Genomic DNA, 112,005 nt, shown 5'->3' with positions numbered 1-112,005 from the left:
GTTGCGGATGCCGAAGTCCAGCAGGGTACGCAGATCCGGGCTGGACCAGTCGCCGTCGCGGTAGGCCCGGGCCAGGCCGATGTCGCCCTGCAGCAGCAGCCGCGTCAGCGCGCGCCAGCGGTGCAGCACCAGGCAGGCATGAGGGCCCGGCACCGGGCCGCGCGCTTCGAGGCGCTCGCCGCCCGGCAGCTCGATCGCGATCGAGCCGCACTGCAGGCGGGCCAGCAGGCGCTCGACGAAGAGGCGCAGCGGGCGTGCGGCCCAGGCGGACGGCACCGCTCGTCCGGTGCGCGGAGGACCGGCTTCGCCGAGCAGGGGCAGGGACTGGTCGGAGCTGGATGGCGAGGTGCTCATGGATTCCTGGTCTTGACGATGGTCACGGCCTCGTCGGGCGGGCCCGGATGGCGATGTATGCGCAGCCCCTTGGCCCATAGGCGCAGTGCCTCCCAGTGGATCGCCGCCACGACCTTCAGGGTGAGCAGCGGCACGGACAGGAAAGCCTGCATCAGTGCGCCGTCGTCGAGGGCATGCCGCTGCGCGTCGAAGCTGGCCGCGAGAACCGGCCCATTGGCATTGGCCGCGGTGACCGCCACCCGCAGGTGCTTCGCGTCGGCGATGGGCGCCACGATGCGGAAGCCGTAGCGCATCTCCATGCCCAGGAAAGGCGACACGTGAAAGCGCTTGGCGCAGGTCTGCCGGATCGTGCCGCCGCGGCGCTGGTCCCCGTCGACTTCGATCAGGTAGCAATGCCGTTCCCCGAAGGTGTTGCGGACCTCGTACAGGATGGCCTGAAGGTCGCCGTCCGTGCGATGGCAGAAGTACACGCTCAGGGGATTGAAGGCGTAGCCGAGGATGCGCGGCATGGCCAGCAGCCGGATCGGTCCGCCTGTCTCGAGGCCGGCGGCGCCCAGCTGCCGCTCGACGTGGCAGCGCAGGTCCTGTCCGCCGGCAGCGCCATGGTCGCGCTGGTGCAGGCTGAAGAGATTGAAGCGGTCGAGCGAGAAGAGCCGCAGCCGCCGTGTCAGTTGCGGCAGTTCGTCCAGGTCGAGCAGCAGCGAGAACATGCGGTAGTGCAGGCGATGGGCCACTGGCCCCAGTCGCCGGTGCGTGACGCGGCCGACGTACAGGGCGGAGTGCCCGCCGTTCACTGGCGTGTCTTCGCTTGCGGCTGCGGTATTCGCCTTCGGAACGGCCGTGCTGCTCATGAGGCCCGCGCCACCGGCACGCCGAGGTGGATGCGATCGGATTCGCCGGCCACGGTCCAGGGGCGCCGCGCGCCGCCCAGGGCTTCGGCCACGGCGAGGCCGGACTGCAGGCCGTCTTCATGGAAGCCCGAGCCGAAGTAGGCGCCGCAGAACCAGACGCCACCCCGTCCCTGCAGCGACCAGAGCTCGCGCTGGGCCCGGATGGCGGCGGCGTCGAACAGCGGATGCTCGTAGATTTCGCTGCGGATGACGCCCCGAGGCTCCTGCCGCGGATTCAGCGTGAGGAACAGCGGCGCCGCGCCGGGCAACTGCTGCAGCCGGTTCATCCAGTAGGTGACGCATGGCGCTTCGGCGGCGTTGCGTCCTGCGCCGTAGTTCCAGCTCGACCAGACGCCGCGCCGCACCGGCATCGCGCCCGGGTCGCCATGCAGCACCGCATGGTTGCGGGTGTAGCCGAAGGCGCCGAGCAGGCGGGATTCCTCTGGGCTCGCGTCGCCCAGCAGCCGCAGGGCCTGGTCCGCATGGGTGGCGAGCACCACGTGGTCGAAGCGCTCCGGTGCGGGCATGTCGGCCGTGCGCACGAGGACGCCGCCGTCGGCGCGGCACACCTCGACGACCGGGTGGCCCAGGCGCATGCCCTTGCCGAGACTTCGTGTCAGTCGCTCCACATAGCGGCGGCTGCCGCCGCGCACGGTGCGCCACGGGGGGCGTTGGCCGAGGTCGAGCAGGCGGTGGTTGCGGCAGAAGCGGACGAAGGATTCGATCGGGTATTCGCCGATGCGTGCCGCTGGCGTCGACCAGATGGCCGCGGCCATGGGGTAGAGATGGTCCTCGCGAAAGGGGCGTCCGTAGCCGTGCAGGTCCAGGCAGGCGTCCAGCGACATCAGGCCCGCCTCGCGCGCGTGTGCCGGCGCCTCCCGATAGAAACGCACCAGGTCGCGCAGCATCGCCCAGAAGCGCGGGCTGAACAGATTGGCGCGCTGCGCGAACAGCCCGCCCAGGCCAGTGCCCGAATACTCCAGCGCGCCGCCGTCCAGGCTCACCGCGAAGGACATGTCGGAGAGATCGGTGTCCACGCCGAGGTGAGCGAAGAGCGCGCTCAGGTTGGGATAGGCCGGCTCGTTGTAGACGATGAAGCCGGTGTCGACCGCCAGCGGGCCCTGCGCGCCGTCCACCTCCGCCGTATTGCTGTGGCCTCCGGCGCGGCGCTCGGCCTCGAAGACCGTGACGCGGTGCCGCTGCGCCAGCAGCCAGGCGGCCGACAAACCGGAGATGCCGCTGCCGATCACGGCGATGTCCATCGCCGGGCCCTGCGGGCTGGCGGTAGCGGGAGGGCGTGCCTCGAAGCCGGATGCGAGCGTCATGCGTGGATCGGGGGCGGATGATGAAACAGTTGGCCGTGCGCTTGTACGTGCCGGCCGGGTATTTGGATTCAGTCCCGTGCGGGCGCCATGATCTAATGTCCCGGGCGTTGCGTATGAGTGGCATGCACACCGTCCGGGAGCCCACGATCACCGCAGCCAAGCCCGCCGCGCAGCGCTCGCCCTGGCTGTCGATCGTGACCCAGGAACATCGGCGAGGACCCGTGCCCACCACCGAGGAATTGAACGGATGGCTCAGGGCGGTGGCCGCGGCCGCCGACAGACAGGCCTTTGCGGCCCTGTTCAAGCATTTCGCGCCGCGGGTGAAGGCCTATCTGATGCTGTGCGGCACCAGCGAAGCCCTGGCCGAGGAATTGACGCAGGAGACGATGGTGAGCGTCTGGCGCAAGGCGGCGATGTTCGACCCGGTGCGGGCGGGCGCGTCCACCTGGGTCTTCACCATCGCGCGCAATCTGCGCGTGGACTATTTGCGGCGCCAGGGCAACCACCTTCTGGCGGACGAGGGCCAGCAGGCCGAGCAGTTGCCGGATCCGCTGCCGTCTCTCGACGAACAGGTGCTGGCGCGGGAGCGCGAGGCGCGGGTGCGCGGCGCGATGTCCCGTCTCTCGGAAGAGCAGGCTCAGATCCTGCGGCTGTCCTTCTTCGAGGAGCACCCGCACGCCCGCATCGCACAGGAGCTGGGCCTGCCGCTGGGCACGGTCAAGTCGCGCGTGCGCCTGGCCATCGGCCGCCTGCGCCGGCTGCTTGAGGGGCTCGAGCCATGAGGCGCACGGCCGCTCCCAAGGCGAATACCGCAGCCGCAGGCGAAGGTACTCCAGTGATCCGCCACCATCCCGGGGATGAGTTGCTGCTGGCGATGGCGGCCGGCAGCCTGGCGGTGGGGCCCGCAGCGGTCGTTGCCACCCATGTCGAGGGCTGCGTCCGTTGCCGAGAGCAACTGCGGCTCCTGGAGAGCGTGGGTGGCGTGCTGCTGGACGACATGACGCCCCAGGCCTTGTCGTCGCAGGCGCTGGCGCGGACGCTGGCCGCCATCGATGCGCCGCCCCGCGGCACGGCTCGCTTCGCGGCGCCTTCCGAGCGGCCATCGCTGCCTGCCGGCCTGGTCTGGCCGCGCGCCCTGGAGGCCTGCACCGCCACATCCTGGCGATGGCTCGGCCCGGGCATGCACTGGAGCCGGCTGCGGCTGCCGGCCGACCCGGCGGCCAAGCTGTTCCTGCTGCGCATCGGCGCCGGCCGCAGCCTGGCGCCGCACTCCCACAGCGACAGCGAGCTCACCCAGGTGCTGCATGGGGCCTTCCATGACGGCCGCGACCTGTTCGGGCCCGGCGACTTCGATGCCGCCGATCCGAGCGTCCATCACCAGCCGGCGGTGCGGGATGGCGGCGAGTGCATCTGCCTCGCGTCGGTCGAAGGCCGCATGCGCTTCGACAGTCCCCTGGCGCGCGCGCTGGCGGCGTTGATCGGGATGTGAGTGCCGCCCGCCTCAGTCGCCATCGAACGCGAGCGCGGCACGGCAGCCTGCCGCGGCAGCGGCCGCGGTCATGAAGGTGCCCCAGGCCAGGTCGATGAGGGTGAGGCGCCAGGGCCAGTCCTTCAGGGTGGCCTGGTTGGTCAGATCGTAGGTCGCGTAGGCAATGAACCCGAGCAGCGCGCCGCGGCCGAGCGCCGAGGTCCATGAGCGGGCCTCGAGCGCCGGCGCCACCGCGAAGAAGACCAGCCCCGCCAGGTAGAGCACATAGAAGATCGCCGCAGCCTTGGCGTCGAACCCGGGCTGCATCAGGTGGCCGATGGCTGGGCGATACAGGCGCCCGGCCATCGTGGAAAGCCACGCGGCATCGAGCGCCAGCAGCGCGAGGCCCCCGGCAACGTAGGCGACGGCGAACTGGCGGATGGTCATGAGGGCTCCTGGGGTGAGCGATCGGGTGGGCGGGCGGGCTGTGAACGCTTGCGACGGGGCGGCGCCGGCAGGAAGGCGCTGGTGCGTTCGACATAGTCGCGGTAGCCGGGGCGGCGTTCGGCGATGTCCTTCTCGAGCAGGCTCACGCCCGACACCTTGAGCAGCAGGCCTGTCATCAGGAGCGGCGACACCAGGCTCCAGAGGCCGCCGGCGCCCGCCGCGCCCAGCGCCATGATCCCCAGGCCCCACCACACGCAGGCCTCGCCGAAGTAATTGGGGTGGCGCGTGTAGTGCCAGAGGCCGCGGTCCATCACCTTGCCTTCGTGGGCGGGGTCGGCCTTGAAGCGCGCGAGCTGGGCGTCGCCCACCGCCTCGAAGACGATGCCGAACGCGGCCAGCGCCGCGCCCGCGAGATCCAGCCAGCCGAGGGCACGCATCGAGCCTGCGGCTGCCAGGAAGGGAGCCGAGACCATCCAGGCCAGCAGTCCCTGCAGGCCGAACACGAGGTACAGGCTCGTCCAGGCAAAGTTCGGTGCGTTGCGCTCGCGCATCGCGCGGTAGCGGCGGTCTTCGCCATGCCCCCAGTTGCGCCAGCTGACGTAGAGGCCCAGCCGCAGCGCCCAGGCCAGGCCAAGCATCGCCATCGGCAGGTCGCGCACCGGCGTGCCAGGTCGAAGCGCGAGATAGAGCAGCCCCGGGCCCACGATCATCAACGGCCATACGCGATCGGCCAGGCTGGCGTCGTGGCGCACCAGGCTTGCGAGCCAGGTCAGCAAGCTGATGCCGAGCGCGAGCAGGAGACCGAGAGCCGCCAAGGACCCGGCGAAGTGCGTCATGCGCGCTTCTCGAACAGGTAGTGGCTCACCCACCACTGCTGGCCGTCGTCGAAGCCGAACAGCTCCGACACCGCCATGAAGAAGATCCGCCAGCGCGTCCACCACAGCGCGGCCTCGCGGCCGTAGGTGCTGCAGAACAGGGGCCCCAGCGCGTCGCGATGCGCATCCATGGCATGCAGCCACGCTTCGGCGGTGCGCTGGTAGTGCCGGCCATCCCAGCGCCAGCGGCGCAAAAGGCGCAGGTCATCCTGGCAATGCAGGGCCAGGTCATCGCTGGGCATCATCCCGCCCGAGAAGAAGTGCCGGCTCATCCAATCGCTCGCATCGCGTTCGACGAAGGCGTAGGGCACCGAGCGGTGCGCAAACACATGCATGAAGAACCGTCCCTCGGGCTTCAGCCAGCGTGCCACCTGGGCGAAGGCGCGCGGCCAGTTGCGCAGGTGTTCGAACATCTCCACCGAGACCACGCGATCGAAGCGATCGCGCGTGTCGAAATCGTTGATGTCCCGGGTCAGCACGCGGATGTTGTCCAGGCCGCGCCGGCGCGCCTCCTGCTCGACGTGGGCGCGCTGCGATGGCGAATTCGACAGCGCCGTGACCCAGGCCTGGGGATAGCGCTGCGCGATCCACAGGGTCAACGAGCCCCAGCCGCAGCCCAACTCGAGGATGTCCTGCCCGTCGGCCAGGCCGGCGCGCTCGCAGGTCAGGGCCAGTGCTGCGGCCTCGGCATCGGGCAGCGTCCGGACGCCTTCGGGCCAGTAGCCGCTGCTGTACTTGCGGTGCGGGCCCAGGACGCTGCCGAAGAAGGCGGCCGGCACCTCGTAGTGCTGCTCGTTGGCCTTGTCGGGCAGCGGGGCCAGATCGGCGTCCCGCATGCCGTCGAGGAACTGCGCGGTCAGGTCCGCGTTCCGGACGGCATCGCCGCTGTGCAGTTCGGCCAGCCGGTCGCGCAGCAGGCGGCGGATGCCCAGGCGCACGACGGCATCCGGCACGAGGCCCTGTTCGGCCCAGTGGAGCGCAAGGTCGGCGGTCTGCGGCATGGCCGGTGTCTTTCCGAGTCGAGGCGTGCGGCACGGTTGCCGCGCATCGTCTGTACGTAGCGAGGAGGCGTTTGGATCGCCGCGCGGCGAGCCTGCGCGCTCAGCGCGTGCGGCCGCTCCGGTAGACGCTGCGGGTGCCGCGGACCAGGGCCGTGGCCTCGCCGATGCGGGCGATCGAGCTGCCCACATGCGCGTGAGTGATCGCGATGCCCAGCGCATCGGCCGCATCGCTGCCCGGCACCCCGGGCAATTGCAGCAGGCGGCGGACCATCTCCTGCACCTGCGCCTTGGCGGCACGGCCGTGGCCGGCGACCGCCTGCTTCATCTGCAGCGCCGTGTATTCGGCGACAGGCAGGGCGTTCGACACCAGGGCCGTCAGGCATGCCCCCCGGGCCTGGCCCAGCAGCAGGGTGGATTGCGGGTTGACGTTGACGAACACGATCTCCACCGCCGCCGCGTCGGGCCGGTAGCGCGCCACGATCTCGCCGATGCCGTCGTACAGCACCTTGAGCCGGGCCGGCAACTCGCCCTGGGCCACCCTGCGGGTGCTGATGGTGCCGCTGGCCACGTAGCGCAGCGCGTGGCCGTCCATGTCCACCACGCCGAAGCCGGTGGTCTGGAGCCCGGGGTCGATGCCGAGGATTCTCATGATGCCGTCATGCGCCGAAATACCAGCGGACCGAGTGGAAGAACACCGGTGCGGCGAAGCACAGCGCATCGACGCGGTCCAGCAGGCCGTTGGCGCCGGTCACGCCCACTTCGCGCCGGCCCCAGCTCGGAATGCCGCGGTCGCGCTTCAGGGCCTTCATCACCAGGTGGCCCATCGACCCTGCCACGCAGGCCAGCAGCGAGACCGCCAGGGCCTGCTCGAAGCGGAAGGGCGTGATGAAGGAGAACAGGGCGCCGACGACGCTCGCGATCGCCATGCCGATGGCCCAGCTGCGCCAGTTGAAGCTCTGGCTCACGTGCGGCGCCACGGGCTCGTCGCGCAGCAGCCAGTGGGCCGCGCGCTGCAGGAAGCCGCGCGGCGGCTCCTCTTGCATCTGCGTCCCGGGCAGGCTGCTGCGCCGCGCGATCAGGTGCTGGACCAGCACGCAGGTCTGCACCACGAACACCAGGAAGAACACGAGGAAGGCGCTCTTGCCCTCGTAGCCGGGAAAGGACAGGAGCAGCAGCGCCGGCACATGGCTCATGCCGTAGACGCAGACCATGATGCCCCACTGCAGCTTGGCATTGCGCTCGAGGAACTGGTTCGGATCGTCCGCCAGCGCGCTCACCACCGGGATCGCGAGGAACACGTAGACCGGAATGAACACGGTGAACAGGTCGAAGCGCGCCGTGGCCACCAGCCAGAACTGGATCGGCAGCACGATGAAGAAGGCCAGGATCAGGCTGCGGTGGTCGCCGCGCCGCGTCGGCGACAAGGTGATGAACTCGCGCAGCGCGAAGAAGGAGATCAGCGCGAACAGCAGGGTGGCCACCGTCTCGCCCAGCGCCCAGCCGATCCAGAAGACCACCGCCATGAACCACGTGGTGCCCAGCAGCCTGCGGAAATGCGCGAGCTCGCGCTGCCAGCGCTCGTCGTGCACGGGGTTGCGGCGCTCTCGGAAGCTCAGCAGGAAGGCCCCGACGCTGACCAAAACGAGCAGGCCGAAGACGATGAAGAACAGGGCCGCGACCTGGTGGGTGGGCGAGAGCTGGCGGAGGTACTCGTTCATCTACACGTACCGCAGGGCGATCACGGCTTCGCGTGCCCGATCGAGGAAAGTCCGGCGTTCTTCGTCGTCTTCGAGTTTCAGCGGCTCGCCGAAGGTGACCGAGCAGAGGATGGGCACCGGCACCACCTCGCCCTTGGGCATCACGCGCTGCACGTTGTCGATCCAGGCCGGCACCAGCACCGCCTCGGGGAACATCCGTGCCAGCGTGAACAGGCCCGACTTGAACTTCTGCGGCTCGCCGGTATGGCCGCGCGTGCCCTCGGGGAAGATGATGATCGAGTCCCCGCTTTGCAGTGCCTCGATCAGCGGCTGCAGCGGCAGCAGGGCCTCGGCGCTGCCGGGGACGGGGGCGGTCGGCGCCGCGGCGCTGCCCCCACGCTCCACGTAGATCGCGTTGAACACCTCGGTGGTGATCCAGCGCTTCAAGGGCGTGTTGGCCCAGTAGTCGCGCGCGGCGATGGGCCGGGTGATGCTGCGCAGTTCCTCGGGCAGCGCGGCCCAGATCATCACCAGGTCGAGGTGGCTCTGGTGGTTGGCGAAATAGATGCGCTGCTCTGCCTTGGGCGGGCAGCCCCACCAGCGCGCCTGGGCTCCGGTGAGCAGCCGGATCAGGCCCAGCAGCACCCACCCCGTGAACTTTGCAAGCATGGCGGCGATGATACGGGCCGCGCGTGCACGATTTTCCGTGGCTCGGCCAGGAAGGGCTCGCGAATCCGTTATGATTCGCTCCCTTCAAACGCGGGAATAGCTCAGTTGGTAGAGCGCAACCTTGCCAAGGTTGAGGTCGAGAGTTCGAGACTCTTTTCCCGCTCCATATTTTTCCCCCTGGCAGCCGAGGCTCGCCCTGAACCTCAGGGCAGTTCGGTCGCAGGCATGCGCGCCACGATGGTGGCCGTGCGGCCCGAGAGGTAGGCCGATTGCAGCCGCTTCTCGAAGAGCCTGGGGCTCGGCAGCATCACCGCCAGCCTTGCCGCTTCATGCGCGCTCAGCCGCGAGGCCGGCTTCTTGAAGTAATGCTGCGCCGCCGCCTCGGCGCCGAAGACGCCTTCGCCCCATTCCACGCTGTTGAGGTAGATCTCGAGGATGCGCTGCTTGTCCAGCATCAGTTCGAGCGCGATCGCCAGCACCAGCTCCTGGCCCTTGCGCAGCAAGGTACGCTCGCCCGACAGCAGCAGGTTCTTCGCGAGTTGCTGGGTGATGGTCGAGCCGCCGCGCAGCTGGACCGGGCGTGGCTCCTTACCGCGCGCACGCATCTGCGCCGCGCGCCGCTGTGCGATCTGCTCGGCTCTCTCGTTGCGCTGGCGCGCGCGCTCGACCGCTTCCCACTCGACACCGTTGTGATAGATGAATTCAGCGTCCTCGCTCGCGATCACCGCACGCTTGAGCGTGTCGGCGATCTGCGAATAAGGCACCCACTGCTGCTTCCAGGAGAGGCCCCCACGCTCGGCACTGGCGTGTCCTCGCTGCCCCCCGGGGGGGCGCTCGCTTGCTTGGGGCGGCCCGGCTCTGCGCTCGATTCGCTCGCCGTTGCTGCGCCCGCCGGTGGCGAGCTGCCAGGCCTCGGAGCGCTGGAAGCTGGTGGACTGCGGATCGATCACCGCCATCGCGGCGATGCGGCCGATGAAGAAGAGCTCCATCGCCACTGCCGCGAAGAGCAGGCAGAGGATCCAGCGCAGGATCGCCTTCACTGGCCGTCGACGATCGCGCGCAGTTGGGCCAGCACCTGGGCCGAGGGCGGCCGTTGGCCGCGCCAGATCGTGAAGGACTCGGCCGCCTGCTCCACCAGCATGCCCAGCCCGTCGCGCGGCACTGCGCCGTGGTCGCGGGCCCATGCCATGAAGCCGGCGGCGGCCGGCCCGTACATCATGTCGACCGCCAGTGCGCCGGGCTTGAGCACCTGTGCGCCCACCGGCACCTCGCCGCCCGCCAGGCTGGAGGCGGTGCCGTTCACCACCACGTCGAATTGGCCGGGCACCGCAGGCAGCGCATGCGCCTCCAGCGTGATGCCGTGCTGCAGCGCCAGCGGCGCGTGGCTGCGCACCAGCGCGATGGCCCTGGCGAGGGTGCGGTTGGCGACCACCACGCGGCGCGGGCGCGCCTCGAGCAGCGGGCCCAGCACGCCGGCAGCGGCACCGCCGGCGCCCAGCAGCAGCAGCTCGCTGCCGGCGAGCGGCACGCCGGCATGCTGCGTGATGTCGGCCACGAGGCCGGCGCCGTCGGTGTTGTCGCCGTGGATGCCGTCGTCCGCGAAGCGCAGCGTGTTGACCGCGCGCGCCAGCCGGGCGCGCGGGCTCAGGTGCTGCGACAACGCCGCGGCCTCGAACTTGAAGGGCACGGTGACGTTGCAGCCGTGCGCCCGGCCGGCCGGGTCGGCGCGGAAGGCCGCCACCGCCTCGGCAAAACCATCGAGCGGCACCAGCCGTCGGCTGTAGTCCAGGGTCTGGCCGGTCAGCTCGGCGAAGCGCGCATGAATCCAGGGCGAGCGGCTGTGTTCGACCGGGTTGCCCATCACGCAATAGAGGTCCATAGGCATGCTGATGCTCACTGCTTGGACGAGGAGGAGGCCTGTGTCTCCAGCGTCTCGTCGCGGGTGAACTTGAAGCGCGAGGGCAGCACGATCTGGTCGGCCTGCCGGCGCATCGCGTCGGTGAACTTGCCGAAGTTGCCGACGCTGCGCACGATGGCCTGCGCTCGCCGGTCCAGCACGGCATTGCCGGAGCCTTCGATGACGTCGGTCGCGAGGATCGCGCCGTCGAAGTTGACCGTCACCATCATGGTGAGCTCGCCGTACAGCTTCTTGCCCGCCAGCTCGGGGAAGTTCGCGGTGCCGCGCTCCTCGATCTTGCGGCGCAGCGCGTCGACGTAGATGGCGTAGGTCGCCTCGCGGGTGGCAGGGCTGAGGTAGCGCTTTTTGGGGCGGGCGTTCTCCTCGTTGACCCGGCGCTCGATCTCTGCCAGCAGCTCGACAAGCTGGCGGCGCTTCTCCTCACGTGCCGCGGCCTCGCTGGGATTGCCCTGGCGGCTCGGATCGGGCGGCGGCATCGCGGCCAGCTGCTGCTTGATCTGCGCGAGCAGGAGCATCTGCTGCGCCTGCATGCTTTCGATCTGGCGCTGCGCGTCCTCCATCGAATCGCCGATGGCAGCGAAGGTGGAGGGCGGCAGTGGGCTGGTGGTCCGCCCACGGTCGAGGTCGCCGCCGCCGGCCAGCGAGGCCTGGGCAATCGCCTGGGCCTTCTCGGGCGGGCGGTCGTTGGTCTTGGCATTGACCAGGATCACCTCGAGCGGCGCCTCGGTGAACACCCGGTTGAAGCCTTCGGGGTCGGCGAAGCGGAACCCGAGCAGCAAGGCATGCGCGGCGACCGAAATGCCGAGCGCGATCTGCAGGCTGCTCAGGTCGCGCAGGTTCATGGAGATGCCTCCCCCAGGCTTGTCACTTCGTGTACTTTGCGCACCCCCTCCTGGAGGAGGGGGCGAGCGCCTTCAGGCGGCCGGGCGGCCCTCATACGGGCTGATTCTCCGGGGCGGCCTCGCTGTCGGCAAGGTCCACCGCGATGGCGATCGGGCCGGCGACTTCTTCGTCCTCGCCTTCCTCTTCCGCCGCAGCCTCGGCCGGTGCCGCTGCATCTAGACGCTCGACCACGGTGCCGTGCACGTCGAGCGCGATCTCGTCGATCTCGCCGAGCCTCACGCGCACCCGCGCGCCGCGCGCCAGGCCCTGGGTACCGGTCACCTGGAGCACCAGCGGCAGGTGATCCGCGCGGGCCAGGGCGCCGTTGGGCATGTCCTTGATCAGCGTGGCTTCGAGTTCGGCGATGCCTTCCTGCACCAGATACTTGAGCGTCCAGAAACGCTCCATGCCGGCCTGGTGGGCGTTGTAGGCGCTGTAGGCCGCGTCGAAGCCCGAGAGGATGGAGAACAGGTCGGCGTCCTTGGGCTTGAAGGGCGCGGCCAGCGCGGCGGTGCGGCCGTGGCGCGCGGCCGCGATGATCTGCCACTGGTTCACCAGGTCGGTGTAACGGCGCAGCGGCGAGGTGCTCCAGGCATAGCTCTTCACGCCCAGGCCGGCATGGGGCAGGGCCTTGGTGCCCATGCGCACCTTGATGCCGGGCGCCAGGCTGGCCTGGCTGCGGTAGAGGGCGGGCACGCCCAGTTCGGCGAGCCAGCCGCCCCAGCCGCTGTTGGCCAGGATCATGGCCTCGGAGACGATCAGGTCCAGCGGCGCGCCGCGCTGGCGCGTGGTGATCTGAACGCGCTCCTCGCCCGTTGGCTCGCCCTGCACGCCGGGCAGGCGGAAGTTGTAGTCGGGCCGGCTGAAGTTCTCGGGCTTGCCTCGCGCCACCTCGCGCTGCGCCTTCAGGTGCTTCGCCAGGCGGAAGAGAAAGGACAGCGGGGCGCGCAGCCGGGCCGCGACCTCGGGCGTGCCCGCGCCGTCGACCGCGGCATCCTCCAGCCACGCCTGGGTGATGAAGCCGTCGAGCTGGTCATGGCGCAGGTTGGCGACGATGTGCACGCGCTCCAGCCGGGTCTCGGTGGACTTCGGCGCCAGCGACGATTCGTCGAAGTCGACGTAGAGCGAGACGGCCGGGCAGTCGCGACCTTCCTGCAGGGTGTAGGCCTCCACCACCTCGTCGGGCAGCATGGTGATCTTGTGGCCCGGCATGTAGACGGTGGACATGCGCGCGCGGGCCACCTGGTCGATCGGGCCGCCCGGTGTCAGCGCCAGGCCCGGCGCCGCGATGTGGATGCCCACGCGCACCGTCCCGCTGCCGAGGCCCTCGACGGAGAGCGCGTCGTCGATCTCGGTGGTGTGTGAGTCGTCGACCGAGAAGGCCTGCACCGCGGCCAGCGGCAACTCGTCCGCGATGGCCGGTGCCTGCAGCGCGGGGAAGCCGGTGCCCTTGGGGAAGTTCTCGAACAGGAAGCGGCGCCAGTGGAACTGGTAGGGTGAGTCGATCGCGCCGGCGCGCCGCAGCAGCTCCAGCGGCGGGCGCTGGCTGGCGCGCGCGGCCTCGACGACGGCCTTGTACTCGGGCGCGTTCTTGTCGGGCCTGAAGAGGATCTTGTAGAGCTGCTCGCGCACCGGGACCGGGCATTCGCCGGCTGCGAGCTGGTCGGCCCATTCGGCGATCTGGGCCTGCACCAGCTTCTTCTTCTCGATCGCGGCCAGGGCCTGCTGCACGATCTCGGCTGGCGCCTTCTTGAAGCGGCCCTTGCCGGCGCGGCGGAAGTAATGCGGTGCGTCGAACAGTGCGAGCAGGGCGGCCGCCTGCTGAGGCAGGGCCGGGTTCGCCTGGAAATAGTCGGCGGCCAGTTCGGCGAAGCTGAATTCGCCTTCGTGCGCGAACTCCCAGGCCAGGTCCAGGTCCATGCCGCCAGCGATGGCGCGCGCTTCGTCCAGCAGCGCCGCGGGGGCGGGTTTCTCGAAGCGCAGCACGATGTTGGCGGCCTTCACCTTGACGCGCTTGCCGGAGTCAAGCTCCACCTGCGCCGATGCCTCCGCCTCGGACAGCACGCGGCCGCCCAGGTATTTACCGGCTTCTTCGAACAAAACAAACATGGGGCGGATTGTCCCATGCGCTGCGGTGCCTCCCCCGGCTCAGGCGGGGTCGATGAAGGCCATCACCTCGTCCAGGTGGTGGCGATCGAAATCGGAGAGCGCATGGTCGCCGCCCTCGATCAGCTTGATCCGGCTGTCCGGATAGCGGGCCGACATTTCGCGCCAGTCCAGTACCTCGTCGCCCTTGGCGATGAGCGCGAAGACGCGCTCGGGCCGTGTCAGCGGGCCCACGTCGAGCGCACGCAGTTCTTCGACGTACTCGGGGCGGAAGTGGAAGTGCGTGGCCGGGTCGTGCCAGAGGGTCTGGTCGCCGATGTAGCGCGCCAGGTCGCGCGCGGGGTGGACGGCCGGGTTCAGCAGCACGGCGCGGCAGCGCGTCATGCCGGTCACATAGGTGGCATAGAAGCCGCCCAGCGAGGAGCCGACCACCGCCATCGATTCCCGCGGCCACTGGGCGATCCCCCGCATGACCATGTCGATGGCCTCGCGCGGCGAGGGCGGCAGTTGGGGGCACCACCAGCTCAGCCCCGGATGCCGCTCGGCGACGCGATGCGCCATCTGCCGGGCCTTGGTCGATTGCGGCGAGGAGCGGAAGCCGTGGAGGTAGAGCAGGTGCGTGGCGGGCAGGTTTTTCATGCGTTTGTCGTCAATCGCTGGCAGACCGGTGCTTCCCTGATTGTCCTTGAAGGGGGCTGAGGGCCCGTCGTGGGCGGATAATTCGCGCTCATGTCAGCCGTTTTTCACCAGCCGTCGCTCGCACGGCGCGTCGCGCCCATCTTCCAGGGCTTCGACGGCTTTCTCGCCTTCGCAGTGCTGCTCCTGGCTTGTGCCGGCCTGCTGACCATGTATTCCTCCGGCTACGACCACGGCACGCGCTTCGCGGACCATGGCCGCAACATGCTCCTGGCGGCCTTCATCATGTTCGTGGTGGCGCAGGTGCCGCCCCAGCGGCTGATGTCCTTCGCGGTGCCGATCTACGTGCTGGGCGTCGGGCTGCTGGTCGCGGTGGCGATGTTCGGCATCACCAAGAAAGGGGCCACGCGCTGGATCAACGTGGGCATGGTGATCCAGCCCAGCGAGATCCTGAAGATCGCCATGCCGCTGATGCTGTCCTGGTGGTTCCAGCGCCGCGAGGGGCAACTGCGCACTCTGGATTTCGTGGTGGCGACGGTGCTGCTGGCGATCCCGGTGGGGCTGATCATGAAACAACCCGACCTGGGGACCGCGCTGCTGGTGCTGGCGGCGGGGCTGTCCGTCATCTTCTTCGCCGGGCTGTCCTGGAAGTTGATCGTGCCGCCGGTGATCATCGGCCTGGTGGCGGTGTCGCTGATCGTGGGCTTCGAGTCGCAGCTGTGCGCCGACGGCGTCGACTGGCGCGTCCTGCACGACTATCAGAAGCAGCGCGTCTGCACACTGCTGGACCCGACCAAGGACCCGCTGGGCAAGGGCTTCCACATCATCCAGGGGATGATCGCCATCGGTTCCGGCGGGGTCGGCGGCAAAGGCTTCATGCAGGGCACGCAGACGCACCTGGAATTCATCCCCGAGCGCACCACGGACTTCATCTTCGCCGCCTATTCCGAGGAATTCGGCCTGGCCGGCAACCTCGCGCTGATCGCCGGCTTCATCTTCCTGATCTTCCGCGGCCTGGCGATCGCGCTGGACGCGCCCACCCTGTTCTCGCGCCTGCTGGCCGGCGCCGTGACCATGATCTTCTTCACCTATGCCTTTGTGAACATGGGCATGGTCAGCGGCATCCTGCCGGTGGTCGGGGTGCCGCTGCCCTTCCTCAGCTACGGGGGCACGGCCATGGTGACGCTGGGGCTTGGGCTGGGGATACTGATGTCGATCGCGCGGGCCAAGAGACTGGTGCAAAGCTGAGAAGCCGAGCGCCGTCCGGGGGGCGAGCCTAGAATCCTCCGATGATTTCCCGCGAACCCACCCTCGAGCGCCTCGCCACGGCGCAGCAGCTCCTCCTGACGCCCTTCGGCCTGGACGAATCGCACCTGCTGCGCGCCCTGTCGGAGATCACCGCACACAAGGTGGACGACGCCGATCTCTACTTCCAATACACCCGCAGCGAGGGCTGGAGCCTGGAGGAAGGCATCGTCAAGACCGGCAGCTTCAGCATCGACCAGGGCGTGGGCGTGCGCGCGGTCAGCGGCGAGAAAACGGCCTTCGCTTATTCGGACGACATTTCCGAGGCCTCGCTGCTTGATGCGGCGCGCACGGTCCGCACCATTTCCGCGGCAGGTCGCAACGGGCGGGTCAAGGCGCCGACGCGCAAGATCGCGACCAGCCGCTCGCTCTACGGCGGCGTGGATCCGATCTCGACGCTCGACAGCGCCGCCAAGGTCGAGCTGCTGGGCAAGGTCGAGAAGCTTGCGCGCTCGCGCGATCCGCGGGTGGCCCAGGTGATGGCCGGCTTGGCGAGCGAATATGACGTGGTTCTGGTGGCACGCGCCGATGGCACGCTGGCCGCCGACGTGCGGCCGCTTGTGCGCCTCTCCGTCACGGTGATCGCCGAGCAGAACGGCCGGCGCGAGGTGGGCTCGGGTGGTGGCGGCGGGCGCTTCGGCCTGGCCTATTTCGACGATGCGCGCATTGCCGAGTTCGTCGACCAGGCGGTCAAGCAGGCGCTTGTCAACCTCGATTCGCGCCCGGCGCCTGCGGGCGAGATGACCGTGGTCCTGGGCCCCGGCTGGCCCGGCATCCTGCTGCACGAGGCGATCGGCCACGGGCTGGAAGGCGACTTCAACCGCAAGGGATCGAGCGCGTTTTCCGGCCGCATCGGCGAGCGCGTCGCGGCCAAGGGCGTGACCGTGCTGGACGACGGCACCATCGCCGACCGCCGCGGCTCGCTCAACGTGGACGACGAAGGCAATGCAACGCAGCGCAACGTGCTCATCGAAGACGGCATCCTGAAGGGCTATATCCAGGATTCGCTCAACGCGCGGCTGATGAAGGTCAAGCCGACCGGCAACGGCCGGCGCGAGAGCTATGCCCACGTGCCGATGCCGCGCATGACCAACACCTACATGCTGGGGGGCGACAAGGAGCCTGCGGAGATCGTGGCCAGCATCAAGAAGGGCCTCTACGCCACCAACTTCGGCGGTGGGCAGGTCGACATCACCAGCGGCAAGTTCGTGTTCTCCGCCAGCGAAGCCTACTGGGTGGAGAACGGCAAGATCCAGTATCCGGTGAAGGGTGCCACCCTGGTCGGCAACGGCCCCGATGCGCTGACGCGCGTCACCATGATCGGCAACGACATGGCGCTTGATTCGGGCGTGGGCACCTGCGGCAAGGAAGGCCAGAGCGTGCCGGTCGGCGTCGGCCAGCCGACGCTGCGCATCGACGGATTGACCGTGGGCGGCACCGCCTGAGGTCTTCGTACAACAGTTTTTCTGGCTTCCTGTGCTACATTCGCGCCCTATGTCGCGCTTCGCGTTTTTCTTTTCGTACTTTTGGTTCCCGGATTCCGGCGGACGAGAGGCGAGCGCGTAAAGCACACTGAACACCCCTCCCAAAACCGCCGGCGCCCAGAGCCCCGGCGGTTTTTTTATGCCCCGATGATTTTCATCTCCTGAAGGAACGAACCATGAGCCCGAGCAATGCCCCCGCCAGCGAAAACTGGTATGCGAGCGTCGAGAAAACCAGCCGAACCGACGACGAACGCATCAAGGACATCACCGTGCTGCCTCCTCCAGAACACCTGATCCGCTTCTTCCCGATCCGCGGAACACCGGTCGAGACGCTCATCACCGGCACGCGCCGCGCCATCCACCACATCATGTCCGGCAAGGATGACCGGCTTCTGGTGATCATGGGGCCCTGCTCCATCCACGATCCGGTCGCCGCGCTCGAATACGCCCGCCGCCTGAAGGCAGAGCGCGAGAAATACGCCGGCACGCTGGAGATCGTGATGCGGGTCTACTTCGAGAAGCCGCGCACCACCGTGGGCTGGAAGGGGCTGATCAACGACCCCTACCTCGACGAGAGCTACCGCATCGACGAAGGGCTGCGCATCGCGCGCCAGCTGCTGATCGAGATCAACCGGCTGGGCCTGCCGGCCGCCAGCGAGTTCCTCGACGTGATCTCGCCGCAGTACATCGGTGACCTGATTTCCTGGGGCGCGATCGGCGCCCGCACCACCGAAAGCCAGGTGCACCGCGAGCTGGCCTCGGGCCTGTCGGCACCCATCGGCTTCAAGAATGGCACCGACGGCAACATCCGCATCGCCACCGACGCGATCCAGGCGGCGGCGCGCGGCCATCATTTCCTGTCGGTCCACAAGAACGGCCAGGTCGCGATCGTGCAGACCAACGGGAACAAGGACTGCCACGTGATCCTGCGCGGCGGCAAGGCGCCGAACTACGACGCCGCCAGCGTGGCCGCGGCCTGCAAGGACCTCGAGGCCGCCAAACTGTCGCCGACGCTGATGGTGGACTGCAGCCATGCCAACAGCAGCAAGCAGCACCAGCGCCAGATCGAGGTGGCGAAGGACATCGCCGGCCAGATCGCTCACGGCAGCCGCAGCATTTTCGGCCTGATGGTGGAGAGCCACCTGCAGCCCGGCGCCCAGAAGTTCAGCCCTGGCAAGGACAAGGTCGCCGATCTGGAATACGGCAAGAGCATCACCGATGCCTGCCTGGCCTGGGAGGATTCGACGCAGGTGCTGTCGCTGCTGTCGCAGGCGGTCAAGGCGCGCCGCGGTTGAGCGTCTTCAGATCAGGTCGACCAGCGCGGGCCAATGGTGGCGCAGCAGCGCCGCCTCCTCGCCATCGGGCTGCATGAACGCGAAGTCGCTGAAGTCGAAGCCGGGCCCGACGGTGCAGTGGACCAGTGTGTAGTCCGCGCTGTCCGGCGTCAGCAGCGGCCTGGCGGCCTGCCATCGACCCGCCGTCACGGTGTGCTGCGGATGCGTGCCATGCACGTCGACCGGCCCGAGCCGGATGTGTGCCGGCGGCGTGCGCAGCGCGGCATCGCTGGTCCACAGCGACAGCGGGGCGCCTTCGAGATGGACCCAGACTTCGTCGGAGAGCACACGGTGCCAGCGTGAATGCTGGCCGGCTTCCAGCAGGAAGTAGATGGTGGTCAGCGCCTGGCGCACCGGCCGGCCGTCGTCCGGCGACACCTGCGCGGTCGAACGGAACAGCTCGCGAAACCAGCCGCCCTCGGGATGAGGTGCCAACTGGAGGGTCTCGATGAGCTGTCGCGCGCGCATGGGACGACTATTGTGCCGCGCGCAGGGCCGAAAGAAGCTTCTCGTGGATTCCGCCGAAGCCGCCGTTGCTCATGCAGACGATGTGGTCGCCCGGCCGTGCTGCCGCGACGATCTGCGCCACCAGCGGCCCGATCGCACCGGCCACCCGGGCCCGTTCGCCCATCGGCGCGAGCGCGGCCGCGGCGTCCCAGTCCAGCCCGCCGCTGTGGCAGAAGGCGAGGTCGGCTTGCTCGAGGCTCCAGGGCAACTGGGCCGCCATGGTGCCCAGCTTCATGGTGTTGCTGCGCGGTTCGAAGGCGGCCAGGACGCGATCGCCGTGACGGCCGCCTGCATCGAGCTTCTTGCGCAGGCCTTCCAGTGTGGTGCGGATCGCGGTCGGGTGGTGCGCGAAGTCGTCGTAAACCGTGAGCGTCCCTCCCGGCCACTCCACGGTGCCGCGCAATTCCATGCGCCGGCGCACGTTGCGAAAGCCCGCGAGCGCAGCCGCTGCCTCGGCCGGCGCCACGCCCACATGCTCGGCCGCGGCGATCGCGGCCAGCGCGTTCATCTGGTTGTGCAGTCCCGACAGCGCCCATTCGACGCGGCCGACCACCCGGCCCTGGCGCAGCACGTCGAAGGCGTCATGTGATCCTTGCGCCTGCCATTCGCCACCGGCGCCGAAGCGGGCCAGTTCGCTCCAGCAGCCCTGGGCCAGTACGCGCTGCAGGCTTTCCTCCGTCGCATTCACGACCACCCGGCCGCTGGCCGGCACGGTGCGCACGAGATGGTGGAACTGGCGCTCGATCGCCGCCAGGTCCTCGAAGATGTCGGCGTGATCGAACTCCAGGTTGTTGAGCACCGCGGTGCGTGGCCGGTAGTGGACGAACTTGCTGCGCTTGTCGAAGAAGGCCGTGTCGTATTCGTCGGCCTCGATGACGAAAAGCTTCTGCGCCCCGGCACCCAGGCGCGCCGATACGCCGAAGTCCAGCGGCACGCCGCCGACCAGGAAGCCCGGCGCGCGTCCCGCGCGCTCCAGGATCCAAGCCAGCATCGACGTCGTGGTGGTCTTCCCGTGCGTGCCGGCGATGGCCAGCACGTGGCGGCCCTGTAGCACATGCTCGGCCAGCCATTGCGGGCCGCTCGTATAGCTGGCACCCGCGTCGAGGATCGCCTCCATCAGCGGGAACTTGGGTGTGCCGTCGGCGAGCCGGGCCCGCGACACCACGTTGCCGACGACAAAGACATCAGGGGCGAGCGCCATCTGGTCTGCGTCGTAGCCTTCGATCAGCTCGATGCCTAGCGCTCGGAGCTGGTCGCTCATCGGCGGGTAGACACCGGTATCGCAGCCGGTCACACGGTGGCCGGCTTCGCGCGCCAACGCGGCAACGCCGCCCATGAAGGTCCCGCAGATGCCGAGGATGTGAATGTGCATCGGTCGATTCTAGGGATGCGCGAGGGTCGATCTTCTGTGGGCGCCTTCCTTTGGGCACAATGGCCCGATGGACGTGCCCAAGCAGGAAATCGCCGCCGCCGCCGCGCGCCTCATCGTCGAGGAGGGGCTGGAGTACGGACCGGCCAAGCGTCGCGCGCTGCGCGACCTGGGCCTGCCAGCGCGTACGCCGCTGCCGCACAACGACGAGGTCGAGCACGAGGTGCGGGACTACATCCAGCTCTATTGCGCCGACACGCAGCCCAAGGAACTGCATGCCCTGCGTGTTCTTGCCCTCGAATGGATGGAACACATGGCCGAGTTTCGGCCGCACATCGGCGGCGCCGTGTGGCACGGCACGGCGACCCGGCTGTCGGACATCTACATTCAGCTGTTTTGCGACGACCCGAAGTCGGCGGAGATCGCGCTGATCGACCACCACGTGGACTATGAGCCGCGCATGGTCACCGGCTTCCATGGCGAGCAGGTGGAGGCGCTCAGCATCCACGTCGCATGCCGGGCACTGGGTGAGGAGATCGGGGTGCACCTGCTGGTCTACGACCTGGACGACCTGCGCGGTGCCCTCAAGCATGACACCCAGGGCCGTGTACCGCGTGGCAATCTGGCCGCGCTGCGGCGGCTGATCGAGAAGGAAAACGGATGACTTCAAAGCCAACGCGTCGCGGCTGGCTCTATGGGAGCGTGGCCGCGGTGGCTGCAATCGCCGGCATCGGTGGCGCGACGTGGCAGCGGCAGGGCAACGCTCGCGGCCAGCGGCTGGACAGTGAATTCTGGGCCCAGCGCTTCGAGAAGCCGGAGGGTGGCGAGCTCGTGTTCGCCCAATTGCGCGGCAAGCCGCTGCTGATCAATTTCTGGGCCACCTGGTGCCCGCCCTGCGTGGAAGAGATGCCGATGATCGATGTCTTCTTTCGCGAAAATGCCGGCAACGGCTGGCAAGTGGTTGGCTTGGCAATCGATCAGCCGACCGCAGTGCGGAAATTTCTCGCCAAGACGCCAGTCAGCTACCCCATCGGGCTGGCGGGCCTGCAAGGTACCGAACTGGTCAAGAACTTGGGAAATACCGCCGGCGGACTGCCGTTCAGCCTCGTTGTCGACGCTTCGGGTGCGGTAGCGGCGCGTAAAATGGGGAAGATCGAGCCGGCCGATCTGCAGGCATGGCGGCGTGCATAGTTCACGGCTAGAATCCGATCCCCCAATCGGGTAGTTGACGGCGGAACGCCGAAATACACCGATTTTCAGGCGAAATAAATCCTATTGGCCGGCGATGCCGGTGCTGGAGTCCCATGGATCTGCGCAAGCTCAAGACACTGATCGACCTGGTGTCCGAATCGAATATTTCCGAACTGGAAATCACTGAAACCGAGGGCAAAGTCCGCATCGTGAAGGCCGGTGCGGCTGCACCGGTCCAGTATGTGCAGACCCTCGCCGCACCCGCGCCGGCCATTGCCGCCGCACCTCCCGGGGTCATTGCGGCCGCGCCGGCACCGGCGGCAGCACCGGCCGTGGAAGCTGCGCCCTCCGGCCATATGGTCAAGTCGCCGATGGTCGGCACCTTCTACCGTTCTTCCAGCCCCGGTGCGCCCGCCTTCGTCGAAGTCGGCAGCCAGGTGAAGGAGGGGGACACCCTCTGCATCATCGAGGCGATGAAGATCCTCAACGAAATCGAGGCCGACAAGTCCGGCACCATTACCCAGATCCTCGGCGAAAACGGCCAGGCGGTCGAATACGGCCAGCCGCTGTTCATCATCGAGTGACCATGTTCAAGAAGATACTGGTCGCGAACCGCGGGGAGATCGCCCTGCGCATCCAGCGCGCCTGCAGCGAGCTGGGCATCAAGGCCGTGATGGTGTATTCGGAGGCCGACCGCGAAGCCAAGTACGTGAAGTTGGCCGAAGAGGCGGTGTGCATCGGCCCTGCGCCCTCCGCGCAGAGCTATCTGAACATGCCGGCGATCATCTCGGCGGCCGAGGTGACCGACTCCGAGGCCATCCATCCGGGCTACGGGTTCCTCAGCGAGAACGCCAACTTCGCCGAGCGGGTCGAGCAAAGCGGCTTCCAGTTCATCGGCCCGACGCCCGAGTCGATCCGCATCATGGGCGACAAGGTCTCGGCCAAGCAGGCCATGATCAAGGCCGGCGTGCCCTGCGTGCCCGGCTCGGAGGGCGAGCTGTCCGACGATGCAGCGATCAACAAGCGCATCGCGCGTGCCATCGGCTACCCGGTCATCATCAAGGCGGCCGGCGGCGGCGGCGGGCGCGGCATGCGCGTGGTCCACACCGAGGCAGCGCTGGTCAACGCCATCCAGATGACCAAGGCGGAGGCCGGCGCGGCCTTCAACAATCCCTCGGTCTACATGGAGAAGTTCCTCCAGAATCCGCGTCACATCGAGATTCAGGTGCTGGCCGACAAGCACAAGAACGCGGTCTACCTGGGCGAGCGCGACTGCTCCATGCAGCGCCGGCACCAGAAGGTGATCGAGGAGTCGCCCGCGCCCGGCATCCCGCGCAAGCTGATCGAGAAGATCGGCGAGCGCTGCGCGGCCGCGTGCAAGAAGATCGGCTACCGCGGCGCCGGCACCTTCGAGTTCCTCTACGAGAACGGCGAGTTCTATTTCATCGAGATGAATACGCGCGTGCAGGTGGAGCACCCGGTCACGGAGTTCACCACCGGCATCGACATCGTGAAGACGCAGATCATGGTGGCGGCCGGCGAGCGGCTGCCCTTCACCCAGCGCCAGATCGAGATGCGCGGCCATGCGATCGAGTGCCGCGTCAACGCCGAGGATCCCTTCAAGTTCACGCCCTCGCCGGGCCGCATCACGATGTGGCATCCGCCCGGCGGCCCGGGCGTGCGGGTCGATTCCCACATCTACACCAACTACTTCGTGCCGCCCAACTACGATTCGATGATCGGCAAGGTCATCGTGCACGGCGACACCCGCGAGCAGGCGCTCGCGCGCATGCGCACCGCGCTGAACGAGACGGTAGTGGAAGGCATCCAGACCAACATCCCCCTGCATCGTGAGTTGATGGTCGACGCCAACTTCATGAACGGCGGCACCAACATCCACTACCTCGAAGAGTGGCTCGCGGCCCACAAGCGCTGAGCGAGGCCGCCTGATGTTCGAGCTGCGCCTGCTGGCCCCGGAGGATCGCGTCGAGATGGTCAGCGACGCGCTCGAGGCGCTGGACGCGCTGAGCGTCTCAGTCGAGGATGCCGATGCGCAGACAGATGCCGAGCAGGCGCTCTTTGGCGAGCCGGGCATGCCGCCGCCGAAGGAGGGCTGGCAGCGTTCCCGCGTGATCGCGCTGTTCGCCGACGAGGCGCAGGCGCGGGAGGCGACGACCGTGCTGGCGGCGCAGGATTTCTTCGAGGGCTGCACGACGCTCGGGCTGGTCGATGTGCCGGAGCAGGACTGGGTACGGCTGACGCAGTCGCAGTTCGCGCCGGTCGAGATCACGCCGGAGTTCTGGATCGTGCCGACCTGGCACGAGCCGCCGGCCGGGGCGCGGCAGGTGATCCGGCTGGACCCCGGGCTGGCCTTCGGCACCGGCACGCACCCGACCACGCGCATGTGCCTGCGGTGGATCGCCTCCCAAGGGCGCATCGATGGCAGGCGGGTGCTGGACTACGGCTGCGGTTCCGGCATCCTGGCCATCGGCGCTGCCAAGTTCGGCGCTTCGGAGATCGATGCGGTCGACATCGACGAGGCGGCGGTCGATGCGACCCGGCTCAATGCCGAGGCCAACGGCGTGCAGCTGAAGGCCGGCCTGAGCGAACTGGCCCAGGGACGCTACGACGTCGTGCTCGCGAATATCCTCGCCACCCCGCTGAAGGTGCTGGCGCCGCTGCTGTGCGAGCACGTGGCGCCCGGCGGCTCGCTGGTGCTCGCCGGTATCCTCGATCGGCAGGCCGAGGAACTGAAGTTGGCCTACGCGCCTTACGTGGCGCTCGAGGTGAGCGACACCGAGGACGGCTGGATCCTGATGACCGCACGCTTCTAGGCTCCCCTTCGGGCGGAGGTCGCAACCCTACAATCGGCGCCTCATGAGCCTGGTCACCCGCTGCCCCGCCTGTGGCACCACATTCAAGGTGGTGAGGGATCAGCTTCGCATCTCCGATGGGTGGGTGCGCTGCGGACGGTGCAGCGAGGTCTTCGACGCGACCCTCGAACTGCACGAAACCACCGAGACAGCGCCAGCGTCCCAGGCGGAGACGCTCGTCGAAGCGCCGGCCGAACCGCTCGCGTCGCAGCTCCAGTCTGAAGCGGAGACGACTGCGCTCCCCGAGCAGCCGACCCGGCGCCTCGACGACGAGGCGGAGGCGGACTTCCTCGACGACGAGCAGGAGGTCGAACCACCGCTCGCCGAAGCGCCGGTGGTCTCGGCGTCTCCCCCTGCGCCTGCCGCTCCGTCCACGCCTGATCCTCTGTCGCTGGCCGGGATCCTGACCGATGAGCCCTGGCCGGAGGCATCCGCGGTCGGGGCCATGAAGCCGTACGTGCCGCCGTACCCGTCCTTGCCTCCTTTCCCTAGCATCGATCTGAGCCTGTCGGGCGCGCCTGCTGCCGGCCGTGCGGCGTCGCTGGTGAACGAGCTGAAGCCGGGCCAGCCCGACGCGATGCTGGCGGCGGCGGTGGATGCCGACGACGTGCAGTTGCAGAAGGCCCTGCGCCGGGCACGCGCCAAATCCGCCAAGATCGCCCGGGCGAAGGCCCGCGGAGAAGAGCGTGCCGCGCGGGAGTCGGCGCCCGTGGTGCTCACGGCCGCCGAACCCGAGCCTGTGCCCGAGTCGCCGCGGAACCTGCCGCGCTTCGCCGCCGAGGCCGACGATAGTCCGAGCTTCTGGCGTCGCTTGACCGGACGGCGCACGCTGATCGTGGTGGCCTTACTGGCGGCACTCCTCCTGGGGCTGCAGGTGCTGCGACAGGAACGCGACCTGATCCTGGCGCACCAGCCTTCGCTGCGCCCCGTGCTCGCGGCCTTGTGCGGGCTGACAGGTTGCGAGCTCTCGGCCCTGCGGCAGATTGGCGACATCACGATCGACGGCGCTTCTTTCGCCCGCGAGAAGAGCGGCGATGCCTACAGGCTCAGCTTCACCCTGCGCAACGCGGCCGCCGTGCCGCTCGCGATGCCGGCAGTCGAGCTGTCGCTGCTCGACACGCAGGAGCGGGCGGTGGTGCGGCGTGTGCTCACGCCGGCCGAGTTCGGCGCGCCGTCCGTGCTGCCGCCCCGGGCCCAGCGCACGGCCTCGCTGCCGCTCGCGATCAGCGGTCCCGAGGCTGCGGCCCTGCCACCCGTGGCGGGTTTTCATCTGCTGGCTTTCTACCCCTGAAGAAGGCACGGCATTCCTTTCGGTTTCTTTCTTTCCAATCCAACCAGTGGTTCCAACATGGCAGCAGTGATTTGCGGTTCTCTCGCATTCGACACCATCATGACTTTCGAGGGCCGGTTCGCCGATCAGATCCTGCCCGACCAGTTGCACATTCTCAATGTGTCCTTCCTGGTGCCGGGCCTGCGGCGCGATTTCGGCGGCTGCGCGGGCAACATCGCCTACAGCCTGAATGCATTGGGCGGCAGGGCGCTGCCGATGGCTACCGTCGGCAGCGACGGCGGCGACTACCTGGAGCGGCTGCGCTCGCTGGGCATCAGCACGGAGTTCGTGAAGCAGATCGGCGACAGCTTCACCGCGCAGGCGATGATCATGAACGACCGCGACAACAACCAGATCACGGCCTTCCATCCCGGTGCGATGCAGCAGGCGCATCTCACGCGCGTGACGGCGCGCGACGACATCCGGCTCGGCATCATCGCGCCCGATGGACGCGATGCGATGCTGCAGCATGCCGAGCAGTTCAAGGCGGCCGGCATCCCCTTCGTCTTCGACCCGGGCCAGGGCCTGCCGATGTTCGACGGCGAGGAACTCCGGCATTTCGTGGAACTGGCGAACTGGGTGGTGGTCAACGATTACGAAGCAAAGATGCTCTCGCAGCGCACTGGCTGGAGCCTGGCCGAGCTCTCGAAGCATGTGCAGGGCCTGATCGTCACCCTGGCCGCCGAAGGCTGCGAGGTGTGGAGCGAGGGTGATCGCGAGCATGTGCCGGCGGTCAAGCCCACCGCGGTGGTCGAGCCGACAGGCTGCGGCGACGCCTGGCGCGGCGCGCTGCTGTACGGCCTCGAGCAGGGCTGGGCGCTCACGCGCTGCGCGGCCCTGGGCAACCGCCTCGGTGCGCTCAAGATCGCGCAGCGGGGGCCGCAGAACTACCAAGTGAACCGCCAGGCGCTCGGGCTCGGAGAATAAAAAAAGCCCGGCACGCGAGTGCCGGGCTTTTTGCCTTTCGGGCCGCTGAGCGACTCAGGGCTTGCTGGCCGTGGGGAACGGCCATGCTGCCTGGGGATTCAGCGTCGTCTGGGCTGCAGGCGCAGGCGCAGCGGCAGCGGGGGCCTTCGCAGCCTTCTTGGCGGCAGGCTTTTTCGCAGCTTTCTTGGCAGCGGCCTTCTTGGCAGGCGCCTTCTTCGCTGCCGTCTTCTTGGCAGCGGCCTTCTTCGCCGGCGCCTTCTTCGCTGCCGCCTTCTTGGCAGGGGCCTTCTTTGCCGCGGCCTTCTTGGCCGGCGCCTTCTTGGCCGCTACCTTCTTGGCAGGGGCCTTCTTCGCTGCGGCCTTCTTGGCCGGCGCCTTCTTGGCCGCTACCTTCTTGGCGGGGGCCTTCTTCGCTACGACCTTCTTGGCCGGTGCCTTCTTGGCGGCGACCTTCTTGGCCGGAGCCTTCTTTGCAGCGGCTTTCTTGGCCGGCGCTTTCTTTGCAGTTGCCATTTCTCTTTTCTCCTGATTCAAGTTGAAAAAATCAACCTTCGAAGCACTCCACGCATGTTGGTAGCGTGAAGCGATTCATGGCGTTGGATCGGGATCCAGCGCCATGAACACCTGCACCCTTACCGTCGTTGCACTCTCCGGTGCGTGTCGTCGGTGAGAGCTATTCTTGAATTCACTTTGTATTTATCGGAACAATTCAATCCCAGGAGAGCGCACCACCCGATTGATACTCGATCACGCGGGTTTCGAAGAAGTTGCGCTCCTTCTTCAGGTCAATCATCTCGCTCATCCACGGGAAGGGGTTTTCCTCATTGGGGAAGAGCGTTTCGAGGCCGATCTGCTGCGCGCGCCGGTTGGCGATGTAGCGCAGGTAGCCCTTGAACATGGAGGCGTTCATGCCGAGCACGCCGCGCGGCATGGTGTCCTCGGCGTAGCGGTACTCGAGCTCGACGGCCTTCAGGAAGAGGGCCTTGATTTCCGCCTTGAACTCGGCCGTCCAGAGATGGGGGTTCTCGAGCTTGAGCTGGTTGATCAGGTCGATGCCGAAATTGCAGTGCATCGATTCGTCGCGCAGGATGTACTGGTACTGCTCGGCGGCACCGGTCATCTTGTTCTGGCGGCCCAGCGCGAGGATCTGCGTGAAGCCGACGTAGAAGAACAGACCTTCCATCAGGCAGGCGAAGACGATCAGCGACTTGAGCAGCTTCTGGTCGTTCTCGTGCGTGCCGGTGTGGAAGTTCGGGTCGCTGATCGCGTCGATGAAGGGGATCAGGAACTGGTCCTTCTCGCGGATCGACGGCACCTCGTTGTAGGCGTTGAAGATCTCGCTCTCGTCCAGGCCCAGCGATTCGACGATGTACTGGTAGGCGTGCGTGTGGATCGCTTCCTCGAAGGCCTGGCGCAGCAGGAACTGGCGGCATTCGGGCGCCGTGATGTGGCGATAGGTGCCCAGCACGATGTTGTTCGCGGCCAGCGAGTCGGCCGTCACGAAGAAGCCCAGGTTGCGCTTGACGATGCGGCGCTCGTCTTCGGACAGGCCGTTCGGATCCTTCCAGAGCGCGATGTCGCGCGTCATGTTCACTTCCTGCGGCATCCAGTGGTTGGCGCAGGTGGCGAGGTACTTCTCCCAGGCCCACTTGTACTTGAAAGGGACCAGCTGGTTGACGTCGGTCTGGCCGTTGATGATGCGCTTGTCTGCCGCCTTGACGCGGCGCGTGGCCGCTGCGGATGCGGGCTGTGGCGTGCGCAGTGCAGCGCCGTCATCGAGCGTGCGGGTGAACGTGCTGGAAGCCGTCTCGGCGAACGCGGCGACGGCGGGGGCTGTTTGCGAAGTCGGAAATTCCGCCGAGCGGCCGGCTTGCGCGCCGCTGTTCGATGAATGCCGGAGTCCTTGTTGCGTATTTGGCAAGGAGGGCTTGACTTCTTCGTCCCAGGTCAACATAGAAAAATCCAATGCTCAAATTATGTGAGCAACGATGTGAGTTGCAAAGTGCTCCGCCACATCGCGCTCCATTTATGTTGCCGTTATGTTGTTCGCATGCATCGCCATCTGTCGGGCGATGCCGCGAATCGCTGCAACTTCAGGCCGACATCACTGGCACGCTTCGCAGGTCGGATCGTCGACGCCGCAGAAGGCGATGTCGGTCGCGGGGATCGCGCCGAGCTGTGCCTGCGCCGCTGCAGCTGCAGCCTCGAGCGCGCTCATGCCGGAAGACGGAGCCTCGTTCGCGCCGGAGGACACCGCGTTGAGCCGACCCGATTGCACGGTCGACTTCTCCGCATGCGTGGCGCTCTGAGTGCGCAGGTAGTAGGTGGTCTTCAGGCCGCGCAGCCAGGCGAGCTTGTAGGTGTCGTCCAGCTTTTTGCCGGAGGCGCCCGCCATGTAGATGTTGAGCGACTGCGCCTGGTCGATCCACTTCTGGCGGCGCGCGGCGGCCTCCACCAGCCAGGTGGTCTCGATCTCGAAGGCGGTGGCGTAGAGCGCCTTGATGTCCTGCGGCACGCGGTCGATCGGGCGCAGCGAGCCGTCGAAGTGCTTCAGGTCCATCACCATCACGTCGTCCCACAGGCCCAGGCGCTTGAGGTCGCGCACCAGGTAGTGGTTGATGACGGTGAACTCACCGGAGAGGTTGGACTTGACCGAGAGGTTGCCGAAGCAGGGCTCGATCGAGGCGTCCACGCCGATGATGTTCGAGATGGTGGCGGTCGGGGCGATGGCGACGCAGTTGGAGTTGCGCATGCCGTCGGCCTTGATCTTCTGGCGCAGCGCGTCCCAGTCGAGGGTGGACGAGCGGTCCACCTCGACGTAGCCGCCGCGTGCGCGCTCCAGCAGGTCGAGGGTGTCGGGCGGCAGCACGCCCTTGTCCCACAGCGAGCCCTTGTAGCTCGAATACTTGCCGCGCTCGCGCGCCAGCTCGGTCGAGGCCCAGTAGGCGTGGTAGCAGATGGCTTCCATCGACGCGTCGGCGAACTGCACGGCCTCCTGCGAGGCGTAGGGAATGCGCAGCTCGTACAGCGCGTCCTGGAAACCCATCACGCCCAGGCCGACCGGACGATGGCGCAGGTTGGAGTCGCGCGCCTTCTTGACCGCGTAGTAGTTGATGTCGATCACGTTGTCGAGCATGCGCATCGCGGTCGCGACGGTGCGCTGGAGCTTCTCCTGATCGACCTTGCCGTCCTTCAGGTGCTGCAGCAGGTTGACCGAGCCCAGGTTGCAGACGGCCGTTTCCGTGTCGCTGGTGTTGAGTGTGATCTCGGTGCAGAGGTTCGAGGAATGGACCACGCCAGCATGCTGCTGGGGCGAGCGCACGTTGCAGGCGTCCTTGAAGGTGATCCAGGGATGCCCGGTCTCGAACAACATGGTGAGCATCTTGCGCCACAGGTCGGTGGCCGGCAGCGTCTTGCTGGGCTTGATCTCGCCGCGTGCGGCCTTTTCCTCGTAGGCGACGTAGGCCGCCTCGAACTCGGTGCCGAACTTGTCGTGCAGGTCGGGCACGCTGGAGGGCGAGAACAGGGTCCAGTTGCCCTTTTCCATCACCCGGCGCATGAACAGGTCCGGAATCCAGTTGGCCGTGTTCATGTCGTGGGTGCGGCGGCGGTCGTCGCCGGTGTTCTTGCGCAGTTCCAGGAACTCCTCGATGTCCAGGTGCCAGCTTTCCAGGTAGGTGCAGACCGCCCCCTTGCGCTTGCCGCCCTGGTTCACCGCGACGGCGGTGTCGTTCACCACCTTGAGGAAGGGCACCACACCCTGCGATTCGCCGTTGGTGCCCTTGATGTGGCTGCCCAGCGCGCGCACGCGGGTCCAGTCGTTGCCCAGGCCGCCGGCGAACTTCGACAGCAGCGCGTTTTCCTTGATCGACTCGTAGATGCCGTCCAGGTCGTCCGGCACGGTGGTCAGGTAGCAGCTGGAGAGCTGCGAGCGCAGCGTGCCGCTGTTGAACAGCGTCGGCGTGCTGGACATGAAGTCGAAGGACGACAGCACCTCGTAGAACTCGATGGCGCGTGCCTCGCGGTCGATCTCATTGAGCGACAGCCCCATGGCCACGCGCATGAAGAAGGCCTGCGGCAGCTCGATGCGGGTCTTGCGCACGTGCAGGAAGTAACGGTCGTACAGGGTCTGCAGGCCCAGGTAGTCGAACTGCAGGTCGCGCTCGGGCTTGAGCGCGGCACCCAGGCGGGCGAGGTCGAACTGCAGCAGCTTCTCGTCGAGCAGCTCGTTGTCCACGCCCTTCTTGACGAATTGCGGGAAGTAGTCGGCGTACACCTCGGCGCGCTCGGCCGGCGGCACTTCGCGGCCGACGATCTCCTTGAAGATCGTGTGCAGCAGCAGGCGCGCGGTGGCGAAGGTGTAGTCCGGGTCCTTCTCGATCAGGGTGCGTGCGGCCAGGATGGAGGCCTTGTAGACCTCGTCGAGCGGCACGCCGTCGTAGAGGTTGCGCATGGTCTCGGCGACGATGGGGCCGGCTGAGATGCTCTCGCCCAGGCCCTCGCAGGCGGACTCGATCAGTCCTTTGAGCTCGTTCAGGTCCAGCGCGACGCGCTCGCCGCGGTCGGTCACGTGCAGCGTGGAGACCGCGACCGGCGCGTCCTGCTCGCCTTGCCTGGAGCGTTCCTGGGCGCGGCGCTCGCGGTAGAGCACGTAGGCGCGCGCCACCTCGTGGTGGCCGCCGCGCATCAGGCCGAGCTCGGCCTGGTCCTGCACGTCCTCGATGTGGAAGGTGCCGCCGCCGGGGCGCGAGCGCAGCATCGCGCGCACCACGCCCTGGGTCAGGGTGTCGACCGTCTCGCGCACGCTGGCGGAGGCCGCGCCCTGGGTGCCATGCACCGCGAGGAAGGCCTTCATCATCGCGATCGCGATCTTGTTGGGTTCGAAGGGAACGACCGCGCCGTTGCGGCGGATGATCTGGTAGTTGGCCAGTGCGCTGCCGGCGGGAGAGCCGGCCTTGTCGTGCTGTTGCGGCGTTGAGGAGGGGACGGCGCGAGGCGTGGCGGTTGGGTTCAGGGCAGTTTGCATTCGGTCCTCGGTTGGCAATTCTTGTTGGGCTGCGCCGCACTGGCCGGTTGCTCGGCATGAGGCGCGCGGCAGGAGCACACTATATCTGGGGTCCAAGAGGGGTACAACCCACTAGATATAGTGTTTTCCTTGTAGTTCAATGCGTCTACATCCCGGGTTGGCCCCGTCGGGGCGCGGCCGATGCCGCATCGTTGCTCAACGACCTTAGCGCCTGCCGCTGTTCATGCGCCCTGCGGGCGCTTTTGGGCCCGAAAGCCGCATGGTTGCTGGACGAGCCGTCGGCAAGGCCGGCGTTGTCATGGCTGTGGCGCCGTCGCATCGCGGGCCGCGCGGCGATTGAAAAAATTCAGCGCCGCATCACCGGATCACCGCATCGGGAAACATTGTGGGGTCCCAGCCCAGCTGCGCTTGCAGTGCAGGCCAGTCGAAACCGCTGCCCGGATCCCGCTTGCGGCCTGGCGCGATGTGCTCGTGGCCCGCGATGAAGTCGATGGGGTAGCGCTGGGCGATGGCGGGGCAGAGGCTTGCCAGGGTCTCGTACTGCGCATGTTCGAAACGCTCGCCCTCCAGCCCTTCGAGCTCGATGCCGATCGAATCGTCGTTGCAGTTGGCGCGGCCGCGCCAGGCGGAGGCGCCTGCGTGCCAGGCTCGATCGTCGCAGCTCACGAACTGCCAGAGCTCGCCGTTGCGCCTCACGTAGAAATGGGTCGAGACCTCCAGGCCACGGATGCTTTCGAAGTACGGGTGCGCATCCCAGTCCAGTCGGTTCGTGAAGAGCTGCTGCACTTCGTCGCCGCCGTAGCGGCCGGGCGGCAGGCTGATCGAGTGCAGCACGATCAGGTCGATCTGTGCGCCCTGCGGTCGCGGCCCGAAGTTCGGCGAGGGCAGCGCGCGCGCGAAGCGGTACCAGCCGGCCGGCCAGAGGCCATCGCTGCCCTCACTCGTCGGCGGCGTTGCCATGGTTGTCATCCACACCGGGCGTGGCAATGCCCAGGCGCGCGATGCGATAGCGGATCTGCCGCAGGCTCAGGCCCAGGCGGGCCGCGGCCGCCGTCCGGTTGAAGCCGCTTTCGCGCAGCGCGCGCACCAGGATCTCGCGTTCCTGCTGGTCAAGGTAGCTCTGCAGGTCGCTGGGCACCTGGGACGTGGGATTGACCAGTACCGGCGGAGCCGGCATTTCGGGCGGCATCTGCGCGGCCGCAGGCACGGGCACGGCCTCGGTCGCGGCAGGCTCCAGCGTCGCCGAGGGGCTCGCGATGTCGAGGTGCAGCACATCGCCGTCGCTCAGCGCGACCGCGCGATGCAGCAGGTTCTCGAGTTCGCGGACATTGCCGTGGAGGGGATGCCGCGACAGCCGCTGCAGCACCTCGGCCGACAGCGCCGGCGCGGGCATGGCGGCGTCGCGCGCGATCCGGGCCAGCAGCGCCTCGCACAACGCCGGCAGGTCCTCGCGGCGCTCGCGCAGCGCCGGCACCGCAATCTCGATCACGTTCAGGCGGTAGAACAGGTCCTGGCGGAAACGCCCGGCCTGGACCTCCGCCTGCAGGTCCTTGTGGGTGGCGCTCACGATGCGCACGTCGACCGCATCTTCCTGGGTCGAACCGATCGGTCGCACGCTGCGCTCCTGGATCGCGCGCAGCAGCTTGGATTGCATCGCCAGCGGCAGGTCGCCGATCTCGTCGAGGAAGAGCGTGCCGTCGCGCGCAGCCTGGAAATAGCCGTCCCGGTCCTGCGCGGAACCGGTGTAGGAGCCCTTTCTCGCGCCGAAGAACTCGGCTTCCAGCAGGTTCTCCGGGATCGCGCCGCAGTTGACGGCGACAAAGGGGCCCTCGCTGCGCTGGCTGCAGGCATGCACCGCGCGCGCCACCAGCTCCTTGCCGGTGCCGGACTCGCCACGCACCAGCACCGGCGCCATGCCGCGCGCCACCTTGGCGATGCGGGCCTTGACCAGGCGCATCGGCTCCGAATTGCCGACCAGGCGTTCCAGCGCGGCCTGGCCGGCGTTGCTCGGCGTAGCCGTCGCGGCCTTGCCTCCGTTGTCTTCGATGGGACGCGCAGCGCGCGTTGGTGCGGCCGCCTGGGCCTGGACCGCCGACGCCACCACGCTGCGGAATTGCTTCAGGTCCACCGGCTTGGTCAGGTAGTCGAAGGCGCCTGCCTTCAGCGCCTCCACCGCGTTCTCGGCGGAGCCGTAGGCGGTCATCACCACGCAGCGCTCGCTGCGCTGGTCCTGCTGGATGCGCTGCAGGATCTCCAGGCCCAGCCCGTCGGGCAGGCGCATGTCCGTGATCACGGCGTCGAAGCGACCCGCGTCCAGGTGTTCGCGCGCCTCCGAGACGCTGCCCGCCGCCTCGACGCGATAGCCTTCGCGCAGCAGCGTGAGTTCGTAGAGCGTGCGCAGATCGGGCTCGTCATCGACGACCAGGATCTGGGCAGGGCGTGGCGCGGACGGATGGGAGCTGCTCACGGCGCTATTGTGTCAGCCCGCCTTCGCCCGGCAGGAAGGCGATGGCGAATTCGTTGCCCTCCGGCCCGCCTGCTGCGAGCGCCCGGCGCTCGTAGCCGATGGTGGCGCCGTGCCGCTCGCACAGCTCGCGGCACAGATAGAGGCCCAGGCCGCTGGAGCGGCTTTCGGAAGAAAAGAAGGGCTCGAACAGGTGGCGCTGCACCGCGGGTTCCAGCGGTGCGCCATCGCTCCACACGTGCAGGCTGGTGCGCCCGGCTGCATTCCGCCGCGTCGTCGTCACCTGGATCGAGCCCTCGCGTGCGCCGGCGTAGCGCGCGGCGTTGTCCAGCAGGTTCACCAGAATGCGTCGCAGGTGCTCGATGTCGAAGCGCACCACGCAGCTGCTTGCCTCCAGCACCAGCAGCACGCCCTGCCGCTGCGTCTGCCGCACCCATTCCTCCGCCAGCGTGCGCACGGTGGGATCGAGCACCAACTGCTCACCCAGCGGGAGCATGCGTTGCTGGCGGGCGCGTGCCACGTCGAGCACGTCGTCGACGATGCGCGATAGGCGCTGCGCGTTCTGCTGCACCATGCTCGTCAGCTGGCGATGGGCGGGGTCGACCAAGTCCTCGCCCAGCAGCGCGCTGGCCTGGGTGATCGCGGCCAGCGGATTGCGGATCTCGTGCGCCACCGCGGCCGACATGCGGCCCATGGCCGCCAGCTTCTCGGTGCGGATGCGGGCTTCCAGCTCGCGCAGGTCTTGCAGGAACATGACGCACAGGCTCTCGATGCCGTGCTCGGCGGCACGCGTGAGCCGCGTGCGCACCCGGACCTCGCGCGGCGCGCCCTGGGCCTGCGCGATCGGGATCTCGCGCGCTTGCGAGGTGCGCCGCGTGAAGGTGTTGCGCGCAATCGCCGCCAGCGGCGCCCAGGCCGGATGCGCGTTGAGCGCGAAAGGCAGCGCCAGCTGGGCCAGGCCCTGCCCGAGGATCGCGTCGGCCGCAGGGTTGGATGCGTGCACCTGGCCCTTGGCATCGATCACCAGCACGCCTTCGCTGAGCGTCTCGATCACCAGGTCGTTCACCAGCGCGTGCATCTGCGCGGCGCTGCGGTTGCTCTGGGCGAGCGCCTCCTCGCGCATCAGCCGTCGCGCCAACTCGTTGGCCAGCAGCGACACCACGAACAGGCCGGTGCCGGTCAACGCCGCCTGGACGAAGCGCGCCGAGGCGTCCGTCTGATCCTGCAGCCAGTACCAGCCCGCATGCCCGAGCAGCAGCAGCGCGACCATCGCCGTGGTGCCCAGGCCCACCGTGCCGGTGCCGAGCACCGCACCCATCAGCACCGGCAGGGCGAACAACGGCGTGTAGTTGATGCTGCCCACTTGCAGCAGCTGCAGCGCGCTGAAGACCAGCAGGTCGATGCCGATGGTGGACATCCAGGCCGAGCCGAAGCGCCGTATCGGCGGCTGGAACATTGCGTAGCGCGCCGCCAGCAGCGTGACTATCAGATAGCCCCCGGTCAGCACCAGCACAGCCGGCCGCGGCGCCTGTCCAAGTGCGTAGATGAGGGCCTGCAGCAGCAGCAGCACAAGGGCGATGAAACTGCGCGCGGTCATGAATCCGCGCCAGAGACGCAGCAGGGCCGAGCTGTCGCGGCGGTCCTCGTCCAGCGGCGCCCAGTCGGTCGCCGACTCGGCGCGCGACCACAGGAAAGGCGTCATCGGCCGGGCCTCAAAAGGTGTGAATGAGTCCGGCGTGCCTGGGCAGGATGAGCGGGCATGGCGGGTTCGTTCACTCCTTTTTCAGTGCGTGGCAGCCTGGCGGTGCGCCCCGCTGCAGTACGCGGTGCCGTCCGCGGCGCGCACGGCCTCCGCGGCCGGCAGGTGCAGCCCGCAATGGGCGCAGCGCAGCATGGCCTGCGGTGGCGCGATCTCCCGTGGCGCACGCGGCGGCGCCTTGCGCGACTGCAGTTCCTCGCGCCGGCCCTTGCGCCAGAGCCAGACCGCCACCAGGACCACGATGAGGACGAGCAGGTACTTCATGCCGCCCCGCGTCCCAGCACCACCTCGAGCACGAAGCGTGAGCCCACGTAGGCCAAAAGGAGCAGCGCCGCTCCGGCATAGAGCACGCGCCGCGCAGTGCGGCCGCGCCAGCCGAAGCGCGCGCGCCCGATCAGCAGCACCGCGAAGCTGACCCAGGCCAGCACCGAGAACACCGTCTTGTGGTCCCATTTCCAGCCGCGCGCATTGGCGCCATAAAGCTGCTCGCTGAACAGCAGACCGGCCAGCAGGGTGGCCGAAAGCAGCACGAAGCCGGCAGTCACGAAGCGGAAGGTCAGGCGCTCCATGGTCAGCAGCGGCACGCCAGCCTGCGGCTCGGTCGCGAGGCGGATCTGCTTTTCGGCGCGGGTCATGATCCAGGCATGGATCACCGCCGCGCCGAACAGGCCGTAGGAGGCGATGCCGAGCGCCAGGTGCAGCGGCAGCCAGGGCGAGGCGGAGACATGCAGCGGCGTGCCCGGAAAGACCAGTGCCAGCAGCACCGCCGCCGCGCCCAGTACCGCGAGCACGCGCCGCACCTGCAACTGTGGATAGAGCCTGCTCTCGATTGCGTAGACGGTCGTCACCAGCCAGGCCGTGACGGACAGCGCCGGCGCAAAGCCGAAGCGCGGGTCGACACCGGCGAGCGACCAGGCCAGCACGCCGGCATGCAGCAGCCAGGCCAGGCCCAGCATCGACTGCGTGGAAGGTCGTCCGAGCCAGGAAGAGGCGGCGGCGGCCGCGCCGTAGGCCGCGGCGGCGGCGATGCCCAGCGCCACGCCGAGTGGAGAGGGGATCGCTAAAATCATCGGTCGGAGTTTAGCCTCTCGCCTTTGCGCAATCCTTCGCCGAGGCGCGCCTGCTCCCCACCCACCGATCCCCGCCGCGGGAAGCACCATGGCCAGCGCCCTCACCGAAAAATTTTCTCGCCTCGTCAAGCAGGTCAGCGGGCAGGCCCGCATCACCGAAAGCAATGTCCAGGACATGCTGCGCGAAGTGCGCATGGCCCTGCTGGAGGCCGACGTCGCGTTGCCCGTGGTGCGCGACTTCGTCGCCCGCGTGAAGGACAAGGCGCTCGGCCAGGAGGTGCTGGGCTCCCTCAAGCCCGGCCAGGCGCTGGTGGGCATCGTCAACCGCGAGCTCGCCGCCACCATGGGCGAGGGCGTGGCCGACATCAACCTGGTGGCGCAGCCGCCGGCCGTGATCCTGATGGCCGGCCTGCAGGGCGCCGGCAAGACCACCACCACCGCCAAGCTGGCCAAGCACCTGATCGAGAAGCGCAGGAAGAAGGTGCTGACGGTCTCGGGCGACGTCTACCGGCCCGCCGCCATCGAGCAGCTCAAGACCGTGACGAAGCAGGCAGGCGCAGAGTGGTTTCCGAGCACGCCGGACCAGAAGCCGCTGGACATCGCCCGCGCGGCGCTCGATCACGCCAAGCGCCATTTCTTCGACGTGCTGCTGGTCGATACGGCCGGCCGTCTCGCGATCGACGAAGTGCTGATGGCCGAGATCCAGCAGCTGCATGCCGCGCTGAATCCGGTCGAGACCCTCTTCGTGGTCGACGCGATGCAAGGGCAGGACGCGATCAACACCGCGAAGGCCTTCAAGGACGCGCTGCCGCTCACCGGCATCATCCTCACCAAGACCGACGGCGATTCGCGCGGCGGCGCGGCGCTGTCGGTGCGCCAGGTCACCGGCGTGCCGATCAAGTTCGCTGGGGTCAGCGAGAAGATCGATGGCCTGGAGGTGTTCGACGCCGAGCGTCATGCCGGCCGCATCCTCGGCATGGGCGACATCGTGGCGCTGGTCGAGCAGGTCACGGCCGGCGTCGACGTGGCGGCCGCGCAGAAGCTGGCCGCCAAGGTCAAGAGCGGCGCCGGCTTCGACCTCAACGACTTCCTCGGCCAGCTGCAGCAGATGAAGCAGATGGGCGGCCTCTCCAGCATCATGGACAAGTTGCCGGCCCAGATGGCGGCCAAGGCCACCGAGGCCGACATGAGCCGCGCCGAGCGCGACATCCGCCGCAAGGAAGGCATCATCAACAGCATGACGCCGCTGGAGCGGCGCAAGCCCGAGCTGCTCAAGGCCACGCGCAAGCGCCGCATCGCGGCCGGCGCGGGCGTACAGGTTCAGGAAGTGAACCGCCTGCTCAACGAGTTTGAGCAGATGCAGCAGATGATGAAGAAGATGAAGGGCGGCGGCCTCATGAAGATGATGAAGCGCATGGGCGGCATGAAGGGCCTGCCGGGGATGGGCGGGGGTGGCGGCGGAATGCCACGGTTCTGAATCGTTTCCGGTCAGCCAAGAAAAAAGCCCGCTGCGAGCGGGCTTTTTCATGGGTGCTCGAAGCTTCAAGCCCTCGCCAGGCGTACCGCGTGCATCCAGGCCCGGCGCAGCACCGCCGGCGAACGCGACTCCTCGGGAATCACCAGGAAGCCGCGGTCACGCATCGTGTTGCCCAGCGCGATCTGGCTGGTCAGCACCGTCAGCGGGATCGCCAGCAGCAGGGGCAGGCCCACCGGCATCAGCCAGGCCAGGGCGCTGGCATCGATCAGCGCGATGCCCACCGCCAGCGCGGCGATCACCAGCGTCATCGGCGCCAGCTGGGTGAAGGCGATGCGCCATGGCACGGCAGCCGCTTCCCGCGGGGGCGACTTCCACTCCAGCTTGATGCCGGTCAGCGCCACCACCACGAACAGCGAATGGGCCAGCATGCGCACGGGTGCCTGCACGATGGCCAGCGCGCTTTCCAGCGCGGCGCTCTTGAGCAGCCCGCCCACGCCGCCGTACTGGCGCTGCTCGCCGCGCATGACCACGGCCACCAGGCCCAGGATGCGCGGCAGGAACAGCAAGCACAGGGTCCACAGCCACAGGCCGGCCAGCTCCATCGGCATCACCATCCAGTGCGCGATCACGCTCGAGCCGGTCAGCCACAAGGCGGTGCCCAGCGTCAGGAAGGCCAGCCACAGGGGCGCCGAGGCGTAGGCCATGGTGCCGGTCACGAACATCGCGCGATGCACCGGGTGCAGGCCGGGCTCGGCCATCAGGCGGGCGTTCTGCAGGTTGCCCTGGCACCAGCGGCGGTCGCGCTGCAGTTCGGCCAGGAGGTCCGGCGGCTGCTGCTCGTAGCTGCCGACCAGGTCGGCCACCAGCCACACGTGGTAGCCGGCGCGGCGCATCAGCGCAGCCTCGACGAAGTCGTGCGACATGATGCCGCCGGCGAAGCCGCCCTTGCCGCGGATCGGCGCCAGCGCGCAATGCTGCATGAAGGGCTCGATGCGGATGATCGCGTTGTGGCCCCAGTAGTGCGATTCGCCGAGCTGCCAGAACTGCATGCCCAGGGTGAACAGGCGGCCCGTCACGCGCGAGGCGAACTGCTGGGCGCGGGCGTGCAGCGTCACATGGCCGATGGCCTGGGTGGCGGTCTGGATGATGCCGGCGGTCGGGTTGGCTTCCATCAGCTTGACCATCGAGGTCAGGCAGTCGCCGCTCATCACGCTGTCGGCGTCCAGCACCACCATGTAGCGGTAATCCTTGCCCCAGCGGCGGCAGAAGTCGGCCACGTTGCCGGCCTTGCGATGTGTGCGGCGCGTGCGCAGGCGATAGTAGACCTCGACCTGCGGCTGGTTCGGGCTGTCGGCCAGGGCCGCGCGCAGATCTTCCCAGGCCTTGCGCTCGGCGGCGGCCACTTCGGGGTTGTAGCTGTCCGACAGCACGAACACGTCGAACTGCTTCGCATGGCCGGTCGCGGCCACCGATTCGCAGGTGGCGCGCAGGCCGGCGAACACGGTCGCCACGTCCTCGTTGCAGATCGGCATGATGATCGCCGTGCGCGCCTCCGGGTTCATCGGGTGGTGCGCCACTTGCTTGGCCGACAGCGCGTGCTTGTCACCGCGGACCGAGACGTAGAAACCCATCAGCGCGGTCACGAAGCCGGTCACCACCCAGCCCGAGAGCAGGCCGTAGAGGCCGATCTGGCCGTACTCGAGCCACAGGTTGTTGTAGTCGGGCTGAACCCCGGCGAACAGCGTGGAGGCGATGATCGTGCTGAACACGGTCAGCGCCATGAAGGCCAGACGGCGCTGGTGGGCTGCGCGCTGCCAGGCCTGGGCGGGCTGCGGCGCGCGGGACGTGCCGGCGGCCGGCTTGCCGGCACCGAGCTTGACCAGCAGGGCGGTGCCGATGCTGTTCCAGAAGCCGCGCCAGGGGCGGGGCGTCATCGAGCCGCGGTTGACCGGGGGCGCCGTGACCGAGTTCGGATGGCGTTCCTCGCGCAGCAGGCTGCGGCGCGAGAAATGCGCGTCGGTCAGGACGTTGAGCTGGGAGAAATCGTTGGGCTTCATGGACGACTTACCCCCGCTGCTTGTCGGAGGCGGTGTCGCCGATTGCCGGAAAGCGCTTGAAGACGCAGTCCGGTGCCGCGCCGCCAGCATGGGCCAGGGCCGCCGGCGAATGACCCGCGGCACGGGGCCGCGAGAGGGAAAACTGCTTTTGACGCAGGCCGTCGCGCTGCGGACGCAGTGCGAAAGATGGGCTGGTGATTGCTGTCATGCAACTACAAGGGCAAACCCTGTGCCAGCTCGGAAAAACGCTGTCAAATCAAGTACTTGCAGCGATCCGGAAGCGTTCGGCGCGGGTTTTGAGGTCCAAAGGCCTCCAAAACCCCCGAATTTGTCGCCGAATCCCGACAAGCCCGGTGAAGGGGATGTAAATCCCCATTAAAATCAATAACTTAGCCCCGTCGCTCGTCAGCGACAGAATCGCCGCCCCCCGACGGCGCATCCGCCTTGAAGTGCCCCGGTGTGAGCCCGTGCTTCTGCAGAAGCCGATAAAACTCCGTGCGATTGCGGTCCGCCAGCCGCGCCGCGTCGGCCACGTTGCCGTCTGTCAATTTGAGCAAACCAACCAGGTATTCCCGCTCGAAGCGCTGCTTGGCCTCGGCATAGGTCTGGACTTCGACGCTGGGCGAGCGCAGCGCCCGCTGCACCAGGGCCAGGGGGATCAGCGGTGAGCTGGACAACGCGCAGACCTGCTCGACCACGTTGAACAGCTGTCGCACATTGCCGGGCCAGGGCGCCGTCGTCAGCGCCTTCAGCGCCTCCGGCGCGAAGCCGGACAGGCGCTTGCCGTACTTGCTCGAGAGCCGGTTCAGGAAGTGGTTGGCCAGGAGCGGAATGTCCTCGCGCCGTGCCGACAGGGGTGGCAGGCTGAGTGTCACGACATTGAGACGGTAGTAGAGGTCCTCCCGGAACTGCCCGGCCTCCATCGCCGCGTCGAGGTCGCGGTGGGTGGCGGAGATGATGCGCACGTCCACCGCGATCGACTGGGTCGAGCCTACCGGCCGCACCGCGTGCTCCTGCAGCACCCGCAGCAGCTTGACCTGCAGCGCCGGCGGCATGTCCCCGATCTCGTCGAGCAGCAGGGTGCCGCCGTCGGCCTGCTGGAACAGGCCCTTGTGGTTGGCGACCGCGTCGGTGAAGGCGCCCTTCACATGGCCGAACAGCTCCGATTCCAGCAACGCCTCCGGAATGGCTCCGCAGTTGACCGCCACGAAGGGCTTGTCGGCACGCACGCTGGCGCGGTGGATGGCGCGGGCCAGCAATTCCTTGCCGGCGCCGCTGTCGCCGCGCAGCAGCACGCTGGCGTCCGACTTGGCCACCATGCGCGCCTCGGCCAGCAGCTCGGCCATGCGGTTGCTGCGGCTGACGATCTCCGAGCGCCAGCTCTCGTCGACGCCCTTGCCGGTCGAGGGCGCGGGTGCGCCGAGGGCGAGCGCCTGCGCGATCTTGTCGAGCAGCTCGCGCGCGTCGTAGGGCTTGGTCAGGTAGGTGAAGACGCCGCGCGCCGTGGCCTCGACCGCGTCGGGGATGGTGCCATGCGCGGTCAGCAGGATCACCGGCAGCGTCGGATGGCGCTTGCGGATCTCGTCGAAGAGCTGGAGGCCGTCACGGCCCGGCAGGCGCACGTCGCTGAGCACCAGCTGGGGATGCTCGATCTCGAGCTGCGTGAGCGCCGACTCGGCCGAGGTCACGGCCGTGACCTGGTAGCCGGCGGCGGTGAGCCGCATCGACAGCAGGCGCAGCATGTCGGCGTCGTCGTCCACCACCAGCAGGCGGGGACCGATCGTCTCGGCGGGCTTGTTCGCGGGGCTCATTGGGCAGGCTTCGGCGCGACGGCCGGCGGCGGGCTGTTGGGCCGCGAGAAGCTGCGCTCGATGGCCCGCAGCGCCTCGATGCGGTCGCTCAACTGGTCGATGCGGCGCTGGCTGTCGCGCAGCTGCTGCGCCTGGCGATCGCGGTCGTCCTCCACGCGGCGCTGCTCCTGGTAGCGCGCGGTGAGCAGGCGGGCCAGTGGATGCAGGATCTGCGCGTCATTGGACGGATTGGCGAGCACGCGTTGCAGCAGCGCCAGTCCGCGCGCGAGGTCCGCCGGAGAACGGGTCTGGGCCAGCACCAGTGCCAGCTGCATCTGGGCGATCGGGACCTCGCCGGGCTCGCCCAGGCGAGCGATCTCGGCGGCCAGCTCGTTGCCGCCGAGTGGACGCACTTTGTCGGCGTAGACGAGTAGCGCCGCCACCGGCCCCTGGGAGTGCTGCGTGAGCACCCAGGCCGGCTGCGTGGCCGGCGCCATCGGCTCGGCCTCCACCGGCTGCACTGAGGGTGGAGGCGGTGGCGGCGGTGGTGCGGGCTGTACGGCCACGGACTCTGCCGGCGGTGGCGGCGGCGAAGCGCAGGCAGCCAGCACCAGGGGCATGACGATGAGGGTCATGGCCAAGGCGGATCTGCGGACGATCGGAAACAGGAACATGGGTCGGATGAATGCGCGAGGAGGGCGGTTCAGGTGGAGCGCGGCAGCTCGATGCGAAAGCGCGCACCGGGTCCATCCGGCAGCAGCGTGATGCGGCCGCCATGAGCTGCAATGTACTCCTGCACGATCGACAGGCCGATGCCGGTGCCTTTGACTGCATGCTCGGGCTGGCGCTCGCCCCGGTAGAAGGGCTCGAAGATGCGGTCGCGATCGCCTTCGGCGATGCCGGGGCCGGCATCCTGGATCTCGATGCAGGCGGCGTAGGGCGTGCTCGACACGGTGAGGGTGATGGTGCCGCCGCGGGCCGAGAAACGGATCGCGTTGGACAGCAGATTGGCCAGCGCGGTACCCAGCTTCACCGGGTCCACCACCAGGGCAAGGGGCTCGCCCTCGGCCCGCACCGTCAGGCCGTTGGCCTGCCATTGCAGGCGCTGGGCCTCGATCTGCTCCTCGATCAGCGGCAGCAGCGGCGTGCGCTGGCGGCGCAGCTCGCGTGCCTCGAAGGCGGCGGCGTTGAAGCGCAGCAGCGCCTCGATCTGGCCCTGTAGCGCCACGGTGTTCTGCTGCAGGATCTGCGCCACCTCGCGCTGTGCCGGGTTCAGTGCGCCCGTCACGCCGTCTTCCAGCAGGGAGACGCCTTCGCGCAGGGCGGCCAGCGGTGTCTTGAGTTCGTGCGAGACGTGCCGCAGGAAGCGCGCCTTGTCGGCGTCCAGCTCGGTCAGCCGCAGCCGCAACCATTCCAGCTGCTGCGACACGCGGCGCACGTCGGCCGGGCCGTGGATGTCGATTGGCTCGTCCAGCCGGTTCTCGCCCAGCCCGACGATGGCCCGCTGCAGCCGCTGGAAGGGCCGCGCCAGCCAGATGCCGAAGGCCAGCGCCAGCACCACCGCCAGCACGCTGGCCGCCAGCACCTCGCGCATCAGCCGCCGGCGCGCGCTCTCCAGGCGCTGGGAAAGCGCGTCGTTCTGCGTCTCGATCAGGAACTGGGCCTGCTGCGCGATGTTGGTGTTCAGCCCATCCAGGTCACGGAACTGGATGGCCATCGAGCTCTCGCGTGCCAGCGCGGTCTCGGGCGCGCCGCTCATCAGGCCCTCGATCACCGCCATCTGGGCGCGCCACTGGTCCAGGCCGGTGGACGGCAGCCCGTTGGCGCCCAGCCGGTCCAGCACCTGGCGGGCGTCGCGCGCCGCGTCCTCGAAGCGGCGCCGCAGCACGGCGTCGTTGAGCACCAGCGACTGGCGGCCGGCGCGCTCCATCGCCGCGCTGCGCTCCGCCAGCGACTGCGCCGCGCCGGACAGGGTGAGCGCGCGCCCGGCGGCGTTGCGGCTCTGGGCCATCAGCGTGTCGTACTGGAACACCGAGCGCAGCGCCACGCCCACCAGCAGCGCCGTGATCAGGAGGAACGCGAACAGCAGCAGTTGCTGAAAGGAGCCGCGCGCCGACTTCAGCCCCGCCATCAGGCGGCGGCCCCCGCGGCCTGCGCCAGGGGCAAGCGGGCCGACTCGGCGGTCGGCACCTCGCCGCGCAGGGTGTAGGCCAGCGAGCGCGTGATGCGCACGTCGATCATCTGCCCGACCAGCCGCGGATCGCCCTCGAAGTTGACCACCCGGTTGCACTCGGTGCGGCCCATCAGCTCAGCCGCGTCCTTGCGCGAGCGGCCCTCCACCAGCACCCGCTGCAGGGTGCCGACGCGGCTCTGGCCGAAGCGCTTGACGTTGGCGTCGATCGCCGCCTGCAGCCGCTGCAGGCGCGCCAGCTTGACCTCGTGCGGCGTGTCGTCGTGCAGCTGGGCCGCCGGTGTGCCGGGACGCGGGCTGAAGATGAAGCTGAAGCTGTTGTCGAACTCGAGCTCGTCGATCAACTTCATCATCTTCTCGAAGTCGGCCTCGGTTTCGCCCGGGAAGCCGACGATGAAGTCGCTGCTGAGCGAGAGCCCGGGCCGGATGGCGCGCAGCTTGCGCACCGTGCTCTTGTATTCCATGGCGGTGTAGCCGCGCTTCATCGCCATCAGGATGCGGTCGCTGCCGTGCTGCACCGGCAGGTGCAGGTGGCTCACCAGTTGCGGCACGCGGGCGTAGGCCTCGATCAGCCGCGGCGTGAACTCGTTGGGATGGCTGGTGGTGTAGCGGATGCGCTCGATGCCGGGGATCTCGGCGATGTATTCGATCAGAAGCGCGAAGTCGGCGATCTCGGCGGTGTCGCCCATGCGGCCGCGGTAGGCATTCACGTTCTGGCCCAGCAGCGTGACCTCGCGCACGCCCTGGTCGGCCAGGCCGGCCACCTCGACCAGCACGTCGTCCAGCGGTCGGTTGACCTCCTCGCCGCGGGTGTAGGGCACCACGCAGTAGCTGCAGTACTTGGAGCAGCCTTCCATGATCGAGACGAAGGCGGTCGCGCCCTCGACCCGCGCCGGTGGCAGGTGATCGAACTTCTCGATCTCCGGGAAGCTGATGTCCACCTGGGGTTGGCCCCCGCGCTCGCGCGCATGCAGCATCTCGGGCAGGCGGTGCAGGGTCTGCGGGCCGAACACCACGTCGACGTAGGGCGCCCGCGCGATGATGGCCTCGCCCTCCTGGCTGGCCACGCACCCGCCGACACCGATCTTCACGCCGCGCGCCTTCAGGTGCTTGACGCGGCCGAGGTCGGAGAACACTTTCTCCTGCGCCTTCTCGCGCACCGAGCAGGTGTTGAAGAGGATCAGGTCGGCTTCCTCCACGTTCGTGGTGGGCTCGTAGCCGTCGGCGGCGCGCAGCACGTCGGCCATCTTGTCCGAGTCGTACTCGTTCATCTGGCAGCCGAAGGTCTTGATGAAAACTTTGGGGGTGGTCATGGGGTTCTCCCGGAGATAGCGCTGCTCGTTCGCGGGGCACCGCGGAACTGGCTTTGCCAGGCCGCCGGTGTCGCCCCCGGAGAGGGGGTTGGCGGCTACACGAAGTGAGCGAGCCTGGGGGTGAGCCAGTTCACTGCCCGTAGCGCGGCAACTGGTCGAACGGCGTCTTGCCGTCGTCGCGCGGGCCGGTGTCGGCCACGAAGGGCCAGAAGTTCAGGAGCGGCTTGTCGGCTGAGGCACGCTTGGCCTGGGCTTCGTCCGGCGTGAGGATCCAGACCTCATTCACCTGCCCGGCGGCATCGCGCCGATAGTTGACCAGCAGGTTCTGACCTGTGAGGTTGGCCGGCATCACCAGCATGTTCTGGGCGCTGCGGATGCGAACGCCCGGCGCCAGCCGTTCGGGTGTGCCGTCGAGCTGGATTTCGGGCGAATTCACGACCAGGAAGCGGCCGCGCAGCGTGCCTTGGGGAAAGTTGCGGCCGCCGAGCGCGGCCTCGTTCTGGGTCTGGATCGGCTCTTGCGCTGCAGCGGGTGCCAGCATTGCGCACATTGCTACCAAAACAAGAGCACTCCAGGGAGTGTTGCAGCGGTTCATGGTGTTCATCCAGAGGCTGTGGGGCGGGGGCCGATTCTACCGGCCGCCCCTGTGCGCCCCCGCAAACAGATCGCCCGCGTGTGCGTTGCTTCATGGCCGCTTTACCTAACTTTACGGCGGTGATAGACGCGGGCCCTCGACCACTGATCCAATAGCTGTGTCAGGCAAAAGTGCGCCTCGCGGAGCCGCGGCCGCCTTTCTACCCAACCAAAGCGTTCATGAACAAGAAACTCGTCCTCGCCCTCGCGGGTGTGATCGTCCTGGCGGCAGCCGGCGCCTGGAAGTGGTCCGGTAGCCGCTCGCAAAGTGCAGCGCAGGAAGGTGTGCCCGGCGTCGCCGGCAAGAACGCGGCACCCTCCGCCGGCGCCGCGCCGGCGCTGGTCGCCCTCGCCGCGGCGCAGAAGCAGGACGTGCCGGTCACGGTGCAGGTCAACGGCAGCGTGGTCTCGCTCAACAGCGTGGAGCTGCGCCCGCAGGTGACGAACACCGTGCGCGAGGTGCACGTCAAGGAAGGGCAGTTCGTCAAGCAGGGCCAGCTGCTCTTCAGTCTCGACGACCGCCCCGACCAGGCCAACCTGGCCAAGGCCCGGGCCCAGCAGCAGAAGGACGAGGCCACCCTGGCCGACCTGGAGCGCCAGTACCGCCGCAGCCAGGAGCTGGTGGCGCAGAACTTCATCGCCAAGAGCGCCGCCGACGCCACCCTGTCGCAGCTGGAGGCCCAGCGCGCCGCCGTGGCGGCCGACAAGGCGGCGGTGCAGTCGGCGCAGGTGGCCCTGGGTTACGCGACGCTGCGCGCGCCGATCGCCGGCCGCATCGGCGCCGTCAACATCTACCCCGGCACCCTGGTCCAGCCCACGCTGACGCTGGTGACCATCACCCAGCTCGATCCGATCGCGGTCAGCTTCCCCGTCCCCGAGGGCAAGCTGCAGGACCTGCTGGCCGCCGCCCGCGACCACACCCCGGTCGAGGCCCTGGTGCCCGGCCGTCGCACCCCGATGAAGGGCATGCTGAACTTCGTCGACAACACCGTCGATCCGATGATCGGCACCGTGCGCGCCAAGGCCGTGTTCGACAACGCCGACCAGGGCCTGTGGCCCGGCCAGTTCGTCGAGACCCGGGTGACGGTGCGCACGCTGAACGGCGCCACCGTGATTCCCGCGGCCGCGGTCATGATGCTGGCCGAAGGCAGCGCGGTCTACGTGATCGATGCCGAGCGCAAGGCGACCCGCCGCAAGGTCCAGGTGCTGCACAACTTCGGCACCCAGGTCGCGGTGCGCGGCGTCGAGCCCGGCGAGCAGGTGGTGATCGAGGGCAAGCAGAACGTGCGCCCCGGCGGCAAGGTGCGCGTGGACACGGCCCCCGCCCAGCCGGTCCCGCGCCCGGCCGGCTCGCCTGAAGCCACCCCGGGCAGCGCCGCCTCGGCCGAGCCGGTGAAGCAGGCCGTGGTCGCGGCGCGGGAGCGGACATGAGCCCCGCCCGGCCGCCCGAAGGGGCTCGCCCCCTCCTTCAGGAGGGGGTGTGCGAACTACACGAAGTGAGGAGCCTGGGGGTGGACCCATGAACATCTCCGAGCTCTGCATCCGTCGTCCCGCGATGACGGTGCTGCTCTCGGCCGCCGCGGTGGTGGCCGGCATCTTCGCCTACTTCCAGATCCCGGTCGCGGCCCTGCCCAGCTACAACACGCCGGTCATCAACGTCAATGCGCAGCTGCCGGGCGCCAGCCCGGACACCATGGCCTCCTCGGTGGCGCTGCCGCTGGAGAAGCAGTTCTCCACCATCCCGGGCCTTTCGACCATCAGCTCGGTCAACACCCAGGGCGTGAGCTCGATCACGCTGGAATTCGTCAGCAGCCGCGACATCGACGCGGCCGCGGTCGATGTGCAGGCGGCGCTGCTGCGCGCGCAGCGGCAATTGCCGGTCGAGCTGACGCAGATGCCCTCGTACCGCAAGGTCAACCCGGCCGACGCGCCGGTGCTGTTCATCTCGATGGTCTCGGACTCGATGAACCCGGCCGAGCTCAACGACTATGCCGAGAACCTGATCTCGCCCACGCTCTCCACCATCGACGGCGTCGCCCAGGTCGCGGTCTACGGCCGCAAGGCCTTCGCGGTGCGCATCAAGGCCGATGCCGACCTGCTCAACGCCCGCAACATCACCCTGGACGAGCTGGCGAACGCGGTGCGCCTGGCCAACGCCAACACGCCGGTGGGCGTGCTCGACGGCCCCCGCCAGACCCTCACCATCCAGGCCAACGAGCAGATGCTGCGGGCGGCCGACTTCGCCAAGGTGATCGTGGGCCAGCGCAACGGCGCGCCGGTGCGGCTGGACGAGGTCGCCACCATCGAGGACAGCTTCGAGTCGGTCAAGACCGCCAGCAGCTTCAACGGCCGGAGCTCGATCTCGCTGGCCGTGCTGCGCCAGCCCAATGCCAACACGGTGCAGGTGGTGGACGCGGTGCGCGCCCTGATGCCGCGCTTCCGCGAGGAGCTGCCGCAGTCGGTCGAGATCAACGTCACGAACGACCGCTCCATCTCCATCCGCGAGGCGGTGCACGACGTGCAGCTCACCCTGCTGGGCACGGTGCTGCTGGTGGTGCTGGTGATCTTCCTGTTCCTGCACCGCGTGGTGGCCACGCTGATCCCGGCGGCCACCATCCCGATCTCGCTGATCGGTGCGGTGGCGCTGCTCTACGCCTTCGGCTACAGCCTGGACAACGTCTCGCTGCTGGGCATCACCCTGGCGGTCGGCCTGGTGGTGGACGACGCCATCGTGGTGCTGGAAAACATCATGCGCTACGTCGAGCGCGGCATGGAGCCCATGGCCGCCGCGCTGCGCGGCGCGCGCGAGGTGGGCTTCACCATCATCTCGATCTCGATCTCGCTGGTGGCGGTGTTCATTCCCATCTTCTTCATGCCGGGCGTGATCGGCCTGCTGTTCCACGAGTTCGCGGTGGTGGTGGGCCTGGCGGTCATGGTCTCGGCCGTGGTCTCGCTGACCCTCGTGCCGATGCTGGCGAGCCGCCTGCTGCGCCACCAGCCGCGCGAAGGCGGCGTGGTGGAGGACGACGAGGACGAGCACCATCCCGAGCCCGGCACCGCCATCGGCCGCGTCTTCGAGCGCGGCTACCGCTGGGTGCACGGCAGCTACATGCGCACCCTCGACTGGACCCTGCGCCACCGCACCGTGATGCTCGGCGTGGCGGCCAGCACCTTCGCGCTGACCGCCTGGATGTTCGTCACCATTCCGAAGGGCTTCTTCCCCGAGGAGGACATCGGCCAGATCCAGATCACCACCGAGGCCGCCGAGGACATCTCCTTCCCCGCCATGAAGGCGCTGCAGGACCGCGTGTCCGACGCGCTGCAGGCCGACCCCAGCGTGGACTACGTCAACTCCTTCATCGGCGTCGGCGGCCCGACGGCCACGCAGAACGCCGGCCGCCTGTTCGCCGTGCTCAAGCCGCGCAGCGAGCGCCTGCCGATGCCGCAGGTGCTGGAGCAGCTGCGCAAGCGCTTCCGCGAGATCCCCGGCGTCGCGGTGTACATGCAGCCGGTGCAGAACCTGCGCCTGGGCGGGCGCCAGAGCAAGGCGCGCTTTCAGTACACGCTGCAGAGCGTGAACGCCGGCGCCATCACCGAGTGGGCCGACAAGCTGATGGAGCGCATGCGCGCCGACCCGGCCTTCCGCGACGTCACCAGCGATTCACAGAACCGGGGCCTGCAGGCCACCCTGCAGATCGACCGCGACAAGGCCGGCGTGCTCGGCGTTGCCGTCGGCGACCTGCGCACCGCGCTCTACAACGCCTATGGCGACCGCCAGATCGGCAGCATCTACGCGCCCAACAACACCTACCAGGTGATCCTCTCGGCGGCCGACGACGACCGCCGGTTCGAGGAGGACATGTCGCGCCTGTCGGTGCGCAACAAGGCCGGCCAACTGGTGCCGCTGTCGGCCTTCTCCACCGTCAAGCGCACCGTGGGACCGACCTCGGTCAACCACCAGGGCCAGCTGCAAGCGGTGACCGTGTCCTTCAACCTGGCGCCCGATACGCCGCTGGGCAACGCGACCGCCAGGATCGACCAGTTCAAGACCGAGCTGAAGATCCCGCCCTCGATCATCACCAGCTACGGCGGCGACGCGGCCGTGTTCCAGAGCTCGCAGGCCAGCCAGGCGGTGCTGCTGGTGCTGGCGGTGCTGGTCATCTACGTGCTGCTGGGCGTGCTCTATGAGAGCTACATCCATCCGCTCACCATCCTCGCCGGCCTGCCTTCGGCGGCGGTGGGCGCACTGCTCTCGCTCAAGCTCTTCGGCTTCGACCTGACCCTGATCGCGACCATCGGCATCCTGCTCCTGATCGGCATCGTCAAGAAGAACGCGATCATGATGATCGACTTCGCCCTGGAGGCCCAGCGCAGCCAGGGCATGCAGCCGGTCGCGGCGATCCGCGAGGCCTGCCGGCTGCGCTTCCGCCCGATCCTGATGACCACCCTGGCCGCGCTGATGGGCGCGCTGCCGCTCGCGCTGGGCCTGGGCGCCGGCGCCGAGCTGCGCCAGCCGCTGGGCGTGGCGGTGGTCGGCGGCCTGATCTTCTCGCAGGTGATCACGCTCTACATCACGCCGGCCATCTACCTGGCGCTGGACCGCTACAGCGGCAGCGGGCCGATGCAGGAGCTGCCGGGCGAAGAGCGGTTGCCGCAGCAGCCCGCAGGCCACACCGCCTGATCAGGCGCTGACGCGTGCCCGCCGGCCCAGGGCGGCCTCACTTCGCGAACAGTCGTCCGATATCGGCAAAGGCCTTGACCTCCAGTGCATTGCCGGACGGGTCGAGGAAGAACATCGTGGCCTGCTCGCCGGGCTCGCCCTTGAAGCGGATGTAGGGCTCGATCACGAACTCGGTGCCCTGCGCCTTCAGCCGCGCGGCCATGGCCTCCCACTCGGCCATCGGCAGCACGATGCCGAAATGCCGCACCGGCACGCCGTGCCCGTCGACCGCGTTGCGCTGTGTCGTACCGGTCTCGCTGGGCGCCAGGTGGGCGACGATCTGATGGCCGTAGAAATTGAAGTCGATCCACTCGTCGGAACTGCGGCCCTCGGGGCAGCCGAGCAGCTCGCCGTAAAAGCGGCGGGCCTGGGCGAGGTCGTGCACCGGGAAGGCGAGGTGGAAGGGGGACAGCAGGGCCGGGTTGGTGGTCGGAGCGTTCATCGCGAAGTCGGATCGGAATGGGAAGGCCAGATCCTAGAACTGGATGAGGAAAAGAAAAATCAATATATTTTTGATCCATGCATCAATGGAATTTGTGAATGATCCGAGAGCTCAAGACCCTGGTCGCCGTGGCGAGGGAGGGCACCTTCGCCGCCGCCGGCGAGAAGATCGGTCTCACCCAGGCGGCCGTCAGCGCGCAGATGCAGCGGCTGGAGGCGGAGCTGGGCCTGGTGCTGTTCGACCGCACCGGCCGCTCGGCCCGCCTGAACGCCAAGGGCCAGGAGACGCTCGCCCAGGCGACCGAGCTGATCCGGCTCTACGGCCAGTTGGGCTCGCGGCATGCGGCGTCGCGCGCCGCCATTCCGCTCGACATCGGCGCGGTCGCGTCCGCGCAGCGCCTGCAACTGGCCGAGGCGCTGGCTGCCTTCCACCGGGAGTGCCCGGGCTGCCGCACGCGCGTCATGCCCGGGGTGTCGATGGAGCTGCTGAACAAGGTGGACGCCGGCGACATCGAGATGGCCGTCATCATCCGTCCGCCCTTTGCCCTGCAGAGCGACCTGCGCTGGACCACCCTGGCACGCGAGCCCTTCCGCCTCCTGGTGCCGCGAGGGGTGGAGGGGGACGATTGGGCGGAACTGCTGTCCACCCATCCCTTCGTGCGCTACGACCGCACGTCCTTCGGCGGGCGGCAGGTCGATCGTTTCCTGCGCGCGGCGCACGTGGACGTGCAGGACATCTGCGAGCTCGACGAACTGGATGCGATCGTGGCGCTGGTGGCCAAGGGCGTGGGCGTGGCCCTGGTGCCGCAGACCGCCACGCACCGCCGCTGGCCCGCCGGGGTGCGTGCCATCGACCTGCGGCGCCACACCTTCCACCGCGACATCGGGCTGGTGCACCGCGGCAGCCGAGCGCCGGCCGGGCCGGCGGGGGTGCTGGTGCGGCAGATCCGCGTTGCCTATGACGCATAGCAAACCGATGCCTGGCCAGGAACGCCCCTTCGCGTTGGCGCATCCCTCATCTGGGCCCGGAGCGCGCCACCTTCTTCGCCCGTGAGCTGCCTGCACTGTTCCCGCGCCGGCGCACTCCTGGGACAGGCGTGTTCAGCATCAAGGCGGCAGCGGCATCGCTACGTTGTCGCTCTGCGGTTGCCTTTCCGGGGTAGGCCTCGACTTCCGATGCCAGCAACTGCCGGGGCACGGTGGAAAGGAAATCCCGGAGGTCGCGGCCACCGATCGAGATGTGGTCGATCATGAGCTGACCGGCGGCCGTGGCGTCGCCCGCCACGATGGCGTCGACGATGCGTGCGTGCTCTTCGCGCGAACGCCGGATACGGGACTGGTTCTGGAAAACGCTCTGCCGGTAGGCCTGTGTGCGGCGACGGATGTGGGCGATCTCGAGCATCAGTGCGTCGTTGCGGCAAGCGCGGTAGAGGATCTCGTGAAACTCGGCGTTCGCGCGCCCGTAGGCCTGCGCATCGAGCGTGGTTTCGAAAGCTTCGCTGGCGTCGTGGACTTGCCGAAGTGCAGCGAGGTCCTCGGCGCTGATGCGCCGGGTCGCCAGCTTGGCGCAGGCGCCTTCCAGTTCGGCAAGAAGCTCCAGCAGGTTGGCAAGTTCCGGAATCGACAGCCGGGACACGTAGATACCCGCACGCGGCGCGATGGACACCAGTCCGCGCACGGAAAGCTGCAGCAGCGCTTCGCGCACCGGGGTGCGAGACACCCCGAAACGCTGCGCCAGCGCCTCTTCATCCAACGTGTCGCCCGGCAGCAGCACGCCGTCGCTGATGTCGTGCTCGAGCTGCTGGCGGACGGATTCGGACGCGCTGAGCTTTCGAGCGGAGGAGGGGGCTTCGGAGGGCATGAACGGACAGACGGGCCTGAGAGTCGCAGTCTTCGAAGTTTAGCTCGCCCGGCACATCAGTGAAGCTCGGCTTCACATCATTTCAATCGATAGATATATCTAACATTGACAATGATGTATGTGATGGATACTCTGGAGGAAATTTCGGAGACGAAAGGTTCCTTCATGAAGCCGGTGATGAATGACGGCGCACTGCGGCGTTTCAGGGTGATCGACCTGAGCCAGGTGCGCGCGGGGCCCACCTGTGTGAAGCAGTTGGCGGACTTCGGCGCGGACGTGATCAAGGTCGAGCCGCCGACCAGCGTTCAGCGTGGCGAGTTGTACGTGGGGGCGCGCGACGGCGCCGACATGCAGAACCTGCACCGGAACAAGCGTTCGATCACGCTCGACCTCAAGTCCGCTCGCGGGCGCGACGTGCTGTTGAGATTGGCGCGCACCGCCGACGTCGTGGTAGAGAACTTTCGCCCGGACGTGAAGACGCGGCTGGGCATCGACTACGCCGCGCTCAGCGCCGTCAATCCCAAGGTGGTGCTCGTCAGCATCTCGGGCTTTGGACAGGACGGTCCCTACCAGCGCAGGCCGGGTTTCGACCAAGTGCTGCAGGGGATGTGCGGCCTCATGAGCACCACCGGAACGCCGCAGGGCGAGCCGATGCGCGCGGGCGCGGCAGTCATCGACGTGACGGCGGGCCTCTATGCGGCGCTCGGCGCCATGACGGCGCTGCTCGAGCGCGAGGCCAGCGGCCGCGGCCAGTGGGTGCAGGTCTCGCTCCTGCACACCGGCATCGGGCTGATGGACTTCCAGGCCGCCCGCTACCTGGTCGACGGTGCCGTGGCCGGGCGGGTCGGCAACGATCATCCCACCAGCATGCCAACCTCGGCCTATGCCACGCGCGACGGCTACCTGAATGTCGGCGCCGGCGGCGACGCCATGTGGCGGGCGCTCTGCGGCGCCATCGGGCAGCCGGAGCTGGCCCTGCGGCCCGACTTCGCGAGCGATCCCGAACGGGTGCGCAACCGCGCCGAGCTCAACCGCATCCTGGGCGAGGCCTTCCGTGCCCGAAGTACGTCGGAGTGGGTCGAGGCGCTGGATGCGGCCGATGTGCCATGCGGGCCGATCTACAGCATGGACCAGGTCTTCGGCGATCCACAGGTGCGGCACTGCGGCATCGCCGAGGCCGTGCGGCATCCGCAGCGCGGCACGCTGCACCTGATCTCCCAGGTGGTCGGGCTGACAAGAACGCCCGCGCGCATCGCCTCGACGCTCGAGGACAAGGGCGGCAGCACCGTGGAACTGCTCGGCGAGTTGGGCTTCGATGCGGCCGAAGTCGAGCGGATGCAGGCCGAGGGCGTGGTATGAGCGGACTGGTCGACGCCGCCGGGGCCGAAGGCGACGGCCCGCCGCTGCTGCAGGTGGAAGGGCGCATCGCCCTCCTGCGGCTGCGCCGCCCCGCGCAGGCCAATCGCATCGAGGCCGGCGACATCGACGTGCTGCGCACCCACTGTCGTGCACTGTGCGCAGCGACCGACGTGCGCGCGGTCGTGCTCACCGGGACCGGCCGGCATTTCAGCGCCGGCTACGACATCGGCTCGGTGCTGCGGACCCTGGAGGCGGGGCAGGCATCGTCGGCCGGCGGCAATGCCTTCGCCGACATGGTCGATGCGGTCGAGGCGCTGCCGCAGGTCACGGTGTGCGCGCTCAACGGCGGCGTGTTCGGCGGCGCCACCGACCTGGCGCTGGCGTGCGATTTCCGGTACGGCGTGCCGCAGACGCGCATGTTCATGCCGGCAGCCCGGCTGGGGCTGCACTACTACCCGAGCGGCCTGCGGCGCTATGTATCGCGCCTGGGACTCAATGCGGCCAAGCGGCTGTTCCTGCTGGCCGAGGAGCTCGAGGCGTCGCAGCTGCAGGCCATCGGCTACCTGGACGCGGTCGTGCCGCCCGACGCGTTGATGTCGCGCGCGATCGCGACCGCGCAGGCTGCGGCGGCCCACGCGCCGCTGGCCAGCGCCGGCATGAAGGCGGCGCTCAACGCGATGGCGCACGGCACCTTGGACGCCGCCGCGGTGGCGCTTGCCGAAGCCGCCTGCCTGCAGTCGGCCGATCTGCGCGAGGGCGTAGCGGCCTGGCGAGAAAAGCGCACCGCGCATTTCGAAGGACATTGACATGCAACACCACGACGACATTCCCGCGCTCCTTCTGGACCTGCAGGCAAGGCGTCATCGCGCCATGGTCGAGGCGGACCTCGAGGCCCTCGACGCCTTGCTCGACGACACGCTTTCCTACACCCATTCCGACGCCACGCGTGACAGCAAGGCGAGCTACCTGGCCAAGGTGCGCGGTGGGGCCATGCGCTACGCCGAAGTGTCTTCGGTCGAAGACGAGGTCCTGGTCTGCAGCGACGACGCAGCGTGCGTGTTCGGACGCATGCAGCTGGCCGGTGAGCTCGCGGGCGCGCCCAGGCGCTTCGACAACCGATTCCTCGCCGTGTGGGTGCGCCGCGGCGCCCAGTGGCGGCTCGCCGCGTTCCAGCCCACGCCGGTCGTGGCTACGGGTTCCCGATAGGTTTCACATTGCCGATGCGCATCTAATATATCTACGTAAAGAGTTGATATCTTGAAATGAAAAATTCCATGACGCCAGACACTGCCTCCGCCGATCAGGCGCGCGCCACGGCCAAGCGGCTCGACAGCTGCCTCCTCATCGATGGCGAGCTCGTCGCCGCGCACAGCGCGCGGACATTCGAAGTCCGCCATCCGGCCACGGGGGAACTGGTCGCCAGGGCAGCAGACGCCGGGGCCGCCGACGTCGAGGCCGCGGTCGCGAGTGCACTGCGTGCGCAGCCGGCCTGGGCGGCGCTGCCGGCGCGCGAACGCGGCAAGCGCCTGATCGAGGCCTCGCAGCTGCTGGCCATGCATGCGGAAGAGCTGGCCCTGCTGATCGCGCTGGAGTCCGGCAAGGCGCTTCGCACCGAGTGCCGGCCGGAGGCGGCCAACGTGGCCGACCTGTTGCAGTTCTTCGGTGGCCTGGCGAGCGAGCTCAAGGGCGAGACCGTGCCCGTGCATTCGAAGGTGCTGGCTTACACGGTGCGCGAGCCGATCGGCGTGGTGGCCGCCGTGCTGCCCTGGAACGTGCCGCTGATGCTGATGGCGGTCAAGATCGCGCCGGCCCTGGCCGCCGGGAATGCCGTGATCGTGAAGAGCGCCGAGGAGACGCCGCTGGCCGTGCTGCGCGCCGCGGAGCTGCTGAACCAGGTGCTGCCCAAGGGCGTGCTCAACGTGCTGTCGGGCGACGGCCCGGGATGTGGCGCGCCGCTGGTGGCGCATCCGCAGGTGGGCAAAGTCACGTTCACCGGCTCGGTGGAAACCGGCCGGCTGATCTACGGCGCCGCCGCCGCCAAGCTGGTGCCGGTCACGCTGGAACTGGGTGGCAAGAGCCCGATGCTGCTCATGGCCGACGCCGACATCGACAAGGCGATCGAGGGGGCGCTGGTCGGCATGCGCTTCACGCGCCAGGGCCAGAGCTGCACGGCCGCCTCGCGCATGCTGGTGCATCGCAGCCTGCACGACGCGTTCGTCGCGCGGCTCAAGGCAAGAGTGGATCGCCTGCGCATCGGCGACCCGCTGGACGAGCGCACCGACGTGGGCGCGATCGTTTCCAGGGCGCAGCTCGACAAGGTGCTCGGCTACATCGAGCTGGGGCGCAGCCTGCCCGGCGCCGTCGCGCACGAATGCTGCGCGCTGCCGGCCGAAACCCGGTTTGCGGACGGGCTGTTCGTGCGTCCGGTGATCTTCACGGGACTGGACAACCGCAGCCGGCTGGCGCGCGAGGAGATCTTCGGCCCGGTCACCTGCGTCATCCCCTTCGACACCGAGGAGGAGGCGCTCGCGATGGCGAACGACAGCGACTATGGCCTGGCCGCGAGCGTCTGGACGCGCGACCTGGCGACCGCGCTGCGCGCCGTGGACGCACTGCAGGCCGGCTTCGTGCAGGTCAACCAGGCCCAGGTGGCCGGTCCCAACATTTCCTATGGCGGCTTCAAGCAGTCCGGCATCGGCAAGGAGCTCACGCTCGCATCGATGCTCGAGCACTTCACGCGCTCCAAGAGCGTGCTCATCAACTTCATCTAGACGATTCGGAGAAACATCACCATGAAACTGCTTCGCTACGGCCCGCCGGGCCAGGAACGCCCCGGCCTGCTCGATGCGCAAGGACGCATCCGGGCGCTTTCGCCGGCCATCGCGGACCTCACGCCGGAGGTGATCTCGCCGGAAGGCCTGGCGGTGCTCGCCGCGCTGGACCCCGAGCGCCTGCCGCTGGTGGAGGGCAACCCGCGCCTGGCGGCGCCCGTGGCCGGCGTGCGGCAGTTCTTCGCGGTCGGGCTGAACTACAAGGGCCACATTGCCGAATCGGGGCTGCCGCAGCCGAGCGAGCCGATGCTCTTCAACAAGGCAATCACCTCGATCTGCGGCCCCAACGACGACATCCTGATGCCGCGCGGCTCCAAGGCCACCGATTGGGAAGTGGAGCTGGGCGTCGTGATCGGCAAACGGGCCTCCGACGTCAGCGAGGAGGACGCGCTGGACTGCGTGGCAGGCTACTGTGCCGCGAACGACCTGTCGGAACGCGACTGGCAGTTGAGCCGCGGCGGGCAGTTCGTCAAGGGCAAGAGTGCGCCGACCTTCGGCGCCCTCGGCCCCTGGCTGGTCACCAAGGACGAGATACCCGATCCGCAGGAAGTGGACCTGCGCCTGGACGTCAACGGCGTGGTGCGCCAGCAAGCCAGCACGGCGGAGATGGTGTTCGACGTGCGCCGCATCGTCGCCCACATCTCGAGCGTACTGACGCTCCTGCCGGGCGACGTGATCGTCACCGGCACGCCGGCCGGCGTGGGTGGAGGCATGAAACCGCCGGTGTATCTGAAGCCCGGCGACGTGGTCACGATCGTCTCGCCGCAGCTGGGGCAGCAGCGCCAGCGCGTCATTGCCCCCGAATAGCGCGCCGCAACCCACAAATACAGGAGACAAGCATGGCAGCCTTCCCTCGTCCGGCAGCGGCGCTGATCGCCGGTTCACTGCTCGGCTTCGCGCTGTCGGCGCAAGCCCAGCAGCCACCCTTGAAACTCGGCGTCATCGTGGCCGCCACCGGTCCAGCCGCGGCGCTCGGCACCGCGGCGCGCAGCGGTGCGCTCCTGGCGCAGAAGCAGCTCAATGCCGCCGGTGGACGGCAGGTGCAGTTGCTGCTGCGTGACGATGCCACCAACCCCGATACCGCGCTGACACATGCGAACGAGCTGGTGCGCGGCGAGAAGGTCGACGTCGTCATCGCGTTGACGACGACCGCGAGCTCCATTGCCGTGGGCGGCGTCACCAGCGCCGGGCCGACGCCGCAGATCTCGCTGTCGGGCATCGGCGCCACCATCGAGCGCGAGCGCAAGTGCGTCGTGCACCTGGCCTGGAGCCAGGACGTCAATGCCAAGGCCTTTCTCGGCTACGCGCGCAGCGCCGACCTGAAGAAGATGGGCGTGCTGTACGACTCCGCGTGGGGCACGCTGGTCTACAACGAGTTGAAGCGCCATGCGCCCGCCTACGGCATCGAACTGGTCGGCGCCGAGAAGTTCGAACAGGGCGCGACGGAGGCCACCACCCAGGCAGCCAAGCTCAAGGCCGCGCGGCCCGACGTGGTCGCGGTGATCGCGAACACGGCCGTGCCGTACCGCGACCTGCGCCGGCTGCAGATGACCCAACCCATCATCGGCGCCGCGACGGCGGCGTCGTACGAGGCCGTGAATGCGATGGGAGCTGCCGCCGACAACATCGTGCTGCCCGAATACATCGTCTCGGAGTCGCCGACGGCGCGGCAGAAGCCCTTCGTCGAGATGTACCGCAAGGAGTATGGCGTGCTGCCCAAGGGGCCGGCGCTGATCGGCTGGGATGCGGTGCAGATCGCCTCGGAGCTGGTGCGCCGGGCCGGCCCGAACGCCACCGGAGCCCAGCTGTGCGGCGCGATCCGCAGCAAGTTCCAGGGCGTGAGCTACGAGTACGACTTCGCGGCGGACGATCTCAACGGCTTGCGTCCTTCGCAGCTCGTCTTCTCGAAGCTGGTCGGCGGCAAGTTCGTACCGGTCGACGTGCGAATCGCAGATTGAACAACGTTCTCCCAGGACAGACTTCATGCCCATCATCAAAGCGATCGACCTGGCCTATGTGCGCGTGCGCGTGCCGGATCTCGACAAGGCGGAGGCCTTTCTCAAGGACTTCGGCCTGCAGCGATCCGCCCGCACCGACAAGGCGCTCTACATGCGCGGCTCGTGCGCTGAACATCACATCCACGTGGCGGAACTCGGGCCACCGAAATTCCTGGCGATGGCATTCGTCGCCGCCAGCGAGGACGACCTGCACAAACTCGCGAAGCAGCCCGGCGCCTCGGGGGTGGAAACCATCGACGAACCCGGCGGCGGCCGTCGCGTGCGTCTGAAGGATCCCGACGGCAACACGGTCGAGGTCGTGCACGGCATCGAGCGCGTGCAGCCGATCGCGCACGCACGTCACCCCCTCAACGACGCCATCGACGGCCTGCGCCGCGCCGGTACGCTGGCCCGTCACGAAAAAGGCCCTTCCAAGGTATTGCGCCTGGGGCATGGGGTGCTCGTCAGTCCCGATATGCCGCCGATGTTGTCGTGGTACCGGGAAACGCTCGGCCTGTTGATGAGCGACGAGGTCCTTGCGCCCGATGGACAACTGGTGTTGGCCTTCAACCGTCTCGACCGTGGACCGGAGTATGTGGACCACCATGTATTCCTGCTCCAGCCGGGTCCGAAGCCAGGCCTGAATCACATCGCCTTCGAGGTGCAGGATCTGGACGATCTGATGCTGGGTCACGAGCACATGGTGGCCCGCGGGGGCGACAAGGTCTGGGGCATCGGGCGCCACGTGTACGGCGCGCAGATCTTCGACTACTGGATGGACCCGTTCGACTTCATGTACGAGCACTGGACCGACACCGACCGCATGAACGCCGACTTCCGCGGCGTGACCGACGGCACGATAGCAAGCGCCAACGGCCCGTGGGGCGACCAGGTTCCCGAGCGCTTCTTCACGCATTCGCACGAGTAGGCGTCCCATGACCTCCAGCCTCCTGATCCAGGCGCTGATTGCCGGCGTCACGAACGGCTTCGTCTATGCCCTGGTCGGCATGGGCCTGGCCGTCATCTTCAAGGGCAGCCACGTCATCAACGCGGCGCAGGGCGACTGCGCCGTGATCGGCGCGATCACGGCGGTGCTGCTGCTGAGCCAGGCCGGCGTGCCCTACCTGCCGGCGGTGCTGGCCGGTGGGGTGGCGGGCGCGCTGATCTGCGCGGCCATCGACATCCTCCTCGTGCGGAGGATGAAGCGGCGCGGCGCGGGCGAAGAAGCCTACCTGCTGCTGACCATCGGCGTGGCGTTGACGCTCTCGGCCGCGCTGCTGTTCTTCCTCGGACGTGCCAGCTACAGCCTGCCGGCGCTCGGTGGCGACCGCGTGTTCGTGTGGAGGGATGCGGTACTGATCGAGCATGCCGCATGGCTGGTCGGCGGCGGCCTGGCGCTGACCGCGGGCCTGCAGCTGTTCTATCGGCACACCGCGCTGGGCTTGTCGATGATGGCCGCATCGATCGATGCGGAAGGCGCAGCCACGATCGGCATCGACGTGCGCCGGATGCGCACCTTGAGCTTCGCGATGGGCGGTCTGCTCGGCGCGTTCGCCGGCATCCTGGTCGCGCCGCTGGTGGCGATGGACTATCACGTGGGCATGAGCCTGACGCTGAAGGGCTTCGCGGCCGCCATTCTCGGCGGGCTGACGAATCCCCTGGGCGCGGTGGTCGGCGGACTGACGATCGCGCTGCTCGAGGCGTTCGCGATCAGCTTCGTCTCCTCCAGCTACAAGGACGTGATCGCCTTCAGTCTGCTGATCGTCATCATGATCGTGTTGCCCAACGGCATGCTCGGCCGTGCGGGCCGGGTGGGAGGCTGAGATGAAGCCCGGCACGTTCATCTCTCCAGCGTGGGGAGTTCCGGTGTTGCTGCTCTGGGCGGCGCTGCCGCTGGTGCTTTCGCAGGCCGTCACGGACCTGCTGGTCTTCACCGGCCTGTACTACATCGCCGGCCTCGGTGTCGGCCTGGCGCTCGGCCAGTGCGGCATCGTCAATCTCGGCCAGGCGCTGTTCTTCGGCATCGGCGCCTATGCCAGCGCCGCGCTGTCCACCCGTGGCGTGCCGATCGTCGTGGGCATGCTGGCCGGCGTCGCGATCGCGGCGGTCATCGCGGGCGCGCTGGGATGGGCCATCCTGCGCCTGCACGGCTACTTCCTTGGCCTCGCGACGCTGGCGCTGGGCATCATCGGCCACGTGCTCTTCTTCGAGTGGGACTGGCTCACCGGCGGCAGCCTCGGCATCGGCGGAATACCCCAGCCCGCACTCTTCGGCCTGGCGATCGACAGTGCGGAGAAGTTCTACTACCTGGTGTGGCTGGTGGCCTTCGCCGTCACCTGGATGGCGCACAACCTGATCCACGGGCAAACCGGCCTGCTTCTGCGCGCCGGCCGCGACTGCGGCGAGGCCTCCGTCAGCCTGGGCATCCGGCTGCGGGCGATGCGCACGGCGGTCTTCGCGCTGTGCGCGATGCTCGGCAGCCTGGCGGGCTCGCTGTTCGCGCACTACGCCAGCTTCGTCAGCGTGGACAGCTTCGGGCTGACGAAGTCGCTCATCTTCCTGCTGGTGCCGGTGCTCGGCGGCATGCGTTCCACGGGTGGAATGCTGGTCGGCGCGCTCTTCGTGAGCTTCGTCCCGTACTTCCTGAGCCGGCTCGGCGACGTGCACCAGATCCTGTTCGGCCTCACGATGACGGCGGTGGTGGTGCTGCTGCCGAACGGGCTGTTCGGCTTGCTGGCCACCGGCTTCAAACGGAGGCTGCGTGGCTGAATCCGCATTGCTGCAGGTGCATGGCCTCGGCCACAGCTTCGGGGCCGTCAAGGTGCTGAGCAACGTCAACCTCGAGGTGCCGCATGGCGGCCTGGTCGGACTGATCGGCCCCAACGGCTCGGGCAAGACCACGCTCTTCAACCTGATCTCGGGCTACATCCATCCGCGTGTCGGCGAGGTGCGATTCGAGGGTCGCAGCATGGCTGGCGTGCCTGTGGAGGGACGCAGCCGCGGCGGCTTGGTCCGTACCTTCCAGACCCCGCGCGTGTTCGAGTCCATGACGGTCCTGGAGAACATCATGGCCGGCTGCGCCAAGGCCGGGGGCGCGGGCATGCTGGCCGAGATGTTCGCGCTTCCGGGCGCGCGGCGTGCGCGGCGGGAGATGCAGGAGGCGGCCGGCGAGGTCTGTGCGCGCTTCAAGCTGTGGGCACTGCGCAACGAGCCGACCCGGACGCTGCCGGCCGGCCAGCGCCGGGTGCTGGAGATCGCCCGCGCGGTGGTGGGGCGGCCGCGGCTGCTGATGCTGGACGAACCCTCTTCCGGGCTCAACGACGCCGATGTCAGGGCCCTGGAACACTGGATCGGCCAGCTGCGCGACGATGGCATCGCGGTCCTGCTCGTCTCGCACGACATGGACCTCATGGGCGTCGTCGACACGGTGCATCTGCTCTACAACGGCGAGTTGCTGGTCAGCGGCGACATGTCGACCCTGCAGGCCGATCCCCGGGTGCGCGATGTCTACCTCGGAGCCTGATGCCATGCTGACTGTCGATTCACTGGCCGCGGGCTACGGCGCGCTCACCATCCTGCAGGGCGTGTCGATGCATGTCGATGCGGGCGAGGCCGTCGCTGTCGTGGGGCCGAACGGTGCCGGCAAGACGACGCTGGTGCGTGCGCTGTGCGGACTGATTCCCGTGACCGGCGGCCGCCTCGAGAAAGACGGCGCGGACCTGCATGCGACGCCGGCCAAGGAACGGGCGGCACGCGGCCTGGCGGTGGTGCTCGAGGGGCGGCATCTCTTCGGCGAGCTGACCGTGCGCGAGAACCTGGTGCTTGCCGAGCGCCACGGCCTCCGGACGCGCGGTCATCGCCGACGCTTCAGCCTCGACGAGGTCATGGCCCTATTTCCCATCCTCGAGGAGAAGCGCCGGCAGCGGGTCCAATTGCTCAGCGGCGGGCAGCAGCAGATGGTGGCCATCGGCCGCGCGCTGCTGCTGCAGCCGGACCTGTTGATCATGGACGAGCCCTCCACCGGCCTGGCGCCCAAGGTCTTCAAGGACATCCAGGTGGTGTTCGACACGCTGCGCAGCCGTCGCGTGGGCCTGCTGCTCATCGAGCAGAACGTGCGCATCGCGGCTGCCGCCACCGGGCGTGCCTACGTGATGGCGATGGGGCGCGTGATCGACGAACTGAACGGCATCGACTGGCAGCAGGCCGTCGGCAGCGATCGCCTCGCGCGCGCCTACCTCGGAGGCCATCCCGGGTCCCGGGCCACATCCATCCCCGAAATGAAAGTCGCTGCATGAAAGCCATCCAGATGAAGGAGCCCGGCGGGCCCGAGGTGCTCGAACTCGTGGAGCGGCCGATGCCCACGCCCGGCCCGGGCGAGGTGCTGGTCAGGATTCACGCGATCGGCGTGTCGTACGCCGACACGCTGGTGCGCAGCGGCACGCACCTGTGGATGCCGCAGATGCCCTACGTGCCGGGCAACGAGGCCACCGGGCACGTGGTGGACGCCAACGGTTCGAGCCGGCTGAAGAACGGCCAGCCGGTGTTTTTCACCAGCTGGGACATCGGCTTCGCGGGCGGGCTGTACGCGGAATACATCGTCGTGCCCGAGCAGGCGCCCTGGCTGCTGCCCGAAGGGGTGGACCTGGACGACGCCGCCACCTTGTTCAACTACCTCGTCGGCTGGATCCTGCTGCACATCGGCGCGCGCGGCGCAGAGACCGGCACGGTGTTCCTGCACGGCGCGGCCGGCGGCATGGGCAGCACGCTGGCGGAGCTTTGCCGGCTCGCCGGGTCGACCGTCATCGGCGCGGCCGGCGGCGAGCGCAAATGTGCCTTCCTGCGTGAACGCGGCGTGACCCACGCCATCGACAGCCGGAGCGAGTCGGTGGTCGATCGCGTGCTGGATATCACCGGGGGCCGGGGTGCCGACATCGTCTTCAACCATGTGGCCGGCAACACCTTCGTGCAGGACATGAGGATGCTTGCGCCCCTGGGGCTGATCGTGTCGTACGCGGCGCTGGGGGGCATGCCCGACAAAGACCTGTTCACCGACATGCGCGCGCACATCGACCGCAGTCCCGCCATCCGCGTGATCGCCACCCACGTGTTCGGAAAGACGCCCGAGGTGCTGCACAAGGCCTGCGCCGCGGTGATCGACCTCTTGGCCAAACGGCAGATTTCCCCGGCCATCCAGGCGCGCCTGCCGCTGGCCCAGGCCGGCGAGGCCCATCGACTGCTCGAGTCGCGCGAGTCGATGGGAAAGATTCTTCTCAAGCCCTGACACCCCCGGGGGCGCGACCGTCAGCCATTCCGTCAAGGAGTTCCCGATATGAAAGCAGTGCAGATGTCCGAGACCGGCGGTCCGGAAGTCCTCGACGTGGTCGATGTGCCCACGCCCTCGCTCAAGCCGGGCGAAGTGCTGGTCAAGACCCATGCGATCGGCGTTGCGTTTCCGGATCTGCTGGTGCGCAGCGGCCGCTACCCGTGGATGCCGAAGCTGCCCTATGTTCCGGGCAACGAGGTGAGCGGACATGTGGTCGACGCCAACGGGTCGTCACGCCTGGAGAACGGTCAGCCCGTGTTCTTCACGAGCTGGGACATGGGCTTTGCGGGCGGGCTGTACGCCGAGTACGTGGCCGTTCGCGATGAGACGCCCTGGATCCTCCCTCCCGACGTCGATCTGGACGAGGCCGCTTCGCTCTTCAACTACATCGTGGCCTGGCTGCTCCTGCACCACGGTGCGCGCGGCGCGGAGACCCGCTGCATGCTGCTGCACGGCGCATCCGGCGGCATGGGCACGGCCTTGACGGAACTCGCGAAGCTGGGCGGCTCGACGGTGATCGGCACCGCCGGCAGCGACGAGAAATGCGCGTTCCTCAGGACACGAGGTGTCGACCATGCGCTGAACTACAAGAGCGGGCCGCTGCCCGAAAGGGTGCTCGCGCTGACGCAGGGGCGGGGGGTGGACATCGTCTTCAATCACCTGGCCGGCAACTCCTTCGTCGAGGACATGAAGATGCTCGCGCCGCTCGGCCTGATCGTCTCCTACGCCGCGCTCGGCGGCATGCCCGACGTGGACCTGTTCCGCGGCATGCGCGCGAACATCGACCGGAGCCCGGCGCTGCGCGTGATCGGCACGCACGTGTTCGACAAGATGCCGCAGGTCCGCGACAGCGCCTGCAAGGCCGTGATCGCATTGCTCGCCGAGGGAAAGATCGCACCGGCCATCACGACCCGGCTGCCGCTGACGGAGGCGCCGCGCGCGCACCGGATGATGGAATCCCGTGAATCCATCGGCAAGATCCTGCTGAAGCCCTGAGATGACGATCGACCTCGACTACAGCGGCCGTCACGTCTTCGTGTTCGGCGGAACCACGGGCATCAATTTCGGCGTGGCGCAGGCGTTCGCGCGCCAGGGCGCGGCAGTCACCGTGGCCAGCCGCAGCGAAGACAACGTGAATGCCGCAGCGACCGCCCTCGGAGAGCAGGGCGCACCGGTCCTCGGTGTGTGCGCGGACGTGCGGAACTTCGATGCGGTCGGCCAGGCGCTCGAGCAGGCCGTTGCGCGCTTCGGCCCCCTCGACGTGCTGGTGTCCGGCGCGGCCGGGAACTTCCTGTGCGAGGCCGGCGGCATGTCCTCCAATGGCTTCAGGACCGTGGTCGACATCGACCTCGTCGGCACCTTTCACGTGATGCGCCAGGCCCACCGGCACCTGCGGCGCCCGGGGGGCTCGGTGATCAACATCACGGCGCCGCAGGCGAGCATCCCGATGCGCTACCAGGCGCATTGCGGCGCGGCCAAGGCCGGCGTCGACCAGCTCACCCGCATACTCGCCCTCGAATGGGGTGCCGAGGGCCTGCGCATCAACGCCATTTCGCCCGGCCCCATCGAGGGCACGGAGGGCGTGCGGCGCCTGATGGCCCCCAGCGACGAGGCGAGGCGTGCCGCGGTCGACGCGGTGCCCTTGAAGCGACTGGGCACGCTCCACGACATCGCGAACCTCGCGCTCTTCCTCGGCTCGCCGCATGCCGGCTACATCTCGGGCGCGGTCATCCCATGCGACGGCGGCGGCGCGCTGGAGAGCGTCAAGCCGACGCTGGAGGCAGCGGGCCGGGCCGCTGCCGCTTCCGCCGGACGCGCGCAGGGCACATGACGAACCTCACCCTCGAAAAACTCTTCACCGAGGCGCGAACCCAGAACGGCCATCGCGGCATGCCGGTCCCGGACGACACGCTGCGCCAGCGCTATGAACTCGTCAAATGGGGCCCACCTCGGCCAACTGCTCGCCTGCTCGCTTTCTGTTCGTGCGCACGCCACAGGCGCGGGTGGCTGACGTCCCGGATGTCTCAGCGCAGCATCGCCGACATCGCAGAGCAGCAGTTGAGCATGCGCACCGCCGCCTCGACCGAGGGCGCGGCGAAGCGCAGCGCGGTCGCCCCGCTGCGCTCGAAGCCGGGCCATTGGCAGAACAGGTCGGCCAGCGCCGGCGTCTGCGTGTGCAGCGTGACGGCCAGCGGCTTCGGCCAGACCAGTGGGCGCGCTGCCCCATGCGCCGTCAGGCCCGCGGCCACGCCCTCGCGGATCGCCGCGCAGGCTTGCGCGGGCGACAGCGAAACGCCGCTGGTCTGCCCGGTCGCGCGCTTGGTCTGCACGAAGACGGCGTGCGGGAACATGGGCTTCGTCTCCTCGATGAAGACGTCGTCGCCGCTGGCCATCAGCACCGGCGCGCCGTATTCGCCCGCCAGTGCGCCATAGAGCGCGGCCTCGCCGACCGGCTGCCCGCCGATCTCGATGGCGGCGAAGGCGAAGCTGTTGATGGTGTGCGCCAGGATGCCGCGGCCGCCCGCGCGCGAGTGGTAGCCGATCATGCAGACCCCGTCCACGCCCAGCTCCACGCCGGCCACCATGCTCAGGTAGCGCGGCTTGCCCTGGATCACCTGCGCGCGCGCGTCCAGCAGGTCGGGCGGCATGTTGCGGAAGTCGCCGTGCGAGTCGTTCACCCAGACCTCGGTGGCACCGCCGTCGAAGGCACCGGCGATCGCGGCATTGGCCTCCTCGGTCATCAGCCGGCGCGCGCGCTCGTACTCGGGGTTGCCGGCGCGCACCTGCTGGGAATGGAAGACGCCGGCCACGCCCTCGATGTCGACGGAAATCAGGATCTTCATGCGTGAACGTCGTGAGGATTCGCGAAGGCATCGGCAGGCCAGCCGCGCAGCAGGTCGGTGAGGGCCGGCCGTACGTGGCCGTTGCGCCCGGTGACGGCCCGGGCATGCCACAGCGCATGCAGGATGGCCTGCTCCACGCTGTCGGCGGCCGCCTGGAACAGCCCGTCGAGCAGGCCGTCGTGCAGCAGCGCGACCGCGGGCATCGGTTGCTCGCGCCGCTGCGGCAGCGTGTAGGCAGTGGAAAAGGCGAGCGCGATGTCGCCGCTGCCATGCCCGAGGAAGGAACCGGTGCGTGCGAGGCCCGCGCCCGCGCGTTGCGCGAGCCGGCGCAGCTGCCGCGCGTCGAGTGCGGCATCGGTGGCGAGCAGCATGATGATGGAGCCCTTCTCGGGCTCAGCCGCCACCGACGGGCCCGTGAGCTGTGTCGCCAGCCGTGCGCCGACCGCATGGCCTGCGATGCGCAGATGCGGCAGCAGGCCGTAGTTGGCCAGCACCAGCGCGCCCACCGTGTGCAACCCGGCACCCGGGGCCGACACGCGGCGCGAGGCGGAGCCGATGCCGCCCTTGAGTGCGAAGCTGGACATGCCGCGCCCGGCGCCCACGGAGCCTTGCGCCACTTCCGCGCCGGCGGCGGCCCGGGCCTGCAGGTAGTGCTCCTCGCGCACCCCCATGCACTGGATGTCGTTGAGGAAGCCGTCGTTGCACTCGAAGACCAGCGGGTTGACTGTGGGCAGGCTGCGGCCGCATTCCGGGTTGCGCGCGACGCATTCGCGGATCTGCGCCTGCGCCATCGCCGGCACCGAGAAGGTGTTGGTCAGCGCGATCGGCGTCTCCAGCACACCCAACTCCTCGACCTGCAGCAGACCGACGCTCTTGCCGAAACCGTTGAGCACGGCCACGCCGGCCGGCACCCGCTGCTGATAGGCGTCGCCGGCATGCGGGCACACCACGGTCACGCCGGTCTGGACATCGCCTTCGTCGAGCGTGGCATGGCCGACCGTGACCCGGGCCACGTCGGTGATGGCGTCGCGCCGGCCGGAGGGAAGGCTGCCGATGTGCGGGATCGCCGGCGCCATCTCAGAGCCTGTCGATCTTGGGATCGAGCGCGTCGCGCAGGCCGTCGCCGAGCAGGTTGAAGGCCAGCACCGTGAAGAAGATCGCCAGCGACGGGAACAGCGCCACGTGCGGCGCGTTGACCATGTCGGCACGCGCCTCGTTGAGCATCGCGCCCCATTCCGGCATGGGCGGCTGCGCGCCCATGCCGAGGAAGCTCAGGCTGGCGGCCGTGATGATCGAGGTGCCCAGCCGCATCGTGAAGTACACGACGATCGACGAGATGGTGCCGGGCAGGATGTGGCGCAGCAGGATGGTGCGGTCGCGCGCGCCGATGCTGCGCGTGGCCTCGATGTAGGTCAGGTTCTTCAGCGCCAGCGTGTTGCCGCGCACCAGCCGCGCGAAGGCCGGCACGCTGAAGACGGAGACCGCCACCACCACGTTGGTCATGCTGCTGCCGAGGATGGCGACCACGCCCAGCGCCAGCAGGATGCCGGGGAAGGCGAACAGCACGTCGGAGATGCGCATCACGATGCGGTCCCACCAGCCGCCGTAGTAGCCGGCCAGGAGACCCAGCGCAGTACCCACGATGGCACCCAGCACCACCGAGAGGAAGCCGGTGGCCAGCGAGATGCGCGCGCCCATCAGGATGCGGCTGAAGATGTCGCGGCCCAGCGGATCGACACCGAACCAGTGGGCGGCCGAGGGGCCGGTGTTGAGCTTGTCGTAGTCGAAGAAGTTCTCGGCGTCGTAGGGAACGATCCACGGCGCGAGGATGGCGATCGCGACCAGCAACAGCACGAACACCCCGGCACCCATCGCGACATGCTGCATGCGGAACTTGCGCCAGAACTCGGTCCAGGGCGTGCGCACCTTCGAGGCGGCGACGGCGGCGATGGCGGCCTGCGGCTCGGCGGCGGCGATCGGTACGGCGGGGGGCGTGCTCATGGCCGACTCACTTGTAGCGGATGGTGGGGTTGATGAAGCCGTAGAGCACGTCCACCACCAGGTTGATCAGGATGAACTCGAGCGAGAACAGAAGCACCAGCGTCTGGATGACCGGGTAGTCGCGCATGTCCACCGCGTCGACCAGCAGCCGCCCGAGGCCGGGCCAGTTGAACACCGCCTCCACCACGATCGATCCGCCCAGCAGGAAGCCGAACTGCAGGCCCATCATGGTGACCACCGGGATCAGCGCATTGCGCAGGCAATGCTTGAGCACCACCCATTTTTCCGACACGCCCTTGGCGCGCGCCGTGCGCACGAAGTCTTCCTGGATCACCTCGACGAAGGAGGCGCGGGTGAAGCGCGCCATCACCGCTGCCACCGCCGCGCCCAGCGTGATCGAGGGCAGGATGTAGTGCTTCCACGAGTCGGCGCCCACGGTGGGCAGCCAGCCCAGCTGCACCGAGAACAGCTGCATCAGCAGCATGCCCAGCGCGAAGGCCGGGAAGGAGATGCCCGAGACCGCGAGCGTCATGCCGATCCGGTCGGGCCACTGGTTGCGGTAGACCGCCGAGGTGATGCCGATCGCCATGCCGAAGACCACCGCCCAGGCCATGCTGGTGAGGGTGAGCAGCAGCGTGGGCATGAAGCGCTCGGCGATTTCGGTGGACACCGGCCGCTTCGAACGCAGCGAGCGCCCGAAGTCGCCCTGCAGGATGTTCGTGAAGAAGTTCAGGAACTGCTGCGGCATCGGCTTGTCGAGGCCCAGGTCCGCGCGCACCAGCGCCACCGTCTCGGGGCTGGCGTCCGGCCCGGCCGCCAGCCGCGCCGGATCGCCGGGCAGCATGTGGACGAACAGGAACACCAGCACCGCCACGATCAGCAGTGTCGGCAGCAGGCCCAGCAGGCGCTTCAGGACGTACTGGGTCATGAACGTGGCGCGCGCAGGATCACTTCAGTTCCACTTCGTCGAAGTTGAAGCTGCCGTCGGGGATCACGTAGAACCCGGTCAGGTTGCGCGCCCGCACCGACAGCAGCTGCTCGGTGACGAGGAAGGCCCACGGCGCGTCGTCCCAGATGCGCTTCTGCGCATCGGCGTAGATCTTGGCCTTGGCGGCGGCGTCGGTCGTGACCAGCGCCTTCTTGATGTCCGCATCGACCTCGTCGTTCTTGTAGTACGCCGTGTTGAAGAGGCGCGGGGGGAACGATTCGGAGGCCAGCAGCGGACGCATCGCCCAGTCGGCTTCGCCGGTGGAGGACGACCAGCCCACGTAGTACATGCGCACCGGTGCGGTGGCCGGGTCCTGCGCGCTTTCGACGCGCTCGACACGCTGGCCGGCTTCCAGCGCCTGCACCTGCACCTTGATGCCGACCTGCGCGAGCTGCTGCTGCACGAACTGGATCACCTTCTGCGCCGTCGTGTAGTTGTAGGCCGACCAGAGCGTGCTCTCGAAGCCGTTCGGGTAGCCGGCTTCCTTCAGCAGTTCCTTCGCCTTGGCGGGGTTGTAGGGCCAGGGGCCCAGCTTCGATGCGCCCTCGATGCCCTTGGGCAGCACGCCCTCGGCGGGGATGGCGTAGCCCGAGAAGGCCACCTTGGCGAGCGCTTCCTTGTTGATCGCGTAGTTGATGGCCTGGCGGACCTTCGGGTTGTCGAAGGGCTTCTGCTGCACGTTCATCGAGATGTAGCGCTGGATGATCGACGGCGCGCTGTTCACTTCGAGGCTGGGCTTGGCCTTCAGGGTCTCGGCCGCCTCGTACGGCATCGGGAAGGCGAAGTGCGCCTCGTTGGTCTGCATCATCGCGGCGCGCGTGTTGTTGTCGACCACGGGGCGGAAGGTGATGGTGTCGACCTTCGGGTAACCCTTCTTCCAGTAGCCGTCGAACTTCGTGACCTTCAGGTAGTCGGTGGCCTTCCACTCGACGAACTTGAAGGGGCCGGTGCCCACCGGGTTCTGCGCGATGCCCTTGCTGCCGAACTTGGCCAGCGCCGCCGGCGAGATGATCACGGCCGACGGGTGCGCCAGGTTGTTGATGAAGGGCGAGAAGGGCTCCGTCAGCGTGAACCGCACCGTGCTCGCGTCGATCACCTCGGTCTTGGCGATGTTCTTGTAGAGGTTGTAGCGCTTGAGCTTGTTGTCCGCGTTGGTCACGCGATCGAAGGTGACCTTCACCGCCTCGGCATTGAAGGGCGTGCCGTCGTGGAACTGCACGCCGGTGCGCAGCTTGACGGTGTAGATCAGTCCGTCCTTGCTGACGGTGTGGCCGGTGGCGAGCACCGGCACCATCTTCATGTCCTTGTCGAAGCCGTACAGGCCCTGGTAGAAGGACTTGGCCACCGCCTGCGAGAGCGTGTCGTTGGCGTCGTAGGGGTCGGTGGTGGTGAAGTTGGACTGCACGGCCACCACCACGTCCTTGCCGGCGGCCTGCGCCGACACGGCCAGGCCGGCCAGCGCGAGGGCGGCTGCGATTCGGGAAAGACGCTTGTTCATGCGAAGACTCCTTTGAGGTCGTTGGGGTGAGACGGGGGGAACAATTCCTGGGGGTGCTCAGAAGCCGCCGGCCCGCGCGACGAAATGGCCCGGGCCGACTTCGACCAGCGGCCGGATCTCCGGCTCGTAGCCTGCCGGGTGCACCGGGCTCGGGACTTCGCCCTGCAGCAGCGGGCGCTTCTGCGTGCGGCGCGCCGGGTCGGCCACCGGGACGGCGGCCATCAGCCGCTTCGTGTAGGCATGCTGCGGATTCTCGAAGATCGCGCGGCGCGGGCCGATCTCCACGATCTGGCCCAGGTACATCACGGCCACGCGGTGGCTGATGCGCTCCACCACCGCCATGTCGTGCGAGATGAAGAGGAAGGCCACGCCCAGCTCGCGCTGCAGGTCCAGCATGAGGTTGACGATCTGCGCCTGGATCGAGACGTCCAGTGCCGAGACGGATTCGTCGGCCACCACCACCTTCGGGTCGAGCGCCAGTGCGCGCGCGATCGCGATGCGCTGGCGCTGGCCACCGGAGAACTCGTGCGGGTAGCGCTGCGCGTACTCGGGCGGCAGGCCCACCTTTTCAAGCAGCCAGCGCACCCGCTCCTGCGCCTTGGCGCCTTTCGCGAGGCCGTGCACCAGGAGCGGCTCCATGATCGAGAAGCCCACCGTCAGCCGTGGGTCGAGCGAGGCGAAGGGGTCCTGGAAGATGAACTGGATGTCGCGCCGCAGCGCCTGCAGCTCGCCCGTGGGCAGCGCCAGCACGTTGCGTCCCAGGAACTCGATCTCGCCGCCCTGGCTCTCGACCAGGCGCAGCAGCGAGCGGCCGGTGGTGGATTTGCCGCAGCCCGATTCGCCCACCAGCGCCAGCGTCTCGCCCGGCTGCAGGTCGAAGCTGATGCCTTCCACCGCGTGCACGCGGCGGGTGACGCGGCCGAACAGGCCGCTCTTGAGGTCGAAGCGCGTCACCAGCTTCTTCACGCGCAGGATGGGCGGGGCATCGCGCCGCACCGTGTCCTGTGGGGCGTTGTCCACCACGCTCACGCCGGCGGCATCCACCTGCAGCAGCTCGAAGCGCGCGGGCAGGTCGGTGCCGTGCATCGCGCCCAACTGCGGCACGGCGGAGAGCAGGGCGCGCGTGTAGGGATGCTGCGGGGCCTTGAAGATCTGCTCCGCCGGCCCGGCCTCGGCCTTGTCGCCGCGGTACATCACGAGCACGCGGTCGGCCACCTCGGCCACCACGCCCATGTCGTGCGTGATGAAGACCACGCCCATGTGCATCTCGGACTGCAGCTCGCGGATGAGCTGGAGAATCTGGGCCTGGATGGTGACGTCCAGCGCGGTGGTCGGCTCGTCGGCAATCAGGAGCGAGGGCCGGCAGGACAGCGCCATCGCGATCATCACCCGCTGGCGCATGCCGCCGGAGAGCTGGTGCGGGTAGCGCGCGAGCACGCTGCGCGCCTCGGGAATGCGCACCAGCTCCAGCATGCGCAGCGCCTCGGCGCTGGCGGCGGCGCGGTCCTTGCCCTGGTGGATGGCGATGGCCTCGGCGATCTGGTCGCCGGCGGTGAACACGGGGTTCAACGAGGTCATCGGCTCCTGGAAGATCATCGCGATGTCGGCGCCGCGGATGCCGCGCATGGTGGCATCGGACACCTTCGCCAGGTCGAGGACGCGGCCGTCGCGGCGCCGGAAGCCCATGCGCCCGCCGACGATGCGGCCGCCGCCGTACTCCACCAGCCGCATCAGCGCGAGCGAGGTGACGGACTTGCCGGAGCCGGACTCGCCCACGATCGCCAGCGTCTCGCCGCGGTCCACGTGCAGCGACAGGTTGCGCACCGCGTCCACGGTGCGTTCGGAGGTGGCGAAGCGCACGGTGAGGCCGTCGACCTCGAGCACGCGCTGTTCGGGCAGCTGCAGCGCGGCGCCGGCGGAAGAGGGTTGGAGGACGGCGCTCATCGATGGATGGCGGTCTGCGGCGCATCGGTGCCGCGGGCGTGGCCGCGGTACATGCCCTCGGTGTTGAAGGGCATGCAGACGTTGCCCAGCCGGTCGACCGCGATCAGCCCGCCGCTGCCGCCGATGGCCGGGAGCGACTGCATCACCACCGCCTGGGCGGCCTGCGCCAGCGACTGGCCGGCATAGCGCATGCGCGCGCAGACGTCGTAGGCGGCGGCCGCGCGGATGAACATCTCGCCGGTGCCGGTGCAGGAGACGGCGGCGCGCTTGTCGTCGGCGTAGGTGCCGGCGCCGATCAGCGGCGAATCGCCGACGCGGCCGACCCGCTTGTTCGTCATGCCGCCGGTGGACGTGGCGGCCGCCAGGTGGCCCGCGAGGTCCAGCGCCACGGCGCCGACGGTGCCGAACTTGCGGCCTTCGTCCAATGGGGCGCCTGACCCGGCCGCGCCGTCATGGTCGAGCACCACCCGGTTCGCGGCCTGCGCGCGGTGCAGCTGGGCGCGCCGCGCCTCGGTGGAAAAGTAGGCGGGCTCCACCATCTCCAGCCCGCGCTCGCGCGCAAAGGCCTCGGCGCCGGCGCCGGCCAGCAGCACGTGGGCGCCGTCCTCCATCACCGCGCGGGCAGCGCGCACCGGCCGGCGGATGTGGCTCACGCCCGCCACCGCGCCGGCGCGCAGGTCGGCGCCGTTCATCACGGCGGCATCGAGCTCGTGCGTTTCGGCCGCGGTGAAGACCGCGCCGTGGCCGGCATTGAAGAGCGGGCAGTCTTCCAGCATCTCGACGGCGAGGCACACCGCGTCGAGCGCCGGGGCGCCTTTCAGCAGCAGCGCCTGGCTGGCCTGCACGATGACGCGCAGCGCATCGTGATAGGCCTGCGCCGCCGAGGCGTCCAGCGCGGCCGCGCTGATGGTGCCGGCGCCGCCATGGATGGCGATGACGGGGGAGCTTTTCATCGGGTCTTCTTCTTTCCGGCCGGCCGCTGGCGCGCCAGCCTCTTCTTGATTCTGGCGCTGGCCGGGGTCGCGCGCAGATCCTGTGCGCCGTGCAGCCAGGGCATGACGGTCTGCACCACCTTGCTGGCGGCCTGGAAGGCGCCCGGCGCGCGCAGGGCCACGGCGCTGGTCAGCGCCTCGACCAGCGCCAGCACGCTGGTCTCGCAATTGGGGCGGAAGCGCGTCTCGGTCTGCGCGTAGAGCGTGATGTCGGCCAGCGGCGCGAGCGGCGAGCTGGGCCGGTCGGTCAGTGCCAGCACGCCGATGCCCTGCTTGCGGGCGATGCCGGTCAGGGCCAGCGTGTCGGTGAGGTAGCGCGGGAAGGTCAGCGCCACCAGCAGGTCGCGGGACCCGCCGCGCGCGAGGGAGCGCGCACCGTGCGTGACGCCGCTCATCGAGGGCAGCAGCCGCACGTCGGCACAGTAGGCATCCAGTCCGTGGTGCAGCAGCCCGGCCAGCCAGGCGCTGGCGCCGAAGCCGGCAACGAAGACCGTGCGCGCGCCCAGCACGCGCTCGACCGCCGCCTCGCAGGACGCCGGGTCCAGCGCATGGCGGGTGGCCTCGATGTTGCGCTGGCTTTCCTCCAGCGCCATGGAGAACACCTCGGCCACGCTCGACGGATTGGCCAGGTTGCCGCGCAGCCGCTCCACCGGCGCCACCAGCGGCTCGAAGCCGCGCACCAGTTCGGCGCGGAAGCTCGCATACCCGTCGAAGCCCAGCGCCCGCGCGAAGCGGTTGGCCGTGGCCACCGACACGCCGGCCATGGCCGCCAGCTCGTCGATGGGCAAGGTGGCGACCTGCAGCGGGCGCTCCAGCACGTAGTCGGCCACCTGGCGGTGCGAGCGCGTGAGCTGCGGCAGCGCCTGGGCGATGCGCTGGGGGACGGTAGTGGCGGAAGAGGGCTGCATGCGAATGGGCGGGATGCCCCTTCAGGGTGCGGCGAATGTAAACAAAATTACAGAACGGTGCAACGAAAGAAAATTTTCAATCATCGGTGGCCAATAAGCAAGCTGTGGGCCCGCGAGATGCTGCAGCCAACGAACCGGCGGCCGTCGTCCTGTGGGGGTACTCTATTGAACCGCGATCCGGGAGTCAGCTTTCGCGCTTCAGCATAGGCGCCGTGCGGCGTGGTGCGTGTGACCGCGACCGGCGACTTATCCACTTGTGCAGTTCGCTGCACCACAGGACCGCGCTGGCCATCGCGACGCACAGCATCCATTGATCGAGCGCCAGCGGCACCGTGCCGAAGGCGAGGTTGAGGAAGCCCAGATGGACGACGGCTACCTGCAGCAGCACCGACAGTCCGACCGCGCCCCATAACCACCGGTTGACGAACAGGTGAGAGAACGCACTGGCGGTCTCGGAGCGAGCGTTGAAGCAGTTGAACAACTGGGCGAAGACCAGCACCGTGAAGCCTGCCGTGCGCGCGGTCGCGAGGTCACGCGTGCCCTCGATCAGCCCGCCGGGGAGGAAGATGTCGACCGTCAGCAGCGTCACCACGGCCATCACGGCTCCGACCTGGATCACCCCGGCCCACATCCGCGCGTCGATCACGCGTTCGTCCAGCCGCCGCGGCTCGCGCGCCATGACGTCGTCGGTCGGCGGGTCCACACCCATCGCCAGCGCAGGCCCGGAGTCGGTGATCAGATTGATCCAGAGGATCTGCGTCGCAAGAAGGGGCAGAACCACCGCGCCGCCCGCGTTTGACTCTGCGCCTGTGAGCCCGATCACCCCTGCTCCCACGACGCCCAGGAAGACCGTCAGCACCTCGCCCATGTTCGAGCCCAGCAGATAGCGCAGGAACTTGCGGATGCCGTCGAAGATGCCGCGTCCCTCGCGCACGGCCTCCACGATCGTGGCGAAGTTGTCGTCGACGAGGATCATGTTGGCGGCTTCCTTCGTGACCTCGGTCCCGGTCACGCCCATCGCAATGCCGATGTCCGCCGACTTCAGCGCCGGTGCATCGTTGACGCCGTCCCCCGTCATCGCGACGACGTTGCCGTCGGCCTGCAGCGCATCGACGATGCGCAGCTTGTGCGCGGGCGCCACCCGGGCGTAGACAGATGTCTTGCGCACCGCCTCCGCGAAAGCCGCATCGTCCAGCGCGTCGATCTCGTTCCCGCTCAGCGCGGCCGCGTCGGCCCCCGCGATCCCGAGGTCCGTGGCGATGCGCGCCGCCGTGCGCGGGTGGTCGCCGGTGATCATGATCACCCGGATGCCTGCCCGCCGCGCTTCGCGGATGGCCGCGGCTGCCTCCTCGCGTGGCGGATCGATGATGCCGACGGTGCCCGCGAACACGAGGTCACGTTCGAGCGATTCCGTGATCAGCGGGTCCTTCCCGGGGCCGAGCGGCCGGTAGGCCACGGCCAGCGTGCGCAGTGCCGCGTCGGAAAGAGTTCCGACCTCGGCCAGGATCCGTGCCCGAAGCGGTTCGTCCAGTTCGACCACATCCGATCCCACCCGCGCCCGGGTACACCGATCGAGCAGGACGTCCGGGGCCCCCTTGGTGATCACCACGAGTTCATCGGCGTGCTCTCGATCGCGTTGGATCGTCGACATCATCTTGCGCTCGGACGTGAACGGGATTTCTCCGATGCGCTCGAAACGCCGCTCGCGCCGCTCGGTGGCCCCCAGCTTGCGCTCGGCCACCAGGAACGCCCCCTCGGTCGGATCGCCCTGGATCTCCCAAGCGCCCCCGGATCCTTGGCGCAGGTCCGCATTGCCAGCCAGGCTGCCGCCGCTCAGGACCAGGATCTGCTCGTCCCGAAGCGGCCCACCCGCCAGTTCGGCAGCTTCGTACTCGACCCGACCTTGCGGCGCGTAGCCCACCCCGGTGATGCGGGTGCTGCCCGAGACGGTCATCACCCGTTCGATGGTCATCTCCGCCCGGGTCAGCGTGCCGGTCTTGTCCGAGCAGATGACCGAAGCCGATCCGAGCGTCTCCACGGATGACAAGTTCTTGACGATGGCGCCGTGCTTGGCCATCCGCTGCACTCCCATTGCGAGCACCACGGACAGGATCGCCGGCAGTCCCTCGGGGACGGCAGCTACCGCCAGCGAGACGCCGAGCAGCAGGACGGAAATGACATCGGCGGCGCTGCGGATGTCGGAGATCAGCAGGATGGTCCCTGCCACCACCGCGGCGATGATGACGACGGCGGCGCCCAGCATGCGTCCGATGCGTCCGACTTCCTTCTCGAGCGGCGTCGGCTCGTCCGCGGTAGCCTCCAGCATCTCGGCGATCGCCCCCATTTCGGTGTCCATCCCGGTCGCCGTGACGACGGCGCGACCGGTGCCCTGCGCGACGGCCGTGCCCTTGAACACCATGTCGAGCCGATCGCCAAGCGACGCCGGCTCGCGCAGCGTGGTGGCATCCTTCAGCACGGCTTCGCTCTCTCCGGTCAGCGAGGATTCCTGCACGCGCAGCGACGTGGCCTGGACCAGCCGCGCATCGGCCCCCACGGCGTCACCTTCACCGAGCACGAGCAGGTCGCCGCGCACCAGCTCGGCGCTGGGAATGCGCATCGATTGCCCGTCACGCACCACGGCCGAAGTCACGGCGGTCATCCGGGCCAGCGCGGCCACGGCGTCCGTCGCCTTGGCTTCCTGCACGTAGCCAAGCCCCCCGTTGAGCAGCACGATCGTCGCAATGACGATCGTGTCCAGGGGCCAGCCCGCGAAGCCTTCGATGGCCCAGGCGACGAGCGTGATCGCGATGGCGGCCAGCAGCAGGTAGACGAGCGGATCCCGGAACTGCGACAGGAAGCGCCGCCAGGCGGGTACCCGCGGCGCTGCGCGAAGTTCGTTGCGGCCATTCTCCGAGAGCCGGCGCGACGCCTCCTGCGAAGTGAGCCCGTGGCGAAGGTCGGCCCCCAGCGTCCGCGCGACGTCGTCGGCGTCCTTCATGGACGGGTGGTCGCGACTGCCTTCCTTCGCCATGTCGTCAGGCCGATTGGGTCATGTACGGCGGTCGCACTCGCGAACCCGAGGTGGATCACGATCAGGAACAGCGACAACAGCATCAGGATCGCGAAGGCGCTGGCCTGGCGCAACCCGAGGTTCTGGACGATCAGATCCGCCAGCCATCCCGCGGCCTGTGTTCGCAGAAGCGCCGTTCCCACGCCGATGCCGACGGCAAACAGGACGACGGTTCCCCAAGGGAAGCCTCGCTGCGATTCCTTCCAATCCATCACGCCCAGGCGGGGCAGAAGCATCAGTGCGATGGCAGCGATGGTCGTTGACGACCCTGGACAGCACCACCAGGGCGATGCGCCGGTCCAGACCGGTCGCGGTCATCGCCGCGGCGATGAAGCACGCCGCCGCAACGAGCGCGACGGCGCTGTTGGAAAAGCCGGACAAGGCCAGGCCGAGCGCCGCCCCGGTGCCCATGTCGGCGCCGGAGGGCCTGGCCGCATCGGGCGCATGGGCCAGCAGGAACACCATGAGCGCACCGATCACCACCGCGCTCACCGCGTAGTCGAGCGCCTCGGTCATCCAGGCGATGACGGCGAAGGCCAGGATGCCCAGCATCACCTGCCCGGCAGGCGGCAAGCCCTGCGGTGTCGGCATCCAAACGATGGCGATGAGTGCGGCAGGCGCCGCGATCAGTCCGATTCTCCTGACGATGCCGCGGCCCGATGCCAACGCCTCCAGCGCCGGGACGGCAAGAGGCGGCTCGGAGGTGGCACTCATCGCGCCGTCACGCCTCGAGGATGACCTTCAGCGCCTTCGTATCGGCGGCGTTGGCGAAGGTGTCGTAGGCCTGAAGGATGTCGCTGAGCTTGAAGTGGTGCGTGATCAGTTGCCTGGCATCGATGCGTTGGGACTGCACGGTCTTGAGCAACATGGGAATCGAGACCGTGTCAACCAGCCGCGTGGTGATCGTCATGTTGTGCGACCACAGCCTCTCCAGATGCAGATCGACCTTGCTTCCATGCACACCGACGTTGGCGATGGTGCCGCCCGGTGCCACGATGTCCTCGCAGAGCTCGAACGTGGCGGGGATGCCCACCGCCTCGATGGCCGTGTCCACGCCCCGTCCGCCGGTAAGCTTCATCACCTGCTGCGCCGCATCGCCGGCAGCGCTGTTCACCGTGGCCGTCGCTCCGAAGCGCTTGCCGACGGCGAGCCGGTTGTCGTCCAGGTCGATCATGATGATCTCGGCCGGGGAATAGAACTGCGCCGTGAGCAGCGCTGCCAGCCCGATCGGCCCCGAACCGACGATGGCGACGCTGGAGCCCGGCTGGACTTTGCCGTTCAGCACGCCGCACTCGAAGCCGGTCGGCAGGATGTCGCTGAGCATGACCAGCGCCTCTTCGTCCGCGCCCTGTGGGATCGGGTACAGGCTGGTGTCGGCATAGGGGATCCGAACGAACTCGGCCTGCGTGCCGTCGATGCTGTTGCCAAGGATCCAGCCCCCGGTCGCGCAGTGCGAGTACATGCCCTTTCGGCAGGGGTCGCAGCGGCCGCACGCAGTGATGCAGGAGATCAGGACCCTGTCGCCAGGCTTGAACGTGGCGACTCCCGGACCGACGGCATCGACGACGCCCACGCCTTCATGGCCAAGGACGGTTCCGGGTCGACAGGACGCGACGTCGCCTTTGAGGATGTGCAGATCCGTGCCGCAGATCGTGGTGCGCGTGATCCGGATGACCGCGTCGGTGGGCATCTGGAGGGTCGGCTTGGGACGGTCGTCAAGGCTCTTCTTGCCGGGGCCGTGGTACACGAGGGCTTGCATGGGGGGCTTTCTTTGCAGTGGGTCGGGGATCCGCTTGCGGCGTCCCGTCAAGTACCTTTGTAGTGAGTCGGGCGCATCGGGTCTGTACGCCGCCGCACACAAACCGCGCGGCCATCGACGTGCGCGCAGTCGCATTCGCGCGCCGAGGAAGTTCTCCCCGTTGGTGTGCTACCGCACAGACTCAATCACCTGGCGCGCGCAGGGTAGGAGTGTTGGTAAAGGGATTCAGCGCTTGACTGAAACAAGCCTTGCCACGCAAGGAGATTCAGGTGAGCGATGAAGCGATCAACTATCCGGTTCCGGAGGCCGCCATGAAGGGCGCGCACGTATCCGGTATGCCGGCCTATCGAAAGCTGGTGGCCGAGGCCGACGCCGATCACGGCGCCTACTGGGCGCGTCTGGCCCGCGAGTTCGTGAGCTGGAAGACGCCCTTCACGCGATCGCTTGACGAGCGCGAGGCGCCGTTCTTCAAATGGTTCGAGGACGGCACGCTGAATGCCTCCTACAACTGCCTGGACCGCCACGTCGAGCGCGGCCTGGGCGACAAGGTGGCCGTCATCTTCGAGGCCGACGACGGCCGGATCAGTCGCGTCACCTACGGCGACTTGCTCGCGCGCACCTGCCGTCTCGCCAACGTGCTGAAGGCCCGCGGTGTGAAGAAGGGTGATCGCGTCGTCATCTACATGTCGATGAGTGTCGAGGGCGTCGTGGCCATGCAGGCTTGCGCGCGCATCGGCGCCACGCATTCGGTGGTGTTCGGTGGCTTCTCGGCACAGAGCCTGCGCGACCGCATCGCGGGGGTGGGTGCGGTGATGGTGATCACGGCCGACGAACAGTTGCGCGGCGGCAAGCAGTTGCCGCTCAAGGCCATCGTCGAGGAAGCGATGGCGCTCGGCGGCTGCGAGTCGGTCAAGGACGTGATCGTCTACCGGCGAACGGGCCGCCAGATCGCCTGGAACGCGTCGCGTGACCGCTGGATGCACGAGGAGACGGGAAAGCAGGGCGACACCTGCGAGCCCGAATGGGTCGGCGCGGAGCATCCGCTGTTCGTCCTCTACACCTCGGGATCGACCGGCAAGCCCAAGGGGGTGCAGCACTCCACCGGTGGCTACCTGGTGCAGGCAGCGGTGAGCACGACCTGGACCTTCGATATGAAGGATGAGGACGTGTTCTGGTGCACCGCCGACATCGGCTGGGTCACCGGCCACACCTACATCACCTACGGTCCGCTCGCGATCGGCGCGACACAGGTGGTGTTCGAGGGCGTACCCACGTACCCGGATGCGGGCCGCTTCTGGAAGATGATCCAGGACCACAAGGTGAGCGTCTTCTACACCGCGCCGACCGCCATCCGCTCGTTGATCAAGGCGGCCGAGGCCAATGAAGCGGTGCATCCTCGCAGCTACGACCTGAGCAGCCTGCGCATCCTGGGTTCGGTGGGCGAGCCGATCAATCCGGCTGCCTGGGAGTGGTACCACCAGCATGTCGGCGGCGGACGCTGCCCCATCGTCGACACCTTCTGGCAGACCGAGACCGGCGGCCACATGATCACGCCCTTGCCTGGCGCGACGCCGCTGGTGCCCGGTTCATGCACGCTGCCATTCCCCGGTATCGCGGCCGCGGTCGTCGACGAGATCGGCAACGATGCGCCCAACGGGCAAGGCGGGCTCCTGGTGGTGAAGAAGCCCTGGCCCGGCATGATCCGCAACATCTGGGGCGATCCCGAGCGCTTCAGGTCCAGCTACTTCCCCCAGGAGCTCAAGGGCTACTACCTGGCGGGCGACGGCGCCATCCGCGATGCCGAGACCGCCTACTTCACCATCACCGGCCGCATCGACGACGTGCTGAACGTGTCGGGCCACCGCATGGGGACGATGGAGATCGAATCGGCGCTCGTGGCCTGCACGGCACGGGTGGCCGAGGCCGCCGTGGTGGGGCGCCCGGACGAGACCACGGGCGAGACGATCTGCGCCTTCGTCGTGCTGAAAGGCCCGCGGCCGACCGGCGACGACGCGCGCAAGATCGCCAACGAGTTGCGCAACTGGGTAGCCAAGGAAATCGGCCCCATCGCCAAGCCGAAGGACATCCGCTTCGGCGACAACCTGCCCAAGACACGCAGCGGAAAGATCATGCGCCGCCTGCTGCGATCGATCGCGAAGGACGAAGCGATCACGCAGGACATCTCGACGCTGGAGAACCCGGACGTCCTCGAACAGTTCATGGAAAGGAACTGAGCATGGAAAACGATCTGACATCGAGGATCCTGCGCGATCCGAACTACCAGGCGCTCAAATCACAACGCTCCCGCTTCGGGTGGTGGCTCGCGGCGGCGATGATGGTCGTGTACTACGGCTTCATCCTGCTGGTCGCCTTCGACAAGCCCTTCCTCGCGACCCGGCTGGGCAGCGGCGTCACGACCATCGGCATGCCGCTCGGGCTCGCGGTGATCGTGTTCACGATCGTCATCACCGGCATCTATGTCAACCGGGCCAATGGCGAGTACGACAGGTTGACCGACGAGATCGCCAAGGCGGCCCTGAAATGAGCCGCCCCATACCCGCGCTGGGCCTGCTTGGCCTGCTGGTCCTGCTGGCGGCATCCGGTGCCGCGCAGGCCGCCGGCGGCGATCTCGGCCAACTCGAGAAGCAGGCCACCAACTGGACGGCGATCGGCATGTTCGCCGCCTTCGTCGTCGGCACCCTCTTCATCACCAAGTGGGCCGCGGCCAAGACCAAGAGCGCGGCCGACTTCTACACGGCCGGCGGCGGCATCACCGGCTTCCAGAACGGCATGGCGATCGCGGGCGACTATATGTCGGCCGCCTCGTTCCTGGGCATCTCCGCGGCGGTGATGGTCGGCGGCTTCGACGGGTTGATCTACTCGATCGGCTTCCTGGTCGGCTGGCCGGTCGTGACCTTCCTGCTTGCCGAGCGCCTGCGCAACCTCGGCAAGTTCACCTTTGCCGACGTCGCGGCCTTCCGATTCGAGCAGACGCCGGTGCGCGTGTTCGCGGCGTCCGGCACGCTGGTCGTCGTGGCCTTCTACCTGATCGCGCAGATGGTCGGCGCGGGGCAGCTCATCAAGCTGCTCTTCGGCCTGGAGTACTGGATCGCCGTGGTCATCGTGGGCGCGCTGATGATGGTCTACGTGCTGTTCGGCGGCATGACCGCGACCACCTGGGTGCAGATCATCAAGGCCTGCCTGCTGCTTGCCGGCGCGACCTTCATGGCCTTCATGGTGCTGTGGCACTTCGGCTTCAGTCCCGAGGCGATGTTCGCGAAGGCGGTGGAAGTGAAGACGGCCATCGCGACCGCCGCGGGCAAGCCGCCCGCCGGGGCAGCCGCGGAAGGCTTCTCGATCATGGGGCCGGGAGGCTTCATCAAGGACCCGATCTCGGCCATCAGCTTCGGCATGGCGCTGATGTTCGGCACCGCCGGCCTGCCGCACATCCTGATGCGCTTCTTCACGGTGCCCAATGCCAAGGAGGCGCGCAAGTCCGTGTTGTGGGCGACCACCTGGATCGGCTATTTCTACGTGCTGACCTTCATCATCGGCTTCGGCGCCATCACCTTCGTGCTGACCGATCCGCAGTTCCTCGACCCCAAGGGCGGCCTGATCGGCGGGGGCAACATGGCGGCCGTTCACCTGGCGAAGGCCGTGGGCGGCAACGTGTTCCTCGGCTTCATATCGGCGGTGGCCTTCGCGACCATCCTGGCCGTGGTGGCGGGCCTCACCTTGTCCGGCGCATCAGCCGTGTCGCACGACCTGTACGCCACCGTGTTCAAGAAGGGCAAGGCCGACAGCGTGGCCGAACTCAAGGTGTCGCGCATCACCACCGTGGCGCTGGGCGTCGTCGCGGTCGTGCTGGGGATCGTGTTCGAGAAACAGAACATCGCCTTCATGGTGAGCCTGGCCTTCGCGATCGCCGCCTCAGCCAATTTCCCCGTGCTGCTGATGTCGGTGCTGTGGAAAGACTGCACCACCCGAGGCGCGGTGATCGGCGGCTTTCTCGGGCTCGTCTCCTCGGTCGCGTTGACCGTGGTGTCACCGGCCGTGTGGGAAGCGACGCTGGGCAACCCCCCGGGCTCCGCGCTGTTCCCCTACCAGTCGCCGGCGCTGTTCTCCATGACCATCGGCTTCGTCGGAATCTGGCTGTTCTCCATCCTCGACAAGAGCCCGCGCGCCGCCAAGGACCGGGCGGGCTTCCTGGCGCAGCAGGTGCGTTCGGAAACGGGCATCGGCGCGGAGGGCGCATCCGGACACTGAGGCACTTCGTGCCTGGCGGCCATGCCCAACGCCTTCGACTTTTCAGCCTCGCCCTTCGATTGCCTGGACGAAGCCGAGCGGAAGCTGGTCCGCGACAGCGTGGACATCGCGTACTTTCGCGAAGGGGAGGCGATCCTGGAGCCGGGCATCGAGCCCGCGCACCTGTTCATCCTCATCAAGGGCCACGTCTCGCAGTTCCACGGCGGCGAGGCGGTGGCCGGCTACGGGCCCAACGACTGCTTCGACGGCCGCTCCCTGATGGCCTGTCGCGCGAGCAGCCGCTTCGTCGCCGCGGAAGAGGTGGTGGCCTACTTGCTGGCCAAGGCCGCCGTCAATGCCCTGATCGCCCGCAACGCGACCTTCGGGGCGCTGCTGTTCTCGGACCTGTCGAACAAGCTGGGTGCGCTGGCGCAGCGCCACGAGCAGCGCGAGATGCATGCGCTGACGATGTCGCGGGTCGAAGAGGCCTTCCTGCGGCCGGCGCACGTGGTCGACGGCGGTGCCGACATCGTGACCGTCGCCCGGCTGATGCAGGCCGAGCATTCCAGCAGCGTGCTGGTGCGAGACGGCGAGCGGCTCGGCATCTTCACCAATACCGGCCTGCAGCGCGCGGTCGTCGACGGCCAGCCGCTGGACCGGCGGCCGGTGCGCGATCTCGCGACTTTCTCGCTGGTCGGCATCGCGCCGGATGCGCCACTGTTCGATGCGCTGGCGTTGATGATCCGGCACCAGGTGCACCGGCTCGTGGTGACCGACGGGCCGCGCATCGTGGGACTGCTGGAGCAGCTCGACCTGTTGAGCTTCCTCTCGAACCATTCGTACCTGATCACGGTTCGGATCGTGCGCGCGCAGAGCCTCGACGAACTGCGCGCCGAAGCCGGGAAGATCACTGATTTCATTGCGCTGCTGTACCGCGGCGGGACACGGGTCGGCCAGATCGGCAAGCTGGTGCAGGCGCTGAACGCCAAGTTGTTTGAGCGCACGTGGCAACTGATCGCGCCACCCGAGTTGCTGGCGCAGAGCTGCCTGTTCGTGATGGGCAGCGAAGGACGCGGAGAGCAACTGCTCAAGACGGACCAGGACAACGGACTGGTCCTGCGGGACTCCACGACGGCCAGCGATGCCGTCGTGGAATCCGCTTGCCTGCGCTTCTCGGCCGCACTGCGCGACTTCGGCTACCCCGACTGTGCGGGCAGGATCATGGTCAGCAACCCGGCATGGCGACACAGCGAGAGCGAGTTCCGCGGTCTGGTGCGGCGCTGGCTGCTTCTTCCCGATCCCGAAGGGCTGATGGCGCTGGCCACGTTCATCGATGCGCACGCCGTCGTCGGCGACGCTTCGTTGCTCGACGCAGTGCGCGCCGAGATCGATCATCTCGTGGTGGCCAATGACGCGCTGCTCGGACAGTTTGCACGCGCCATCGATCTGTTCCCCGACGCGCCCAGCGGATGGTGGAGTCGTCTGCTGCTGTTCGGCGAGCACGAACGGCAGTCACTCGACCTGAAAAGGGCCGGCATCTTTCCCATCGTGCACGGTGTGCGCAGCCTGGCGCTGCGCGACCACGTGCAGGCCACCAGCACCATTGCGAGGCTCGACGCCCTGGTGGCCGACAACCGCATTCCGCTTGAGCTGGCCAACGACCTTCGTGACAGCCTTCACTTCCTGATGGAACTCAAGCTGAAGGCCGGCCTGGCCGAATGGGAGGCAGGGCAGGCGATCAGCGGCAGCGTGAAGGTCGAGCGGCTGAGCAGCCTCGAACGCGATCTGCTGAAGGATGCGCTCGCGGTGGTCAAGCGATTCAAGACGCTGGTGCGGCACCAGTTCCACCTGGAGGGCGCATGAAGGCACGATGGCCGGGTGCGCTGCGTCGCAGATGGCTGCTCTATCACCTGGCCGATCCGCACTTCGCGTTCATGTACGACGCGCCGCCCGAAGGCGAGTGGGTGACGCTCGACTGCGAGACCACCGGACTGGACGTGCGCCACGATCGCATCATCTCGATCGCGGCAGTGCGCATCGTCGGCAACCGGCTGATGACCAGCCAGCGCCTCGAACTGCTGGTGCGGCCCGAGCGGGCGATGACCGCCGAGAACATGCGGGTGCACCGGCTGCGCGAGCAGGATGTCGCACTCGGCATCGATGCGGCGCAGGCGATGCGCCGGCTGATGGATTTCATCGGTAGCCGCCCCCTGGTGGGCTACTACCTGGAGTTCGACGTCGCGATGCTCAACCGCGAGATCTGGCCCTTGCTGGGTCTGCGACTGCCGCAGCCGAAGATCGAGGTATCGGCCATGTACTACGACTACAGGAACCGGCAGCTCTCCGCTCATCTGCGCGGCGGCACCATCGACCTGCGTTTCGCGACGATGATGAATGACCTGGGCCTGCCGCTGCGTGCGGCGCACGACGCACTCGACGACGCCGTCATGGCAGGCCTGGCCTTCGTGAAGCTGCGAAGCCTGCTGTAGGCGGGATTGCGCACCTCGGGCTTATTCGATGCCCTTGCCCACTGGCTCGTGCAGGTCGTGGTCGCGCAGCATCACCGGCTCGCGGGAGCCACCCGCGACGCGCCGGCGCACGGCCGCATCGAGCTCCTGTGCGTGAAGCTTGTAGGTCTCCAGCGGCTGGTCGTCGATGGCGGTCGACCGATAGCAGTAGTGCAGCGTTTCCTTGCCGATGCTTGCGCCGACGAGCTTGTCGTCGATGGGCACCCAGAAATGGACCGCGCCCGAGGCCTCATGAAAGAAGGGAGGGTTCGACATAGGAGGTCCTGGGATGGCTTTCGCGGTCGTCGATCCAGAGCGACGCCCTGGTTTCAATGGCCTGGATGGCATCGCCGGCGTTGGCGAATTGCCTGCACGAGATGATGTGGCACTGGCATGCCTCTTCGAAGTACAACATGGCCCCCGCGGCCACGGTGCCGTCGAAGGAAGCGCTGGTGAGGTGGCTGCGGATCTCCCAGCCGTGATAGGAGAGGCGCGTTGAGTCGCGGTCGTATTCCATGGTGCCTTGCTTTTGAACGGGGCGAGCCCGATGTTCCGTTCTACTCCAGGTGCCGCCACCAGTCAGTTCGGCAGCGCACAGACACGGCATGGACGGCGCGGATGCCACGCGCCGGATCAAAGCAATCCCGCATAGCATTTCCTGTCAGCGGCATAGCAGGCGCAGGCCGTTGCTTCGAGTCCCGGGCGATCGAGCACGCTGAGGGTGCCGCGGTTGTACGCGATCAAGCCGCAGCGCTGCAGGCCACCGGCGGCGACCGTGATGCCCACACGGCGCACGCCCAGCATGTAGGCAAGAAACTCTTGCGTGACGTGAAAGCTGTCGGCATGCGCGCGGTCCTGGCTCATCAGGAGCCAACGCGCGAGGCGCGGGCCGATCTGGTGGAAGCGCAGGCAGGCGGCCGATGCGGCCAGTTGCGACATCGAGACCTGGATGTAGCGGTCCAGGATCCGTCGCAAGGGCGCGCTGCGTGCCAGTTCGCGCCGGAAGTCGGCAGCGGTGATGCGCCAGGCCGCACCGGCACCTTGCACCAGTGCGCGCAAGGTTGCGCTCTCCACGCCAAGGGCAAGGTTCGAGCCCAGCATCCCTTCGCGACCCACCATGGCGACTTCCAGTCCGGGATGCTCGTCGATCTGCGCCACCAGAGAAATGAAGCCGTCGACCGGAAAGTAGACGTGCCGGGTTACGGCGCCCGGCTCGTGGATCACGTCGGCCAGGACCAGGTTGGTCGGTTCGCAGACGTCCAGCAGACGCCGACAGTCTTTGCGCGGGAGCAGTTCGATGAGGTGGTTCTCGATCGCGGCCAAGGAATGCTCCGTGGGATGGGGACGAGCCACTCTGCGCGCAATTGTCCGGCGCGACTGTCTGCCAGCGCACAGACCTGATGGCGAAGGCGTCTTATAAATGATGCTTGATCGGCAACCGCCGAAAAGGACCGCAATGCAAGACCTCACCCAACCCTTTGTCAAGCTTTCGACCGCGAATGCAGAGCTCATCACGCGTTTTGCGCAGTCGCAGGACATGACCGACCTGGTCAATACCAGTGCACAGAAGTACCTGGAGCTGGCACAGAAGGCCTTTGGAGGAGCCGCCGCGTCAGGGGCCCAGGCCGACCTGATCCGCAGTCTCACGGAAAACTATTCGACCTTCGCGCGAGAGCATGCCGAGAGCCTCATGGGGATCGCGGCCGAAGCACAGGCCCAGATGACTCAGCAGGTGGCGGATGCCTCGAAGATCATGAACCCGACAGGTTCACGCTGAGGCTCGCCACGACGCTATGACGACGGCGTCGTCCTCTCGAGCAATCCCTTCAGCAGCGCGAGCTGCTGTTTCTGGATCTCCAGCAACTCTTCCCATTGCCGCTCGCGCAACTGGTCGATCTTGTCGTGCAGCAGCATGATCTCGAGCTCGGCCTTCAGGTTGACCTCATAGTCGTGCTCCGCATGAATCCGGTCCTTCTCGGATTGCCTGTTCTGCGACATCAGGATGATCGGCGCCTGCACCGCCGCCAGCATGGAAAGAAACAGGTTGAGCAGGATGAACGGGTAGGGGTCGAAGGTCGTACCGCGGGTAGCCAGGAGCAGCGCGTTGAGCGCGACCCACAGCAGCATGGTCGTGCCGAAGAGCCCGACGAAGGTCCAGGAGCCACCGAAGGATGCGACCGCGTCTGCCGCGCGCTGGCCGAACGATTGCCCGCCATCGGCGTCTTGCACGACATTGCGCGACACATGCGTTCGCTCCGCCACGTGCCGCGCGATGCGCTTCGTTCGCTCGTCGAGAGCGTCATAGCGCGAACCCAGCAGCCTGGTTGCGATGTCCTCGGATCGATGCATGGCGCCACATCCTGTTCGTCGGGACGGAGTCCGAGACGCTCACGCCGACTGGGGCGCGGCATGAAATTCGGCCGGTCTAGATGGCTATCTTGTCCGGAAGAAGCCTGTCGTATTCTTTCTTGACCACCGCATAGCACTCGCAGGAGCGCCGCTCCAGCCCTTGCCGGTCCAGCACCGAGATGTGCCCCCGCGCATAACTGATCAGACCGGCCCTCTGCAGCTTGAGTGCGCCTTCGGTCACGCCTTCGCGGCGCACGCCGAGCATGTTGGCGATCAGTTCCTGCGTCATCACGAGCTCAGTGCCCTGCAGCCGGTCCAGGCTCAGCAGCAGCCAGCGGGACAGTTGCTGGTCCAGCGAGTGATGCCGGTTGCAGACCGCCGTTTGCGCCATCTGCGTGATCAGCGCCTGGGTGTAGCGCAGCAGGAGGTGAAGGACCGGGGCCCTGTTGAACTCCTCCTTGATCACCTGTGACTTGAGCCGGACGCCCTGACCTGCGCTCTGCACTACGGCACGACTGGGCGTGGACTCTCCCCCCATGAACAGCGAGATGCCCACGACACCTTCGTTGCCGACCACGGCGATCTCCGCGGAAGCGCCGTTCTCCATGACGTACAGCAAGGAAACGATGGCGGTGGTCGGAAAGTAGACGTGGCTCAACGTGGCGCCCGACTCATACAGCACTTGGCCCAGCGGCATCTCGACTGCTTCCAGTTGCGGAAGCCAACGCTGCCATTCGGCTTCGGGCAGTGCGTCAAGCAGGCGGTTCTTTCTCGGTTCAAGCCGAAGGTCCATCGCTTTTTTCCGGAATTCTGACTTCGGGGATGACCTTGGATGTGCTCGGAGTACGAGCCTGTCGATTATAGGTACCTCACCCGAAAACAATGTTCGCCATCGCACAATGAACCGTGCGACGTCGCACAGACAAAAGCCACGGATCGCTTCATGCTGCAAACTGACAGTCATCCGGCGCTGGTAGAGGTTGCTTCGGCGCCCTCCCGTTATGGGCGGTTCCTCGATGCCGGGACTGTCCCCAATTCTCTCGACGCAACTCGTCGCCCAGCGTCATCCGTCCTTCGAACTGGCCGACGCACCTCGGCGCGGCCGACCAGCGCGATTCCGGCGTAGCGGATCGCGACGGCGGCCCGTTGACACGCCTTGTTTCTTGCTCGCTCCACTGTTGACAAGTCCGTCAAGGTGGGCAGACTCTGAGAAAAGAGGGCAAGACGATGGCGCGCGGACAGAGACGGTCAGTTTCCGTCGGCTCTGGCTACGAAGCCGAGGCCGATCAGGTCGGGGCCCGATCCGCGGCTCAACGCGGAGTCGGGAGGCGCCTGGAGCCGACAGCCCATGCTGCCGGGCCGCTGCCGGCCGAGGGCCGTCAGGACGCAGAGCGCATCCTGGGGTTCGACTTCAGTACCGTCCGTGTCCACGCGGATGACGACGGCGGGCGCCGCGCGAGGAGTGCGGGCGCCGTCGCATTGACGGAAGGCGAACATGTGTACGTTCAGCCTTGGGCCTACCAGCTCTGGCACCCGCTGTCGCGAGGCCTGATCGCGCACGAGCTTGCGCACGTTGCCCAGCAACGGCTTGGCCGCGCGCTGGACCACGACGGGGCCCGCAATGGATTCGTCGCCGGACAAGGTCATGCGGAGAGCATCGATTCGCTGGAACGGGACCGCGCCGCGGGCATCCCTGCAGCGTATTGGGCGCGACTTCGGGCCGGGGAGCGCGGCCTCACGCCGGCCCCGCCCGGCCTTCAGCAGCGATGCGTTGCAGGCTGCAGGAGCTGCGAGGAAGGACAGGTCAATCCTCTCGCGGAGAAGAAGGCGCGACTGGCGGAACTGGATGCCGTCATCGACCGGCCCGGGTCGTCCTTCGGACAACTGGCGGCTGCCAAGGCCGAACGGATGGACGTGGCGCACGACATCCAACTGCTCGAAAGTGGTGCCGGCACGCACGTCGGGGGCAAGGCCGCGGACCTCGGGCAGGGCCGCACGCCAGCCCCGAGCCCAACCGACTGCACCGAATACACGGTTCAGGTCCTGCGCGAGACCTTCGCGGCCAAGGGGCATGGAGCGACGTTCTCCAAAATCATGGCCGCTGCCAACAAGCGCAGCGGAGGCAAGCTCAAGGGAACCGAGCTGATCCAGGAACTCCAAACGCAAGCTGGATGGAAGGCCGTGTATTGGAATCCAGACACCAAATTCGTCGACAAGAAGCCCGGCGGGGCTGACGACACCGAGCACGCCTACTCGGCGCAGGTGGCCCGCAGCAAGGGCACCTACTACGACATCCCGATCGAGAAAGACAAACTGGTCACGAACTATTCGCCCAAAGGGGGAACCGGCACCCATCCGGACGCCACTTCGCTGGCGAAGTTGAAGAAGGTCCCGTTCGGCGTGCTCACGGCGCGTGGGGGGCTGCACATGGCGATGCTGGTCTCGGGCGTGGTCTTCGAGGTGCACTGGAAGGAACAGTGCACCAGCAGCAACGTGTTCGATGCCACGCCGCTGGAGAAGTGGGCATGGCTGTCCGGCGTGGTGGCGGCCCCTGCTGACGACATCGATGCGGCTTGGAAGTGAGCAGGAGCGCGTATCGCGCGTCGCCGATCCATTGGGCCCCTCGGTCGCAGCCGTCGTCGCATGTCTGCGGGAGGCGGCGCGGTCCTGCGAATGGCCGGAACTGGAGCGCCGCCTTCATGAGCGTCTGATCGATCCCGGCCTGCCCCCGACTGCCCTGTTGCCGCTCGCATCGTGCGCGGCGGCGGGTGGCGCCCCGGTGCGTGCGGCGCCCCTCAGCGCTGCTTGCCTGTTGGTGATCACCTGTACGCGCTGGCTCGACGACCTGTCCGACCGCGACTGTGCGGGGGCGCTATGGCAAGACGCCGGGGAGGCCCGAACCATCACGCTGTCGGCGGGAGCCCTGACCCTTGCGTGGCGCACCCTGCTCGAGGCAGATTTCGGTCCCGCTCTGACTGCTCGATTCGCCCAGGCAACACTCCGGACCGGCGCAGGGCAGGATCTCGATCTGACCCTCGAGACCCCGTCCGTTGAACAAGGATGGAGCATCCTTCGCGGCAAGACGGGTGCCGGCCTGGCATTGATGTGTGCAGGGGGCGCCGTCATCGCACATGCCGATCCGGCGCCCTATCACTCGTTTGGCGAACATGTCGGCGTCATGTTGCAACTGCTGGACGACCTGGACTCGATCGTCGCCCCGCGCGGCATCGGTGACCTTGCGGGACGCAAGGGGTGCAACATGGTCCTGGTGCACGGCATGCACGGGGCCCATCGCACAGAGGTCCAACGCCTGTGGTCGCTGGGTGCATCGCGCGAGTTGCGCAGACTCCTGATTTCTTCCGGGTCCGCTCAAGCCGTGCTCGCCGCAGCATTGCAGGAGCGAGATCTCGCATTGGCATCGCTCGGTATGGCAAAGATCGATCGCCAACCCCTGGCCGAACTGGGAAGAGACACCCTGACAGGCTTCGCTCGCGGCGTCTTCGATGACCTGGCCGTCGACGCGGGCGACGGTCCAACGGGGTAGATCGGCAGACAGACGCCAATCGGTCCCCACTTTTGAGGACCCCCATCTTGCGCGTGAGGGTTCCGTTCCCTAGACTGGCCACGGGACTTTGCTGCCGGCAGTGACAGTCGAGCTGCGTGGTCCGCCTGTCTCGGTCGCCCATCTTCGTGAAGGAGCCATCATGCCCGCGTTGGCCGAAACTCCCGTGAATGAACTCGAGGCCAAGAGGCTGAAGCTGAAAGAGGACCTGGACCGGATCACCGAACTGAACAGGAGCGCGAGTTCTCTGCAGGGTGAGATCAAGGCGTTGGAAGCGAAGATCGCCGAAGTGACCAAGGCCGGGCAGGCGTATCAGGCGGCATCCGATCCTCTGGTGCAGAGGTTGAAGAAAGTCACCACATCTGCGACCCAGAAGGTCAGCCTTGCGCAGGAGGAGATCAAGGAGGACCAGAAGCGCGTCGACAAGGTCGTCGCCGACTTCGATGGCTCGCTGACAGCGCAAGAAAAAGAGGTGAAGGATGCAGCAACTGAAGCCGCGACTGCGGCCAAAACGCTGCTCGACGCCCAGACCGCGGCCATGGCGTCGCAAGAGGCCTACGACGCCTTGATGAGCCGGGCACAAACGCTGATGGCGACGATCACCTCCGCCGAGGGTTTGCTGGTGCAGGCGGAAGCGGCCGAGAAGAAGAACGATTACGTGGCGCTGTACTTTCTCGCGACCGAGGCCGGCAAGATCGTCAAGGACCTGACCATCCTGGCCCCCGACAAATACGCCGCGGAACTGCAGCTCGGGCAGGATGCAGCATCAGCAGACAAGGACAAGGCCGCCGTTGCTGCGACCAGGAACGACGCTGCCAAGAGCAAGCTCGCAGACGCGGCCGGCAAGCACGCAGCGGCGAAGGCCTCGAGGCTGACGGATCTGTTGCAAGAATTGCGCAAGGCGCCCTGAATTGCTCGTCAAGCGCACCGCGCACGACGGATGAAACCAAGCAGCGCGCGCCTGGCGCGAGCGATCAGGACTGGCCCTTCCAGTGGAAGGGCAGGTTCTCGCCGGCCCTTCCGCGCACCTTCACGAGCCGGGTCTCGGTCTGGCCATGGAGGCTGGCCATGACGCGATAGCGGCCGTCGGGCAGATTGACGTTGACCATGGGATCGACGTCGAGCAGTTCGAGCACCGGGCGACCCTGCATGTCAGTGATCAGCAGATCGGCACTGGCGACGAATTCGTTGTCCTTGCGTTCGGCGAACTCCAGCCGCAGATTTTCGCAGTCGGTGTGTACGGGTCGCCCATTCCTTGAACCAGCGACGGAGCAGGACGTATGAAGATGGTTGCGCCGGTGGACCGGCCATGACGCCTCAACTCGGCGTCGCCGCTGCTGCTTGTCTTGTGGGGCTGTGCTTCACGTCCTCCGGCCGAGCGACGCGCCCGAGAACGGGCGACGCAGATGTTTGCCTGACCCCAGCGACGCCCTAGAAACGGTTGGCAGCCCGCCGGACCACGACCGGCGCCTTGGCCGGCGGCTTTTCACCCGGTGCCGCCGCCTTGCGTGAAGCGCGTTTGGCGGGCTTGCGCCGGCCCTTGAGGGACTCGATCAGGGAAAGGGCTTCCTTGTCGAACTTCGCGTTGTCGTCGGGCATGGCCGCCTCCGGAGGGTGCGAAGGCCGGATGTTACGACCATACGGACTTGGCTGCAGCCCCGCGCCCGGTTGCGAAACGGCCCCATACGGGGCACGATGTCACGGCACCGCGGACACGCTCGCGGCTGCGTGCCGGCGCCGTGTCCCGCCGGCCGTCGAGTCGTACGGAGCCGCACCACCCATGTTCTTCCTCTGGCCCGACCACCTCTGGTTCCTGCTGGCGCCCGCCTTGCTGCCGGCGGCCTACCTCTGGCTGCTGAACCGGCGGAACAAGACGGCCGTGCGCTACAGCGGCCTGCACATCGTGCGCGATGCGGCGGCCGGCCGCCAATGGCGGCGGCACCTGCCGCCGGCGCTCTTCCTGCTGGCCTGCACAGGCCTGCTGATCGCCGCCGCGCGCCCCGTGGCACGTGTGCCGCTGCCCTGGGCGCGGTCGTCGATCCTCCTGGCGATGGATGTCTCGCTCAGCATGCGCGTCTCCGACGTCAAGCCGACCCGGCTGGCGGCCGCGCAGGAAGCGGCCAAGCTCTTCCTGCAGGAGCTGCCCAAGGACATCGAGGTCGGCCTGGTCACCTTCGCCGGCAGCAGCCAGGTGACGCAGCGCGCGACGCTGGACCGCGCCGCCGTGATCGCGGGCATCGACGGCTTCCAGATGCAGATGGGCACGGCGGTGGGCAACGCCATCGTGCTGTGCCTGGCGGAGCTGTTTCCGGACCAGGGCATCGAGCTGGGCGATCTGAGCTTCGGCAACAAGCCGCAGGGACGCAGCCTGGACGACAAGGTGAAGCCGCCGCCCAAGCCCTTCACGCCGGTGGCGCCGGGCTCGTACGACTCCGCGGCGATCATCCTGCTGAGTGATGGCCGCCGGACCACGGGCGTCGACACGCTGGCAGCAGCCAAGATGGCCGCGGACCGCGGCGTCCGGATCTACGTGGTGGGCCTGGGCACGGTTGAGGGCGACGCTTCGACCCCGGACGGCCTGGCCATCTACATGAAGCTGGACGAACCGACCCTGCGCGAGGTGGCTCGCATGACGGGCGGCGAATACCACCACGCCGGCACGGCCGACACGCTGCGCAGCGTCTACAGGAATCTCGGCTCCCGCGTGCAGGTGCTCACGCGGGAAACCGAACTCACCGGCGTGTTCGCGCTGATCTCGGCAGGGGTGGCGATGGCGGCGGCGATGCTGTCGCTGCTCTGGTTCGGGCGAATCGCCTGAAGTCCAAAGAAGCGATTGACGCCGTGGCGGTCCTCGGCCTCGATGCCGCCGCAAAGGCGATCCTCCTCCTCATACATCGCGGCGGCCTGCCGTGCGAACTCGTCGATGACGTGCCTGCAGCCGTGTTCCCAGTCCTCGCTCTGGAACAGCACGATGAAATCGTCGCCGCCGACGTGCCCGACGTGCCCGACGTGCCCGACGTGCCCGACGACGTGCCGGCACGCCCCACTTCGCCAGCCTGGCCACGAGCGAGAACGGCGAGGCGTCCTCGGCGGCATGCAGCAGCACCGCGGGACTGATGTTCAGGAAGATGTGCCCCGGCGCATCCATGTCCTTCCAGTGCCGCAAGGCGAGCTCGATGCAATGCATCTCGAACTCGACCAGCAGGGACGCGCGTGCCGCGAACTGCAGCAGGTCGGCCGGCATGTGATGGCCCCGGATCAAGGCTTCGTGGCCGAAGACGGTGCCGTCGCGCAGATCCACGGAGAACGCGCTGAACCTGCCAACACAGTAAGACTAGCGGGTGCGTGTGCCGGCCGTTCCAAGAGGTCCGGACAGCTGCTGTGCCAGTTCGCCGATCAAGGCGCGCAGCCAGACATGCGCCGGATCGTGCCGGTATCGGACATGCCAGGCCATCTCCACCGGGAAGGTGCCGAGGTCGGCCGGCGTCGGCAGGATCTTCAGGCGAGCGTCGTGGGCCAGGCGGCGGCAGATCAGGTTGGGCAGCGTCGCGCAATAGTCGGTCACCGCGACCACTTCCGGAATCGCCAGGAAGTGCGTCACCGAGACCGCCACCTCGCGCTGGAGCCCCTGGCGCTCCAGCACCTGGAACAGGCCGGCGCGCAGGCGGCCGGGCGGCAGCACGTTCACGTGCTTGAGCCGCTCGTACTGCTTCCTCGTGATCTTCCGGTCGATCTGCGGATGGTCGGCCCGCACGATGCACGACAAGCCATCGTCCATGAGGTGCTGCACGACCAGGTTGTCCGGCGGGTCGACGAAGCGGCCGAGCGCCAACGCCGTCGTGCCGGACACGACGCCGGTCTCCGCCAGGTCCGCGCCATAGGGCGTGAGCCGCAGGCTGATGCCCGGCGCACGCTCGCGCAGGCGCGCCACGATGGCAGGCACGAGGACGAACTCGACATAGCTGTTGGGCGCGAGGGTGATCCGCTGCTGCGCCTTCGCCGGCTCGAATGCCTGCTGGCCGAGGACCACACTGTCCAGGCTCGACAGGGCCGACGCGATCACCGGCGCCAGCTCCAGTGCCTTGGGGGTGGGCTGCATGCCGTAGCGCTCGCGGACGAACAGCGGGTCGAGCAGCATCGCACGCAGGCGCGTCAGCGCGTTGGACAGCGCAGGCTGCGTGATGCCCAGCCGCTCCGCGGCGCGCGTCACGCTGCGCTCTTCGATCAGCGCCAGGAACACCGGCAGCAGATTCAGGTCGTATCGCATCCAGATATATTGACAGCGACATATCTGCAATTCAACAGATAAATTGGATGAATGATGATCGGGAGCGCATTCTTCAGGCATCGACCACATCACTGGAGCTGCCAATGTCTTCCGAAACCCTCTTCTCTCCCACCCGGCTGGGATCCATCGACGTCAAGAACCGGATCGCCATGGCGCCGCTCACGCGTTCGCGTGCCGGCATGGACGGCGTGCAGTCGCCTTTGGCCATCGACTACTACCGGCAACGCGCTTCGGCGGGGCTGATCATCACGGAGGCCACGAACATCTCCCGGCAGGGCCGCGGCTACGCCTACACGCCCGGCATCTACACCGATGCCCACGTGGAGGCCTGGGCGCGGGTGACCGATGCCGTTCACCAAGCGGGCGGCAAGATCGCCATGCAGCTGTGGCACGTGGGCCGCATGTCCCACGTGAGCCTGCAGGAGAACGGGGCCGCCCCGGTGGCGCCTTCCGCGATCCGTGCCGGCGGCACCGTGTTCACGGAGGAAGGCTTCGTGCAACCGTCCATGCCACGCGCGCTCGAAACCGGGGAGATCGCCGGGATCATCGACGACTACCGTCAGGCCGCGCGCCGGGCCAAGGACGCAGGCTTCGACGGCGTCGAGGTCCATGCCGCCAACGGCTACCTGCTGGAGCAGTTCCTCCGCGACAGCACCAATCGCCGCGAGGACCAGTATGGCGGCACCATCGAGAACCGCGCACGGTTTCCCCTGGAGGTGGTCGAGGCCGTCGCCGGGGTGTGGGGTGCCGACCGCGTGGGCCTGCGGCTCTCGCCGCTTTCCACCGCCGTCGGCGACACGCCGCTGGACAGCACGCCGATGGAGACCCATGGCCATCTGGTCCGCCGGCTCGGCGACATGGGCCTGGCCTATCTCCACGTGGTCGAGGGACAACTGCACAGCGACAACGGCGCGGAGACCTTCGACGTCAAGGCGCTGCGCGCGGCCTTCGGCGGTGCGTACATGGCCAACAACGGGTATGACCGCGGGATGGCCACCGCCGCGACGGCATCGGGCCATGCCGAAATGATCGCCTTCGGCAAGCCCTTCATCGGCAACCCGGACCTGGTCGACCGGCTCCGCGCGAATGCGCCGCTGTTCGACGCGCCGGCGTCCTCCTACTTCGGCGGCGGCGCGCAGGGCTACACCGAATTCGCCGCACGGTAGCCAGGGTTGGGGATGAAGTCCCTGGCGCGCGAATCGGGTGCTGGCTAGAATGAATTTCGAGCCAGCCCCTCCAAACCGAAACACGCCGCCGCGATTTCACCGTGTCCAAGCACTGGTCCCTGTCGATTATTCAGCCCTCCGCTGCCAACGAGCATCGGGGGCGAATTACGTTGGGCAGCTAGCCCCACCTTCGACCTCGACCTTCCCAAGGCAGCGACTCACCCTCGCTGCCTTTTTGCTTTTCTGGACCCGGAATCATGTACACCCTCAACCTGTTCAAGTCGTCGTTCGAGCTCGCCCAGCTGCACTCGGACAAGTCACCCTACCTGGCCTTGTGGAGTGCCGCGGCAACCGTCGATGCGCTGCATCGCCATCCTGCCGCGCGCCAGACCTTCCTCCTGCATGACGGACCGCCGTACGCCAACGGCGCCCTGCACCTCGGTCACTTCGTCAACAAGACACTCAAGGACGCCCTGGTGAAATTCAAGCGTCTGGAGGGCTACTTCGCTCCCTACGTGCCGGGCTTCGACTGCCATGGCCTGCCGGTCGAGCTCGAGGTGGAGAAGCTCGGGCAATCCAAGGCCGACCCGCGCGCCTTCGTGGAGGCCTGTCGTGCCTATGCGCAGGACCAGGTGGCCAGGCAGACCGCCGAGTTCCGCAGCTTCGGCGTCGCCGCCGATTGGGACCAGCCGTACCTCACGCTCGAGCCGGCGTTCGAGGCGGGTGCGTCCGCACTTTTCGGCGGGCTGCCGTCCGTCGCCAAGCGCCTGCGACCGGTCCATTGGTGCCCGGACTGCGCATCGTCACTGGCCGAGGCCGAGGTCGAATACAAGGTGCGCAGCTCCGACAGCCTGGTCGCGCTGTTCGCGGTGGAAGGGCGGGAGAACACCTTCCTGCAGGTCTGGACGACCACCCCGTACACCCTGCCCGCCAACAAAGCGGTGGCCTTCAACCCGGCGCTCGACTATGAGGCCGTGGGTGTCGAGCACTACGTCGACGAGCGCGGCCGCTTCCTCCAGGGAGAGATGGCCGGCATGACATTGCGCGAGGCGACGGACCATGTCCTCGACCGCCTCGGCGACCTGGTCCATTCATGCGCACCCGTTCAGCACGAGTACCCGCACTGCTGGCGCCACAAGCGGCCGGTCTTCTTCAAGGCATCGGAAGAATGGTTCCTCGAACTGGCGGAGCTGGGGCCGCGGGCCCTCGCTGCGTTGAAGAGCGTGCAGTTCGTTCCCGAGACCGCGCGCGAGCGGCTCGAGAGCATGCTGCGCTCGCGCACTTCCTGGTGCCTGTCCCGCCATCGCCTGTGGGGAACACCGCTGGCCGACCCGGACAGCGATGAGGACGCCGCGCTCCTGGCCCGGGTGGCCCGGGACGGCGTCGAAGCCTGGCAGGCGGAAGGCCGCCGCCGCACGCTCGATGTCTGGTTCGACAGCGGCACGACGCACGAGCTCGTCATGCGCAAGCGATTCGGGCGGACCGCGGACGTCTACCTGGAGGGCGTCGACCAGCATCGCGGCTGGTTCCAGTCCTCCCTGCTCACGGCGGTGGCGGCCGGCGGGCCGGCGCCCTACAAGGCACTGCTCACGCACGGCTTCGTGGTGGACGAGCACGGCCACAAGTACTCGAAGTCGAGCCGGAACTACCTGCCCATGGAGGAGATGTTCCAGCGCTACAGCCCGGACGTGCTGCGCCTGTGGACGCTGCAGCAGGACTTCACGAAGGAGCTCAAGCTCTCGCCCCAGTCGCTGGAACGCACGGTCGACCGCTATCGCAAGCTGCGCAACACCCTGCGCTTCTGCCTGCAGAACCTGTCGGATTTCGACTTCGGGATGCCGGTGGAGCTCACGCATTCCTTGCACCGACTGCAGCTCGTCAGGTTGCACGAGCTCGTGGCCACCGTGCAGGACGCCGCCGGCCGGTATGACTTCGCCGCCGCAAGTTCCGCGCTGATGCAGTACCCCGATCTCGTCTCGAGCGACTACTTCGCCGCGGTCAAGGACGCGCTCTACTGCGAGGCCCCGGATTCGCCGCGCCGGCGCGAGGCGCAGTTCGTGCTCGGGCGGGTGCTCGACACCCTTATGCGCCTGCTGGTGCCCGTGCTGCCGTACACCGCGGAAGAAGTCTTCCAGCGCGTCCGCGAGCCCATGGGCTGCAGCGAGGCCTCCTCGCTGCTTCTCACGCTGGGCGGATTGCTTTTGCCGGAAGTGGATCGCGCCGCCGAGCTGCGGGCGACCTATGACCAGCTGAGTGATCTGAAGCGCAGCGTCCACCGGCATGTGGAGGCGGGCCTGGCCAGCGGATTGAAGAGTCCCGCACAGCTCGAGCTCGAAGTCACCTTGCCCTGCTCGGACGGCCTCTTCATGGTGACGCCGGACGAGATGCGGGATTTCTTCGGTGTCGCGCGTGTGGGGCTCGCCGCCGGCGCCTCAGCCGGGGTACGGGTGAAGCGCACGAGCCTCGGCCTCTGCCCGCGTTGTCGCCGGCACGATCGGCTGCCCGGCCATGCCGCGTTGTGCCGTCGGTGCGAGGAGGTCGAGGAAGCGCGCTGATCTTCAAGTTCGGCGGCATCGACCGCATGGGCCTGGGCTACGAAGACCTGAAAGCCCTGACCCCCCGTCTGGTGTACCGCGTCCGGGCCAGCTCACTGGATCACCTTGTCCGCCCGGTTCAGCACCGAGACCGGAATCGTGTACCCCAGCCGCTTGGCGGTGCGCAGGTTGATCAGCAGCTCGAAATTCGTCGGCTGCTCGATGGGCAGGTCCGCAGGTTTCGCGCCCTTGAGGATGCGGTCGACAAAGCGCGCACCGTCCTTCCCCTCGGTGCCGTAGCCGGGGCCGTAGGCCATCAGGCAGCCGTTCTCCGCATAGTCGCTGCGCGCACAGATCGATGGCAGGCGGTTCTCGATTGCGAGCTCGGCGATGAGCTGCTGGTTGGAGTTCGCGATGGGGTTGAGCGTGACCCACACCGCATGGCTGCCCGCCTTGACGGCCGCCTTGAACGCGGCCGCGTAGGCGGCGGCGCTGCTGGCCTCCATCGAGACCAGCTCCAGCCCCAGCTGCCGCGCGGGCTGCTGGCTGGCCTCCCACTGGGGGATGGAGCCGGGCGCCTTCGGATCCCACAGCACCGCCACGCGCACCAGCTTCGGTTGGGTCTCCTTCAGGATCTCCAGGCGCTTGCCGGTGAGGATGGCCGCCACGTTGGTGACGCCGGTGGCGTTGCCGCCGGGCCGCGCGAGGCTCTGGGCGAGCCCTGTCGTGATCGGATCCGTCACGCCCATGAAGACGATCGGCACGGTCGACGTCGTCTTCTTCGCCGCCTGCGCCGCATTGGAGGTCACGGCCACGAGCACGTCGATGTCCAGGCCGATCAGCTCCGCGGCGTGGCTCTGAAGCCGGTTCAGGTCCTGGCTCTCGTGGCGGTACTCGACCAGGATGCTCTGCCCCTCGACGTAGCCCAGGTCCCGCAGGCCCTGGCGGAAGGCCTGCAGGCGCGGCGCGTCGGCGGCCGCCGAGACGGCCGCCAGGTAGCCGATGCGCGGCACCTTCCTGGCCTGCGCCAGCGCGGGCGGTGCGGCCATGGCCAGCGCGGCGCAACAGAGAAGAAACCGCAGGAACCTGCTGCGCATCGGCATCTCCTGGTGGCCGGCATTCCTCGTCACAGCGCCACCTTGATGATCGTGAAGTCGTCCTCCAGCACGCCCGGGCCGTGGACGTCGCGGGCATAGGCCAGCAGGCTGTCCAGCTCGGACAGGCCGGCGCCGGCCGGCCGCGCCAGGATCTTCGCCATGGCGGCGAATTCCATCATCGAGCCATCGGGCCTGGCGACTTCGTAGGTGCCGTCGCTGAAGACATAGAGTCTCGCGGGCGGCCCGAGGGTGCAGCGCTCTTCCTGGTAGCGGGCCGCCGGCGAGAGGCCGATGCACGGGCCGCTGGCCGGCAGGGGCCGTCCGTCCTCCCAGGGGCCGCCGGCCACGAAGGCCGGCGGATGGCCGGCGGAGGCGTAGCGCAGCTCGCCGGTCGCACGGCCATAGACGCCGTACCAGACGGTGGAGAACAGCTCGCCGTGGCGCTCCATCTGGTAGGCCTGGTTGAGCGCCGTGAGCACCTGCGCGGGGCTGCGGAAGTCCGTGCGCTGCAGGGCCTCCGAGCGCAGCGTGTCGGCGACCGCGACCGAAAGCAGCGCGGAGCCGACCCCGTGGCCGCAGACGTCGATCAGGTAGATCGCGAAGTGCCCGTCGTCGATCCAGTGGTAGCCGAAGCAGTCGCCGCCCAGCTCGGTGGAGGGGATGAAGCGCCAGTCCACCGTCCAGGGTTCCGCGAGCGGCGCCGGCAGGATCGCGCGGACGTAGAGCTCGGCTTCACGCAGCTCCTGCTGCAGGCGGTCGTGGGCCAGCTGCAGGGCCTCGCGGGAGGCGGCGAGGTCGCGGTGGGCCAGCGTCAGCTCCCGGTTGGTCGATTCGAGTTGCGCGATCAGCCTGGCCTCGCGCTGGCTCAGCAGGGTCATGTCGTAGGCCTTCTGCTGCACCAGGCGGGTTTCCTCGTATTCGGCCGTGACGTCGAGCAGCAGGATCCAGACCGTGTCCTCGTCGGCGAAGAAATGGACGTCCGCCACGCGCCCGCTGGGCATTTCCATCGAGCGGATCAGGAAGGGTGTCTCGGCCAGCGGCAGCAGGCCTTCGAGGAAGAGCACCTGTTCCGAGGCAGGCATGCCGCACTGGAGCCCCGCCAGGCCATAGTGCGCCAGGTGCCCGCCGCAGCGCACCAGGTTCTGCGCATCGTCGGCGACGAGGTACGCGAGAGCGCGCTGCGCATGAACCAGCGCCAGCAGCGAGTCGGAGATGCGGGGTGGCAGGTCCAGCATGGCGATGGCTACCGCGCAAGGCGCGCCGCCAGTTCCTGGAAGGCCTCCTCGACCCCCATGCCGGTCTTGGCGCTGGTGCGGCGGAACAGCCAGCCCTCGGCTTCCAGCGCCTGGATGCGCCCCGGCGGAAGGGCCCAGTCTTGCTCCAGGTCCGCCTTGTTGAGCAGGACGAAGAAGGGCACGGCGCCGAGCTCCGCGGTGATGCGGCCCTGGATCGACTCGGCCGTCGCCAGTGTCTCCGGCCGCGTGCCGTCCACCACCAGCAGGTAGCCGGCGGCTCCGCGCAGGTAGCTCACCCGCACCGCCGCCACCTCGTCCTCGCCGGCGATGTCCCAGAGGATCAGCGCCAGGTCCTCGGCGCCGGTGGAGATGACCTTCTTGTCGATCTTCACGCCGACCGTGGTCAGGTAGGCGTCCGAGAAGATGGTGTCGACGAAGCGGCGCACCAGGCTGGTCTTGCCGACGCCGAAGGCGCCGAGCAGGCAGATCTTCCGTTGCAGCATGGGTGTGGGTCCGCTCCTAGTCGCCGGTGCTCACGCCGAAGGAGACGCGCCGGTTCATCGACATCTCGTCTTCGCTGGCCCCTGGACGCAGCGGCTCGAGCGGGCCGGCGCCGCGCACGAAGAGCACGGACGGATCGACCCCGCGCGCCCGCAGCATCGAGCGCACGACCTCCGCGCGGCCGATGCTCAGGGCCAGGTTCGAGGTGTCCTTGCCGGTCGCGTCGGCGTGGCCGACGATGTTCACCTTCACCGGGAAGCCCTGGGTGCGCGCCACCTGGACCAGCTCGCGCATGTCGGCGGCGACGGCGTCGAGCTTGCTCTCCTGGTCGGCCGCGGGCCGGGGCATGCTGAAGTCGAAATGGATCAGGCGGGCCTGGATGGCGTCGCGCAGGCGGATGAAGTCCGGGTCCTGCACGTCCTGCAGTGCGCTGAGGTCGACCGCCGGCGCGCCGGCCGGCAGCGTCAGCGCATAGGACCGCGCCTTGTCCAGCCAGCGCTGCGATGCATTGCCGGTGACGCGGATGCCGCCGCCTTCCTGCACCATGCTCACCGTGGGCGGCGGGTCGAGGGTCGCCTTCAGGCGCTTGAGCATGATGGCCGGATGCAGCGCCTGGTAGGGCTCCCAGCGCCCGGCGACACGCGATGCGTCCAGGCGGGCCGGCTCCAGCAAGGCTTCCGGCGGCACGGCCAGCGGATCGCGCAGGCCCGAGACCAGCCACTTGCCGTCGCGGCGCTCGGCGCCGGTCACGACGATGCCGGGCTGCTCCTGCAGCGCGGCGACATAGCTGTTGACGCGCTGGCGCTCCATGACGCGCTGGCCGATCCACCAACCCAGCACCGCGAGGAGTACCAGGGGAATGAACCACAGCAGCGGGCTGTAGCGCTTCCGCGTCTCGGCCTCCTGGGACAGCAGGCAGGGCCGCAGCCGCTCGCCGGCCTCCTCGAAGGGGTCGGTGTCGCCCTCGAATTCCTGCAGCGCCGTGCCCCACCGGTCGTGGACCGCGCCCAGCGCCTCGCCCAGCCGGGCGCGCACCATCGGCGGCGGGTTGCCGTGGATCACGGCGGCCAGGAAGGCGAAGGGCCCTTCCTCGCACCACAGCAACAGGTCGCCCAGGCGCAGGCTGTCGATGCTGCGGCCGCCGCTGCTGCCGCTGCCGGCGGATTCCTCGAAGGAATCGCGCACGAAATCCTGGATGGCGGAGAGCATGGCCGAGACCAGCTGCGGGTCCCGCGAGGTCGCGTCGTCGCGGGCCAGGTGCGCCAGCAGCAGCCCCGTCTTGCGGTGAACCAGGAAGAGGTGCTCGACGCGGAACACGGCCGTGTGCCGCAGCACCACGTCGGCGAAGGTGCTGCCGCTGCGCCAGGCCTCGATGCGCCATTTCAGGCCGCGCCAGGACAGGCTGTAGCGCAGCGCCTGGTTGAGCGATTGGAGCGTGCCATCCAGCGTTTCGGCAATCGCCTTGCGGATCGCCGGCCCCATGACCGGGTACAGGATGTCGACCATGGTGCCCGGGTTCTTCCGGATCGAGGCTTGCGCCGCCCGCTCGACGCTGGGCGCCAGCGCCTGGCCCAGCTGGTCCTGCTGCGCCGCCTGTGAGAACGCAGCCGGCAGCACCGCGCCGACCGCATCGGCGAATTCCTGCGGGTCGTCCAGCTTTTTTTCGAGCCGCGCCAGGGCCGCCTGCTCGCGCTCCATCAGCACGTCGCGCATGGCCTCCAGCCGCGGATCGATGCCCGCGCGCCGCGGAAGGGTCGCGGTCACGCTCGGGTCGATGCAGCGGGCCAGCTCCAGCAGCAGCTCCGCGAGCCGGTCCCTGGAGTCACCCTCCGGCAAGCTCCCGGGTTCGTTCGCGGCGGTGACCGACAGGCGGGCGTTCACCGTGCCCCCGCCCCGGCGTCATGCCGCGTGGGCCGGCCGGACGCGGCGGCGCCCCGGCTCAACCCCTTTCGCCAACGACCCCGGGCTTGGGTGCGACGTCCTGGTTGAGGCATTTGGCGATCTCGACGAACAAGCCCGCCAGCAGGTTGCGATCCGTCTTCACATGGCTGAGCTCGGCAAACATCCGCTCCATCGTGGCGCGGGCGTCGTCCTGCCGGCGCCGCATCTCGTCGCGCAGGCCCTGGATCTCGTGGCTCAGGCGGTCGGTGAACTCCCGCTCCTGGCGGGCGAGCTGGTCCGACACCTGGGCCAGGCGCTTTTCCAGTGCCTGGGTGTGCTCGCGCTGGCTGCGCTCCAGTTCCTTGTCGCCGTCGGTGCGCAGCTCCTTCTCCTCGCGGAACTGGTTGGCGACCGATTCGAGCTGCTTCTTCATCGTGGTCTCGAGGCTGGCGAGGTTGCGGGCGGCCTCCGCCTCCACGTCGCGCAGCCGCAGCTGGAAGCGCTCCTCCATGACGGCAAAGCGCTTGTCGTAATCCTGCATCTGGTTGCCGAACAGCAACTCGCGCATCTTGTCGACGCCGGACGCTTCGCCGTTGCCTTGGGCGGCGAGGCTCGCCTGCGCTGCGAGCGCGCTCTGGGCATCGATGCTGGGTGAAACCTTGGCTGCAGTTCCCATTTGTAAGACTCCTCGGTTGCGACTCTGGGGGGTGGCGCCTGGGTCGATGGCGCCGTCGTTCGGATGTTCCGGCATGGCGCGCGTCAGGATGGCGGCGCCGTCGCGCGGAACAGAAGCGTCAGGCAGTTGCGCCCGTCCTGGTGGCGGTAGTGCACGCCGTCGGAAAAGCGCCGCACGATGGGGATGCCCCAGCCGCCGATGCGCGCGTCGTGGATGCTGGTGACCGGCGTGGGGGGCGGCACCAGCCGTGGATCGAACTCGCTGCCTTCGTCCTCCACTTCCAGCGCCACGTCCTCGCCCTGCCAGCCCAGGCGCAGCAGGATGTGCTGCTCGCCCTCGCTGCGGGCGTGGTTCATGATGTTGGTCACCACCTCCGTGGAGCAGAGGTCGAGGTTCGACACCACCCGCGACGGCAGGTGCTCGCGCTCGGCCCAGTCGTGGACCCAGGCGGTCACGCGCGACAGGTCGCGCAACTCGCGCCCGACGGTCAGGCAGACCTGCCGTTCCCCGCCGGCGCTGGCCATCACGGGCTTCCGGCTGCCGCCGTCAGTGCACTGAAGGCGGAATCGACATCGGGATACACCGGGATGATCGTGTCGATGCCAGCCATCTTGAGCACCTCCGCCACGACGGGTTGGGGATTCGCCAGCGCCATCACGCCACCGCGCAGCGACTGGGCCCTGGCATTGACGACGAGGGTGCGAATGCCGATGGAGGCCAGGAAGGAAACCTCGGACAGGTCCACCACGGCGCGAAGCTTGCGGCTTCCCACGAGCGCCGAAAGACGCTGATTGATGTCGTGCCCGCCGATGCTGTCCATGCGTCCGACCAGGCTGATCTTTTCCACGCCGTCGGCGAGCTGTTCACTCCTCAGGTCCATACGTACTCCGCAGTCGATGTCGATATCGATGCCTTCTGGACAGGTCTCCCGCCACAGGATTTCCCGGCCCGGACATCTCGTCTTGTTCTCTGAAAAGAACAAGATCCTCCCGCGTTCGATAGATAGAACCTTTTTCTAGCTTACGCCCAAATCACGGCAACGTCGATAAGCCTTTGTCCGTAGACTTCGCACCGTGCGCGCCTTCGCGTGCATTGCCATGACGATCGCTGGAGGCCAATGCCCATGGCTGAGTCCCGGTCTCGACCGCCTTCGAAGCACGCCACCCGTGCGGGCGGGAAGCTGCGCGCGCGGCGCACGGACGAGCTCGCGATCATCAACGGCATCCAGCGGGGAATGGCGGCCAGGCTGGGCTTCCAGGCCGTGATCGACCTGGTGGGCGACAGGCTGCGCGAGCTGTTCGGCTCCGGCGACCTGAACATCCTCTGGTGGGACGACAAGACCAACCTGGTCCAGGTGCTCTACCGCTACGAGCACGACAGGCCCCTGCCATTGCTGCCGGCGCGGCCGCTGGCGCCGGACGAGCCGCTGGCGCACGTCCTGCACGAGCGCCAGGTCGGCGTCTGCAACACGCGCGAGGAGCAGGTGCGGATCGGCCTGCATCCCGCGCCGGGAACGGACTGGGCCCATTCGATCGTCGCCGTCCCGATCATCGGCAGCGATCGCGTGCTGGGCATGATCGCGATGCAGAACCACGAGCGGGAGTACGCTTTCGGGGCGCACGAGGTCCGCCTGCTCGAGAACGTGGCGGCCAGCATGGGCCTGGCGCTGGAGAACGCGAACCTGCTGGACGAGACGCGGCGCCATGACCGCGAGCTGCAGGAGGCGCTGGCGCACCAGACCGCCGCCGCCGAGGTGCTGCAGATCATCGCCGGCTCGGTGGCGGACCCCGGCCCGGTCTTCGACAAGATCCTCGAATGCTGCGAGCGCCTGTTCGACGGCAGCTCCTTCGCGCTGCTGCTCGTCGATGCCCAGGGCCAGCTCGCCCTGACGCGCTGGAAGATGACCGCGTCCGGCCGCAACGCGATCGGCGAGGAGCGGGCGGCCGCGCTCACCGCGTCCCTGCAGGCCAACTACCCGATGCCCCTGGCCGGCACCTCGGCGGAGGCCGCCTTCCGCACGGGCGAGCTGCTGGAGATCGCCGACGTGCTGAACGACCCGGCTGCGCCGCTGGTGCTGCGCCTCAACGCCGCGCGCGTCGGCGCGAGCTTCGCGAACCTGGCGGCGCCGCTGATGTGGGAGGGCCGCGGCATCGGCATCCTGAGCATGCAGCGCGCGGAGGTCGGCCCCTTCCGGCCCGGCGAGCGCGCGCTGCTGAAGACCTTCGCCGAACAGGCCGTCATCGCGATCCAGAACGAGCGGCTCTTCAGCGAGGCGCAGACGGCGCTGCACAAGGTCGAGGAGCGCACCGCCGAGCTGACCGAGTCCCTCGAATACCAGACCGCCGTCAGCGACGTGCTGCGCGCCATCAGCGAATCGCCGACCGACGTGATGCCGGTGTTCGAGGCCATCCTGGACTGCACCATGTGGCTGTTCGAAGGCCCGACGGCGGCGGTCTTCACCTTCGACGGGCGCCTGGTCCACCTGGCGGCGACGCGCAACTGGTCCGCCGAGGCGCTGGAGGCCGCGCGCACGGTCTGGCCGGCACCGCCGGACCGGCGGCAGATGAACGGCCGGGCCATCCTGGAGCGCAAGGCCCAGAGCCACGACGACGCATGGGCCGACCCGGACTACGACCGCGTCCTGGCGAACAGCGGCAACCGGCGCCGGATCATCGCCGCGCCGATGCTCAAGGACGGCGTGCCGATCGGCGCGATCACCGCCGCCTGGCCGGATCCCGGCACCACGCCGCAGCGACAGATCGACCTGCTCCAGCTCTTCGCCGACCAGGCCGTGCTGGCGATCGAGAACGTGCGGCTGATCGACGAGACCCGCGACGCCCTCGAGCGCCAGACCGCCACCGCCGACGTGCTCCAGGTGATCGGCGAATCGATGGAGAACCCGCAGCCCGTGTTCGACAAGATCCTCGAGCGCTGCAGGCACCTGTTCGCCGGCATGGAGATGGGCATCTCGCTGGTGCGCGACGGGATGGTGCACCTGGCGGCGCACAGCGGCGTGGCGCGCGAGGCGCTGGCGAGCTTCTATCCGCGGCCGGTCGAACTCCATCCCCCCGGCTTGGACTGGAACGAGGTCGTCCACGTCCCGGACGTGCTGGCGCGGCCGGAGCTGCCCCGTTTCATGCGCGCCATGGCCGAACGGGTGGGCAACTACGCGGTGATGGTCGCGCCCCTGGTCTGGGAGGGCCAGAACATCGGCTCGATCCACGTCAACCGCCAGCCGCCGGGCCCCTTCGCCGACAAGGAGATCCGGCTCCTGCGGACCTTCGCCGACCAGGCCGTGATCGCCATCCAGAACGCGCGCCTGTTCAACGAAGCCAAGGAGGCGCGCGCCGCCGCCGAGGCGGCCAACGAGGCCAAGAGCGCCTTCCTCGCGACCATGAGCCACGAGATCCGCACGCCGATGAACGCGGTGATCGGCATGAGCGGCCTGCTGCTCGACACCCGGCTCGACGCGGACCAGCAGGACTACGTGGCCACCATCCGCGAATCCGGCGACGCGCTGCTGACCATCATCAACGACATCCTCGACTACTCGAAGATCGAGGCCGGACGGATGGACATCGAGTCGCATCCCTTCGACCTGCGCGAATGCGTGGAGTCGGCGCTCGACCTGGTCTCCGCGCGCGCGAGCGAGAAGCAGCTCGACCTCGCTTACGTCTTCGAGGGCGAGGTGCCGCTGGGCGTGAGCGGCGACCTCACGCGGCTGCGGCAGATCATGCTGAACCTGCTGAGCAACGCGGTGAAGTTCACCGAGTCCGGCGAAGTGGTGCTGACGGTCACCGGCAAGCCGCTGGGCGAAGGCCGGGTGGCGCTGACCTTCGCGGTGCGCGACACCGGCATCGGCCTGTCCGCGCAGGGCATGGGCCGGCTGTTCCAGTCCTTCTCGCAGGCCGACTCCAGCACCACGCGCAAGTACGGTGGCACCGGCCTCGGCCTGGCCATCAGCAAGCGCCTGGCCGAGCTGATGGGCGGGGCCATGTGGGTCGAGAGCCGGGGGCCGGGCACCGGCTCGACCTTCTTCTTCACCATCGAGGCGCCCGTTGCCGACTCGCCGCCGAGCCGGCGACGCATCGAGCCCGGCCTGCACCTGGAGCTGCAGGGCAGGCGTGTGCTGATCGTCGACGACAACGAGACCAACCGGCGCGTGCTGTCGGCCCAGATCGGCAAGTGGGGCATGGACCCGCGCGACACCGACTCGCCGGCGCAGGCCCTGCAGTGGCTCGGGCAGGGCGAGCGCTTCGACCTGGCGATCCTGGACATGCACATGCCGCAGATGGACGGCATCGAACTGGCCAGGCGCATCCGCGCAGGCGGCCACGGCAGGCTGCCGCTGGCGCTGTTCAGCTCCGCAGGGCGCGAGACCGGCGAGGCGGCATCGCTCTTCAACGCGCGCCTGACCAAGCCCATCCACCAGTCACAGCTGTTCGACACCCTGGTGAGCCTGCTGGCGCACGAGCAGGCGCCCAGGCCCGTCGCGGCCGACCCCGCGGCCAAGCCGCAGATCGATCCGGCGATGGCGCAGCGCCATCCGCTGCGCATCCTGCTGGCCGAGGACAACGCGGTGAACCAGAAGCTCGCGATGCGCCTGCTGCAGCAGATGGGCTACCGCGCGGACCTGGCATCCAACGGCATCGAGGCCATCGAGTCGGTGCAGCGCCAGACCTACGACGTGGTGCTGATGGACGTCCAGATGCCGGAGCTCGACGGGCTCGATGCCACGCGGCGGATCTGCGAGCTGATGACGCCGTCGCAGCGCCCCTACATCGTGGCGATGACGGCCAACGCCATGCAGGGCGACCGGGAGATGTGCATCGCCGCCGGCATGGACGACTACCTGACCAAGCCGATCCGCGTCGACCGGCTGGTCGCCGCGCTGAACGGCGCTTCTCCGCGCGGGGAGCGGGGAGTGGGAAGAGAGCCGCAATGAGACATCCCGTGTCCACCTTGGATGTGTTGCTCCCTCACCCTCTGGGGGAGGGTTGGGGTGAGGGCACTCGTTCGCCTGACTTGTGCCTTGCTGTTTGTTGTTGCGCAGGAGCCGGG

Annotated in this window: 102 protein-coding genes, 1 tRNA gene and 1 pseudogene (1 of these 104 only partly in view); 44 read left to right on the top strand and 60 right to left on the bottom strand. The window is 68.2% G+C overall.

Annotated features, from left to right (window positions below):
- The 3 genes in view from A8M77_RS11910 to A8M77_RS11900 are tightly spaced (each overlapping or abutting the next) and all read right to left on the bottom strand, a layout consistent with a single transcriptional unit that may run on beyond the window.
- Positions 1-354: the start of an SAM-dependent methyltransferase gene (locus A8M77_RS11910; RefSeq protein WP_086921704.1), read on the bottom strand. The gene continues 987 nt to the left of window position 1, outside the view; 354 of the gene's 1,341 nt are visible here — the first part of the coding sequence; its start codon is at positions 352-354; its stop codon lies off the left edge, out of view.
- Positions 351-1,205 carry a DUF1365 domain-containing protein gene (locus tag A8M77_RS11905; protein ID WP_086921703.1) on the bottom strand — a complete coding sequence of 285 codons (855 nt, stop codon included), beginning with the start codon at positions 1,203-1,205 and terminating at the stop codon, positions 351-353. The genes A8M77_RS11910 and A8M77_RS11905 overlap by 4 nt, the downstream gene beginning before the upstream one ends.
- Positions 1,202-2,569, bottom strand: coding sequence for an NAD(P)/FAD-dependent oxidoreductase (locus A8M77_RS11900; protein WP_202820622.1), 1,368 nt, complete (start codon positions 2,567-2,569; stop codon positions 1,202-1,204). The genes A8M77_RS11905 and A8M77_RS11900 overlap by 4 nt, the downstream gene beginning before the upstream one ends.
- A 122-nt stretch (positions 2,570-2,691) precedes the next feature.
- Between A8M77_RS11900 and A8M77_RS11895 the strand changes: the two genes are divergently transcribed.
- Together A8M77_RS11895 and A8M77_RS11890 are read left to right on the top strand one after the other, a co-directional pair.
- On the top strand, positions 2,692-3,351 hold the full coding sequence (locus A8M77_RS11895; protein ID WP_086921701.1) for a sigma-70 family RNA polymerase sigma factor: 660 nt from the start codon (positions 2,692-2,694) through the stop codon (positions 3,349-3,351).
- Positions 3,348-4,058 (top strand): ChrR family anti-sigma-E factor, encoded by a 711-nt coding sequence (locus A8M77_RS11890; RefSeq protein ID WP_086921700.1) that lies wholly within the window; start codon positions 3,348-3,350, stop codon positions 4,056-4,058. Before A8M77_RS11895 ends, A8M77_RS11890 begins: the two co-directional genes overlap by 4 nt.
- Before the next feature lie 12 nt (positions 4,059-4,070).
- On the opposite strand, the gene A8M77_RS11885 is transcribed toward A8M77_RS11890, so the two are convergent.
- The 6 genes from A8M77_RS11885 to A8M77_RS11860 form a co-directional block, all read right to left on the bottom strand.
- Positions 4,071-4,484 (bottom strand): DUF2177 family protein, encoded by a 414-nt coding sequence (locus A8M77_RS11885; RefSeq protein ID WP_086921699.1) that lies wholly within the window; start codon positions 4,482-4,484, stop codon positions 4,071-4,073.
- Positions 4,481-5,320 carry a DUF1295 domain-containing protein gene (locus A8M77_RS11880; protein WP_086921698.1) on the bottom strand — a complete coding sequence of 280 codons (840 nt, stop codon included), beginning with the start codon at positions 5,318-5,320 and terminating at the stop codon, positions 4,481-4,483. Before A8M77_RS11880 ends, A8M77_RS11885 begins: the two co-directional genes overlap by 4 nt.
- Positions 5,317-6,360 (bottom strand): SAM-dependent methyltransferase, encoded by a 1,044-nt coding sequence (locus tag A8M77_RS11875; RefSeq protein WP_086921697.1) that lies wholly within the window; start codon positions 6,358-6,360, stop codon positions 5,317-5,319. The genes A8M77_RS11880 and A8M77_RS11875 overlap by 4 nt, the downstream gene beginning before the upstream one ends.
- A 100-nt stretch (positions 6,361-6,460) precedes the next feature.
- Positions 6,461-7,009 (bottom strand): crossover junction endodeoxyribonuclease RuvC, encoded by a 549-nt coding sequence (gene ruvC, locus A8M77_RS11870; RefSeq protein WP_086921696.1) that lies wholly within the window; start codon positions 7,007-7,009, stop codon positions 6,461-6,463.
- A gap of 7 nt (positions 7,010-7,016) precedes the next feature.
- On the bottom strand, positions 7,017-8,078 hold the full coding sequence (locus A8M77_RS11865) for a phosphatidate cytidylyltransferase (RefSeq protein ID WP_086921695.1): 1,062 nt from the start codon (positions 8,076-8,078) through the stop codon (positions 7,017-7,019).
- A complete protein-coding gene (locus tag A8M77_RS11860; protein ID WP_086921694.1) occupies positions 8,079-8,726 on the bottom strand; it encodes a lysophospholipid acyltransferase family protein in 648 nt (215 codons plus the stop codon).
- A 90-nt stretch (positions 8,727-8,816) separates the two neighbouring features.
- Here A8M77_RS11860 and A8M77_RS11855 point away from each other — a divergent pair.
- Positions 8,817-8,892: transfer RNA gene (locus A8M77_RS11855), tRNA-Gly, on the top strand.
- A gap of 37 nt (positions 8,893-8,929) precedes the next feature.
- On the opposite strand, the gene A8M77_RS11850 is transcribed toward A8M77_RS11855, so the two are convergent.
- The 5 genes from A8M77_RS11850 to A8M77_RS11830 form a co-directional block, all read right to left on the bottom strand.
- A complete protein-coding gene (locus A8M77_RS11850; protein ID WP_238136788.1) occupies positions 8,930-9,766 on the bottom strand; it encodes a transglycosylase domain-containing protein in 837 nt (278 codons plus the stop codon).
- Positions 9,763-10,617 (bottom strand): shikimate dehydrogenase, encoded by an 855-nt coding sequence (aroE, locus tag A8M77_RS11845; RefSeq protein WP_192871592.1) that lies wholly within the window; start codon positions 10,615-10,617, stop codon positions 9,763-9,765. The genes A8M77_RS11850 and aroE overlap by 4 nt, the downstream gene beginning before the upstream one ends.
- Positions 10,618-10,619: 2 nt before the next feature.
- Complete coding sequence (locus A8M77_RS11840; RefSeq protein ID WP_086921693.1) at positions 10,620-11,486, bottom strand: energy transducer TonB; 867 nt, start codon at positions 11,484-11,486, stop codon at positions 10,620-10,622.
- A gap of 91 nt (positions 11,487-11,577) precedes the next feature.
- Positions 11,578-13,635: a ribonuclease catalytic domain-containing protein gene (locus A8M77_RS11835; protein ID WP_086921692.1), complete on the bottom strand. Its 2,058-nt coding sequence runs from the start codon at positions 13,633-13,635 to the stop codon at positions 11,578-11,580.
- Positions 13,636-13,674: 39 nt separating this feature from the next.
- Entirely contained in the window at positions 13,675-14,271 is a 597-nt protein-coding gene (locus A8M77_RS11830) for a YqiA/YcfP family alpha/beta fold hydrolase (RefSeq protein ID WP_086921691.1), read from the bottom strand.
- Positions 14,272-14,361: 90 nt separating this feature from the next.
- On the opposite strand from A8M77_RS11830, the gene rodA reads away from it, so the two are divergent.
- The 3 genes from rodA (at position 14,362) to A8M77_RS11815 (ending at position 18,352) form a co-directional block, all read left to right on the top strand.
- The gene (rodA, locus tag A8M77_RS11825) at positions 14,362-15,516 is read left to right on the top strand and encodes a rod shape-determining protein RodA (RefSeq protein WP_086921690.1); all 1,155 of its coding nucleotides are present in this window, start codon (positions 14,362-14,364) and stop codon (positions 15,514-15,516) included.
- Between the two features lie 41 nt (positions 15,517-15,557).
- Entirely contained in the window at positions 15,558-17,018 is a 1,461-nt protein-coding gene (tldD, locus tag A8M77_RS11820; RefSeq protein ID WP_086921689.1) for a metalloprotease TldD, read from the top strand.
- Between the two features lie 215 nt (positions 17,019-17,233).
- Positions 17,234-18,352, top strand: a complete 1,119-nt coding sequence (locus A8M77_RS11815; RefSeq protein ID WP_086921688.1) for a 3-deoxy-7-phosphoheptulonate synthase — start codon at positions 17,234-17,236, stop codon at positions 18,350-18,352.
- Positions 18,353-18,358: 6 nt separating this feature from the next.
- Here the strand turns inward: A8M77_RS11815 and A8M77_RS11810 are convergent, their stop codons facing one another.
- Positions 18,359-18,859, bottom strand: a complete 501-nt coding sequence (locus A8M77_RS11810; RefSeq protein WP_086921687.1) for a cupin domain-containing protein — start codon at positions 18,857-18,859, stop codon at positions 18,359-18,361.
- A gap of 7 nt (positions 18,860-18,866) precedes the next feature.
- A complete protein-coding gene (gene mpl, locus A8M77_RS11805) occupies positions 18,867-20,270 on the bottom strand; it encodes a UDP-N-acetylmuramate:L-alanyl-gamma-D-glutamyl-meso-diaminopimelate ligase (RefSeq protein ID WP_086921686.1) in 1,404 nt (467 codons plus the stop codon).
- A 67-nt stretch (positions 20,271-20,337) separates the two neighbouring features.
- Between mpl and A8M77_RS11800 the strand changes: the two genes are divergently transcribed.
- From A8M77_RS11800 to A8M77_RS11770, 7 genes are all read left to right on the top strand, one after another.
- Complete coding sequence (locus tag A8M77_RS11800) at positions 20,338-20,931, top strand: hypothetical protein (protein WP_086921685.1); 594 nt, start codon at positions 20,338-20,340, stop codon at positions 20,929-20,931.
- A complete protein-coding gene (locus tag A8M77_RS11795; protein ID WP_086921684.1) occupies positions 20,928-21,458 on the top strand; it encodes a TlpA family protein disulfide reductase in 531 nt (176 codons plus the stop codon). The genes A8M77_RS11800 and A8M77_RS11795 overlap by 4 nt, the downstream gene beginning before the upstream one ends.
- 113 nt (positions 21,459-21,571) lie before the next feature.
- Positions 21,572-22,042 carry an acetyl-CoA carboxylase biotin carboxyl carrier protein gene (gene accB / locus A8M77_RS11790; protein WP_086921683.1) on the top strand — a complete coding sequence of 157 codons (471 nt, stop codon included), beginning with the start codon at positions 21,572-21,574 and terminating at the stop codon, positions 22,040-22,042.
- A gap of 2 nt (positions 22,043-22,044) precedes the next feature.
- On the top strand, positions 22,045-23,394 hold the full coding sequence (gene accC, locus A8M77_RS11785) for an acetyl-CoA carboxylase biotin carboxylase subunit (RefSeq protein ID WP_086921682.1): 1,350 nt from the start codon (positions 22,045-22,047) through the stop codon (positions 23,392-23,394).
- Positions 23,395-23,407: 13 nt separating this feature from the next.
- On the top strand, positions 23,408-24,292 hold the full coding sequence (gene prmA, locus A8M77_RS11780) for a 50S ribosomal protein L11 methyltransferase (protein ID WP_086921681.1): 885 nt from the start codon (positions 23,408-23,410) through the stop codon (positions 24,290-24,292).
- 43 nt (positions 24,293-24,335) lie between these two features.
- Positions 24,336-25,622, top strand: coding sequence for a DUF3426 domain-containing protein (locus A8M77_RS11775; RefSeq protein WP_086921680.1), 1,287 nt, complete (start codon positions 24,336-24,338; stop codon positions 25,620-25,622).
- Positions 25,623-25,679: 57 nt separating this feature from the next.
- Positions 25,680-26,588, top strand: a complete 909-nt coding sequence (locus A8M77_RS11770) for a carbohydrate kinase family protein (RefSeq protein ID WP_086921679.1) — start codon at positions 25,680-25,682, stop codon at positions 26,586-26,588.
- Positions 26,589-26,642: 54 nt separating this feature from the next.
- Here A8M77_RS11770 and A8M77_RS11765 read toward each other — a convergent pair whose 3' ends face one another.
- The 8 genes from A8M77_RS11765 to A8M77_RS11730 form a co-directional block, all read right to left on the bottom strand.
- Positions 26,643-27,101, bottom strand: coding sequence for a histone H1-like DNA-binding protein (locus A8M77_RS11765; RefSeq protein ID WP_086921678.1), 459 nt, complete (start codon positions 27,099-27,101; stop codon positions 26,643-26,645).
- Positions 27,102-27,297: 196 nt separating this feature from the next.
- Positions 27,298-28,542, bottom strand: a complete 1,245-nt coding sequence (locus A8M77_RS11760; RefSeq protein ID WP_086921677.1) for a ribonucleotide-diphosphate reductase subunit beta — start codon at positions 28,540-28,542, stop codon at positions 27,298-27,300.
- Positions 28,543-28,692: 150 nt separating this feature from the next.
- Positions 28,693-31,614, bottom strand: a complete 2,922-nt coding sequence (locus tag A8M77_RS11755) for a ribonucleoside-diphosphate reductase subunit alpha (protein ID WP_086921676.1) — start codon at positions 31,612-31,614, stop codon at positions 28,693-28,695.
- Between the two features lie 357 nt (positions 31,615-31,971).
- Positions 31,972-32,574 carry a 1,6-anhydro-N-acetylmuramyl-L-alanine amidase AmpD gene (gene ampD / locus A8M77_RS11750; protein WP_238136787.1) on the bottom strand — a complete coding sequence of 201 codons (603 nt, stop codon included), beginning with the start codon at positions 32,572-32,574 and terminating at the stop codon, positions 31,972-31,974.
- Positions 32,552-34,081 carry a sigma-54-dependent transcriptional regulator gene (locus A8M77_RS11745; protein ID WP_086921674.1) on the bottom strand — a complete coding sequence of 510 codons (1,530 nt, stop codon included), beginning with the start codon at positions 34,079-34,081 and terminating at the stop codon, positions 32,552-32,554. The genes ampD and A8M77_RS11745 overlap by 23 nt, the downstream gene beginning before the upstream one ends.
- Positions 34,082-34,085: 4 nt before the next feature.
- Positions 34,086-35,780: a sensor histidine kinase gene (locus A8M77_RS11740; RefSeq protein ID WP_086921673.1), complete on the bottom strand. Its 1,695-nt coding sequence runs from the start codon at positions 35,778-35,780 to the stop codon at positions 34,086-34,088.
- A gap of 81 nt (positions 35,781-35,861) precedes the next feature.
- Positions 35,862-36,101 carry a PP0621 family protein gene (locus tag A8M77_RS11735; protein ID WP_036241513.1) on the bottom strand — a complete coding sequence of 80 codons (240 nt, stop codon included), beginning with the start codon at positions 36,099-36,101 and terminating at the stop codon, positions 35,862-35,864.
- Complete coding sequence (locus tag A8M77_RS11730) at positions 36,098-36,907, bottom strand: cytochrome C assembly family protein (RefSeq protein WP_086921672.1); 810 nt, start codon at positions 36,905-36,907, stop codon at positions 36,098-36,100. Before A8M77_RS11730 ends, A8M77_RS11735 begins: the two co-directional genes overlap by 4 nt.
- An 88-nt stretch (positions 36,908-36,995) precedes the next feature.
- Here A8M77_RS11730 and ffh point away from each other — a divergent pair, with 88 nt between their 5' ends.
- Positions 36,996-38,384, top strand: a complete 1,389-nt coding sequence (gene ffh, locus A8M77_RS11725; protein WP_086921671.1) for a signal recognition particle protein — start codon at positions 36,996-36,998, stop codon at positions 38,382-38,384.
- A gap of 65 nt (positions 38,385-38,449) precedes the next feature.
- Here ffh and mdoH read toward each other — a convergent pair whose 3' ends face one another.
- The 6 genes from mdoH to A8M77_RS11690 all read right to left on the bottom strand — a co-directional run bounded on the left by mdoH (position 38,450) and on the right by A8M77_RS11690 (position 46,276).
- Positions 38,450-40,441: a glucans biosynthesis glucosyltransferase MdoH gene (gene mdoH / locus A8M77_RS11720; RefSeq protein ID WP_086921670.1), complete on the bottom strand. Its 1,992-nt coding sequence runs from the start codon at positions 40,439-40,441 to the stop codon at positions 38,450-38,452.
- 389 nt (positions 40,442-40,830) lie between these two features.
- Positions 40,831-42,252: a sigma 54-interacting transcriptional regulator gene (locus A8M77_RS11710; RefSeq protein ID WP_086921668.1), complete on the bottom strand. Its 1,422-nt coding sequence runs from the start codon at positions 42,250-42,252 to the stop codon at positions 40,831-40,833.
- Positions 42,249-42,866 carry a hypothetical protein gene (locus A8M77_RS11705; protein ID WP_238136786.1) on the bottom strand — a complete coding sequence of 206 codons (618 nt, stop codon included), beginning with the start codon at positions 42,864-42,866 and terminating at the stop codon, positions 42,249-42,251. Before A8M77_RS11705 ends, A8M77_RS11710 begins: the two co-directional genes overlap by 4 nt.
- 68 nt (positions 42,867-42,934) lie before the next feature.
- Entirely contained in the window at positions 42,935-44,362 is a 1,428-nt protein-coding gene (locus tag A8M77_RS11700) for a sensor histidine kinase (RefSeq protein ID WP_086921666.1), read from the bottom strand.
- Entirely contained in the window at positions 44,362-45,735 is a 1,374-nt protein-coding gene (gene miaB, locus A8M77_RS11695; RefSeq protein ID WP_086921665.1) for a tRNA (N6-isopentenyl adenosine(37)-C2)-methylthiotransferase MiaB, read from the bottom strand. Before miaB ends, A8M77_RS11700 begins: the two co-directional genes overlap by 1 nt.
- 130 nt (positions 45,736-45,865) lie before the next feature.
- Positions 45,866-46,276 carry a hypothetical protein gene (locus A8M77_RS11690; protein WP_238136785.1) on the bottom strand — a complete coding sequence of 137 codons (411 nt, stop codon included), beginning with the start codon at positions 46,274-46,276 and terminating at the stop codon, positions 45,866-45,868.
- Between the two features lie 272 nt (positions 46,277-46,548).
- Between A8M77_RS11690 and A8M77_RS11685 the strand changes: the two genes are divergently transcribed.
- Entirely contained in the window at positions 46,549-47,799 is a 1,251-nt protein-coding gene (locus A8M77_RS11685) for an efflux RND transporter periplasmic adaptor subunit (RefSeq protein WP_086921664.1), read from the top strand.
- Positions 47,800-47,887: 88 nt separating this feature from the next.
- Positions 47,888-51,049: an efflux RND transporter permease subunit gene (locus A8M77_RS11680; RefSeq protein WP_086921663.1), complete on the top strand. Its 3,162-nt coding sequence runs from the start codon at positions 47,888-47,890 to the stop codon at positions 51,047-51,049.
- 37 nt (positions 51,050-51,086) lie between these two features.
- Here A8M77_RS11680 and A8M77_RS11675 read toward each other — a convergent pair whose 3' ends face one another.
- A complete protein-coding gene (locus A8M77_RS11675; RefSeq protein ID WP_086921662.1) occupies positions 51,087-51,530 on the bottom strand; it encodes a VOC family protein in 444 nt (147 codons plus the stop codon).
- A gap of 98 nt (positions 51,531-51,628) precedes the next feature.
- Between A8M77_RS11675 and A8M77_RS11670 the strand changes: the two genes are divergently transcribed.
- Positions 51,629-52,498, top strand: coding sequence for a LysR family transcriptional regulator (locus A8M77_RS11670; RefSeq protein ID WP_086921661.1), 870 nt, complete (start codon positions 51,629-51,631; stop codon positions 52,496-52,498).
- Between the two features lie 46 nt (positions 52,499-52,544).
- Here the strand turns inward: A8M77_RS11670 and A8M77_RS11665 are convergent, their stop codons facing one another.
- Complete coding sequence (locus A8M77_RS11665) at positions 52,545-53,390, bottom strand: GntR family transcriptional regulator (RefSeq protein ID WP_086921660.1); 846 nt, start codon at positions 53,388-53,390, stop codon at positions 52,545-52,547.
- Positions 53,391-53,567: 177 nt separating this feature from the next.
- Between A8M77_RS11665 and A8M77_RS11660 the strand changes: the two genes are divergently transcribed.
- The 14 genes from A8M77_RS11660 (at position 53,568) to A8M77_RS11595 (ending at position 66,731) form a co-directional block, all read left to right on the top strand.
- Positions 53,568-54,749: a CaiB/BaiF CoA transferase family protein gene (locus A8M77_RS11660; protein WP_238136784.1), complete on the top strand. Its 1,182-nt coding sequence runs from the start codon at positions 53,568-53,570 to the stop codon at positions 54,747-54,749.
- Complete coding sequence (locus A8M77_RS11655) at positions 54,746-55,555, top strand: enoyl-CoA hydratase/isomerase family protein (protein WP_086921658.1); 810 nt, start codon at positions 54,746-54,748, stop codon at positions 55,553-55,555. Before A8M77_RS11660 ends, A8M77_RS11655 begins: the two co-directional genes overlap by 4 nt.
- Position 55,556: 1 nt before the next feature.
- Positions 55,557-55,955 carry a nuclear transport factor 2 family protein gene (locus A8M77_RS11650; RefSeq protein WP_086921657.1) on the top strand — a complete coding sequence of 133 codons (399 nt, stop codon included), beginning with the start codon at positions 55,557-55,559 and terminating at the stop codon, positions 55,953-55,955.
- 68 nt (positions 55,956-56,023) lie between these two features.
- On the top strand, positions 56,024-57,520 hold the full coding sequence (locus A8M77_RS11645) for an aldehyde dehydrogenase family protein (protein WP_086921656.1): 1,497 nt from the start codon (positions 56,024-56,026) through the stop codon (positions 57,518-57,520).
- A 21-nt stretch (positions 57,521-57,541) separates the two neighbouring features.
- Complete coding sequence (locus A8M77_RS11640) at positions 57,542-58,387, top strand: fumarylacetoacetate hydrolase family protein (protein WP_086921655.1); 846 nt, start codon at positions 57,542-57,544, stop codon at positions 58,385-58,387.
- Positions 58,388-58,419: 32 nt separating this feature from the next.
- Positions 58,420-59,538: an ABC transporter substrate-binding protein gene (locus tag A8M77_RS11635; RefSeq protein WP_086921654.1), complete on the top strand. Its 1,119-nt coding sequence runs from the start codon at positions 58,420-58,422 to the stop codon at positions 59,536-59,538.
- Positions 59,539-59,563: 25 nt separating this feature from the next.
- Positions 59,564-60,505 (top strand): VOC family protein, encoded by a 942-nt coding sequence (locus tag A8M77_RS11630; RefSeq protein ID WP_086921653.1) that lies wholly within the window; start codon positions 59,564-59,566, stop codon positions 60,503-60,505.
- 7 nt (positions 60,506-60,512) lie between these two features.
- Positions 60,513-61,400, top strand: coding sequence for a branched-chain amino acid ABC transporter permease (locus tag A8M77_RS11625; RefSeq protein WP_086921652.1), 888 nt, complete (start codon positions 60,513-60,515; stop codon positions 61,398-61,400).
- A 1-nt stretch (position 61,401) separates the two neighbouring features.
- The gene (locus A8M77_RS11620; protein ID WP_086921651.1) at positions 61,402-62,346 is read left to right on the top strand and encodes a branched-chain amino acid ABC transporter permease; all 945 of its coding nucleotides are present in this window, start codon (positions 61,402-61,404) and stop codon (positions 62,344-62,346) included.
- Positions 62,339-63,100, top strand: a complete 762-nt coding sequence (locus tag A8M77_RS11615) for an ABC transporter ATP-binding protein (RefSeq protein ID WP_086921650.1) — start codon at positions 62,339-62,341, stop codon at positions 63,098-63,100. The genes A8M77_RS11620 and A8M77_RS11615 overlap by 8 nt, the downstream gene beginning before the upstream one ends.
- 4 nt (positions 63,101-63,104) lie before the next feature.
- Positions 63,105-63,872: an ABC transporter ATP-binding protein gene (locus A8M77_RS11610; RefSeq protein ID WP_086921649.1), complete on the top strand. Its 768-nt coding sequence runs from the start codon at positions 63,105-63,107 to the stop codon at positions 63,870-63,872.
- Positions 63,869-64,858: a quinone oxidoreductase family protein gene (locus tag A8M77_RS11605; RefSeq protein ID WP_086921648.1), complete on the top strand. Its 990-nt coding sequence runs from the start codon at positions 63,869-63,871 to the stop codon at positions 64,856-64,858. Before A8M77_RS11610 ends, A8M77_RS11605 begins: the two co-directional genes overlap by 4 nt.
- A 48-nt stretch (positions 64,859-64,906) precedes the next feature.
- Positions 64,907-65,896, top strand: a complete 990-nt coding sequence (locus A8M77_RS11600) for a quinone oxidoreductase family protein (RefSeq protein ID WP_086921647.1) — start codon at positions 64,907-64,909, stop codon at positions 65,894-65,896.
- Position 65,897: 1 nt separating this feature from the next.
- On the top strand, positions 65,898-66,731 hold the full coding sequence (locus A8M77_RS11595; protein WP_086921646.1) for an SDR family oxidoreductase: 834 nt from the start codon (positions 65,898-65,900) through the stop codon (positions 66,729-66,731).
- Positions 66,732-66,924: 193 nt separating this feature from the next.
- Here A8M77_RS11595 and A8M77_RS11590 read toward each other — a convergent pair whose 3' ends face one another.
- From A8M77_RS11590 to A8M77_RS11540, 12 genes and pseudogenes are all read right to left on the bottom strand, one after another.
- A complete protein-coding gene (locus A8M77_RS11590; protein ID WP_086921645.1) occupies positions 66,925-67,743 on the bottom strand; it encodes a M55 family metallopeptidase in 819 nt (272 codons plus the stop codon).
- Positions 67,740-68,819 carry a DmpA family aminopeptidase gene (locus A8M77_RS11585; protein WP_086921644.1) on the bottom strand — a complete coding sequence of 360 codons (1,080 nt, stop codon included), beginning with the start codon at positions 68,817-68,819 and terminating at the stop codon, positions 67,740-67,742. Before A8M77_RS11585 ends, A8M77_RS11590 begins: the two co-directional genes overlap by 4 nt.
- Before the next feature lies 1 nt (position 68,820).
- The gene (gene gsiD / locus A8M77_RS11580) at positions 68,821-69,744 is read right to left on the bottom strand and encodes a glutathione ABC transporter permease GsiD (RefSeq protein WP_143694586.1); all 924 of its coding nucleotides are present in this window, start codon (positions 69,742-69,744) and stop codon (positions 68,821-68,823) included.
- A gap of 7 nt (positions 69,745-69,751) precedes the next feature.
- Positions 69,752-70,672, bottom strand: coding sequence for a glutathione ABC transporter permease GsiC (gene gsiC, locus A8M77_RS11575; RefSeq protein WP_086921643.1), 921 nt, complete (start codon positions 70,670-70,672; stop codon positions 69,752-69,754).
- Between the two features lie 19 nt (positions 70,673-70,691).
- On the bottom strand, positions 70,692-72,230 hold the full coding sequence (gene gsiB / locus A8M77_RS11570) for a glutathione ABC transporter substrate-binding protein GsiB (protein ID WP_086921642.1): 1,539 nt from the start codon (positions 72,228-72,230) through the stop codon (positions 70,692-70,694).
- Between the two features lie 57 nt (positions 72,231-72,287).
- Positions 72,288-74,174 (bottom strand): dipeptide ABC transporter ATP-binding protein, encoded by a 1,887-nt coding sequence (locus A8M77_RS11565; protein WP_086921641.1) that lies wholly within the window; start codon positions 74,172-74,174, stop codon positions 72,288-72,290.
- A complete protein-coding gene (locus A8M77_RS11560) occupies positions 74,171-75,127 on the bottom strand; it encodes an isoaspartyl peptidase/L-asparaginase family protein (protein WP_086921640.1) in 957 nt (318 codons plus the stop codon). Before A8M77_RS11560 ends, A8M77_RS11565 begins: the two co-directional genes overlap by 4 nt.
- Positions 75,124-76,074: a MurR/RpiR family transcriptional regulator gene (locus tag A8M77_RS11555; protein ID WP_086921639.1), complete on the bottom strand. Its 951-nt coding sequence runs from the start codon at positions 76,072-76,074 to the stop codon at positions 75,124-75,126. Before A8M77_RS11555 ends, A8M77_RS11560 begins: the two co-directional genes overlap by 4 nt.
- 184 nt (positions 76,075-76,258) lie before the next feature.
- Positions 76,259-79,072: a cation-translocating P-type ATPase gene (locus A8M77_RS11550; RefSeq protein WP_238136783.1), complete on the bottom strand. Its 2,814-nt coding sequence runs from the start codon at positions 79,070-79,072 to the stop codon at positions 76,259-76,261.
- On the bottom strand, positions 79,069-79,356 hold the full coding sequence (locus A8M77_RS37425) for an anion permease (protein WP_443270950.1): 288 nt from the start codon (positions 79,354-79,356) through the stop codon (positions 79,069-79,071). The genes A8M77_RS11550 and A8M77_RS37425 overlap by 4 nt, the downstream gene beginning before the upstream one ends.
- A 112-nt stretch (positions 79,357-79,468) precedes the next feature.
- Positions 79,469-79,735: pseudogene (locus tag A8M77_RS37420) on the bottom strand (anion permease); the annotation flags it as partial.
- A gap of 130 nt (positions 79,736-79,865) precedes the next feature.
- Positions 79,866-80,903 carry a zinc-dependent alcohol dehydrogenase family protein gene (locus A8M77_RS11540; protein ID WP_086921637.1) on the bottom strand — a complete coding sequence of 346 codons (1,038 nt, stop codon included), beginning with the start codon at positions 80,901-80,903 and terminating at the stop codon, positions 79,866-79,868.
- A gap of 269 nt (positions 80,904-81,172) precedes the next feature.
- Between A8M77_RS11540 and acs the strand changes: the two genes are divergently transcribed.
- From acs to A8M77_RS11515, 5 genes are read left to right on the top strand one after another with little or no spacing between them, the layout of a single operon-like run.
- Positions 81,173-83,137, top strand: coding sequence for an acetate--CoA ligase (acs, locus tag A8M77_RS11535; RefSeq protein WP_272947434.1), 1,965 nt, complete (start codon positions 81,173-81,175; stop codon positions 83,135-83,137).
- A gap of 2 nt (positions 83,138-83,139) precedes the next feature.
- A complete protein-coding gene (locus A8M77_RS11530) occupies positions 83,140-83,448 on the top strand; it encodes a DUF485 domain-containing protein (RefSeq protein ID WP_086921636.1) in 309 nt (102 codons plus the stop codon).
- Positions 83,445-85,169: a cation acetate symporter gene (locus tag A8M77_RS11525; protein ID WP_086921635.1), complete on the top strand. Its 1,725-nt coding sequence runs from the start codon at positions 83,445-83,447 to the stop codon at positions 85,167-85,169. Before A8M77_RS11530 ends, A8M77_RS11525 begins: the two co-directional genes overlap by 4 nt.
- A gap of 21 nt (positions 85,170-85,190) precedes the next feature.
- A complete protein-coding gene (locus A8M77_RS11520; protein ID WP_086921634.1) occupies positions 85,191-87,011 on the top strand; it encodes a putative nucleotidyltransferase substrate binding domain-containing protein in 1,821 nt (606 codons plus the stop codon).
- On the top strand, positions 87,008-87,637 hold the full coding sequence (locus A8M77_RS11515) for a 3'-5' exonuclease (RefSeq protein ID WP_086921633.1): 630 nt from the start codon (positions 87,008-87,010) through the stop codon (positions 87,635-87,637). The genes A8M77_RS11520 and A8M77_RS11515 overlap by 4 nt, the downstream gene beginning before the upstream one ends.
- A gap of 21 nt (positions 87,638-87,658) precedes the next feature.
- Here the strand turns inward: A8M77_RS11515 and A8M77_RS11510 are convergent, their stop codons facing one another.
- The 3 genes from A8M77_RS11510 to A8M77_RS11500 form a co-directional block, all read right to left on the bottom strand.
- The gene (locus tag A8M77_RS11510; RefSeq protein WP_086921632.1) at positions 87,659-87,931 is read right to left on the bottom strand and encodes a hypothetical protein; all 273 of its coding nucleotides are present in this window, start codon (positions 87,929-87,931) and stop codon (positions 87,659-87,661) included.
- Positions 87,906-88,172, bottom strand: coding sequence for a hypothetical protein (locus A8M77_RS11505; protein WP_086921631.1), 267 nt, complete (start codon positions 88,170-88,172; stop codon positions 87,906-87,908). Before A8M77_RS11505 ends, A8M77_RS11510 begins: the two co-directional genes overlap by 26 nt.
- 116 nt (positions 88,173-88,288) lie before the next feature.
- Positions 88,289-88,978 carry a Crp/Fnr family transcriptional regulator gene (locus tag A8M77_RS11500; protein WP_086921630.1) on the bottom strand — a complete coding sequence of 230 codons (690 nt, stop codon included), beginning with the start codon at positions 88,976-88,978 and terminating at the stop codon, positions 88,289-88,291.
- 133 nt (positions 88,979-89,111) lie between these two features.
- Here A8M77_RS11500 and A8M77_RS11495 point away from each other — a divergent pair, with 133 nt between their 5' ends.
- On the top strand, positions 89,112-89,432 hold the full coding sequence (locus A8M77_RS11495; RefSeq protein WP_086921629.1) for a hypothetical protein: 321 nt from the start codon (positions 89,112-89,114) through the stop codon (positions 89,430-89,432).
- A gap of 14 nt (positions 89,433-89,446) precedes the next feature.
- Here the strand turns inward: A8M77_RS11495 and A8M77_RS11490 are convergent, their stop codons facing one another.
- Both A8M77_RS11490 and A8M77_RS11485 read right to left on the bottom strand, forming a co-directional pair.
- Entirely contained in the window at positions 89,447-90,004 is a 558-nt protein-coding gene (locus A8M77_RS11490; protein WP_086921628.1) for a DUF1003 domain-containing protein, read from the bottom strand.
- 76 nt (positions 90,005-90,080) lie between these two features.
- Positions 90,081-90,797 (bottom strand): Crp/Fnr family transcriptional regulator, encoded by a 717-nt coding sequence (locus A8M77_RS11485; RefSeq protein ID WP_086921627.1) that lies wholly within the window; start codon positions 90,795-90,797, stop codon positions 90,081-90,083.
- Between the two features lie 434 nt (positions 90,798-91,231).
- On the opposite strand from A8M77_RS11485, the gene A8M77_RS11480 reads away from it, so the two are divergent.
- The 3 genes from A8M77_RS11480 to A8M77_RS11470 all read left to right on the top strand — a co-directional run bounded on the left by A8M77_RS11480 (position 91,232) and on the right by A8M77_RS11470 (position 94,476).
- Positions 91,232-92,587, top strand: a complete 1,356-nt coding sequence (locus A8M77_RS11480) for an eCIS core domain-containing protein (RefSeq protein WP_086921626.1) — start codon at positions 91,232-91,234, stop codon at positions 92,585-92,587.
- A complete protein-coding gene (locus A8M77_RS11475; protein ID WP_086921625.1) occupies positions 92,571-93,548 on the top strand; it encodes a polyprenyl synthetase family protein in 978 nt (325 codons plus the stop codon). Before A8M77_RS11480 ends, A8M77_RS11475 begins: the two co-directional genes overlap by 17 nt.
- A gap of 160 nt (positions 93,549-93,708) precedes the next feature.
- Positions 93,709-94,476 carry a hypothetical protein gene (locus A8M77_RS11470; RefSeq protein WP_086921624.1) on the top strand — a complete coding sequence of 256 codons (768 nt, stop codon included), beginning with the start codon at positions 93,709-93,711 and terminating at the stop codon, positions 94,474-94,476.
- Positions 94,477-94,540: 64 nt separating this feature from the next.
- On the opposite strand, the gene A8M77_RS36080 is transcribed toward A8M77_RS11470, so the two are convergent.
- Positions 94,541-94,717, bottom strand: a complete 177-nt coding sequence (locus A8M77_RS36080) for a hypothetical protein (protein ID WP_158100918.1) — start codon at positions 94,715-94,717, stop codon at positions 94,541-94,543.
- 280 nt (positions 94,718-94,997) lie between these two features.
- A complete protein-coding gene (locus A8M77_RS36075) occupies positions 94,998-95,165 on the bottom strand; it encodes a hypothetical protein (RefSeq protein ID WP_158100917.1) in 168 nt (55 codons plus the stop codon).
- 181 nt (positions 95,166-95,346) lie between these two features.
- Here A8M77_RS36075 and A8M77_RS11465 point away from each other — a divergent pair, with 181 nt between their 5' ends.
- Positions 95,347-96,384, top strand: coding sequence for a VWA domain-containing protein (locus A8M77_RS11465; RefSeq protein ID WP_086921623.1), 1,038 nt, complete (start codon positions 95,347-95,349; stop codon positions 96,382-96,384).
- Between the two features lie 69 nt (positions 96,385-96,453).
- Here the strand turns inward: A8M77_RS11465 and A8M77_RS35170 are convergent, their stop codons facing one another.
- Together A8M77_RS35170 and A8M77_RS11460 are read right to left on the bottom strand one after the other, a co-directional pair.
- Positions 96,454-96,867 (bottom strand): EAL domain-containing protein, encoded by a 414-nt coding sequence (locus tag A8M77_RS35170; protein ID WP_143694584.1) that lies wholly within the window; start codon positions 96,865-96,867, stop codon positions 96,454-96,456.
- Between the two features lie 33 nt (positions 96,868-96,900).
- Complete coding sequence (locus A8M77_RS11460; RefSeq protein WP_086921622.1) at positions 96,901-97,833, bottom strand: LysR substrate-binding domain-containing protein; 933 nt, start codon at positions 97,831-97,833, stop codon at positions 96,901-96,903.
- Between the two features lie 104 nt (positions 97,834-97,937).
- Between A8M77_RS11460 and A8M77_RS11455 the strand changes: the two genes are divergently transcribed.
- Positions 97,938-99,020, top strand: a complete 1,083-nt coding sequence (locus A8M77_RS11455; protein WP_086921621.1) for an alkene reductase — start codon at positions 97,938-97,940, stop codon at positions 99,018-99,020.
- Positions 99,021-99,277: 257 nt separating this feature from the next.
- Positions 99,278-101,575: a class I tRNA ligase family protein gene (locus A8M77_RS11450; RefSeq protein ID WP_086921620.1), complete on the top strand. Its 2,298-nt coding sequence runs from the start codon at positions 99,278-99,280 to the stop codon at positions 101,573-101,575.
- Positions 101,576-101,667: 92 nt separating this feature from the next.
- On the opposite strand, the gene A8M77_RS11445 is transcribed toward A8M77_RS11450, so the two are convergent.
- The 7 genes from A8M77_RS11445 to A8M77_RS11415 form a co-directional block, all read right to left on the bottom strand.
- Positions 101,668-102,651: an ABC transporter substrate-binding protein gene (locus A8M77_RS11445; protein ID WP_158100916.1), complete on the bottom strand. Its 984-nt coding sequence runs from the start codon at positions 102,649-102,651 to the stop codon at positions 101,668-101,670.
- Between the two features lie 29 nt (positions 102,652-102,680).
- A complete protein-coding gene (locus A8M77_RS11440) occupies positions 102,681-103,886 on the bottom strand; it encodes a PP2C family protein-serine/threonine phosphatase (RefSeq protein ID WP_086921618.1) in 1,206 nt (401 codons plus the stop codon).
- Positions 103,887-103,894: 8 nt separating this feature from the next.
- Positions 103,895-104,389, bottom strand: a complete 495-nt coding sequence (locus tag A8M77_RS11435) for a Rab family GTPase (protein WP_086921617.1) — start codon at positions 104,387-104,389, stop codon at positions 103,895-103,897.
- A gap of 16 nt (positions 104,390-104,405) precedes the next feature.
- Positions 104,406-106,268, bottom strand: coding sequence for an OmpA family protein (locus A8M77_RS11430; RefSeq protein WP_086921616.1), 1,863 nt, complete (start codon positions 106,266-106,268; stop codon positions 104,406-104,408).
- Between the two features lie 58 nt (positions 106,269-106,326).
- Positions 106,327-106,944: a hypothetical protein gene (locus tag A8M77_RS11425; protein ID WP_202820621.1), complete on the bottom strand. Its 618-nt coding sequence runs from the start codon at positions 106,942-106,944 to the stop codon at positions 106,327-106,329.
- Between the two features lie 83 nt (positions 106,945-107,027).
- Complete coding sequence (locus A8M77_RS11420; protein ID WP_086921615.1) at positions 107,028-107,468, bottom strand: ATP-binding protein; 441 nt, start codon at positions 107,466-107,468, stop codon at positions 107,028-107,030.
- Complete coding sequence (locus tag A8M77_RS11415) at positions 107,468-107,926, bottom strand: STAS domain-containing protein (RefSeq protein WP_143694582.1); 459 nt, start codon at positions 107,924-107,926, stop codon at positions 107,468-107,470. The genes A8M77_RS11420 and A8M77_RS11415 overlap by 1 nt, the downstream gene beginning before the upstream one ends.
- Positions 107,927-108,067: 141 nt before the next feature.
- Here A8M77_RS11415 and A8M77_RS11410 point away from each other — a divergent pair, with 141 nt between their 5' ends.
- A complete protein-coding gene (locus A8M77_RS11410; protein WP_158100915.1) occupies positions 108,068-111,889 on the top strand; it encodes a GAF domain-containing protein in 3,822 nt (1,273 codons plus the stop codon).
- Positions 111,890-112,005: the final 116 nt, after the last annotated feature.

It is taken from the genome of Variovorax sp. JS1663 (genome assembly GCF_002157355.1).
Lineage (GTDB): Bacteria > Pseudomonadota > Gammaproteobacteria > Burkholderiales > Burkholderiaceae_C > Variovorax.
This window is presented reverse-complemented; position numbering and strand designations above follow the sequence as displayed.

What these genes read in the sequence shown, in the direction of transcription:
- A8M77_RS11905 (WP_086921703.1), bottom strand. Translation starts at nt 1,205, where the DNA reads ATGAGCAGCACGGCCGTTCCGAAGGCGAATACCGCAGCCGCAAGCGAA.
- A8M77_RS11900 (WP_202820622.1), bottom strand. Translation starts at nt 2,569, where the DNA reads ATGACGCTCGCATCCGGCTTCGAGGCACGCCCTCCCGCTACCGCCAGC.
- A8M77_RS11895 (WP_086921701.1), top strand. Translation starts at nt 2,692, where the DNA reads ATGCACACCGTCCGGGAGCCCACGATCACCGCAGCCAAGCCCGCCGCG.
- A8M77_RS11890 (WP_086921700.1), top strand. Translation starts at nt 3,348, where the DNA reads ATGAGGCGCACGGCCGCTCCCAAGGCGAATACCGCAGCCGCAGGCGAA.
- A8M77_RS11885 (WP_086921699.1), bottom strand. Translation starts at nt 4,484, where the DNA reads ATGACCATCCGCCAGTTCGCCGTCGCCTACGTTGCCGGGGGCCTCGCG.
- A8M77_RS11880 (WP_086921698.1), bottom strand. Translation starts at nt 5,320, where the DNA reads ATGACGCACTTCGCCGGGTCCTTGGCGGCTCTCGGTCTCCTGCTCGCG.
- A8M77_RS11875 (WP_086921697.1), bottom strand. Translation starts at nt 6,360, where the DNA reads ATGCCGCAGACCGCCGACCTTGCGCTCCACTGGGCCGAACAGGGCCTC.
- ruvC (WP_086921696.1), bottom strand. Translation starts at nt 7,009, where the DNA reads ATGAGAATCCTCGGCATCGACCCCGGGCTCCAGACCACCGGCTTCGGC.
- A8M77_RS11865 (WP_086921695.1), bottom strand. Translation starts at nt 8,078, where the DNA reads ATGAACGAGTACCTCCGCCAGCTCTCGCCCACCCACCAGGTCGCGGCC.
- A8M77_RS11860 (WP_086921694.1), bottom strand. Translation starts at nt 8,726, where the DNA reads ATGCTTGCAAAGTTCACGGGGTGGGTGCTGCTGGGCCTGATCCGGCTG.
- A8M77_RS11840 (WP_086921693.1), bottom strand. Translation starts at nt 11,486, where the DNA reads ATGAACCTGCGCGACCTGAGCAGCCTGCAGATCGCGCTCGGCATTTCG.
- A8M77_RS11835 (WP_086921692.1), bottom strand. Translation starts at nt 13,635, where the DNA reads ATGTTTGTTTTGTTCGAAGAAGCCGGTAAATACCTGGGCGGCCGCGTG.
- A8M77_RS11830 (WP_086921691.1), bottom strand. Translation starts at nt 14,271, where the DNA reads ATGAAAAACCTGCCCGCCACGCACCTGCTCTACCTCCACGGCTTCCGC.
- rodA (WP_086921690.1), top strand. Translation starts at nt 14,362, where the DNA reads ATGTCAGCCGTTTTTCACCAGCCGTCGCTCGCACGGCGCGTCGCGCCC.
- tldD (WP_086921689.1), top strand. Translation starts at nt 15,558, where the DNA reads ATGATTTCCCGCGAACCCACCCTCGAGCGCCTCGCCACGGCGCAGCAG.
- A8M77_RS11815 (WP_086921688.1), top strand. Translation starts at nt 17,234, where the DNA reads ATGAGCCCGAGCAATGCCCCCGCCAGCGAAAACTGGTATGCGAGCGTC.
- A8M77_RS11810 (WP_086921687.1), bottom strand. Translation starts at nt 18,859, where the DNA reads ATGCGCGCGCGACAGCTCATCGAGACCCTCCAGTTGGCACCTCATCCC.
- mpl (WP_086921686.1), bottom strand. Translation starts at nt 20,270, where the DNA reads ATGCACATTCACATCCTCGGCATCTGCGGGACCTTCATGGGCGGCGTT.
- A8M77_RS11800 (WP_086921685.1), top strand. Translation starts at nt 20,338, where the DNA reads ATGGACGTGCCCAAGCAGGAAATCGCCGCCGCCGCCGCGCGCCTCATC.
- A8M77_RS11795 (WP_086921684.1), top strand. Translation starts at nt 20,928, where the DNA reads ATGACTTCAAAGCCAACGCGTCGCGGCTGGCTCTATGGGAGCGTGGCC.
- accB (WP_086921683.1), top strand. Translation starts at nt 21,572, where the DNA reads ATGGATCTGCGCAAGCTCAAGACACTGATCGACCTGGTGTCCGAATCG.
- accC (WP_086921682.1), top strand. Translation starts at nt 22,045, where the DNA reads ATGTTCAAGAAGATACTGGTCGCGAACCGCGGGGAGATCGCCCTGCGC.
- prmA (WP_086921681.1), top strand. Translation starts at nt 23,408, where the DNA reads ATGTTCGAGCTGCGCCTGCTGGCCCCGGAGGATCGCGTCGAGATGGTC.
- A8M77_RS11775 (WP_086921680.1), top strand. Translation starts at nt 24,336, where the DNA reads ATGAGCCTGGTCACCCGCTGCCCCGCCTGTGGCACCACATTCAAGGTG.
- A8M77_RS11770 (WP_086921679.1), top strand. Translation starts at nt 25,680, where the DNA reads ATGGCAGCAGTGATTTGCGGTTCTCTCGCATTCGACACCATCATGACT.
- A8M77_RS11765 (WP_086921678.1), bottom strand. Translation starts at nt 27,101, where the DNA reads ATGGCAACTGCAAAGAAAGCGCCGGCCAAGAAAGCCGCTGCAAAGAAG.
- A8M77_RS11760 (WP_086921677.1), bottom strand. Translation starts at nt 28,542, where the DNA reads ATGTTGACCTGGGACGAAGAAGTCAAGCCCTCCTTGCCAAATACGCAA.
- A8M77_RS11755 (WP_086921676.1), bottom strand. Translation starts at nt 31,614, where the DNA reads ATGCAAACTGCCCTGAACCCAACCGCCACGCCTCGCGCCGTCCCCTCC.
- ampD (WP_238136787.1), bottom strand. Translation starts at nt 32,574, where the DNA reads ATGGCAACGCCGCCGACGAGTGAGGGCAGCGATGGCCTCTGGCCGGCC.
- A8M77_RS11740 (WP_086921673.1), bottom strand. Translation starts at nt 35,780, where the DNA reads ATGACGCCTTTCCTGTGGTCGCGCGCCGAGTCGGCGACCGACTGGGCG.
- A8M77_RS11735 (WP_036241513.1), bottom strand. Translation starts at nt 36,101, where the DNA reads ATGAAGTACCTGCTCGTCCTCATCGTGGTCCTGGTGGCGGTCTGGCTC.
- A8M77_RS11730 (WP_086921672.1), bottom strand. Translation starts at nt 36,907, where the DNA reads ATGATTTTAGCGATCCCCTCTCCACTCGGCGTGGCGCTGGGCATCGCC.
- ffh (WP_086921671.1), top strand. Translation starts at nt 36,996, where the DNA reads ATGGCCAGCGCCCTCACCGAAAAATTTTCTCGCCTCGTCAAGCAGGTC.
- mdoH (WP_086921670.1), bottom strand. Translation starts at nt 40,441, where the DNA reads ATGAAGCCCAACGATTTCTCCCAGCTCAACGTCCTGACCGACGCGCAT.
- A8M77_RS11710 (WP_086921668.1), bottom strand. Translation starts at nt 42,252, where the DNA reads ATGAGCCCCGCGAACAAGCCCGCCGAGACGATCGGTCCCCGCCTGCTG.
- A8M77_RS11705 (WP_238136786.1), bottom strand. Translation starts at nt 42,866, where the DNA reads ATGACCCTCATCGTCATGCCCCTGGTGCTGGCTGCCTGCGCTTCGCCG.
- A8M77_RS11700 (WP_086921666.1), bottom strand. Translation starts at nt 44,362, where the DNA reads ATGGCGGGGCTGAAGTCGGCGCGCGGCTCCTTTCAGCAACTGCTGCTG.
- miaB (WP_086921665.1), bottom strand. Translation starts at nt 45,735, where the DNA reads ATGACCACCCCCAAAGTTTTCATCAAGACCTTCGGCTGCCAGATGAAC.
- A8M77_RS11690 (WP_238136785.1), bottom strand. Translation starts at nt 46,276, where the DNA reads ATGCTGGCACCCGCTGCAGCGCAAGAGCCGATCCAGACCCAGAACGAG.
- A8M77_RS11685 (WP_086921664.1), top strand. Translation starts at nt 46,549, where the DNA reads ATGAACAAGAAACTCGTCCTCGCCCTCGCGGGTGTGATCGTCCTGGCG.
- A8M77_RS11680 (WP_086921663.1), top strand. Translation starts at nt 47,888, where the DNA reads ATGAACATCTCCGAGCTCTGCATCCGTCGTCCCGCGATGACGGTGCTG.
- A8M77_RS11675 (WP_086921662.1), bottom strand. Translation starts at nt 51,530, where the DNA reads ATGAACGCTCCGACCACCAACCCGGCCCTGCTGTCCCCCTTCCACCTC.
- A8M77_RS11670 (WP_086921661.1), top strand. Translation starts at nt 51,629, where the DNA reads ATGATCCGAGAGCTCAAGACCCTGGTCGCCGTGGCGAGGGAGGGCACC.
- A8M77_RS11665 (WP_086921660.1), bottom strand. Translation starts at nt 53,390, where the DNA reads ATGCCCTCCGAAGCCCCCTCCTCCGCTCGAAAGCTCAGCGCGTCCGAA.
- A8M77_RS11660 (WP_238136784.1), top strand. Translation starts at nt 53,568, where the DNA reads ATGAATGACGGCGCACTGCGGCGTTTCAGGGTGATCGACCTGAGCCAG.
- A8M77_RS11655 (WP_086921658.1), top strand. Translation starts at nt 54,746, where the DNA reads ATGAGCGGACTGGTCGACGCCGCCGGGGCCGAAGGCGACGGCCCGCCG.
- A8M77_RS11650 (WP_086921657.1), top strand. Translation starts at nt 55,557, where the DNA reads ATGCAACACCACGACGACATTCCCGCGCTCCTTCTGGACCTGCAGGCA.
- A8M77_RS11645 (WP_086921656.1), top strand. Translation starts at nt 56,024, where the DNA reads ATGACGCCAGACACTGCCTCCGCCGATCAGGCGCGCGCCACGGCCAAG.
- A8M77_RS11640 (WP_086921655.1), top strand. Translation starts at nt 57,542, where the DNA reads ATGAAACTGCTTCGCTACGGCCCGCCGGGCCAGGAACGCCCCGGCCTG.
- A8M77_RS11635 (WP_086921654.1), top strand. Translation starts at nt 58,420, where the DNA reads ATGGCAGCCTTCCCTCGTCCGGCAGCGGCGCTGATCGCCGGTTCACTG.
- A8M77_RS11630 (WP_086921653.1), top strand. Translation starts at nt 59,564, where the DNA reads ATGCCCATCATCAAAGCGATCGACCTGGCCTATGTGCGCGTGCGCGTG.
- A8M77_RS11625 (WP_086921652.1), top strand. Translation starts at nt 60,513, where the DNA reads ATGACCTCCAGCCTCCTGATCCAGGCGCTGATTGCCGGCGTCACGAAC.
- A8M77_RS11620 (WP_086921651.1), top strand. Translation starts at nt 61,402, where the DNA reads ATGAAGCCCGGCACGTTCATCTCTCCAGCGTGGGGAGTTCCGGTGTTG.
- A8M77_RS11610 (WP_086921649.1), top strand. Translation starts at nt 63,105, where the DNA reads ATGCTGACTGTCGATTCACTGGCCGCGGGCTACGGCGCGCTCACCATC.
- A8M77_RS11605 (WP_086921648.1), top strand. Translation starts at nt 63,869, where the DNA reads ATGAAAGCCATCCAGATGAAGGAGCCCGGCGGGCCCGAGGTGCTCGAA.
- A8M77_RS11600 (WP_086921647.1), top strand. Translation starts at nt 64,907, where the DNA reads ATGAAAGCAGTGCAGATGTCCGAGACCGGCGGTCCGGAAGTCCTCGAC.
- A8M77_RS11595 (WP_086921646.1), top strand. Translation starts at nt 65,898, where the DNA reads ATGACGATCGACCTCGACTACAGCGGCCGTCACGTCTTCGTGTTCGGC.
- A8M77_RS11590 (WP_086921645.1), bottom strand. Translation starts at nt 67,743, where the DNA reads ATGAAGATCCTGATTTCCGTCGACATCGAGGGCGTGGCCGGCGTCTTC.
- A8M77_RS11585 (WP_086921644.1), bottom strand. Translation starts at nt 68,819, where the DNA reads ATGGCGCCGGCGATCCCGCACATCGGCAGCCTTCCCTCCGGCCGGCGC.
- gsiD (WP_143694586.1), bottom strand. Translation starts at nt 69,744, where the DNA reads ATGAGCACGCCCCCCGCCGTACCGATCGCCGCCGCCGAGCCGCAGGCC.
- gsiC (WP_086921643.1), bottom strand. Translation starts at nt 70,672, where the DNA reads ATGACCCAGTACGTCCTGAAGCGCCTGCTGGGCCTGCTGCCGACACTG.
- gsiB (WP_086921642.1), bottom strand. Translation starts at nt 72,230, where the DNA reads ATGAACAAGCGTCTTTCCCGAATCGCAGCCGCCCTCGCGCTGGCCGGC.
- A8M77_RS11565 (WP_086921641.1), bottom strand. Translation starts at nt 74,174, where the DNA reads ATGAGCGCCGTCCTCCAACCCTCTTCCGCCGGCGCCGCGCTGCAGCTG.
- A8M77_RS11560 (WP_086921640.1), bottom strand. Translation starts at nt 75,127, where the DNA reads ATGAAAAGCTCCCCCGTCATCGCCATCCATGGCGGCGCCGGCACCATC.
- A8M77_RS11555 (WP_086921639.1), bottom strand. Translation starts at nt 76,074, where the DNA reads ATGCAGCCCTCTTCCGCCACTACCGTCCCCCAGCGCATCGCCCAGGCG.
- A8M77_RS11550 (WP_238136783.1), bottom strand. Translation starts at nt 79,072, where the DNA reads ATGAAGGACGCCGACGACGTCGCGCGGACGCTGGGGGCCGACCTTCGC.
- A8M77_RS37425 (WP_443270950.1), bottom strand. Translation starts at nt 79,356, where the DNA reads ATGGATTGGAAGGAATCGCAGCGAGGCTTCCCTTGGGGAACCGTCGTC.
- A8M77_RS11540 (WP_086921637.1), bottom strand. Translation starts at nt 80,903, where the DNA reads ATGCAAGCCCTCGTGTACCACGGCCCCGGCAAGAAGAGCCTTGACGAC.
- A8M77_RS11530 (WP_086921636.1), top strand. Translation starts at nt 83,140, where the DNA reads ATGGAAAACGATCTGACATCGAGGATCCTGCGCGATCCGAACTACCAG.
- A8M77_RS11525 (WP_086921635.1), top strand. Translation starts at nt 83,445, where the DNA reads ATGAGCCGCCCCATACCCGCGCTGGGCCTGCTTGGCCTGCTGGTCCTG.
- A8M77_RS11520 (WP_086921634.1), top strand. Translation starts at nt 85,191, where the DNA reads ATGCCCAACGCCTTCGACTTTTCAGCCTCGCCCTTCGATTGCCTGGAC.
- A8M77_RS11515 (WP_086921633.1), top strand. Translation starts at nt 87,008, where the DNA reads ATGAAGGCACGATGGCCGGGTGCGCTGCGTCGCAGATGGCTGCTCTAT.
- A8M77_RS11510 (WP_086921632.1), bottom strand. Translation starts at nt 87,931, where the DNA reads ATGTCGAACCCTCCCTTCTTTCATGAGGCCTCGGGCGCGGTCCATTTC.
- A8M77_RS11505 (WP_086921631.1), bottom strand. Translation starts at nt 88,172, where the DNA reads ATGGAATACGACCGCGACTCAACGCGCCTCTCCTATCACGGCTGGGAG.
- A8M77_RS11495 (WP_086921629.1), top strand. Translation starts at nt 89,112, where the DNA reads ATGCAAGACCTCACCCAACCCTTTGTCAAGCTTTCGACCGCGAATGCA.
- A8M77_RS11490 (WP_086921628.1), bottom strand. Translation starts at nt 90,004, where the DNA reads ATGCATCGATCCGAGGACATCGCAACCAGGCTGCTGGGTTCGCGCTAT.
- A8M77_RS11485 (WP_086921627.1), bottom strand. Translation starts at nt 90,797, where the DNA reads ATGGACCTTCGGCTTGAACCGAGAAAGAACCGCCTGCTTGACGCACTG.
- A8M77_RS11480 (WP_086921626.1), top strand. Translation starts at nt 91,232, where the DNA reads ATGGCGCGCGGACAGAGACGGTCAGTTTCCGTCGGCTCTGGCTACGAA.
- A8M77_RS11475 (WP_086921625.1), top strand. Translation starts at nt 92,571, where the DNA reads ATGCGGCTTGGAAGTGAGCAGGAGCGCGTATCGCGCGTCGCCGATCCA.
- A8M77_RS11470 (WP_086921624.1), top strand. Translation starts at nt 93,709, where the DNA reads ATGCCCGCGTTGGCCGAAACTCCCGTGAATGAACTCGAGGCCAAGAGG.
- A8M77_RS36080 (WP_158100918.1), bottom strand. Translation starts at nt 94,717, where the DNA reads ATGCAGGGTCGCCCGGTGCTCGAACTGCTCGACGTCGATCCCATGGTC.
- A8M77_RS36075 (WP_158100917.1), bottom strand. Translation starts at nt 95,165, where the DNA reads ATGCCCGACGACAACGCGAAGTTCGACAAGGAAGCCCTTTCCCTGATC.
- A8M77_RS11465 (WP_086921623.1), top strand. Translation starts at nt 95,347, where the DNA reads ATGTTCTTCCTCTGGCCCGACCACCTCTGGTTCCTGCTGGCGCCCGCC.
- A8M77_RS11460 (WP_086921622.1), bottom strand. Translation starts at nt 97,833, where the DNA reads ATGCGATACGACCTGAATCTGCTGCCGGTGTTCCTGGCGCTGATCGAA.
- A8M77_RS11455 (WP_086921621.1), top strand. Translation starts at nt 97,938, where the DNA reads ATGTCTTCCGAAACCCTCTTCTCTCCCACCCGGCTGGGATCCATCGAC.
- A8M77_RS11450 (WP_086921620.1), top strand. Translation starts at nt 99,278, where the DNA reads ATGTACACCCTCAACCTGTTCAAGTCGTCGTTCGAGCTCGCCCAGCTG.
- A8M77_RS11445 (WP_158100916.1), bottom strand. Translation starts at nt 102,651, where the DNA reads ATGCGCAGCAGGTTCCTGCGGTTTCTTCTCTGTTGCGCCGCGCTGGCC.
- A8M77_RS11440 (WP_086921618.1), bottom strand. Translation starts at nt 103,886, where the DNA reads ATGCTGGACCTGCCACCCCGCATCTCCGACTCGCTGCTGGCGCTGGTT.
- A8M77_RS11435 (WP_086921617.1), bottom strand. Translation starts at nt 104,389, where the DNA reads ATGCTGCAACGGAAGATCTGCCTGCTCGGCGCCTTCGGCGTCGGCAAG.
- A8M77_RS11425 (WP_202820621.1), bottom strand. Translation starts at nt 106,944, where the DNA reads ATGGGAACTGCAGCCAAGGTTTCACCCAGCATCGATGCCCAGAGCGCG.
- A8M77_RS11420 (WP_086921615.1), bottom strand. Translation starts at nt 107,468, where the DNA reads ATGGCCAGCGCCGGCGGGGAACGGCAGGTCTGCCTGACCGTCGGGCGC.
- A8M77_RS11410 (WP_158100915.1), top strand. Translation starts at nt 108,068, where the DNA reads ATGGCTGAGTCCCGGTCTCGACCGCCTTCGAAGCACGCCACCCGTGCG.